The following is a 115,343-nucleotide window of genomic DNA, read 5'->3' as shown; positions in this document are numbered from 1 at the left end:
TACTTCCATCATATTACATCACTTTAATTATATTTCTCATATTATATTTACTTCAACATCAAAAAGATCAACAACAACTTTTTGATCAATTTTTAGCTTCAATAACATTTTTATCTAATGTCATTTTAGGAAAAGCAACAAGTACAAATCCAGTTGGATGGTCATTAGAAGTTGAAATTCAGTTTTATTTGTTATTGCCATTGATTACTCTTTTGTTAAAACTTAAAAATAAAACTGTTTATATTTTATTGCTTGCTATCATCGCAATTGGCCCAATCCTCAATTACAGCTTGGCTACGAAAGAATTATATCCTTCTCTGCTTAACTACATCCATTTTTTCTTTTTGGGGATTCTAATCGCCAAATTATACATTTCCAAGCAAGCTATTTCTTTTGGAGCAATAATCGAACTGGTGATTGCTTTAGCTGCGCTATTATGTATGTTTATATTAGATTTTAGCTCAATACAACATATTTATTTACATTTGATATTGTTATTTATACTATTTTATTTAACAGTAAATAGCGATTTTCTAAAAAAGATATTTGGAAACAAAATTTTAGCAACTATTGGTGTGCTGAGTTTCAGCATTTACCTTATCCATTATCAATTGATCGCAATTTTTGGAGAGTTCATATTCAATCACTTCCTCGTAGCGCAAAATCCATTTAACGTTGGGATTTCAATTTTTTTGATCTTCTGCGTCGTAGCCTTAGGAAGTTATATGTTTTACGTTATGATAGAGAGAATGTTGATGAATTTGTTTAAAAGGAAATAAAAAGTATTTTGAAGAAGGTAATAATAATTAGTGGTGCAAATCTGTTTAGTGGTGGTACACTTTCTATAATTCAAGATTGCTTACAGTATATTGATGAAAATTTAACCGCCCTTTATCGGGTAATTGCCCTTGTAAATGATAAAACAAATTTTGTAGGCTTAAAAAACGTAGAACTTATCGAAATCCCTAAAGCTAGAAATAGCTATTTTCATAGGTTATATTACGAATATTTTAAGTATAAATCGTTGTCACGTAAGTGGAGGCCTTCTTTGTGGTTTTCTTTAAATGACATGTCTTCAAACGTCTTCGCTGATACGAGAGCTGTATATTGTCATAACCCTTCACCTTTTAGAAAAATAACTGCTAGAGATTTAGTAGATCAACCAAAATTGTTCTTTTTTTCTCTTTTTTATAAATACGTTTATCGCATCAATATACATAAAAACAGCTACGTAGTTGTACAACAAAAATGGATAAAAGAACAGTTCGTTCATTGTTTTAATCTCCATCGTAAAAAAGTTATAGTAGCAAATCCCCATAATTCTAGTGATATTACAATAGGAGATAGCTTTCGGCAGGAAGAAATAAAAATATTTTTCTATCCAGCTATGGCGAGACCATTTAAAAATTTTGAAGTTATAATTGAGGCAGTTAAGATATTGGAACGAAATGGAGTGAAAGATTTTACAGTTGTTCTAACGATATCAGGATTGGAAAATAATTACGCAAAACGAATAGTAAAACAAGCAGAAGGATTGAATAATATTAAGTTTACTGGTCTGCTAGATAGAAATGAAGTAGAAGAATATTATAAAGCTGCCGTATGTTTGCTATTTCCTTCAAAATTGGAAACATGGGGGTTACCGATTACTGAATTTAAAAAGTATAATAAAACAATTTTTTTAGCAGATTTACCATATGCAAAAGAAACCTTAGGACTTTATGATAAGGCGGTTTTTTTTGATCAGGATTCGGGAACTACATTAGCCGATCTAATGTACAAAATAATTAAAGGCGAACATATAAACTACTCATTAACTTGTCAGATCACATATGATTCTCCTTACTCTGAAAATTGGAAAGAATTATTTGACATACTGTTAGATGATAAATAAAACCGTAACTGGATCTATAGTGTTATACAACACTGATATTGACGAAATTACTAACTTAATCGAATTTATATTAAAAAAAATCGATTATTTATACCTTATTGACAATTCTCCAACAGATAAACTTAAGGATTTAGCTTCTATTGGTGATAATTTAGATTATTTTCATCTATCTTCTAATCCTGGCTTTGGGGTTGCACATAATGTTACTATTAGAAACAGTATTGAAAGCGGCTCAAAATACCATTTTATTATCAATCCAGATATAGAGATCAGAGAAGATGTTTTTACTCCGATGATAGACTTTATGGAAAAGCACCCGGATGTTGGAATGATGATGCCTAAGGTTTTAAACAAAGATGGTTCTGTACAAAATTTACCAAAGCTGCTACCTCATCCAGTTTGGATATTTAGAAGAAAGCTGAAAAAAATAGATCCTTTTGGTAAAGCATTTATAAATAATTATGAATTAAGGATGGTGCCGAAGGACCTAATATATAATGTGCCAATTCTTTCGGGATGCTTTACGTTGTTAAGATTAGATGCAATAAAAAAGGTTGGAATGTATGATGAAAATTTTTTTATGTATTTCGAAGATTTTGATTTTTCTAGAAGGATGCATCAAAAATATAAAACAGTTTATTTTCCAGAGGTTTCTGTGATACATGGATATGAGGGAGGTGCGAATAAGAGCTGGAAATTATTCAAGATTTTTATTAAATCTATGATTACTTATTTCAATAAATGGGGTTGGTTTTTTGACGAAGAAAGAAAGAAATTTAATAAAGAGACCCTGAAACAATTTAAGAAATGAAATTGTTAATCACTGGTTCGTCAGGTTTTGTTGGCCAAAATCTTTTGGAATATTTAGAAGGTTTTGAAATTTATAGTATTACTCGCAATCAATTAAATACACCCTCCCTTGAGCAGTTGAATAGTTGTGATACGCTTATTCATCTAGCAGGGAAAGCCCATGACTTAAAGCAAACTTCAAATCCCCAGGAGTACTATCAAGTTAATTTTGAATTGACCAAACAGCTTTATGATGCTTTTTTGCACTCAGACGCTAAGAAATTCATATTCATCAGTTCGGTAAAAGTGGCAGCAGATACAGTAGAAGGAATATTAAACGAGGAGGTTAAGCCGGATCCGCAAACAGATTATGGTAAATCTAAATTAATGGCAGAAGAGTATATTCAGTCACAGGTTTTGCCAGAGGGAAAATCATATTATATACTTCGTCCCTGCATGATCCACGGGCCAGGAAATAAGGGAAATCTGAATTTGCTTTATAGGCTGGTAGCAAAGGGAATTCCCTATCCATTAGCTGCATTTGAAAATAAGCGCTCTTTTTTAAGTATAGAGAATTTATGTTTTGTGATAAAGGAATTGATAGAACGTTCGGATATTTTTTCCGGTGTATATCATGTAGCAGATGATGAAGCGATTTCTACGAATGAATTGATAAATGTGATATCTGGAGCTTTAGAAATTAAACCAAGGCTTTGGAAAATTAATTCCGGCTCTATCCGTTTGCTGGCTAAAATAGGAGATACTCTTCGATTACCGCTAAATTCCGAACGCTTAAAAAAACTGACTGAGAGCTATGTAGTATCTAATAGTAAGATAAAAGGCGCATTGGGAAAGGAGTTTCCTGTAGAAGCAAGGGCGGGTTTGAGAAAAACTATATTGTCTTTTAAGGAGTAAATTGCCGGAAAATTAACTTTTGTTGATAGCAAAGCAAGAACGCAATTGGGGTGGAATCCCAGAAGGGTTTTGGATGTGGATTTTTTGAAGTAGAATCGTTGCTCGTTTTCCGTTGTTCGTTTATAGAGGGGAACAAACGAAAGACGAATAATAATTGACCATGAAGATATTCCCTCCGCATAGGTTTCGAGTCCTGAGGTTCTCGAAGGGCTCAACCTTACCCGCTCCTATAAGCAGGCTCCCTGTCACCCTGATGGTTCGAGAGCCTCACCATGACAAGTCGAAGGGGCATTTGCAGTGTAGGTTGTTTTTTTATTTCAAAGGTAATTTGTGATTCAGACCATGGACCCAAAAGAAGCATCTTATCGCAATACAACAATAGAAGCGTGGTTTCCTACAAGATAAAGTCATGATGAATCAATATGGGGATAATAACTCCCTGCTAAATCTTAATCTGTAACTTTTATTTATCAAAATATTGCATATTAAAACTAAAAATTAAATTTTAACCAAAAATATTTTGTTTTTATAGCTATAAAATTTATATTCAATGATTGTATTGGTTGTCTATGTTTCTTTTTGTATGTGAATTTGAAACATAAAATTAATTGTATGGCCGATATGGTATATATGCCGCAGCTGTAAATTAAGATTTCAGGTTGCTTTATAGTTACAGGTTTCTGTCCCGAAACAGATAATTGTTTCTTGTCTTATCCGATACGCTCAGGCAATCCGTCTTTTTATTTAACCGGCCAACCTGTCAAAAGTTTGGCTCCAATAACTGTTTACTATGTCTATATTAAATTTTAAGGTAGGTAAATTAGACTCGTTGGATTTTGTTTTAGCGGGAGCTTGCTTAAGAGCGACTTTTTATACCGAAAACTTTAATGAAAGGGTGGGAATATGCAGGTAAACTTTAAGATTATCGAGATTTTATCGAAGATAAACACAAATTTGGAATTGATATTGATCCACCTGACTCAAATTGATGATGAAAAAGAAGAAGATGTTTGGATGGATGCTTATGAGGTGATGCAATTATTTAATATCCATAGGAGTACGCTATATCGTTGGAAAATTGAGAAAATTTTACAACCCAGAAAGCTGGGAAAGAAAGATTTGTATCTGAAGTCAGAAATTGAAAAGGCAATCAGGGGATGAAAGTAATTGTTAATTTGGAAAGAGGAAATGATTTAATTCTTATTCAGGCCATAGACCATAGACCATAGACCATAGACCAAGAGATTGCCACTTCGCCCTTACGCAAAAAGTCTCTCTCTGCTCATCGCAATGACAAAATGTGTTGGTAGTTTCCGTGAAATCTTTTAATCCTTATAATCCGTGATTCAGACCATAGACGATAGACCATGGACCAAAAGATTGCCACTTCGCCCTTACGCACAAAGTCTCCTTTGGCTCATCGCAATGACAAAATGTGGTGATTCAGACCATAGACAATGGACCATAGTCCATGGACTAAGAGATTGCCGCTTCGCCCTTACGCACAAATCCTTTCTTTGCTCATCGTAATGACACAACCGTAACATGGAAGGAAGGCCATGAATCCGTGAAATCTTATAATCCGTGATTCAGACGATATTTGTTGTTCGTTATTCGACGGGCGATAGACGAAAAAAGATGGAGAATACTTCTCGTTTGTTTGAAGCATCTCCAAAGGAGCTTTAAAGCATCTCTAAACGAAGGATGCGTTTGGGTAATACTCTTGTCCATTGTAAATAAGTTTACGAGGGTATGAGTTGTAAATTCTTTTTTAATCTTTTCAGTCAAAATAATTCGGAGACAAAGGAATCTTCCCTCCCTATATGTTCTATTTTGTTCTATTTATGTTGCATTCTGTTCTATTATGTTCTTTTTGGTTTTGGGGTATATGAAATTAAAAATCAGCTATTTATGTTTGATCTGTCAATGCGAAAAATACCGGTATAAGACAAGCAAAGACAGGGTTTATTTTTTAACATTTAAATTTTTAAAAATGGCAAAATCGAAAAGAAACGTTGTAACTCATGGGTTGAGTGGACTGATCGGCGACCTGCTGGTTTTTAGGCAGAGAGCCGGAAAGACTATTGTAGCCAATCGGCCAAAGCCATCGGTAAAGCCTCCCACCACAGCTATGCTTAAAGTGAGGGGTATGTTTAGGAAAGCCGTGATTTATGCTACTAATATTATTCAAGACCTTACCCGGAAAGCTGAATATGAAAAGGCAGCAAAGAACGGTCAAAGTGCTTTTAATGTGGCATTTGCTGATTACCTGAAAGGGCCTGAGATAGAAGAGGATTTATCATTTGCTAATTACACGGGGCAAACAGGTCAAAAATTGGTTGCTAGTATTATCGACAATTTCAGAGTGGCGTCTGTAAACTTTAGTATTCGTGATGCCGGAGGAGACCTGATTGAAAGCGGTGAAGCGGAACAATCTGAAGATGGGTTAGATTGGGTGTACACCACTACTGTAGATAATCCATCGTTTGCGGGAGGTGTGGTGATTGTAAAAGCTTACGATCAGCCTGGTAATGAAACGCTGGTTCAGGTGATGGTGTAGTTTTGAGTATCTCGTAGCTAGTATCAATTATTTTGATATTACCGGGAAGATACTCAGGTTAATTTAAGGATGTCTAAAGTGCCGTTCTTTGTATTAGGTGGCAAGCGGAGGTTTAATCCTGATTCATCGGAAAATCAATATGAATGACGTTGCAGCAAGAGATTGCTTCGTCGTAACCTCCTCGCAACGACAAAAATTGAAGGCCATTGAAAGGCAATTAAGTTGTCTCATTGTCAGTTGTTTAGTCGATTGTTAATGGTAGACTAAGGGAGTTGTCATGCTAACTTCCCGGATCGAGTTCGGGACAAGTTGATTCAGCATCTCTGACTCAGAGGAAGGATGGAAAAGAATCTTGTTTTTTATCTTCCTTTAGTCAGCAGATCTTGCAAGGAGTTCAGAGCTTGGACCTTCTCGGGAATGACCCATCATGTATGGTTCTCCTTTGGTCTGATGCCTATGGGAAATACAGGGGCGGCGCTTAGACATCCAATTTCTTGAAAATTTAAATAAAATATCATGGCAAAAGTAAAACCGGGTAGCTTGTTTGATGGGCTGTCGGGCAAGCTGGGAGGCTTCGTGTTTTGTACCGGGGCAAATGGAACCATAGTAAAGGTGGCGCCTAAGGTCCGTTCGGTCCATAAACCAACGGTGTCCCAACAGGCAGCCCGGGCTCGTTTTAATATGGCTAACAAATTTTTGGTACGGGCAGGCCGACTCATCAGATTAGCCAAAGGTAGTGAGGAGAATATTAGCCCCGCATTGACTGTTAAAAATTTAATGAATGAGGTTATAAGGGGGCAATATCCAAACTTTTTTATAGACTATACCCATTTGAAAGTAAGTGCAGGCACACTGACGACCCCTAAAGCAGCTTCGATTAAACAGATTGAGGACCGAATTTTTGCTGTGCGCTGGGGCAATAGAAAGCGGTCGAGACCTGCAGAAGTAATTGTGGCTATGTACAGTCCGCTACAGGACTGCTGGGAAATAGAATCTTCTCCTTTAAACAGTAAATGTATGGTTATCGAAATTCCCCGTTATATCAACGAAGTTTTGGAGTGTTATCTTTTTTTTCGCTACAGAGATGGTACAAGGGTTTCGGATAGTATGTATCTGGGAAGTGTGGTTTGTGCCCAAAATAGCTCAATAAATTATTAATATGGCTGAGTCTGTGGGTTAGGAAGCAGGTAATTGGTGTCAGGTATTAGGATTGGTTTGGTAAAATGATAAATGACTTTTGGATATCCCAGGGTTATATCAAAATGACAACATTTTTATTGTTGACACAGTCCCTTATCAGCCCATAGCGAATATCGATCAACGACTAACCTATTGTCTCTGCCTCGGTTGTTAACTTTTAAATTTTTAGTATTATGCTAGTTTACAGTTTTAAAAAATGGGGTTTCCCAGAGGTTTTTTATAATAAAGAGAGGGGCTTGATTGTGCTGGTTTTATTGCTGTTTGTACTCTCTCCACAAGTATTGCGCAGTTTAGATTTTACTGCCGCTCCGGTAGATATAGGGATTTTATCTGCTGTTTTATTAACTGTACTGGCCTTTTTGTTATTTAAGCTACTTACATGGTGGTTGATAAATAACATCTGGCCGGTTTTGGGGGAATATTCCCGAGAACATTTTGAACGTAATTTTAAATCACTGTTATCATGGCAAAAAGTAATTATTTATCTTTCTTTTTATTTGCTCTTGTTGTTTGGCTTTGTTTTTACTTTTATAGCGGTTCTATAATAGATTCTGAGGTTTCTTCGGGGAAACAATGCAATGGTTCGGGAAACAGAAGTCTGTATGCTTCCGTTATATCAGGTTCTGACCATACGAAGAGAGAACTGTTAAGACAAATATACCTGAAAGAACTAGGGGTAAGAGAGTTTTCTAATCGGAATGATGGGGAACGTGTAGAAACCTATCTGGCTTATACCGGTAATAAAAAAGGAGACGCATGGTGTGCGGCTTTTGTTTGCTGGGTATTGGGTAAAGCCGGAGTGGTTAATCCGAGGTCTGCCTGGAGTCCGGATCTGTTTCCTAAAAACCGCATAGTCTGGCAATATAACCAAAACAAGAAAATGACCCCCGGAAAAGGTGATGTGTTTGCCATTTGGTTTGCAGATAAAGGCAGGATAGCCCATTGTGGATTTGTAGATGAATGGAACGATAAATGGGTGGTGACTGTTGAGGGAAATACTACTGAAAGCGGTAGTAGGGAAGGTGATGGGGTGTATAGAAAACGACGTATGGGGAATACTTTATTTGCAGTAGCTACGTGGGTGGTGAGAAAGGAGGACATGCATGATCTTTAGATGTTGTTTGTTGATTCTTTTTTTGGGAGGTTCTTGTCGGTTGGTACACCGGGACTGGAAAAGGGAAAAACAAGAGCTCATGGAAAAAAGGGAGGAGGAGGTTTTGACATCCACAATTTATGAAAATGTACAGGAGTTGTTTAACAGACAAAAAGTGGTATTAAAGGATTGGGAAATGATGCTTAAGGATGTTGATTTTGGTAAAAATGATAGCACCTTGAGTTCTAGGTCAGGGAGCCTTAGTATGCATATGAAGGTGAGGGAATATACACAGGATGAGCTGGCAAAAACCAAAGACATGGTGGCACGTGATTCGCTGGTCAATAAAATCGAGAGGAAGGAACAAAGTGTACTGGTTACAGAAGAGTATAAGGAAAACTTCAGGCTTAGCTCCGCTTTATTATTAGCGTGTGGTGTGTTTTTAGTGTTGCTGTTATACTTTAAATGGCGATGAATGTTTTTTCTCTTTGTGATAGCTGTTTTTCTTTTGAGGCCTTTTTGATAGGGGGTGTTTCGCAGGCTAGCAATGACGCTCCATATTTGGACGTATCGTCAAGCATTTCGACAAACAGGAGAAATCTTTGTAAGAACATGTTATAATAAGATTCCTCCTGTGGTCGGAATGGAGAAAAACTGGTGGTTCATGATTTTTCGGACATCGTAGTATCCGTGAAATCTTTTAATCTGTTATTCAGGCCAGACCAGACTATAGACCATGGACCATGGACCAAGAGATTGCCACTTCGCTCTTACGCACAAAGCCTTTCTTTGCTCATCGCAATGACAAAATGTGTTGGTTAAGACCATGGACGATGGACCAAAAGATTGCCACTTCGCCCTTACGCCCAAAGCCTCTCTTTGCTCATCGCAATGACATTATTTAGCCTCTTTTCCGTTCTTTGCGAGCTCCTTTTCCGCTACAATTCTTCTTAATCCTGAACTGGAAAAACGATGGTCCCTTTTATTGTAGTAAAGCTCTATACCTCGTTCTTCGCAGTATTTGCGACCTGTAAAAGTTTTGTCCTGATATTCTTCGCCAATAATGCGTACATCAATTTTAAATGATTTTAGAATATCTTCCAAATCTTCTTCCGTAACATAAGGTACAATCTCGTCTACATATTTACAGCCTTTCAGCTGTATATATCTTTCTACTACGGTTTGTGTAGGTTTATTTTTTTCAGGCCTGTCTAAGGTTGGGTCAACCTGTAAACCTGCAATCAGGTAGTCACATTGTCTTTTTGCATCTTCCAGCATTTTTACATGACCTGCATGAAATAGGTCAAAAGCACTAAAAGTAATTCCAACTCTCATAGATATTCGTATAAAATTGAACAATCAAAATCAAATATAAGGCTTTAGTATTAACTATGGTAAAATATTATTATTGTAAATAAAGAGTAGTTTTAATTTAAGTAGTTGAGTTTTGGATAATTGAAGAAGGTATATGTTTTGTAATTAAATTATCAAGTGCTAATTTCGCTGCTACTGATAACCCGTTTGAGATGCTATTTTTATTTTTTGCTTATTTTATTTTGTTCTTTCTGCTTGAAAAGATTTATTTTAAGATTGCCGATAGGTACAATATCATAGATAAACCAAATTTAAGGAGCTCTCATACCGAAGTAACCCTGCGTGGAGGAGGGATAATATTTCCTATAGCCATTATTATAGGTATATTATATTACCAGCCCGATTTGTGGTTGGTGGCTTTAAGTATCTTTTCTATCTCGTTGATTAGTTTTCTGGATGATATTTTAACTCTAAGTAATAAATTGCGCCTGGGCGTACATTTTGTGTCACTAGCAATGATTGTGTTTGAATGCTTTGCTTCCTATACCAACTCTTGGGAATTGCGTGATATAATTTTATTGACCGTGACGTTTATAATAGGTATAGGAATAATAAATGCCTATAATTTTATGGATGGGATTAATGGAATAACTGTTGTTTATTCTTTTATTACTTTGTTGGGGATTTATTTTGTACAGGAGGAAAAAGGGTTGTTGCTGTTAGAGAAATCTGTATATGTCGTGGTGTTTTCGGCCCTGGTGGTATTTGGTTTTTTCAATATAAGAAAAAAAGCGAAGACCTTTTCCGGAGATGTGGGGAGTATAGCGATGGCTTTGTTTCTCTCTTTTTTAATTCTGAAATTAATTGTTTTGACACATGATCTTCGTTGGATTTTACTTTTGGGGATTTATGGAATAGATTCGGTAGCAACTATATTTTGCAGATTATTACGAAAAGAGAATATCTTTGAGGCGCATCGGTCGCATTTTTATCAGTACCTGGCGAATGAAACTAAATTAAGCCATATACAAGTATCCGTTATGTATGCCTTTACCCAGGCTATTTTAACACTTTTATTGTTGCAAGATAATGTGTTGTATGCGCTAACCTTTTTTCTGTTTTTAATAGCTGTTTATATCTATATCAGAATAAAGTTAGAGGGATTGAGTAGGTTGTTTAGTAAGTATTGATACTCCTGAGACTTAATGTTGCTTTATATTATTTTCTATCCCGATCAGATTGTTAACTTTTTAATAAACAATTAGGTATATTTGCTTCTTTAATAACCAAAAATAAACATTATGTTTAGGAGAATCAATATTGTTCCTCGTTGGTTAATCTTCTGCCTGGATTTAATATGCTGTGCCATATCTTTGGTGCTGGCGTATTTTATTAAGTTTGATTTTACCATAGCTTATATCGATGTACAGGAGTTGAGCCGGAATATGCTATTGTTGAGTGCGGTTAATTGTATTGTATTTTTCAATGTAAAAACCTATGCGGGGATAGTGCGTTATACCAGTGCCCAGGATTCTTTCAGGATTTTATTTAGTATCTCGTTCAGTAATGTGCTTTTGATCTTGTTTAATGTCATTATGCTTTCGCTGAACAAAGCTGTGTTAATACCCAATGTAATTATTGTTATTACCGGTTTATGTAGTTTTGTGATGATGATTACCTACCGGGTGTTGGTCAAGTATTTTTTTGTGTACGTAAAGAACCTGAGTCTGGATAAGAAACGTGTGGTTATTTTTGGAGCAGGTGAAACAGGGATTGCAACCAAAAGAGCCTTTGATACCGATCCGCGGGTAAATATGAGCGTTATCGCATTTGTAGATAATGATTATCGGAAAAATGGTAAGGTGGTAGACAATGTAAAGATTTACCATTCAGATTTTTTAGAGCGTATTATAAAGGTAGAGAAAATTGACAGCCTGATTTTTACTGCCTCTAAAATTAGTTCAGAGGAAAAAAATAAAGTGGTTGATCTATGTTTGGATAATGATGTTAAGGTGTTAAATGTACCTTCTGTACGGAACTGGGTGAACGGAAGTATTAAACCTACTCAGATTAAAAATATCAAGATTGAAGAGCTTTTAGAGAGAGAACCCATTGTAATTGGGGAAGAGAGGCTGACTACACAATTATTTGGAAAAAGGGTTTTGGTAACAGGGGCAGCCGGCTCCATAGGGAGCGAAATAGTAAGGCAGTTAACCAGATTCAATCCGCAACTGATTATTTTAAATGATATGTCTGAAACCCCTTTGCATCAGCTGCAACTGGAACTTCAGGATAGTGATTTGGGGCATAATTTTATAACGTTTATTGGAGATGTGCGGAATAAGGAAAGAATGGACTACCTGTTTCGTACCTTTAAGCCCCATTATGTTTACCATGCGGCAGCCTATAAGCATGTTCCTTTGATGGAGGGGAATCCTTCGGAAGCAATATGCACTAATGTAGGAGGAACAAAACTGGTAGCAGATTTAGCGCTTAAGTACAAGGTAGATAAGTTTGTGATGGTTTCCACAGATAAAGCGGTCAATCCAACAAACGTGATGGGAGCCTCTAAGCGGATAGCCGAAATGTATGTTCAGTCCCTGTTTTCGCATATTAGCAGTAAAAAGATTTTTGAAAACGGATTAAGTCATCTGAACGGACTGGATCACGATATAAAATTTATTACCACCCGTTTTGGTAACGTGTTAGGTTCTAACGGCTCTGTTATTCCCCGCTTTCAGGAGCAAATACAGCGAGGAGGCCCAATAACAGTAACACACCCGGATATCACCCGCTTTTTTATGACCATTCCTGAAGCATGCAGGTTGGTGCTGGAAGCAGGATCAATGGGAGACGGCGGAGAGATATTTATATTTGATATGGGCAAGTCTGTAAAAATAGTGGAGTTGGCCAAGAAGATGATTAAACTTTCGGGACTGGTACCTAATCAGGATGTGAAAATAGAATATTCTGGCTTAAGACCGGGAGAAAAGCTTTACGAAGAGCTATTGAACGATGCAGAAAATACAGTTCCTACCCATCATCAAAAAATAATGATTGCCAAAGTAGCTTCTAACGAATACAATAAAGTAAGCACGGACATAGAAAAATTACTAGAGATGGCGTACAACTATAAAGACACAGAAGTAGTACGTTTAATGAAAAAAATAGTGCCGGAATTTAAAAGCAATAACTCGGCCTATGAAGAACTTGACAGAGACTTAGAATCTATAGATGTTTAATAAAAAATCACCTCTCAGCTTGTGTTTGTTATGGAGTGTTTTTAATACTGCATATGCGCAAACAGCAAATAATACACTCCAATATTCATACGATAATTATCAAAAATATAATCGGGAAGTATATAATAATGAGACGCGCTTCCATAGCTCTATAAAGCCTTTTTATGCTGATGAATCTGTTTTGAGAAAAGCAACAGATTCGGCAGTCTTCACCGGAGATTCATTAAAAAAATCATGGGTTCTCAGAAAGATTTTTCAGCAACATCTGATAGAGGTAAATAAGGAGGATTTTAGTATATATGCAGATTTTCTGCCTGATTTTACCTTAGGATATGATAAACAATCGGGCAAAAATATCTGGTTAAATACCAGAGGGTATCAATTGGGGGTTAAAGTAGGAGAAAAGTTTTCTTTTTATACGAGTGGATTTGAAAATCAAGGAGTATTCCCTCAATATATAACCAATTATATCCATGATATTAAAGTTATTCCCGGTCAGGTAAACGGAAAATTGGGGACAACAGAACAGGATTGGGCTTATACTTCTGCCTTATTATCCTATACTCCTAATAAGTATATAAATTTTGCATTAGGCTATGACAAAAATTTTATTGGGGATGGCTACAGATCTATGCTATTGTCTGATGTTGCAGCAAATTACTCCTTTTTTCGTTTAAGAGCCAGTTTGGGAAATTTACAGTACCAGACTATTTATGCATACATGCTGGACCCCGGGGCACCAAAATTAACGAATGATAGAAGATTGGGGGACCGTGGAAAATGGGGAGCATTCCATTATTTAGACTGGAATGTGAGCAAGAGATTTTCTCTAGGCTTTTTTCAGGCGGTAACCTGGACAGATGCAGAGCCGGAAGGCAAACGGGGTTTTGATTTTAATTATGTGCATCCATTTATATTCTTACGTCCGGTAGAAGGCGCAAATTCTACCTCTCCAGATAAAATGAGGTTGGGTTTGAATACGAAGTATGAGTTATTGGACAAAACCGTAGTTTATGGACAATTTATGTTGGATGAGTTTACCGCCAAAGAGTTTTTTTCTAATAAAGGTTATTGGGCTAACAAATGGGGATTGCAATTAGGGTTTAGAGGGGCTGATTTATTTGGAGTGAAGAAATTGAACTATCTGGCAGAGTTTAATACCGCCAGACCTTATACCTATGCACATTATGATCGGGTATCAAATTATGGTCATTATAACCAGCCATTGGCACATCCTTTTGGTGCCGGGTTTAGGGAGTATATGGGGATGTTGAATTACAACTATAAACGTTTTGATTTTTCGGGCCAGTTGCTGTATGCCTTTTATGGTCTGGATCCGCAGGGAGAAAACTACGGAAAAAATATTTTCCTCTCTTACGAAGACAGATCCCTGAGTTACGGAAGCAAGGTGGGTAATGGTATTGCTACAGATCTGTACTTTGCAAAAGGAAAGGTTTCGTATGTGCTTAACCCGAAATATAATTTAAGACTGGAAGTATCTTCTACTTTTAGAAATGAAAAAAATGAGTTGGGTAAATCCAATACAGGAATTATTTCATTTGGCTTAAGAAGTACTTTCAGGAATTTTTATGATGATTTTTAGATGGCTGGTATCAGGTTGATTTTGGTAACACCACATTTAAGGGCAAATGTTACCAGTGTTTCCCGTTTTATTAGTATAGCAAAGCAGGCCATTGGTAAAGGACACGAGGTTGTTATTTTAAATTTTATATATCCCTTTAAGATACAACGAGGCCTTGGTGTTGTTGAAGACAAGGATATAAAATTTAGTGATGAAATAGAGCAATGTATATTGGCATTAAAGCCCGAATTGAATATCCTTCAGAAAATTATATTCTTTTTAAACGATACATTTAAGGTTCCTTTTTGGAAGGTTGCCAATCTAATTTATCAGATGCTATTTAAGGCTGACGTATTTAAAATTACAGATGCCAAATTATTATCTAGTTTACAAAAGAGGATTTCTTTAGATACAAAAAATATTATTGTGGGTTTTGGTGGACCATTTAGTGTTCTGGAGAATGCCTTTGCCATACATCAAGCTATTGAGGGGAGTTTATTGGTTTTGGATTATAGAGACCTTATTAATTTTGGATATCCTCCCCTCCAGAGTAATCTTTTTATTCATACGCTTAAAAAAAAATATACTAAAAGAAGAGAGGTTTATCTCTTACAGAATGCGGATTTGATTACCACTGTTTCAGTGACTTTAAAGGGGCTGTTGCCCGGACAGTACCATTCCAAAATAAAAGTTTTTGAAAATGGGGCTAGCTTTGATAGTGCCAAGGTGCGTCCGCAGAGAGCTACACATTTTACTGTTCTTTATTTAGGGACGTTATATAAAGAACAATTAATAGACGAAACATTTTTTGAAGCATTATCCTCTTTTTGTGCAGATAAATTTGATACAGTCAGAATTCTCTTTATTGGAGCGGGGCGTAACGAAAGGTTTAATTCTCTTCTGGATAAGCATTATTTAAATGATATTTCGATAATTACAGGTAGATTAGAAAAGGATGAGCTTATTTCGTATCTGAATAATGCCAGTGTTTTCTTACATTTAAAATATGGAGATAGAAATGAAATCATAACTTCTAAAAACGCTGATTATTGTTTGTTCAGAAAACCAATATTACTACCCGATAGTGATAAAGGGGACTTGGAAGATTTTCTATTGAAATATGATTTAGGATATATTTGCTATTCGAAAGCAGAGATAAGGGATACATTGTCTTTGTTATACCGGGAATACATGGAAGGGAAAGATTATGGAGGCAGATCTGCTTATAGTATGACAAGAGAAAGTATTGCCGAAAAGTTTGTAGCAGAGCTTGAACAGTTGTCATGAAAGTTTTTATAGACGATATAATCTATTCGTTGCAAAGGACAGGAGGGATAAGCACCTACTGGCGTGAGGTTTCTTCAAGATTAAAAGAGAGCTTAAACGTTGCTGTTTTATCTGCCGGTCAATCTCCATTTTGGAAATCTTCTGTAGGTAGAAAATTAGCTCTTGTTTTGCCCATCAGAAATAGGCTGCCGTCATATAGTCTTTTTCATTCAAGTTACCTGAGGTTTTCCAGCAGAAAAGATATCTGTAATATTGTCACTATTCACGATCTGGCAGGAGAAGAAGGACATATTACCGGGCTGAAAGCATATTTTAAGAAACAGGTTCAGGCAAGATGTATCCGAAATGCAGACGGAATTGTTTGTGTGTCCAATTATACCAAAAATATGCTTTTGAAGTTTTACAGGTATCCTGAAAAAAACATTAAAGTAATATATCATGGGTGTTCAGAGTTGTTTAGGCCTCAGGAAAAACAAGAAAAAAGCAATAAAATACTGTTTATAGGAAAGCGCGATTACTATAAAAATTTTAATGCTTGCATTGATGTTCTGGAAAGATTGCCGGATTATCAATTGCTTATAGTTGGAGGGGGAGAGCTAACGGCTAATGAGTATGGGATTTTGAATAGCAAAATAGAAGGAAGATTTACTCATTACCAATATGTTGAAGAAGAAGAATTGAATAGAATATATAATAGTTGCTTTTGTTTGATCTATCCTTCCACTTATGAAGGGTTTGGAATGCCTTTAATAGAGGCCATGAAGGCCGGTTGCCCGGTTATAGCGGTAGATATACCTGTAATTAATGAGGTAAGTGGCGGTAATGTACTATTGGTGAAGGATGCAAATAATACTGATGAATATTTAAAACAAGTCAATTATTTGACGAATCAGGAACTGAGGACAAACATAATAAAGAGAGGTCTGGAATATGCAAAGAATTTCTCCTGGAATCTTCATGTCGAATCTTTAATTGACTTCTATAAAGAAACGTATAAGAGGAAATTTACCCCACCAACCCCTTAGTAATTTTAGCAACAGACATTTCTTTTACGGCCATTTCAATAGCTTTTGCATCGTAGCCGCATTCAGCCCATAACTCAGCTTGTTCGCCATGTTCAATAATAGCGTCCGGTATACCTAATCGTTTTATAGCAGCCTGATAGTTGTTGTCAATCATAAATTCGAGAACGGCACTCCCTGCCCCACCTTGAAGGCAACCATCTTCAACTGTAATTACATTCTTAAACTTTGAAAATACTTGATGTAAAAGAGCCTCATCTAAGGGCTTAACAAATCTTAAATCGTAATGTGCCGGATGATAACCTTCCTCATTTAATACAGTTAGTGCTTTAGATACCTCATTTCCTATTGTACCAATAGATAAGATAGCGACGTCTTCACCTTCGCTGACTGTTCTCCCTTTACCTATCTCAATTTCTTTAAAAGGACGTTTCCAGTCTGGCATTACGCCGTTTCCTCTGGGATATCTAATGGAAAAAGGACCTCCATGATCTTTTAACTGGGCGGTATACATCAGGTTTCTCAGCTCTTCCTCATTCATTGGAGCAGAAACTATCATGTTGGGGATGCATCTGAAATAAGCCAGATCATACGCACCGTGGTGGGTCGCTCCGTCAGCACCAGCTACGCCGGCCCTATCCAGGCAAAATATTACAGGTAATTTTTGCAGAGCAACATCATGGATAACCTGATCGTAAGCCCTTTGCATAAAGCTGGAGTAAATATTGCAGAAAGGAACATAGCCTTCTGCAGCCAATCCCGCTGAAAAAGTAACAGCATGTTGTTCTGCAATGCCCACATCAAAAGCTCTGTCTGGCATGGCCTTCATCATAATATTTAGAGAACAGCCAGAAGGCATGGCCGGTGTAATACCTAATATTTTTTCGTTTTTTTCTGCAAGTTCTACAATTGTATTTCCAAATACGTCCTGGTATTTAGGCCCTTGCGGAATGCTCTGACTCGATTTTTTTATTTCACCAGTAATTTTGTTGAATAATCCAGGAGAGTGCCATTTGGTTTGATCTTTTTCTGCAAGGGTATAACCTTTCCCTTTCACCGTAACGCAATGCAAAAGTTTTGGCCCGGGAATATCTCTTAAATCTTTTAATACTTTGGTTAAATGATTGATATCGTGTCCGTCAATAGGACCAAAGTATCTGAAGTTTAATGCCTCAAAGAAATTGCTCTTATTGAGAAGGCTTCCTTTGATGGTCTTTTCAATAGTTTTGACAATTTGATGTGCATTTGGACCTAACTCAGATATTTTACTTAATACGGCCGAAACATCATCCCGGAATTTATTATATGTTTTACTGGTAGTAATATTGGTAAGATAGTCTTTTAAGGCGCCCACATTAGGGTCTATAGACATGCAATTGTCGTTAAGGATGACTAAAAGATTAGACTTTGCAATTCCTCCATGATTTAGCGCTTCAAAAGCCATACCTGCTGTCATAGAACCATCTCCGATAATTGCAACATGCTGGCGGTTGGTCTCTCCTTTCAGGTGCGAGGCAACTGCCATTCCTAAAGCAGCGGAAATAGAAGTGGAAGAGTGGCCTACACCAAAAGTGTCGTATTCGCTTTCAGACCTTTTTGGAAAACCACTAATACCCTTATAGATTCTGTTGGTATGGAAAACATCTCTTCTGCCTGTAAGTATTTTATGTCCATAAGCCTGATGCCCAACGTCCCAAACCAATCTGTCGTAAGGCGTATTCATTACATAATGTAAGGCAACGGTAAGCTCAACTACTCCCAAACTAGATGCAAAGTGCCCTCCGTTGACAGATACCATGTCTATAATATACTGTCTAAGCTCTTTACAAACTTCAACAAGATCCTCTTCTTTAAATTGCTTTAAGTCAGAAGGTAGATTTATTTGTGATAATAGTTTGCCCGCCTTTTCTTCCATGTTTTTACAATAAAAAGTACAAATTTAATAGATTTCCTGACTTAACCACATGATATCTTTTTGTTTAGTTATTCTTCTTTAAGATAAATTGTAAAAGACTAATAGGGGATTTTTGCAACAAACAATGTATACAGCCTATAAAGGCAGAGTTTAACAGTGCTTTTTAGGAAGATCATGTTTTAAAATGTTTTTAATGAATTTGTTGTGTTTTTAAACGGAGACTCGAGGCGGTCAATAAACCAAAAGAACTTATATTTGTACGGAATTGATGGAAACAGTAGAAAATTTCTCTATAAAACTGCCTGCTTTTGAGGGACCTTTTGACTTGCTTCTTTTTTTTATAGAAAGGGATGAGTTGGATATCCATAATATTCCAATAGCCAGAATTACAGACGATTTTTTGGATTATATCCATCAGATGAACTCCCTAAATATGGAGTTGGCCAGTGAATTTATTTTTGTAGCGGCCACTTTGATGCGCATTAAAGCAAAAATGCTTCTGCCAAGAATTGAGGTGGATGAAGAAGGAAATGAGATAGACCTAAAAGAAAATCTTATTCAGAAACTTATCGAATATAAACGGTATAAAGATGCTGTAGAAAGTTTTAAGCTGTTGGAAGAGGAGCGTTTTTACAAAGAGAAGCGCGGAAATATAGCAGAAGATCTTAAATGTTTTGAGGGGCTGAACAGTGGGGAGGAAGAGCTGTCCTCTTTTGACCTGTACAGATTACTGAAGATTTACCATCGTATGATGCGGAATTATTCTATCAGATCAGAGGAAGTTAAGCATACCGTTGAAAAATACCCATACACAATAGAAGAGCAAAAGCTGGTTATCAGTCAGCTCTTAAATATTAACTCGCGTCTGGATTTTAAACATATTGTCCAGAATTCGAAAGATAAAGTGCAGTTTGTTTACAACTTTTTGGCCCTATTAGAAATGTTGCAACAACAGTTAATTAATATTCAGATAGGATTAGGTTTTAATAACTTTTGGATTGTAAACAAAGAAGAGCCTGTTCAATAAAATTGATAACATCAATTTCATCCTGTAAACCAATTTCGGGTTCTCGTCCTTCTTTAATACATTCAATTACTCTTTTCAGAAATTCGTCATGCTTGTCTGCCGAACCTTTATAATATTTATAATTATTGGCATTTGAAATGTCCTGAAATACCGGAAGGTCAATTTTAGATTCCAGGTTAATATACTCTAAGCGTTCCATATATTGTCCGCCTACTTTAACATTCCCTTTAGAGCCAATAATGGTAATGCTACTTTCTATATTGGTGTCCCATGCAGCGGTAGTATAATTGAAAGAACCCTTTCCTCCATTTTTTAGGTCGAAACTGATGTTTCCACTATCGTCAAAATCAGTTTTTATGGCGGGATTAAGAGAAAATGAAGTCCCCCGTATATTTTCAGGATTTCCCGTAAGCCAGATTAAGAGGTCTATAAAATGACTGAATTGTGTGTAAAGAGGTCCCCCGCCCAGTTGATTTGTCGCTCTCCAGGGAGAGTCCTGATAGTATTGTGCGTTTCTATTCCAGAAACAGTTGACTTGCACATATAGCAAATCCCCTATTTTATTTTGGTCCAAAAGTGTTTTTAACCACATAGAAACCGGACTGTATCGGTTTTGCATAACGGCAAAAACATGTTTCCCAGATTGTTTCTCGGCCTCTATCATTAATTGTACCTCATGCGTGGTTAATGCAATTGGTTTTTCGCAAACGACATGATAGCCGGCTTTTAAGCATTTTATGGTATGTTCGGGGTGTAAACCGTTAGGAGTGCAAATACAAACAACGTTTGCAGGGATTTTGCTGGCAATAAAATCATCTATCGAGGTAAAAAAAGGAAGAAGTGCTCCCAGATTCTTTCTTTGGTCGAAATCTGTATCTACTCCTGCCAACAGGCGGGCATTGGGTAATGCTCCAATAATCTTTGCGTACTTTCTACCAATGTTGCCTACCCCTACAATTGCAAAATCCAGTTTGTTCATTTATAGTTTTTTATCCTAAAATTTAATATAAAATTTTAATTTTGCCTTTTAAATAGGGTCGATGATATTTTAATATCTAAAGGAACGTAAAAAAAATTAAAATATGAAAATATTTTTTACCCTACTGATAGCAACTTTATAAAAATTTTCATGAAAAAGGACGAAATTATCTTTGATTTAATCAACGAAGAATTACAAAGACAGGAGCAAGGTATAGAACTAATTGCTTCGGAAAACTTTGTAAGCAAGCAGGTTATGGAAGCTGCAGGTTCTGTATTAACCAATAAATATGCAGAAGGCCTTCCTGGGAAACGTTATTATGGTGGTTGTGAAGTAGTTGATGAGATTGAGAATATTGCTATCGAAAGAGCAAAACAACTGTTCAATGCAGAGTGGGTTAACGTACAACCTCACTCAGGTGCGCAGGCGAATACAGCTGTTTTTCTGGCCGTTTTAAAACCAGGAGATAAAATATTAGGATTTGATTTGTCTCATGGAGGTCACTTGACCCATGGTTCGCCAGTGAACTTTTCAGGAAAAGTATATCAGCCATTCTTCTATGGTGTTGAAGAAGAAACAGGTTTAATTAATTATAAACAATTAGAAGAAGTTGCACTTAGAGAAAAACCAAAATTAATTATTTGTGGTGCTTCTGCTTATTCAAGAGATTGGGATTATGCTTTTATCCGTTCTGTGGCAGATAAAATTGGAGCGTTGGTTTTGGCAGATATCTCTCATCCATCCGGGTTAATTGCAAGAGGCTTATTGTCAGATCCGCTTCCACATTGTCATATTGTGACTACAACTACCCATAAAACGCTAAGAGGTCCAAGAGGTGGTATCATCATGATGGGGAAAGATTTTGATAACCCTTGGGGATTGACTACTCCAAAAGGTGAAATCAGAAAAATGTCTGCATTGTTAGATAGCGCAGTATTTCCGGGGACTCAGGGTGGACCATTAGAGCATATCATTGCAGCTAAAGCAGTTGCTTTTGGGGAGGCATTGAGCGATGAATATATGGAATACGTTCTTCAGGTGAAAAAGAATGCTGCTACTTTGGCTAAAGAATTGGTCGCCCGTGATTATAAATTAATATCAGGAGGTACAGATAACCACTTAATGTTAATTGACCTATCTAATAAAGATATTACAGGTAAACTTGCTGAAGAAGCTTTAGGTAAAGCAGATATTACGGTAAATAAAAATATGGTTCCGTTTGATAAGAGATCTCCTTTTGTAACTTCAGGTATTCGTATTGGTTCTGCTGCGATTACAAGTCGTGGGGTAAAAGAAGCAGAAATGGTACAGATTGTTGGTTTCATAGACGATGTTATCAAAAATCATGATAACGAAAGTCGTTTAGAAGAAATCAGAGAAGAAGTTAATGCATTAATGGCGAAATTTCCGCTTTATAGCTAAGTCTTTAAGATATACAAATAGTACAAGAAGCCTTTGGTATATTGCCAAAGGCTTTTTTATTGTTGTTGAATTTGTGTTTAATAACGAAACATTTTTCCTTAAAACACAGTAGAAGGTTATAAACTATTGCTGATTATGGAAAAATTACCCTTTAACCTATTGATTGCTGATGATGATGAAATTAACAGGTTAATTTCCAATAAAATTCTGGAGGGGTATTTTAACCTTATAGATTTTGCTGCTAACGGAGTAGAGGCTTTGGATAAGATTTATACAAAAGCGTATGATGTGATATTAATGGATATTAATGGATATTAATATGCCTTTAAAAGATGGCTTTGAGGTAGTCAGCGAACTTCGTGATAGTGATGATCTATATTTTAAGACTTTGCCCGTGATAGCTTATACGGCTTCTATTATGTTTGATGAGGCAGAAAATATTTTAGAGTCAGGTTTTACTTCCTATTTGTCAAAACCAGTTAACGTGAATATTCTTATCAACGAAATAAAAAAACATTCTTTAGTGAGTGTCAAATAATACCATTCTATTGAATCATCACCAGGTACTTTCATGAAAAAATGGAAAAGACAGCTTGTTGGAAAGGAAAAGGAAGAAGCCATCTATAATCAGATAGCTTCATTCCTAATCTAAATTAACGCTCTCGGGTTCTTATACGAGAGATTTATAGTTAAGGTTCCGCTTTTTTTTCATAACATCCAACAGTGGACGGAAAAACACGAGAATAGCCTTGTAAATCAGTATCTATAAAAATAGAAGGTAAGCCAATAAATATGCTTTTTCCGTAATCGTTTGCTACACTAAACTCGTTTACCCTGAAATCACTAAATCTGGGATTTCTGAAGATAGGGTCAATATTAAAGATGTTATCCTGACTAATAGTGCTTTCAGTTGTTTTCAAAACATTTCTCTCGAAATTGATAGTGTGCGGTTGTGTGGTTTCTTTAATAATTTCTAGTTCATTTCTATTATTTCCCCAAATGATGTTGTTCCTGAAATCAATGTCTAGCAAGTATGATGATGTATTTGAACTGTTTTTATCTGAAAAATAAACGGAAGCATCAGTTCTGGACATATTAGGATTGTAACCTGCAAAAGTACTTTGGTAAAACTGATAATTCCCTCCATTAAAAACTCCCAGAAGGTATTTTCCACAATTGAATAAAAGGTTGTTAATTCCTGTGATATGTGTACGATATGCCAATATACCTGCTATTTGATGGTTTTTAATGATGGTATTGGTAAGCAGTAACTTTGGATTAGAATTGTTGCTTAACGAATCCACATATACGCCGGTGATGGCATTTTTAATAATGCAATAATTAAAATGTGAATCTTTTGAACTGGGGTTAAGGTATATACCCTCCCATTGTCCGGGCTCATCTCTGTAAATTCTTTCGGTACGGTCGCTGGCAAAAACAATTGAGTCTGTCAATGTTCCATTAGCCTGTAAAGTGCCGTTAACGGTTAGTTTAGATTTTTTATGGAAATATACTTTTGCTCCGCCATCAATTGTTAAAGTAGCATCCTTATCCACAACAAGGTTGCCGAATATAAGATAGGGTTTGTCTTTGGTAAATGTTGTATTGGAGGTTATTTGTTCAGATTTGATGTATACGGCATTTTGTCCATAAGCAACCAGCGGTATCTTTTGTGTTTTTTGGTTAAAGTTTATCAGGATAGAATCTTCAACCAAAAAAGTGCTGTTTTGAGCGTTGGGGTCTATAAAAACTTTTACAAATACATATATAGAATCATTCCCATCGATTTCTATGTTGGCCAGTTTATCGGTAGATACACCATTAACATTCATTTTGAAGGAGGATGAACCCAGGCCTGCTAGCTTAAGTTCGTTAATCCTGATTTTTTGCTTATTATAATTGAATATTTTAAGCGTTCTCATGGTGCTCCCCTGTTCCGTAAATACCGTGTCGAAAAATAGGGTGTCTGTTGAGAAATTTAATCTTGCAGAGGGGCTGTTATCAAAAGACTGCTCTTTATTGCAGGCTATTAAAAACAGAAAACTACAAATTGTAAGTAATCCAAAAACTTTCATCAAATGTTTAATATAATTTACCGTTGTACAAAATAAAGATTTACTCGGCATAGGCTAAACTTAAAATGCATATATTTTCTATACCAATGTTGTTTAATGCCAAAACACAAGCTTCTAGCGTACTTCCGGTGGTAATAGTGTCGTCAATAAGAATAACTTTATCTGTTTTCCCTTCTGGGCAATCTGCCAGAAAACACTCTTTTAGACTTTCTACCCGGTCAATTCTACTTTTACCTACCTGACTGCCAATTTGCTTAATACGTTTTAAGATGGTATTGTTAACCGGAATATTTAGAACAGATGATAAGCCTTCTGCTATTTTTTCGCTTTGATTGTAACCTCTTTTTTTGTGTTTTTGAGGATGTAACGGTACTGGAATTAATAAATCAGCATTTTTATAAGCTTCCTGAGAAACCAGGCTTTGCCCATAAAGTTTTCCGAGAAAAACTCCCAATTCAGCATTTCCATGATATTTAAGCTGGTGCATCATGTGCTGTACTTTACCTTTTTGTCTGAAAAATAAAAAGGCGGAGGCTGCTTTTACTTTTACCCTGCCCCAGAATATTTTCTCAATTGTATTTCCTTCATGTAAATGAAAGTCAGTAACAGGTAGATTATACAAACAGGAAATACATAAAAAATGCTCTTGAGGAGTTAAGTCGGTTCTGCAAGAGCTGCACAAGCGAGGAAAAAATAAAGAAGAAAAGTCAACAAGATACCTTTTTAGCACATTCATTCTTTTTAAAGAATAAATGTACGTATAAAATATTATTTAGAACCCTCTTTAACAGCAAGTTGTCCGCAAGCGGCGTCTATGTCTTTTCCTCTGCTTCGTCTTATGTTAGTGGTTATTCCCTGTTTTTTTAGATATTCTGCAAAAGCTTCTGTTTTGTCTTCCTCTGCATTGGTAAAATCGGCAAAGCTGATGGGGTTATATTCAATAATATTTACTTTGGAAGGTACATGCTTACAAAAACGGGCAAGTTCTCTGGCATCTTCAATTTCGTCATTAAAATTGTTAAAGATGATATATTCGAACGTGATTGGACTTTTTGTTTTTGCATAAAAATACTTTAATGCTTCTGCCAATGCACTTAGTGTGTTTTGCTCGTTTATGGGCATAATCTGATTCCTTTTTTCGTCATTTGCGGCATGCAAAGAAAGAGCCAGATTAAACTTCACGTTATCATCACCTAGTTTCTTAATCATTTTGGCTATTCCGGCAGTAGAAACGGTTATACGTTTTGATGCCATGTTTAATCCATCTTCAGAAGTTATTTTGTCAATAGATTTGAGCACATTGGCATAATTCAATAACGGTTCGCCCATGCCCATATACACAATGTTTGAAAGCGGGATGCCGTAATTTTCCTTTGCCTGTTTATCAATCAGCACCACCTGATCGTAAATTTCATCGGCATTTAAATTACGTTTTCTACCCATATAACCGGTTGCGCAGAACTTACAGGTTAAACTACAGCCAACCTGAGAGGACACACATGCGGTCATCCTATCTGGAGTAGGAATTAAAACTCCTTCAATAAGATGGCTATCGTGAAGTATGAAGCTGTTTTTTATGGTTTTATCAGCACTAAACTGAGAGTTGCTAACCTTTACAGCATTGATGACAAAAATTTCTTTCAGCTTTTCCCGTAAATCTTTGGAAAGATTGGTCATTTCGTCAAAACTGGTAGCCGATTTTTTCCATAACCATTCGTATACTTGAGTAGCTCTAAAAGATTTTTCATTTAGTTTTATAAATTTGTCTTTTAAATCTTCTAACGAAAGGCTTCGAATATCAGTTTTTTGTGATGGAGTGTTCATATAGACTGCAAAATTAAATAATAAAATTTGTATTATAATTGCCCTATGAACTAAACAATATCTTTATTTGAGTGTTAAGGAGATGTTATTGATTTAGTTAATTCTTTCGGATGAAAAAGTTTACTGCAGATTACGTTTACACTGTCGAGGATAAAGAGCCAATTCCAAATGGGTTGGTTGTAACCGACGATGATGGGAAAATATTGTCTATAACCAGTTATTCAGGCGATAATAATAAAGATGTTATTTATCATAAGGGGGTTATTGTTCCCGGCTTTATTAATTCGCACTGTCATTTGGAGCTATCTCATTTAAAAGGAAAAATAAAAGAAAAAGAAGGATTGCCCTCTTTTATAAAAAATGTTATAGCTATCAGAAATGTTGCAGAAGCCGAAATAGAAAAAGCAATGATTGCTGCCGATAAGCAAATGCAAAAGAATGGGATTGTGGGAGTCGGCGATATTTCAAATACGGTTATTTCGGCAGATATTAAAGCTAAAAGTCCCATCAGGTACCATACTTTTGTAGAAATGGTAGGGTTAGACCCTGCTAAATCACAGGAGTTAATTACAAAGGCAGATGCGTTAAAAAGCAAATTCGAACATTCGGGTTCAGCATCAATTACTCTTCATGCATCTTATACGCTATCAAAAGCTTTAGTCAAAGATTTGCGTAGATACTGTAAAAATGAGAAAAACCTGATCAGTCTCCATAGTCAGGAAAATGAGGATGAGAATGCATTTTACCGTTATAAAACAGGTGCTTTTGTGCAACTTTACGAAGATTTAGGAATTAATCTGGATTACTTTGTAGCTATGTCTAAGAATACTTTGCAGGCTATAGTGCCATTACTTCCGCAAGATCAGAATGTATTGTTGGTACATAATACATTTACCACTCTAAAGGATGTTTATATGTTAAGGCGTTTTAATGTAGATATTTTCTGGTGCTTTTGTCCGGGTGCAAATCTCTATATTGAAAATACGATGCCTAATTTTAAATTTTTTGAAAAATCAGGGTATTTGGCAACCTTAGGTACAGATAGTTTAGCGTCTAATCACAGCCTTAGTATTCTGGATGAAATGAAACTTGTTCAAAAAAGTGGAAGAGGGATATCTTTTGACGAGATGCTGGAATGGGCAACTATCAATGGAGCTAAATTTTTTGGGTGGGATTCAGAATTAGGAAGTATCAAAAAAGGTAAAACACCGGGGCTTAACCTGATCACCAATTTTAAAGATGGTCATATAACACCAAAGTCTGAGGTGGTAAAACTGATTTAATATTAGATTTGGCGATATCGATATAAAGTTTGACTTTTATCATCAAATTTAGGGTTTGACAGATGAAAGCTTTACAGATTATTGTTTCAGGAAAAGTACAGGGAGTATCATTTAGGGCGTCTACTAAAGCCGTTGCCGACCAAATGGGCATTAAAGGGACCGTTAAAAATCAAACAGACGGAACAGTATTTATAGAGGCAGAGGGAGACGATCTGATGTTAGGTTTTTTTACCGATTGGTGTAAAGAAGGCTCCGATGAGGCGTCAGTAGATCATATAGATGTCAGAGAAACCCAAATCAAGAATTATCTTAATTTTGCTGTCCTAAAGAAATAACAATTGTCATCAATAAAGAAATTTGCCAGTCAAACAGCTATCTACGGTGTAAGTACAATAGCATCCCGAATACTTAATTTCTTTTTAACCCCAATATATACAACAGTTTATGGCCCGCGGTCGTACGGTGTGTTTACCACGATGTATGCCTGGGCTTCGGTACTAAATGCCATTATGGCTTTTGGTATGGAAACTACTTTTTTTAGGTATATCAATAAAAAAGAAGACAAAGAAAAAGTTTACAGTAACACTTTCTTTGTAATAGCTTTTTTGACGGCACTTTTCTTGATTAGTACCTTCGTTTTTCTCAAGCCAATTGCTGCCTGGATGCAAGAAGGAAAAGAAACTTCTTTATCTGATTACGAAAAGTATATCAGTTACTTTGCGTTAATCTTGTCTTTTGATGCACTAAGTGTTATTCCGTTTGCGCGTATAAGAGCAGAGGGCAGGCCTTACAGGTATGCACTTATTAAACTGATAAATATACTCAGCTTTATTGGGCTTAACCTGTTTTTTCTCTTTGGCATATCATTCATCATAAAAAATCAATTGCCGTTAGGGAGCTGGTTTGCTTCATGGTATCAGCAAGAGTGGATTGGTTATGTATTTATCTCAAACCTGATAGCCAGTATACTTACTTTTTTACTGTTGACACCCGAGTTGTTAAAACTGAAATTTCGTCTGGATAAAGACTTGTTGTTAGAAATGTTCCAATACAGCTGGCCGGTGTTAGTGGCAAATTTGTCGTTTATCATTAACGAAAACAGCGATAAGATTTTTTTGGAGAAGTTGCTGCCCTCAGATATCAGCGATAAGCAAGTGGGTATTTATGGTGCCTGTTCAAAGTTGGCAATTTTTATGAACATATTTGTACAGGCTTTTAGGTTGGGAGCAGAACCGTTTTTTTTCAGTTCAGCAAAAGATAAAAATGCAAAGGAAACCTATGCTGTTATCATGAGCTATTTTGTGGTGGCTCTTGCTCTAATTTATGTAGGTTTAATAGTTAATATAGATTTGCTTAAGTATTTTATTGGCAAATCCTTCTGGGAAGGCTTAAATGTAGTACCTATACTTCTTTTGGGCTATTTAAGTCTGGGTATTTATATGAATCTGTCTATCTGGTATAAGCTTTCAGATCAAACCAGGTACGGATTGTATATTTCAGGTGTTGGAGCCATATTAACAGTGGTTCTTAATGTTGTCTTTATTCCGGTCTATGGGTATATGGCATCTGCATGGATTTCCCTTTCAGCTTACGCTACCATGATGGTGCTGTCTTACATTTGGGGACAAAAACATTATCCTATACCCTACCGTGTGAAACGGGACTTATTGTATATTCTGCTGGCAACAGCAACGGTTTATATTTCTTTTGTCTTATTAGATAGAAATATTGTCTGGGGAAATCTATTATTCGTACTTTTCGCAATATTTATTTTTTATCTTGAAAAAGATAATCTCAAAAAAGTATTTAGTAAGCGAGTATAAGGATGGAGGTAAGAGTTATTAATAAGTCAGGGAATGCCCTGCCGGGTTATGAAACAACAAGTTCTGCAGGAATGGATTTGAGAGCAGATATTACAGAAGCCATTGTTTTAAAACCCATGGAACGAAGGTTGATTCCAACAGGCTTGTTTATAGAGCTTCCTGATGGATATGAGGCTCAAATAAGACCCAGAAGCGGATTAGCATATAAATTTGGAATTACGGTGTTAAACTCGCCGGGAACTATAGATGCAGATTATAGAGGAGAGCTAAAAGTTCTCCTGGTCAATTTATCTACAGAAGAATTTAAAGTACAGCCCTCAGATCGTATTGCGCAAATGGTTGTGGCCAAACATGAAACAGTAGAATGGGATGAGGCACAGGAGTTAAACGAAACTGTTAGAGGAGCCGGCGGTTATGGCCATACCGGAGTAAAATAAAGCATGTATTAATATTGAAAATGTTGAGGTTTTTAGTTCAAGCAAGTAGTCTTTTTTTTAGTGCTGTAATGCTATCCTTATCGTTATACGCCCAACCACAGGGAAGTAAAACGCAGGAACTGGTTATAGTCACCGGTAAGCCACTTTCTGCCAGCGATAGCTTGAAGGTAAAAGATATTTATTTTGAAGGATTGAAACAAAAAATCTCCCAAAACACCAAAGAAGCCATTAAAAGCTTCAATAGTGTTGTGCAGATAGATCCCCAAAATCATGAAGCCTACTATGAACTGGCTCAGATTTATTTTGCAAATAAAGACCTTCTTTTAGCTAAAGAGAATATAGAAAAAGCGGTAGCTGTAAACTCTGCTAATGAATGGTATTGGATACTTTCTGCCAGTATTTATGAAGATATTAAAGACTATAAGCTGTTGAATTATGCGTTAGATGAGCTTATTAGTATTTCGCCGGATAGAACCGAATATATTCTGGAAAAAGCCAATACTTTAAATCTTTTAGGAAGAAGTCAGGATGCACTGAAGGTGTATAACGATTTAGAAGCTAAAGAGGGAGTGAGCACAGAAACCATAGAAGGCAAGCAACGTATCTATCGCAGTCTGGGTGATTTTAAAACAGCAGAAGCAGAGCTGAAAAAACTGATACAAAAAGAACCGGGAAATTATAGGTATTACATTTATCTGGGCGATTTATATTTCAATAAAAAAGAAAAGGAGAAAGCGCTGGAGGCTTATAAAAAAGTAAAAGAGCTGGAACCCGGCAATGGCTATGTGAATCTGGCACTTTCAGATATTTATAATGCAGATAAAAAAACAGAAGAAGCTTTTTTAGAACTTACACAAGCATTCCGTTCACCAGATATTAATCTGGATCAGAAGATAAAGATTGTGATTTCCTATTTTGCTCTGTTTCCAGATCTTAAAGCCGTACGGTATGCAGAAACGTTGGCTTATATACTTACAGAAGAGTATCCGGATGATGCCAAAGCGTTTGCTATATACGGCGATGTGGTTTTCCAGAAAGGTGAGTACGAAAAAGCAAAAGACGCTTACGAAAAATCCGTTGCTTTAAATAAAAATATTTATGCCGTTTGGGATCAGCTGATAAGAATAAAGCTTAATCTGAACGATTTGGAAGGGGTAATCAAGACGGGAGAAGAAGCTTTGATTTATTTCCCAAACAGTGGCACTTTATATGTATTTACAGCAATAGCATTAAATCAATCGAAACAAAGCGAAAAGGCCGTTAAATATCTAAATAATGCGCTTAATTACGATTTAGATAAAGTACTCAAGATACAAGTATATAGTAGCTTAGGAGACGCTTATGAGAATCTGAAGAAATATAAAGAATCTGCAAACGCCTATGAGAAAGCCTTGGAGCTAGATGCAAATAATGTTTATGCATTAAACAATTATGCTTATTATTTATCGTTAAGAAATGAGAACCTGGATAAAGCCGAGAAGATGTCATTGAAATCAAATCAGCTAAGTCCAAACAACGCATCCTTTCTGGATACTTATGCCTGGGTTTTATTTAAACATAAGAAATATAGCGAGGCAAAAGAGTGGATAGAAAAAGCATTAAAAGTAAGCGATAGAAATAATGCGGTATTATTAGAACACTATGGAGATATACTTTATCATCTCAATGATAAAGAACAAGCTTTAGAAAACTGGAAAAAAGCAAAAGAACTTGGAGAAGACAGTACAATACTTAACAGAAAGATCAATGAAAGAAAGTATTCTGAATAGATACCTTTTTTTACTGGTGGTGGTTCTACTGTCTTCATGTGCCGTGAAAAAAACATACCAAGAGGCAAAACAGGAAGTGCACAAAGAAACCGTCATTACTGTAGCCGATATTATATCCAAAGAAACGCAATATAATACCCTGAATTATAAAGCTAAGACAAACATGGTGATGGATGAGAAAAGCTATGATGTAAATCTTAACCTTAGAAATAAACAAGGAGAAGTAATCTGGATTTCGGTTACTTATTTAGGAGGCTTAGAAGCTGCTCGCTTGATGATTACACCAGATAGTTTGAAATTATTGAACAGGTTAACCAGTGAATATTTACAGCAACCATTTTCATATATACAGAATTATACAAGTAATCTGATAGATTATAAGGCACTAGAAGCTTTTTTAGTAGGAAACACACCTCGTTTTATGTTGATAGATGACTTACAGCTTAAAAAATCAGGAGAATTGTTTGTTCTGGAAGGAAAGGCTAACGATTTAGACTTTACAGGGCTGTTCTCTCTTCTTTTAAAACCTCAGAAATTAAGCGTTAAAAATACTACAGCAACGCAAAATTTAGATATAGATTATAGTAGTTTTGTAGATATAACAAATAAACGCATTCCCCTGAAAATAAATCTGAATTCTAAATTTGACGATAAAAACGTACGGATGAATATGGAAATCAGGGATGTTGTGTTCGATACCGAATTAAGTTTTCCGTTCTCAGTACCTAAAAGATTTACGGTAATAGAATAAAAAATTAGATACCTTTGTAAGGATGAAGCTTTTAAGAATAGCACTATTAGCAATAATTACATTTTTAAGCGTTGGCAGTTTATCTTATGGACAAACCCGGGCAGAGTTAGAGAGAAGAAAAGCACAGCTCAATAAAGATATTGAGATGATTAACAGTAGCTTGAAAAAAACTTCCTCAGATAAAAAAGTTACTCTAAAAGAATTAAATGCTTTAAAGGCTCAAATAAGATTAAGAGAAGAAAAAATTAAAACCATAAACTCAGAAATGCGCCTGTTAGATGGTGAAATTAATGAGAATATGAATAATATCAGATCGTTGCAGGCCCAGCTTACCCAGCTAAAAAGTGATTACGCCGCTATGATCCGTTTTGCGCAAAAAAATCAGGGAGCATACAGTAAGTTGATGTATGTGTTTGCCGCAAAAGATTTTAATCAGGCCTATAAAAGGTTAAAGTATTTACAGCAGTTTAGCGAGTATAGGGTTAAACAAGCCCAATATATAGAAGATACACAGACAAAATTAAAAGGTAAAGTAGCCTTGTTGAACAAAAACAAGAAGGAAAAAGACAATTTGCTGTCAGATCAGCAAAAGGAAAAAAACACTCTTGGAAAGGCAGAAACAAGTCAATCGAACGTCATTAAGCAATTAACCTCACAGGAGAAAAAACTTAGACAGGATCTGTCTCAAAAACAACGTGATGCAGCACAGTTAGACAGGGCTATTAGAGCAGCGATTGAAAGAGAGATTGCACTAGCTAAAAAGAAAGCAGAGGAAGAGGCCAGAGCTGCGGCAGCTAAAGCCAGAGCAGAAGGAAAGGAAGCACCTGCACCATCAACCAGTAAATCTTCTTCGGTGTTGGCAGCAACACCAGAAGCAGCAAAGCTTTCAGCAAGTTTTGTAAGCAACAGAGGAAAACTACCCTGGCCGGTAACCAATGGTGTGATTACAGAATCTTACGGAACACAAAAAATAGGAAATATAACAAAAGAAAGTAACGGATGGACCATTAGAACCAATGCGAATGCTCCGGCAAGAGCGGTGTTTGAAGGTACAGTAAGCAGGATAGTAGAAATAGCGGGTAAAAACGTAGTGATGATAAGACACGGGGAGTTTTTTACCATATATCAAAACTTAAAAACCATTAGTGTTTCCAGCGGACAAAAAGTATCAACCAAACAAACAATAGGTACTGTAGGGTCGGACGAAGATGGTGTGTCCGAAATTCATTTTGAGTTGTGGAAAGGGATGGAAACTCAAAATCCGGGATCTTGGTTAGCAAATTAAAATTTGATTAAATCTGCTAAAAAAAAGTATATTAAATTTATATTTGCGTAATGTATGTAATTATGTATCAGAATACTCTTTTATTTTTAAATATCGGTGCACAGGAAACAGTCGTTATTGTCTTTGCTATTTTGCTCCTGTTTGGTGGAAAAAAACTGCCTGAATTGGCTAGAGGTTTAGGACGTGGGATTAGAGAATTTAAAGACGCATCTGATGATGTTAAAAGAGAAATTAACAGAAATATAAATTCCCTTACAGCAGAAGAAGAGTTAAAGAAAGACGAAGAAGAAGATAGAAAAAGGAGGGAAGAATATGAGAAAGACCAAAACGTTGATTAAATAAAAATAAAAAAACAGAAAATATGGGATTAGGAGCACCAGAGATAATACTGATAGTCGTAGCACTATTGTTATTGTTCGGAGGAAAAAAAATACCTGAATTAATGAGAGGTTTAGGTAAAGGCGTTAGAGAGTTCAAAGAAGGTCAAAAAGGGGTAGAGAAAGACGAGAAAACATATAATCAGGAAGAGAAACACTAAAAGTTTTTTTTCAAAATTAATATGTGCTTACGGTTTCTTCATTAAAAGAGGTAACCGTAATTTTTGTTTATTATGCCCATCGATAAATATACCTACACTAAACTATCGGATATACGTTCCGATATACAATCTGGATCCTTATCAGTAAAACAACTGATAGGCTTTTATCTGCAACAGATAAAAGAAAAATCACACTTAAATGCTTTTCTGGAAGTTTTTGAAGAAGAAGCCTTAGCAAATGCTGCCCGGGTACAAGATAAAATAATGCTTGGTACAGCAGGGAAATTAGCAGGGATGGTTATTGGTATAAAAGATAATATCTCTTATAAAGGTCATCGGATGACCGCCGCTTCAAAAATGCTCGAAAACTATGTTTCAGTTTATTCGGCAACCGTTATAGAACGCTTATTGGCAGAAGATGCTATTATTATAGGGCGATTAAACTGCGATGAGTTTGCGATGGGAGGTTCTAACGAAACATCCTATTACGGCCCGGTAAAAAATTATATAGATCAAACCAGAGTTTCAGGAGGGTCTTCTGGCGGTTCAGCCGTTGCTGTGCAGGCTAATATGTGTTTAGCGGCTTTAGGTACAGACACCGGAGGTTCTATAAGGCAACCCGCAGCTTTTTGCGGAGTAGTAGGAATAAAACCAACATACTCCAGAGTATCACGTTATGGGGTAGTGGCTTATGCTTCGTCATTTGATCAGGTAGGGCCAATTACACATTCAGTAGAAGATGCTGCACTAATATTAGAGGTTATAGCAGGAAAAGACGAACATGATAATGTTTCTTCCAGTTTAGAAGTCCCAGACTATACCACCAGACTTCATGAAGATGCGCCCCGGAAAATAGCTTATATAGAAGAAACCCTCAATCATGAAGGATTAGACCCTGAAATTAAATCAGCTATTCTGCATAATATTGAAGAGCTTAAAGCAGAGGGACATATTGTAGAACCAGTTTCGTTTGCCTATCTGGATTATGTAGTGGCCACATACTATATTCTTACCATGGCAGAATCATCCTCTAACCTGTCTCGTTACGACGGTGTTAGATATGGGTACAGAAGCCCCAAAGCAACTGATCTGGAAAGTGTTTATAAGCTATCCCGAACTGAAGGATTTGGAGAAGAGGTGAAACGAAGAATTATGTTGGGAACCTTTGTGCTAAGTGCGGGCTATTATGATGCCTATTATGCAAAGGCACAAAAAGTACGTAGACTGATTAAGGAGCAAGTAGATGAGCTACTTACACAGTACGATTTTTTATTGACTCCAACAGCTCCAACCGTTGCATATAAAATTGGAACCTCAAAAGAAGATACATTAAAATCATATTTAGAAGACGTATATACCGTTATAGCATCATTAACAGGATTACCTGCTATATCGTTACCATGCGGAACAAATTCCGAAGGATTGCCTATAGGTATGCAATTAATAGGAAAGCGATTTGAAGAAGATAAATTGTTATCTTTCTCCAATCAAATTTTAAAAGAACGCCAGCTTTAGGTGGCAATTTTATAATAGGCTAATAGCCAAAAGTTAGAAGAATGGCAAAAACTTTCGCTCTAATTGCTTTGGTAACTTGCAGTATGTCGTTAAGTCTTACTGCGCAAACCACAAAAAACAAAAAAGATTCGGTTTATAGCAGCCGTTTAAGTCCAAGAGAATCAAGAATGATTCGGAATTTGGTGAATACGGATACCAGCTTTGTGCATCCGCAGTTAAACCTCAATATGGAGTTGTTCAAATTTGATGCAAACCTGTTGTATAAATATCGTTTAGATTCGCTGAACTCAGAAATATCTCTGGACTACAATCCGTATGTACAATCATTTATAGATGTTTTTATCACCGAAAGAACCAGACAGATTGGTAAAATGGTGAGCTTAGGCAACTACTATTTTCCAATTATGGAAAAAGCCTTACAAGAAAGAAATATCCCTAAAGAATTTAAGTACTTACCCATAGTAGAGTCATCCCTTGATCCTTATGCCGTTTCCAGAGCAGGCGCAACCGGATTATGGCAGTTTATGTTTACAACGGCCAAAGGATACGGACTGAATATAGATAACTATATTGACGAACGGAAAGACCCTATCAACTCCAGCTATGCAGCATGTAGCTATTTACAAGATGCCTATAGTCAGTTTGGAGACTGGTTATTGGCTTTAGCTTCCTACAACTGTGGAATGGGAGCAGTAAAAAGGGCGCTTGATAAAATTCCAGGAGATAAAAAGAAAACCTTTTGGGATATCAGGAATATATTACCCCGAGAAACAAGAGATTACGTTCCTAAATTTATAGCCGTAACCTATATGATGGAATACTATGATAAACATATAGATCCGTCAAAAATTCCGGATATCGATTTTAAGATAGGTATCGACTCTATATACGTTAACAGGAGTATTAGTTTTGATAAAGTAGCAGAAGCTTTGTCTATGGAAGAAAAAGAGTTGCACATTCTTAACCCTGCCTACAAAAAAAATATAGTAAATGGAACACCAGAACAACCCAAAAGACTGATTATCCCCAAAGTAGATTTTCCTACCTATGCATCCCTGTTTGATGTTCTGAATCCTGAGAAAGAAACCAAACTGGTGTATGCGATGAGCAGAAGTGCTGCGGAACCTAAAGTTGCAGCCAAAAAAGAAACAGTACATATTGTAAAAAAAGGACAAACTTTAAGTTCCATAGCTAAAACTTATGGTGTAGAAGCACAGGACTTGAAAGTTTGGAATAAAATGAAAACCTACACCATTGTTCCGGGACAAAAAATAACCGTTTACAAAGAAGTAAATACATCCAAAGAACCATCTAAACCTAAACAAAACTATTTATCTTATACTATAAAAGGGGGAGATACTCTGCAGGCAATAGCCAATAGATACAAAGGGGTAACGGTGGCTTCATTAAAAGAATGGAATAACCTAAAAGATTACAAATTAACAATAGGAAATATTTTAAAGATTTGGATTAACTGATTAACTTTCGGGCATTAAGCGGACTTCCGAAAAAATATATCTATGAGCAAAACAACCAAAAAACAGGACGCTCTTGATTACCACGCCCAAGGCAGACCTGGTAAGATAGAAGTAATTCCTACAAAACCTACAAGCACACAAAGAGACCTGACGTTAGCTTATTCTCCTGGTGTTGCCGATCCTTGTTTAGAAATATCAAATCAGAAAGAAGATGTTTATAAATACACGGCTAAGGGAAATCTGGTAGCGGTAATTAGTAACGGAACAGCAGTTTTAGGATTAGGAAATATAGGGCCCGAAGCCGGTAAGCCGGTAATGGAAGGTAAGGGGTTGTTGTTTAAGATTTTTGCAGATATAGACGTTTTTGATCTGGAACTAAATGTTAACGATGTAGATGGTTTTGTAAATATTGTAAAGGCATTGGAGCCTACTTTCGGTGGTATCAATCTGGAAGATATCAAAGCGCCAGAATGTTTCGAGATAGAGAGAAGGCTAAAAGAAGAAATGAACATTCCGGTTATGCATGACGATCAGCATGGTACGGCAATAATATCAGCTGCTGCACTACTGAACGCCTGCGAACTGCAGCATAAAAAATTAGAAGATTGTAAGATTGTGGTAAATGGGGCCGGTGCCGCAGCCATTTCATGTACCAGATTATATATATCCCTTGGAGCAGATAAAAATAAGGTAGTTATGCTCGACAGGAATGGCGTCATCAGAAATGACAGAGAAGAGCTTAATGCATTAAAAAAAGAGTTTGCTACAGATAGCGATGTCTTTACTCTGGAAGAAGCTATCAAAAATGCCGATGTATTTATAGGATTGTCATCAGCTGATGTATTGAGTGCAGATATGTTGCAGTCAATGGCACCAAATCCAATAGTATTTGCCATGGCTAATCCTAATCCAGAGATTGATTATGAGTTGGCTATAGCTACCCGGTCAGATATTATTATGGCAACCGGCAGATCAGACTATCCTAATCAGGTGAACAACGTATTAGGCTTTCCGTATATATTCCGTGGAGCATTAGACGTAAGAGCCACAGCCATTAACGAGGAAATGAAGATTGCTGCGGTAAGAGCCATTGCCGATCTGGCAAAACTGCCCGTTCCAGAATCTGTAAACCTGGCTTACAATTCCCGAAATCTTAGATTTGGAAAAGACTATATTATTCCCAAACCCGTAGATAACAGACTGATTACCATTGTTGCTCCGGCAGTTGCAAAAGCCGCTATAGACTCAGGAGTTGCAAAGTTTATTATCACAGATTGGGAGGCCTATGAAGATGAATTGAAGAAGCGTTTGGGGCTGGAGAATAAGATTATGCGAAATGTTTCAGACAAAGCAAAGTCAGCACCCAAAAGAGTTGTATTTGCAGAAGCAGATCATTATAAAATTCTAAAAGCAGCTCAGATAGTAAAAGAAGAAGGAATAGCCATCCCAATTTTACTGGGCGATAAAAAAGTAATCAACTCCATCATTCAGGAAAGTGCTTTGGACTTAGAAGGAGTAGAGATTATAAATCCGGAAGAAGAAAAAGAACTGACCGAAAAATTTGCACAATACCTGTACACCAAAAGGCAAAGGAGAGGGATTACGCTTACAGATGCCCGCAAATATATGCGAGACAGAACGTACTTTGGTGCAAGCATGGTGCAATTTGGTAATGCAGACGCATTAATTTCCGGATTAACCCGTAATTACGCAACCACAGTTAAACCTGCATTGCAAATTATAGATACCATGGAAGGGGTAAACCGTGTAGCTGGAATGTACATGATGATTACCAAAAAAGGCCCCGTTTTTATGGCAGATACCACCATTAATGTAAATCCAACAGCCGAAGAATTGGTTGATATTACCGTTTTGGTGAATAATGCCGTTAAACAATTCAATGTACAGCCTAAAATAGCTTTACTCTCCTATTCCAATTTTGGATCAAATGACGGAGCTATACCACAAAAAGTAAGAGATGCTGTCAATATATTGCATACTAAACATCCAGATATTGTAGTTGATGGAGATTTACAAGCTAACTTTGCTTTGAATGAAAATCTGTTGAACGAGAATTTTCCTTTCTCTAAGCTGGCGGGTGGAGTAGCCAATACTTTGGTTTTTCCAAATCTCGAATCCGGGAATATGGCCTATAAACTTTTACAGGAATTAGGTGAAGCACAGGCAATTGGTCCTATTTTATTGGGGATGAATAAGCCTGTACATATTTTACAGCTAGGAAGTTCGGTTAGAGAAATTGTAGATGTGGTGACCATTGCAGTGGTAGATGTACAGGAAAAGGAATTATCAAGAAACGATAATTAAGCATATATTTATCCCGTTTTAAGAGAGGAGCAATTTATGTACGAATATATCCAGGGAAAGTTGGTGTATAAGTGCCCAACCTATATTGTGATAGATGCAGGGGGGATAGGTTATCATATCCATATTTCACTAAATACATTTTCTTTGGTTAAAGACCAGGAAAATTGTAAACTTTATACGTGGTTACATGTTAAAGAAGACGGTCACACTTTATACGGTTTTGCAGATGAAGGAGAAAGAAGATTATTCCTGCATCTCATTTCTGTAAATGGTATCGGGCCAAGTACGGGTAGAATGATGCTTTCATCTATTTCACCAACAGAAATAGAAGATGCAATTATTAGAGGAGACGTCAACCTTATAAAAACGATAAAAGGAATTGGGCCCAAATCAGCTCAAAGATTGGTTATCGAACTTCAGGACAAACTGAAGAAAAGTGGAACAGGAACATTAATAGCTATTCCGCAAAACCATACAGCAAGAGAAGAAGCGCTAAGTGCATTGGTGATGTTGGGTTTTGTTAAAAACAGTGCCGAAAAAGCAGTAGACGTAGCTATTAGAAGTTCCGATAAAATTTTGTCAGTTGAAGAAATAATAAAAATTGCTTTAAAGAGTTTATAATTGAGAACTAACCAAACCTGCTTGAAAAGATTATCTAATAGTCTTATCTATAGACTTTGCATTTTTATACCCTCGCTTCTGATTACGCAAGTCAGCTTTGCACAAGAAAAAGAAGAAGCACCTAAGTTAAATTATCCGGTAAAGGACGATCAGGGGATATCTTTATCCAAACCAGGCGGAATATCTTTAGGAAATCCCAGCAATATAAAACGTACGGTAACTTATGATCCGGTAACCAAAAAATATATTGTAAAAGAAACCATTGGCAACAAAGAATACAGACCAACACAATACCTGACTTTTGCCGAATATCAGAAATTAGAGCAACAGCGGGTACAGCAAGAGTATTGGAACAATTTAGTGGTTTCTGGAGGAGAGCGTACCGAAAATGGACTGATACCTTCAGTAACAGTAAAAAGTAAATCCTTCGAGAAAATATTTGGAGGAAACACCATTAATATACAACCCAGAGGAACCGCAGATCTGACATTCTCGGGGCGTGTAAATAAAAACGAAAATCCGCTGTTTAACGAGAGACAGCGAGTACAAGGTAATTTTGATTTCGATCAACGGATTCAAATGAATCTGGCAGGTAATATTGGAGAAAAACTAAAAATAACAACCAATTACAATACAGAGGCTCAGTTTGATTTCGAAAACCAGGTAAAACTTGAATATACCGGATACAAAGACGAGATTTTACAGAAGTTTGAAGCCGGTATGGTTAGCTTCCCATTAAATACAACCCTTATTTCGGGAAGTCAGGCTTTATTTGGGGTAAAAGCACAATTGCAGTTTGGGCGTTTGGGGGTAACCAGTATCTACTCACAGCAAAAATCGCAGGCAAAAGAAATAAATATTACCAATGGTGCACAGCAAAACGAATTTAGGTTAACTACCGACAATTACGAAGCCAATAAGCACTATTTCCTAGGGCAATACTTTAGAGATAACTTCAATAAAGCGATGTCCAATTTACCTATTATGACCTCGCAGGTGAATATCACTAAAGTAGAAGTTTGGGTAACCAATAAAAGTAACAGTACGACAGACTCAAGGGATATATTGGCCTTTATGGATTTGGGAGAGAACGCACCTTTTAACAGTGTTACAAATCCCAATTTGATAGGAGGTAAATTTACTGGCGGAATGAGTGTATTACCCTCAGCTCTTAGTGATCCAAGTTTTCCTGCGCAGTCCAATAACCTTTTAAGTACAATTCCGGCAACCACAAGAAATACCAGTGACAATAGTTTGGATGCATTTTTTGCCACTACCAGAAAAACAGACAACTACGCAAAAATAACCTATGCCAGAAAACTAACAGAGAAAGAATATACTTTAAATCCCGTTTTAGGATATATTTCCTTAAATAGCTCGCTTAACTCTGATGAGGTTTTAGCGGTAGCTTACCGATATACCTATAACGGAAGGGAATATCAGGTAGGGGAGTTTTCAACTGACAGAGCAGTTAATTCTGCTAATCCAGAAGTGCTTTATGCAAAATTATTAAAGAATGAAACCATAAAAACCGATTTGCCGATATGGAAGCTGATGATGAAAAACATTTATTCCTTAGGAGCTTATCAAATCAGTAGAGAAGATTTTCGTTTAAATATATTTAGGTTAGATGAGTCAGGGGTAGAAAAACCATTGATGACGGAAGGGGCTACAAGCATTACCGGTAAAATGTGGATTCAGGCTTTAGGCTTCGATCGTTTGAACCAGCAAAACGATAAAAAACCAGATGGTTATTTCGACTTTTTAGAAGGCCAAACGATAGATTCACAAAACGGTAGAATTGTTTTTCCGTATATAGAGCCATTTGGTAACGACCTTGAGCAGATGTTAGGGAATGACGTTGCATTGATTAACAAATACGTTTATCAACCATTGTATGACTCCACCAAAACAATAGCCCAACAACTTTTCCCAAGCCTAAATCGTTATATTATTGCAGGAACATACCAGTCACAGGTAAGTTCAGAATTCCAGCTGAATGCAATTAACGTTCCCGAAGGTTCGGTAACAGTAACCGCAGGAACATTACAACTGACAGAAGGAGCCGATTTTACAGTAGACTATAATATTGGAAGAGTAAAAATATTAAACGATGCCTTGCTTAGTTCAGGTCAACCTATAAAAATCAGGTTAGAAAGTAACGAGTTGTTTGGTATCCAGCAAAAATCTTTATTTGGAACACGTTTTGACTATCGGGCAAACGAAAAACTGAATCTGGGAGCTACCATCATGAATTTGAAGGAAACCCCATTAACGCAAAAAGTTAATTTTGGAGAAGAGTCCATATCCAATACCATATATGGTTTTGATATTAACTATAATACCAATAGCCGTTTCCTGACAAAACTGGTAGATAAAATACCCTTAATTTCAACCAAAGAACAATCCTCGTTTACCTTTGGTGGTGAGTTTGCTAAATTTAATCCCGGACACCCTAAAGCATTAAACGGATCGGGAAGTAACGGCGGGGTAAGTTATATCGATGATTTTGAAGGTAGTCGTTCCATTATAGATCTGAAAAGTCCCATCGCATGGCAAATATCAGGTACACCACAGAAATTTCTGGAATCAAGCCTTAGTGATGATTTAGCATACGGATACAATAGGGCCAAGATGTCTTTCTTTACCATAGACCCTATTTTTTATAATAGAAGCGGAGGATTTACTCCTTCCAATATTGCCAATAATAAAAAAGAGCTTTCCAATCATTATGTAAGGGAGGTGCTAGAGACAGAAGTATTTCCTTTCAAGCAAATTCCTTCGGGAAGTTTGTTAACCTTGCCAACATTCAATCTCGCCTATTATCCAACTTTAAGAGGCCCTCATAACTATACAGCCTTGGATCTTAACCCCGATGGTACGTTTGCAAAACCAAAAGATAAATGGGGCGGTATTTTTAGAAAAATAGATAATAACGATTTCGAATCGCTAAATATTGAGTTTGTAGAAATCTGGATGATGGATCCTTTTATCTATAAAAAAGGTCAGCAAAATACAGGAGGAGAGCTGTACATCAATCTGGGGAATATCTCTGAAGATATATTAAAAGACGGTTACAAAAGTTTGGAAAATGCTCTGCCTGCAAATGGAGATATGAGTAAGGTGAAAGCTACCAAATGGGGACTTGTAGGAACAACCCAACCCGTTATACAGGCATTTGATAATAATCCGGAAATAAGAAAAAAGCAGGATGTTGGTTTAGATGGCTTGGATAATGAGGGGGAGCGACAGCATTTTGCCGGCGAACTAAATAATATTCTGCCACAATTAAACTCTGACGCTGCAGAAAAACTCAGAAATGACCCCTCTTCGGATGATTATGTTTATTACCGGGGGCCTCAGCTGGATCAGATGAACGCAGGTATCCTGAAAAGATACGAAAACTATAACGGTACAGAAGGAAACTCTAAAACCAGACAACAGTCTATGGACGAGTTGGGGATAGAAAACTCTGCTTCTACCTCTTTACCTGATGGCGAAGACATCAATCGCGACAACAACCTAACTCGGGCAGACGAGTACTATGAGTACAAAATAAAGCTTGATCCAAACCAAATGGAAGTAGGTCAGAATTATATCTCGGATAAAGTTATTGCAAAAGTTAAACTCGCAGACGGAAGTACAGACGAAGTAACCTGGTATCAGTTTAAAGTGCCTATAGCGCAGTACGATGATAAAAAAGGAGACATACAGGATTTTAAATCAATCAGGTTTATGAGAATGTATCTGACCAATTTTGCTGATACTACCGTTTTACGTCTGGCCAAATTGCAATTATTACGTGGGGAGTGGAGAAGATATAATGCCGAGAATAAAATCGATAAAGTACTGGTTGATGAAAGCATGGGCGCGCAACCTTCAGACGGGTCAACTATAGAAGTCACCACGGTAAATATAGAAGAAAACGGAACCCGTACGCCAATCCCTTATGTGGTGCCGCCGGGTATTGAGCGGGAAAGAGATTTCTCAAACTTCAGAGGAGATACCAGACAAAATGAGCAATCGCTGTCCGTTATTGTAAAGGGACTGAAAAAAGGCTATGCTCGGGCAGCATATAAAACAACAGTAAATGACGTGAGGGCATATAAACGATTAAAAATGTTTATTCACGCCGAAACTGCAGATAGAAACAATCCGCTGCATGATGGAGATGTTACAGCGTTTATCCGTCTGGGATCAGACTATCAGGATAACTATTATGAGTACGAAATTCCGTTGAAGATAACCCAGGATGGAACCCGTGATCCAGAACTGATATGGCCTCAGGAAAACTACATGGATTTGGAGTTTAGCCTATTGCAAAAAGTAAAGACAGAACGGAACAACGCCTTTAAAAATGGGGCTCCCTGGTCTCCGGCAGAACCATTTACCTATCAGGATGGTAAATATAAAATTACGATCAAAGGTCAGCCAGACTTAAGTAAGTTAAGAACCATTATGTTAGGGGCCAGAAATCCCCTGAGTGGAAATGGCTTAGATAAATCGGTAGAAATCTGGTTCAACGAATTAAGGCTGACAGATTTTGACGAAAGAGGAGGCTGGGCAGCTACAGCAAGAATGAATGCCAAGCTCGCCGATTTTGCCGATATAACCATGTCGGCAAGTAATAAGTCTATTGGTTTTGGTGGTTTAGAAACAAGAGTTAGTGAGATCAACCGTTCAGACGATCGGTATTTTGACCTGGCATCTAGCTTCGAGCTGGGTAAGTTTTTCTCCGATAGGTCGGGTATTAAGATTCCGATGTATTTCAACTATTCCAGTCAGATCAGTACACCCATGTACGATCCGAGGAATCCCGACATCGAGTTAAAGAATATACTGTCACAGCTTAACAGAGTGCAAAAAGATTCCATAATGGATTATGCACAAACACTAACTACCCGCAGAGGAATAAACTTTACCAACGTCAGAAAAATAAAAACCAATCCCGAATCTAAAGCCTATTTGTGGGATATAGAAAACTGGAGTTTAAGCTATGCTTATACAGAATACGATCATAAAGATTTTATTACTAGAAGTGCTAAACAAAAAACATACAGAGGAGCCCTTGCCTATAACTACAGCAAGCAGGCCGATTTTATGTCGCCTTTCAGTAAAAGCATCAAAAATAAAAACTTAACGCTGCTAAAAGACTTTAACTTTAATGTTTTGCCCAATGTGCTCAACTTTAGGGTAGAGGTAAATAGGTTGTATTCAGAAAATACGTTGCGGGATAATGATCCAATGAACTTTATTCCAATTAATACCACATTTAATAAAAACTTTAACATCAATAGGATATATGGTATCAGCTGGGATTTAACAAAATCCCTGAAACTGGATTTCAATGCGACCAATTTATCTGTTGTGGACGAACCGGAAGGTCGTATTACCGGATTAAAACGCGATACGGTATGGGCAAACCTGAAGAAACTGGGAAGAACCACAGACTATAATCACAATATAACCTTAAGTTATACCGTACCAATTAATAAACTTCCTTACCTGGATTTTATCAATCTGGTAACACGCTATCAGACTCAGTTTAACTGGATGACAGAACCTTTATTGAGCATGAATGATCCCGATCTTAACTTCGGTAATACCATTCAAAACTCAAGAGCAATACAGGTGAATCCAACGTTAAACATGAACACGTTATACAATAAGTTTGGGTTTTACAGAGAGATGAAGAAAAATAATGCAACGGGAATAGGCGCAGCCTTAACCAATGTATTATTCAGTATAAAAAATGTAAGCGGATCGTACATCAGGAACGATGGTACTTTCTTACCCGGCTATTTACCAAAAACCAATGCCTTTGGAGTAGACTTTTCTATGAATGCACCTGGTTTAGGCTTCATCCTGGGCTCTCAGGAAGACATAAGGTACAAAGCAGCAATGAATGGCTGGATAACAACGGACACCACCATGAACCAGCTTTACGTACAAAATCTAAATGAAAAACTAAACCTTCGGGGAACTTTAGAGCCTTTCAAAGATTTACGTATTGAGTTGACCATGTTGAAAAGCCAGAGTAAAAATTACACTACCAACTTTAGGTTTGATAACGACAGACAGGATTTTTACAGCTTAAGCCCAATTACCAGTGGTGATTATAGTATTTCTATCATTTCATTAGGAAGTGCATTTAAAGATAAGAATACACAGCATTCTAAGCTGTTCCAACAGTTTTTGACTAACAGAGAGGTCATATCTTCCAGGCTGGGACAAGCTAACCCTAACAGTACCGGTGTAGATAGCGAAGGATATGCTGACGGATATGGTAAAAACTCGCAAGATGTTTTAATCTCCTCATTATTGGCGGCATACTTAAATAAAGATGCCAATAGCATTAACTTAAACAGCTTTAGAAAAACGCCTGTTCCAAACTGGAGAATTACCTATAATGGCTTAACCAAATTACCTTATTTTAGTGACTTGTTTACTTCGTTTGACGTATCACACGGTTATAATTCAACATACAATGTCAACAGCTTTAGCTCACTGGTAAGGTACAGAGAAACCAATGGCGCCTCATCAGTAAGAGATATAAACGGAGACTTTTTACCGTTTTATCAGTTCTCACAGGTAACCCTGTACGAGCAGTTTGTGCCATTAATAGGTATAGATATGCGTTTTAAAAGCAATGTCACCATGAATGTGGAGTACAGAAAGTCCAGATCGTTAAGCTTTAGTATGGCTAACAGTCAGTTAGCGCAACAGAAAGACCAGGCGTTTGTCATCGGTTTTGGTTACCGTACAACCAATTTCCGTTTCCCGTTTGGACTGTTCAAGAGTGTGCTGCTTAAAAACGACCTGAATTTTAAAATGGATGTAGCTATCAGAGATAATAAAACGGTAATTTACAGGGCAGATGTAGACGATGCGGAAATTTCTGGAGGTTCAAAAAATATTACCTACAGGCCAAGTATTGACTATGTGGTCAATCAAAGGCTGAATATCCGTCTTTATTATGATACAAATATCACCAAACCATACACATCGCAAACGTTTAATACAGCATTCTCTAATTTTGGTGTAAATCTAAGATTCACCATTCAGTAAATAACAACAGATAATTTCTAATTTTGACGGATATAAAGGCAACAAGATGAGTAATAACGAAATATTTAAAAAATTAAGAGTGGCGTTGCAACTTAGGAACGACGAAATTGTGGATATTCTTAAGTTGGTGAATTTTAATATCTCGAAAAGCGAACTGGGAGCCTTTTTCAGGGCAGAAGATCATCCTAATTATAAAAAATGTGGAGATCAGGTTCTGAGAAATTTCCTGAACGGATTGGTAATCCATCTGAGGGGGGAAAAACCTGAACAAGACAAAAAAGAAGTTTCCCAGTCAGGTAATTTTAGCTAATTTTACATTTTGAAATAGACGATTATGAAATTTCCAAGCGAACTTAAATATACCAAAGATCACGAGTGGATTAAGGTTGATGGTGATGTAGCCTACATAGGTATAACAGACTTTGCCCAAAGAGAATTGGGAGACATTGTTTTTGTAGACATTAATACCGTAGGTACAGAAGTACAGGAAGGTGATGTATTTGGTACAGTAGAAGCCGTAAAAACAGTATCTGATTTGTTTATGCCCGTTACTGCTGAAATATTAGAAGTAAATGCAGGGTTAGACGCAAGTCCGGAATTGGTAAATACAGATCCTTATGGTGATGGCTGGATGGTAAAAGTAAGCCTGCCTTCATTAGATGGTGCTAACTTATTAACGGCCGAGCAATACCAGGATTTAATAGGAGCATGAGATGTTGAAAACCATAAAGTACCAACTTCCTGCAATTATCTGGAGTATTGTAGTGTTGGTACTTTGTAATGTTCCACCTTCCTCTTTCCAGACTGCACCAAAATTTTTCTTTGAAGGATTTGATAAAATGGCCCATCTGGGCTTTTTCTATGTATTAGCCGTACTGTTATTTTACGGGAAAATAAGACAGCAACGTAGCTATGAATACAGCTGGCTTACCATTATCAAAATAGTAGTGCTGACAGCCTGTATAGGAGGAGGAATAGAAATACTACAATGGAAGGTTTTTACTTACCGTTCTGCAGAATGGTGGGACTTTTTTTCGGACATGATTGGTGTCGGAATGGCTATCTTTAGTTACCTGTTATTACATAGAAGATTTAATCATGTTTAAAAGAACCGTACTATTCTTGTTTTTAACAACAGTGTCATTATTCATCACGTCCTGTTCCGTTCTTAAAAAAGATTGCAAGTGTCCTAAATTTTCTAATAGAAATGTAAATTTCTGATGACATGGAGCAAAGAAGAACAATCCTAAAACAGCTTATTTGGATTTATTATAAATAAGGTGTAATTTCGGTGCTGTCATTTAAGAAATAATATGAAGCTTTCTCAATTAAATAAAGGCGAACAAGGCATTATCAAAGAATTTACAGATTTAGAAATGTCTGTAAAATTAATGGAAATGGGATGTTTGCCCGGAGAGGTTATAAAGGTAGAAAGAATAGCTCCTTTAGGCTGTCCTATAGCTGTTAGCGTTTCTGGTTATCAACTATCATTAAGAAAACAGGAAGCTTCAACTATTGAATTAATTTAGAAAGTATTGGAAAGAAACTTGAAAGTAGCTTTAGTAGGTAATCCAAATACCGGTAAGTCTACTATTTTTAACGCACTCACAGGATTAAATCAAAAAGTAGGGAATTTCCCGGGTATCACTGTCGACAAAAAGACAGGTATCAGTAAACTTCCAAACGGAAAAACAGTTGATGTTATAGACTTACCCGGAACTTATAGTCTTTATCCTAAAAGTGCAGACGAAAGTATTGTATTTGAAGTTCTGTCAGACAAAACTAACTCTTCTTTTCCAGACCTGGTAGTGATAGTAGCAGACGCTACCAACCTCAAAAGAAATCTATTATTATATACGCAAATAGCCGATTTGAAAATCCCGGTTATTATTGCGTTGAATATGATGGATCAGGCAGAGAAGAGTAACATTGAAATAAATGTAGATGCCTTTTCCAAAAAATTAAATGTACCTGTAGTGCCCTTATCTGCAAGAAAGGGGCAGGGTATCAATAAGCTTAAAGAAGCTATATCACATTCTACACTACTGGCTTTGCAATTACCCACCATCAATGTGGCCGATATTGCACCAGCATTAATAGCAGAAATTCAGCAGGAGCTTAATGTAGAAAATCAGTATGCCGCTTTACAGATTGCCCATCAGCATGAGCATCTGAAATACCTGAGTCAGGAAAAAAGCGATCGGGTGGAGGAACTGGAACAAAAACACGGTTTCCATTCACAAAAAGCCCAGGCGAAAGAAACTATTGAGCGCTATAACTTTATTAACGAGATACTTGCAGATACAGTAAAATATAAATCAGTAGCTTTAGAAGAGAATATAAGCAACAAAATAGACCATGTGCTTACCCATAAGATATGGGGTTTTGTTATTTTCTTCGCAATCATGATGTTTGTGTTCAATGCCATCTTCTCGTGGGCAGAATATCCCATGGAACTTATAGAGAACCTGTTTGCATGGATAGGAGAAGTAGGTCATGAAAAACTTCCGGAAGGTTTATTCACCAGCTTATTATTGGATGGTATAGTGGCCGGATTAGGTGGAATAGTGGTCTTTATCCCACAAATTGCTATTCTTTTTGCATTTATTGCCATTTTAGAAGATACAGGATATATGTCCAGAGTAACTTTTATGATGGACAGATTAATGAGGAAAGTAGGACTTAACGGAAAATCAGTAGTTCCTATGATTGGAGGTCTGGCCTGTGCCGTTCCTTCTATTATGGCTGCCAGAAATATAGAAAGTTGGAAAGACCGGATGATTACCATTATGGTTACCCCTTTAATCAGCTGTTCGGCCCGTTTACCCGTTTATACCTTGCTAATTTCGTTGGTAGTACCAGATGAGAAAGTCTTTGGTTTCCTGAGTATGCAAGCATTGGTGTTAATGGCACTTTATTTAATAGGGTTTATCGCCGCTTTTTTAATCGCCTGGGTTATGAAAGTGATTATAAAAGCAAAAGACAGAGGATATTTTGTAATGGAGATGCCTGTTTACCGTATGCCCAGATGGAATAATGTGTTATTAACCATGTACGATAAGTCCAAAACATTTGTTTTGCAGGCAGGTAAGGTCATTATTGCAATTTCTATCATTTTATGGGTAATGGCAACTTTTGCCCCTGGCGACAGGTTCGAGAAAATAGACGAAAAGTATGCTACAGAATTAGCAAATGCTGATGATGAAGCCAAAGAGCATATAGAGGTTTTAATCTCTACCGAAAAATTAGAAAACTCTTATATAGGGTTGTTAGGGCATGCCATAGAACCTGTTATCCGCCCATTGGGATACGATTGGAAAATAGGGATTGGGTTAATAACATCTTTTGCAGCCAGAGAAGCTTTTGTAGGTACTATGGCAACCATTTATAGTGTAGATGGGGGAGAAGAAGATACCTCGACCATTAGAGAGCGTATGGCCGCTTCTATTAATCCCAATACGGGAATGCCGGTATATACTTTAGCGACAGGTGTTTCATTAATGCTGTTTTATGCCTTTGCTATGCAGTGTATGAGTACCGTAGCTATTGTACAGAGAGAGACCAAATCGTGGAAATGGCCATTGATACAGATTGGCTATATGACTTTAATGGCTTATGTGTGTGGGCTTATAGCCTATCAGTTATTAAAATAATAACAACGGTAACTCGTTCCACAAAAAATATCAATTCCAGATCATACAAATTCAGGGAGTTCTGTAAAAGAATCCTTTGGATTTGTATGTTGGAAATTATAATTTAGATAAATGAGAGGTGACGGAAATACGGAAATTTTATCTAACTATATGCCCGCAGAGGCCGCTCAAATTATTTCTGGCTGGATAAATCATTATCATTGCGAGTTTAAAATTACCAAAAACAGAAACTCCAAATTTGGAGATTACCGACCTCCCTATCAGGGAAAAGGGCATCGTATATCGGTAAATCATACCCTAAACCCTTATGCTTTTTTAGTAACTACCGTTCATGAATTTGCCCATCTGGTAACTTTTAACCAGTGGAAAAATAAAGTGAAGCCACACGGACAAGAATGGAAAGATACTTTTAAGAGGATGATGCTTCCCTTTTTTGCGTTAAATATACTTCCCAGAGATGTAGAAAGTGCTTTGGCTAAATATCTCAAGAATCCGGCAGCCTCCAGTTGTTCAGATGCCAATTTGTTTATCACCTTAAAAAAATACGATCAGGAAAAAAAGAGCGATAACGTATTGATTTCCGAAATACCAGAAAACCATAATTTCCAGATAAGCACTGGTCGGGTATTTAAGAAACTAGCTAAAAACAGAACACGTTATCGTTGTATAGAAATCAATACAGGAAAGATCTATCTGTTTAGTCCTCTGGCAGAAGTTTTACCCCTGAGTGGTTAATCAGAATTTGCAAATTCCATGTTCATTTCGACCGTAGCGGAGCGTAGTGGAGAAATCTGTTAGTTATAGAGGTAGGAACTGCTGAAGCTAGTGATAAGTTATAAATGATTAACGATGAACAATGAACGATGATCTGATCATGAAAAAATTCCATGTCATTTTGACCGTAGCGTAGCGGAGAAATCTGTTAGCGATAAAAGTAGAAACTATTTGAACTAGTAATAAATTATAAATGATTAACGATGAACAATGAATGATGATCTGATCATGAAAAAATTCCATGTCATTTTGACCCTAGCGCAGCGGAGAAATCTGTTAGTGCAGTTACCTCAGAAAAATAAAAAACAATCAATCTAATAACCTGAGTTCGATTAATATTTCATTGTTTTTGAGTGATTTGGACATTATTTCATGTTTAGTTCCGAAATAAATTCGGAAGACGCCCCTATTTTTGTCATTGCGAACGGAGTGAAGCAATCTCTTTTGGCATTACTCTCATAGCCTTTTTATAATCGAACTCAGGTTAATACATATAGTACCACCAAGTCTCATAACGGAATGGTTCTGCATTCAGAGTGGCATGAAATACCCATAGAGTATTGTCAGCAAAATAAAACGCAAACTGTTTTTAGGAGTGAGAAATCCAGATTATTTGATGTTTATAGTTTTTAAAATCAACGCCTTACAGTAAGGGTCAGGATCGGTTATCCTGTTGATGCGTTTCCTTCCATTCCTGACTAAAAGACTTCTTTTCTACCTGTGGCAAGCTTCTGTTTTTACCCCAAAGTTTTGCAAAAAAGTTGTTCAGGAAAAAGTTTTTCCACCTGCCACCAAAGAAATCCATCAGCTTCCTGCTAGACATACCCTTTCGCCAGAAGAACCAGCCAATATTTTCAGAAGTAGTAGAAAGTTTCTCATTAACAGCGTCCCTACGATTCAATAGTAACATTTTATGAATGTCTATTTTTACGGGGCAAACCTCAGAACATTTACCACATAAACTAGATGCGTAACTCAAATGTTTAAAATCTTTCATGCCCTGTAAATGAGGCGTTATAATAGAGCCAATAGGTCCGCTATAAGTAGTTTCGTAAGTATGGCCACCAATATTTTTATAGATAGGACATCCGTTTAAGCAGGCACCACATCTTATACAATATAGGCCTTGTCTTTGTTCTTTCTGGGCCAGTAAATTAGTACGTCCGTTATCCAGTAAAATAACGTACATTTCTTCCGGTCCGTCTGTTTCATCCGCTTGTTTTGGGCCGCTGATGATGGTATTGTATACCGTCAGGTTCTGGCCGGTTCCATGCGTAGAAAGCATAGGCCAGAATAAGCTCAAATCAGTAAAAGAAGGTATTAACTTCTCTATACCCACAATAGCAATATGTACCTTAGGAAAAGTAGTGGTTAAACGGGCATTCCCTTCATTTTCTGTCAGAGCTATACTTCCCGAGTCGGCAATTAAAAAGTTAGCCCCAGTAATACCTACATCAGCCGTCAGGTATTTATCTCTTAAAAGTTCCCTAGCTTTGAGGGTCAGTTGCTCGGGAGTCGAATCTATTGGCGTTCCAAATTTACGATGAAAAAGTTCTGCTATCTTTTCTTTATTCAGGTGCATAGCAGGTGTAACAATATGATATGGTTTTTGCCCCAGCAGCTGCACTATATATTCGCCCAGGTCAGACTCCAACGACTCAATGCCATTCTCTTCCAAAAAATGGTTAAGGTGTATCTCTTCGGTTACCATAGACTTTGACTTGATTACCGTTTTGGCATCCCGTCGTTTTAAAATCTCCAGTACTTCCCGGGTAGCCTCATTTGCATCGTTTGCCCAGATTACTTTTCCGCCCTTTTTCTGAAAATTGGATTCAAACTCAAGTAAAAGCTTGTCCAGGTTTTCCATCACCTTCCATTTAATCACATGCCCTTTGCGTTTAGCATGTTCCAGATGGCTTAATTTAGAAAGACCACGCTCTACTGCAACATCGTATTTGCCTATATTATAATTAATAATATCCCTGTGCTCTTTGTCAAAAGCCTTTTCTGAAGAAGTATTAATAAAATCCCTGGCAAACGTAGTCATATTGCAAATGTATGAATAAATGTGCTTTTTAAAACAGCATATCCCACTGCAATGAGTATGTTTTAGCCTTTATTTTTAGATATTGATGTATTTTATCTATTTTAGATAACTTCTAAACCAAGTTTATGTTCAAACCGGTTACTATAAAAGATATTGCTAAAGCGCTCAACCTATCTACTTCTACCGTATCCAGGGCATTAAGAGGTGGATATGAAATAAGTGAGGAAACAAAAAGAATAGTACTCGATTATGCAGAGAAAATCAACTTTCAGAGAAACCCCATTGCACTTAGTTTAAAAGAGCGAAGGAGTTACTCTATAGGTGTGGTGGTTTGTGAAGTAGCCAACCAGTTTTTTTCGCAGGCTATTGATGGTATAGAATCTATAGCCTATAGCAAAGGCTATCACGTTATTATATCACAAACGCATGATAAATATAACAGAGAAGTAATTAATACGGAACACTTGGCGCATCGTTCTGTAGATGGTCTTTTGATCTCTTTAAGTGCCGAGACCAAAGATTACAGCCATTTGGTTAAGCTACATCAGCAAGGTTTGCCTATTGTGTTTTTTGATAGGATACTGGACTCGATACAAACGCATAAAGTTACCAGCAACAACTTTAAGGGGGCATTTAATGCTACCGAATATTTGATAGAAAGCGGTTGCAAACGTATAGCCCATCTGGCCAATGCTGCACAATTGTCTATTACCTCAGAAAGGCAGTCGGGATATGAAGAGGCGCTAAAAAAGCATAATATAGAGATTAAACCAGAGCTTATACGCTATTGCCAGCATGGGGGAAGTAATGTACAGGAAGTTGAAGAAGCGGTAAGGTATTTTCTGGATATGGACGAAAAACCAGACGCTATTTTTGTGGCGAGTGATCGTTTAAGTACCGGTTGTTTGGCAGCCCTGAAGAAATATAACAAAACAGAAGATTTATTGATTGCCGGTTTTAGTAATTCTGATGTTGTGGAGCTTTTAAAACCCTCTTTATCTGCCGTTAGACAACCCGCTTTTGAAATGGGGCGAAAAGCGGCAGAGATGCTGATTAGCCTGATAGAAAGCAAATATCCGGTAGAAGAATTTGAAACGGCTATTCTGGAAACAACCTTTAAGAAAAACGACTAAAAGCGGTTTAATTTCTATAAAATAAAAAGTCCCCAGCCAGAAAGTTAACCTGAATGAGGACCATGTTTTTTATGCTGAGACTCCGTACTTATACAGGATATTTCCCAGACCTATTTAAGATAACTTTTTCAGGATATCCTCTAAGGTTTCCTGAGTTTGCTCGCCCGTTAGCATGTTTTTGAACGTAAGCTTTCCGCTGGTTACCTCATCACCACCTATCACAATCACAAAAGGTATGTTTTTGTCGTTGGCATATTGCATCTGTTTTTTCATTTTGGCTCCGGCGGGATAAAGCTCGGCATTAATCTGTTGCTGTCTTAATTTAGCCAGGACAGGAATAGCGTAATCTTCTTCGGCCTTACCAAACACACAAATTAAAGCTTTGGTAATTTCAGAAGATGTTGTCGGGAAAAGGTTCAATTCCTCTAAAACATCGTAAATACGGTCTGCGCCAAAAGAAACCCCCGCTCCGGTCAGATTTTTAAGACCAAACATTCCCGTAAGGTCATCGTAACGACCACCGCCACCAATAGAACCCATGGCCACCTCATTGGTTTTTACCTCAAAAATACAGCCCGTATAATAATTAAGTCCCCTAGCCAGCGTCAGATCCAGTTCTATTTTAGCTGTTTTTATTTCGAAATGCGAAAGGTAAGCAAAAACAGTTTCTATTTCCTCTATGCCCTTTAAGCCTGTTTCAGAACTGTTAAGTATCGTTTTTAATTGAGCCAGCTTATCCTCATTGCTGCCGTTTAGTAAAATAACCGGTTTAAGCGTTTCCAGATCGGCAGGGGTAAAACCTTTGGATAATAATTCCTTTTCTACACCCTCTAAGCCAATTTTATCCAATTTGTCTATGGCTACCGTCAGGTCTACAATCTGTTGAGGTTTACCTATCAGCTCGGCAATACCCGTCAAAATCTTACGGTTGTTAATTTTTATGCTAAAGTCTTTGAGTCCCAAATTGGTCAAAGCCTCATCGTATATACAAATAAATTCAGCCTCGTTTAATAAAGAATCAGAACCTACAACATCTACATCGCATTGGTAAAACTCTCTGTACCTTCCTTTTTGAGGGCGGTCTGCTCTCCACACAGGTTGTATCTGGAACCGCTTGAACGGAAATGTAATGTCGTTCTGATGCATCACCACAAAACGAGCAAACGGAACGGTTAAATCGTAGCGAAGCGCCTTTTCCGAGATCAGCGGTAAAATAGATTTGGAGTTAAAGTCTTCCGTGTTTTTTCCAGAAAGAGCTTTCTCGTAAAACTCTCCGCTGTTCAATATCTTAAAAATCAGTTTGTCGCCCTCATCACCATATTTACCGGTTAAAGTATCCAGATTTTCCATGGTAGGAGTTTGTATCTCCTGATAGCCATACTTTCTGAAAACTCTTTTGATGGTGTCGTATATGTAGTTTCTTTTTTGTGTTTCTACCGGACCAAAATCTCTGGTTCCTTTGGGGACTGAAGCTCTGATATTTGCCATGGGGCAAAAATAGCTAAATGAAAGATATTTTTAGAATAGACTTGTTGTTTTGCTTAGACGGAGGGAGTAAAACTCTCTTCCGAACATAAAGTATATAGCGGAAGAAAGTTTTGATGAATATGTATACCCCTGTTTTAATGTTTACAGGGACCTTTGTGATGGATTAAACCAGGTATTTATTTTTTTGCTGATTCATCAGCATAATACCATTTACTGATGATTTTCTGCCTGTCTGAAACACTTAAATTGCCAAACTGAGGGTTTTTCTTGATAAAAGTTTTCAGCGTAGTCAGCTGGTTAAACCAAAGAGAAGCATACTCGCCGGCATTGGCCATACCATGTTTACTTAAAAACTCGGCATAGGTACGCTCATTTTTCATGATCTTATCTCTGTTTTTCTCAATCTCTTGCACTGCTTCCGGAGATTTGGGAAGCTTAAACTCATCTCTTTTTTCATCAAACTGCCTTTTAGCCTTAAGGTAAGCCATAAAAGTAGGTTCTTGCTGAGCCGAGTTATAGTAATAATCAGCGTCTTTGACTTTCTTTTGGGCAAAGGTGCTTAAGCTTATTGCACAAAACATCAAAAGGAGTAGTTTTTTCATCTGTTTATTTATTTAAAGAATCTAAAATTTGGTGGCACCTGTCTTCTATCAGCCTGAAAACCGGATCAAACTGCGTGTCATCCCAATACGGATCAGGTACAATACTATTGGGGATAAACAGTTCAACTTTACTGGCCTGCGTTTTATCTCCGGCTAATTTAACGACATCTTTATAGTTATTGTTGTCCATCACAAAAATTTTGTCAAAAGCATCAAAATCCTGTGCAGAAAACTGTCTGGCTCTTTGCTTGCTGATATCTATACCGTATTTTTTAGACACGGCAATAGAACGTCGGTCGGGTGGGTTACCTACATGCCATGAGCCTGTTCCGGCAGAGTCTACTTCTATAACCAATCCTTTTTCTGCTGCTAAATGTTCGAAAATACCATGAGCTAACGGAGAGCGACATATATTTCCTAAACATACCATAAGTACTTTCATATGCTATTCTTGATTGTTTTTACAGTCAACCCGCTGTTTCAATATTACTAAATGTGTGATGCCTGTTAAGGTATTCCGGAGTTCAAGACTATCTGTCCCTTGCTGGCTGATCAGAAATTTTTCCTCGTATTTGCCAAAACGATAGCAAGATCCTTGTGGTTTATACCTGTAATGTTCATTCACAAAAGAACCTGTCAAATATAAAAAGTCATCTTTACGAACGTAAGTACCCTTTACATATTCGGACCATTCCTGCCGACTATAACATTCGCCCGCATCAAGGTTTACCCTGGTGTGGCTTTTAATATCTAAATAAAAAGAGTCGCAGATAAATTTTAACTTATATTTTTCTACAGAAGCCAGTTTTTCTTCAAAAGGTTTTTTATCCTCATCCCATATCCCTTGTAAAGTGCTGTCTCCGGTATTGTCTACCCGGGGATTGAATTTGCAGGAGCAGCATAAAAAAGCCAGAAAAACCGACAGGAGTAATTTGTGTACCATATCTCAAAAAGCATCATCCGGACAAAGATACTCTGGACAATGCTTATTGTTAACTTTTATTTTTAATAACCACGAAGATCGCTAAGTTTTCAAAGATTAAAATTTATCTCCGTGTTCTTTGTCTTTTGTGTGGTTAATTTATTTTTATTTAATAACCACAAAGGTCACCAAGTATTCAAAGAATAAATCTCTCTGTCTTCTTAGTAATCTTTGCGGTTAAAGTACTTTTCTATTTTAAAGAACCCACCATATCCTCAGGTTTTACCCATTCGGTAAACTGTTCATTGGTTACCAATCCCAATTCTACAGCAGCTTCTCTTAACGTTTTATTCTCTTTATGTGCTTTCTTGGCTATTTTAGCAGCATTCTCGTAACCTATATGGGTGTTTAATGCCGTTACCAACATTAAAGAGTTTTCTAAATGTTGCTGAATAACAGGTAAGTTAGCTTCAATGCCCACTGCACAGTTATTGTTGAAAGAAACGCAGGCATCGCCAATTAAACGGGCAGATTGCAGTACGTTTGCCGCAATAACCGGTTTAAAAACGTTTAGCTCAAAATGACCGTTAGAGCCACCTACAGAAACAGCCACATCATTACCTATGACTTGTGCACAAACCATGGTTAGTGCTTCCGGCTGTGTTGGGTTTACCTTTCCAGGCATAATAGAAGATCCCGGTTCGTTATCAGGAATAATAATTTCACCAATACCACATCTTGGGCCAGAGCTTAGCATTCTTACATCATTGGCTATTTTCATTAAAGAAACTGCCGCTCTTTTTAAAGCACCAGAAAGCTCAACCATAGCATCATGTGCGGCCAGAGCCTCAAATTTGTTAGGTGCCGTTATAAAAGGAAGTCCCGTAAGCCCGGCAATATGTTGGGCCACCAAAACATCGTAACCTTTAGGTGTATTTAACCCCGTGCCTACAGCCGTACCGCCCAAGGCCAATTCTCTTACCACCTCAAGTGCATTTTTAATAGACCTGATGCTGTTGGTAATCTGTTGGGCATAGCCAGAGAACTCCTGCCCTAAAGTAAGCGGCGTAGCATCCATAAAGTGTGTACGACCTGTCTTTACAATATTTGCAAATTCTTTCGCTTTGCTCTCTAAGGTGCTTTTTAGTAATTCCAGACCGGGAATGGTAATTTCTACCGTTTGTTTATAAGCAGCAATATGCATTGCTGTAGGAAACGTATCATTAGATGATTGAGATTTGTTAACATCGTCATTCGGATGAAGCACTTTGTCTGCATCGTTTAACGAACCGCCATTAATCACATGTGCGCGGTAAGCAATAACCTCGTTAGCGTTCATGTTAGATTGCGTACCCGATCCCGTTTGCCAGATTACCAATGGAAACTGGTCATCAAGCTTTCCGGCAAGTATTTCATCACAAGCTTTGGCAATTAAATCTTTTTTTTCGGTAGGTAGAACTCCTAAATCAGCATTAGCCATTGCTGCGGCTTTCTTAAGATACGCAAAAGCATAGATAATCTCTTTAGGCATAGAAGCCTCCGGACCTATCTTAAAATTGTTCCTTGAACGTTCGGTTTGGGCACCCCAGTATTTTTCTGCAGGTACTTTCACCTCTCCCATGGTGTCATGTTCAATTCTGTATTCCATTTTTACTGATTTTTGATTAATAACCAAATTTATGATTTTTTATATGACCAAAGGTAGATTTTTACGTTTCTTAACCATTACCAATGTGTTATTTACATACCGGTGAATAAAAGTGAAAAATGCATGGCTACAGACCAATATGTTTATAACTAAGCTTCCATCTTGATGATTTAATTTTTATTTTGCCGGCTTTATAATTTTTGGAAGCGAAAAACGATATTATTAGATGACCCTTTTTAAAACTATTTCATTAGCTGCACTATCTGTTTTGTTTTATGTGTCCTGTTCTTCATCTGGGAATGACAAGAAAAACACCAAGAAAAGAACCAAAAAAGATGAGGTTTCCGATAGCTTGATGTTGGTTTACGACAAAAAAAACGAAGATCCCTACATCGCAGAATTTATGCAAAACCTGCATAAAAAATACGGCTTTAACGGAAATGCCTTAGTGGCTAAAAAAGGGAAAATCATATTTGAAGGCAGTTTTGGATGGGCAAATTACCTGTTGCGCGACAGCCTCAAAGTAAAATCGGAGTTTGAGCTGGCATCCATCACCAAAACCTTTACCGGAGTAGCCATTATGCAACTTTTAGAAGAAGGTAAGATAGCTTTGGACGATGATGTTAAAAAGTACTATCCGGATTTTCCGTACGACGGTATTACCATAAGGCTGTTGCTTTCTCACCGCAGCGGGATGATGAACTATGTTTATTTTATAGATGACATCTGGCGTAAAGAAAAAAGGGACATGCGCAAGGGCGTAACCAATGACGAAGTAATGCATATTATTGGGCAATATAAACCCGGTCGTTACACTGCACCAGATAAAACCTTCCATTACAATAACTCAAACTTTATGGTGCTGGGAGCCATCATAGAAAAAATAACAGGGAAATCTTATGCCGAATATGTGATGGAGCATATTTTTAAACCAGCCGGTATGAAAAACAGTCATGTGTACTCGACCGCTGTTTACGATAAAATTCCTGTTGATGTGGTTGGCCATGATAGAACCTGGAGATATTCCGTAGCCCAAAATTTTCTGGATGGTCCCGTGGGCGATAAAGGTATTTACTCTACCTTACATGATCTGGTATTGTATGACCATGCTTTAAAAAACGGCCGATTGCTTACTCAACAAAGTATGGATTCTATGTTTATGGGACGTAATAAGCCACTTAACGGTCATTTTAACTATGGGTTTGGATGGCGTATTTTTGATGGCAATAACGGAGAAAAAGTAGTTTACCATACCGGATGGTGGCACGGTTTTAGAAACATCTATGTCAGAGATTTAAACAATGATATTGTTGTTGTTTTTCTGGGGAATTTAACCAACGGTAGTTTGCTGCATCTGGACGACCTGTATAAGCACCTGAACATGCCGGTTATCAGAAGAGGAGCTTATGGAAGAGACGGAAATACAGATCTGGATTAAGCCGTGATAACTGTTTTTTTCCCTTTTAATGAACTTTATATAAATTAGTACTCTAAATAAAAAACTATGTTCGATAAATTATTTGAAGCTCAGCAAAAAGCAGACGAGATGAAAAAACGCCTGGATAGCATCAGCGTTAAGGGCGAAGCCGAAAATGGGGCCATAGAAGTGGTAGCTTCGGCTAATAAAACTATCAAAAGTATAGCAATCAACGAAGAGTTTTTTAAAGAAGCCGATAAGGAGCAGATAGAGGAATTGCTGGTGGTAGCGCTGAACAAAGCATTTGAACAGGCAGATAATATTACTCAATCAGAAACAGCAGCCATGACCCAGGCAATGCTGGGAGGTATGGGCGGACTTGGAGCCTTAGGTAAATTATTTGGTAAATAACAGCCTCACTTATGAAAGTAAACTATTTTGGACATTCTAGTTTTTTGCTGCAGTTAGCGGGAAAAAACATATTAATAGATCCTTTTATTGCAGGTAACGAGCTGGCTAAAGGAATTGATGTTAACCAGATTGCATGTGATTATATCCTGGTTTCTCACGGGCATTTTGATCATGTTGCTGATTTAATCAATATCGCAAAAAGAACCGGGGCAACCATTATAAGTTCATTTGAGCTCACAGAATGGGCTACTAAGCAGGGAGCTAAAAAGGTGCATCCTATGAATCTGGGAGGTAGCTGGAACTTCGATTTTGGAACCGTAAAAATGGTGTATGCCGCACATTCTAACTCTTTGCCCGACGGGAGCTATGGTGGACCCGCTGCCGGATTTCTGATAAAAGCGGAAGGTAAAACTTACTACTATTCCGGAGATACCGCCTTGGTTGCTGATATGAAGCTACTGGGTGAGCTATACGATATAGACCATGCTTTTTTATGTATAGGCGACAACTTTACCATGGGCATTGATGATGCTATACTGGCTGCCAAGTTTGTGAACTGTAAAAAGGTAATAGGCATGCATTACGATACGTTTGGCTATATCAAGATTGACGAAGAACAAGCTAAGCAGAAGTTTGAGGATGCCGGTTTAACCCTGCAACTGCTAAAAATTAGTAACAAGCCGGAAGATGCGGTAGAGATATAAATGGAGAGCTGTAGAATGTTGAGTTTTTAATGCTCAATGTTTAATGATGAACTATGAATTAGGAAGCGATGAACTAGTGAATGATGAATTAATAACTATGGACCATTGACCATTGTCCATGGACCATAGTCTATCGTCGACTGTAGAGGAACGGAATGGAGACATCTGTTAGCTATGGCAGTAGGAATTACTGGATTGCTTCTGTTTTTAGGTTGGAGATCTTTCGACTCGTAGGCTCGCTCAAGAGGACGGCGGAGTGGGGAACTTTCAACTTTTTACTCTCAACTCTCTACCAATCTTCGCTTCCGTCTGTTAAAAACAGTATGTTCCATTCCGGATTTGAAGCAGGGAGGAAGGATACGAAAAAGATTAATTTCGCTATCAATACCCCTGTATTCAGCCGTTAGATTAAGACTGATAACCTCAAGATCACTCCTCGGGGGACGTCTACGCTGGAAGGGTAACTGTTGGTCTGTCGATATTTTTCTTAAAACTTCCAATATTCTTTCGTGATTTGCTCTTAAGTTGTTCATTCTAAATCGTTTTGTATTTAAAGTAATTCGCCGATTATCAGTATAATGAATAACTTATTTCTGTCTTAAATCATAATGTACAACAGTGTGTGAATATATTATTTTTATCACTTTTTGAAAATTCTTCTATTTAAGAATATCATATACGGAAGGTAGGTAAGCTATGTTTCAAATTGTTAAATGAAAGATTTTAAAACAAATGGAGATAAGTGAATTTTTTAGCTCTATTGTCTGTTAAATTAAGCTGAATAAAGCATCTTTATTTTGTTTTTTTTATTTAAATAAGTGTAGTTTAGTGTTAAATTATCAGTTTTTATTACGTAGAACTAAATTTAATATTCTAAAGAATCAAATATGATGCTTTCTTTACCCCTTATCTTTTGCAAAAGCTATAAGTATGCTTTTTTATTTGTTTGTTTTTCATTTTTTTCTTTATTTACCAGTGCACAAAATATACGTTATGTTAAGGCTGGTGCAGTGGGTAATGGTACAGCTTGGAATAATGCTTTAGGCAATATACAATCGGCCATTGATTTAGCAAGTGCCAACGATGTAATTTACGTGGCTGCAGGAGAATATCAGCTGTTTACTGGGCTAAACATAAACAAAGCAGTAAAGGTATATGGAGGTTTTGCAGGTACCGAAAATAGTTTTAATGATAGGAATATTGCCTTGCTACACAGCGTTAATGCTACTAAAATAACAGCTGCTATCTCATTACGCACAAGTTTAATCACCATTAACTCAACAGTAAACACCAGTATTGTTTTAGATGGATTAAACCTAGGTAATGCCCTTTATGGCGCTGTTACTGTTGAACAAGGCAACCCTCAGATTAACAGATGTAAGTTTGAAAACAATAGTGCAGTAGTTGGCGCTGCTTTATATATCACTAAGGGTGAGGCGAGTATAAGCAATAGTATGTTTCACCAAAACAAGGCGAGTGCCGAAAGTCTTTATGGTGTAAACTATCCGATCCCTTCTAATTGGACCCTTCAAAACTATTATACTGGAGCTACGGTTGGAGCAGATGGCTGGATAAATGGTATGAATATTTATTTGGATAAGGAAAAAGCAATGTACTTTGATCTTTCTGCAAGAACTGACAAATACTTGTATTATATTTATATCGGTTTTGGCATGGCGCAAAGTAACAATCCAAATAAATTGGTTCCTATTAAAATTTACGACGGTACCAGCGGTACCCCTGGAGCTTTGCTAGGTAGTCAAAATTTAACCATGGCCTCAATTATGGCTGATGTTCAAGGGGCGAGCTATAGTGGGGTTTCTTTTGATACACCGTTAGCGTTGCCAGTGTCAAAAAAAATATTTATCAGTATAGATTTAAGTAATTTGAAATGGGGTACATCAGAGAAAGATATATTGAACGTTACTAGTAACAAAGACGGAGATACCAATCCTAGTCTCATTTGGGAAAAACAAAGCGACAACCTGTGGTACCGTTATGGGACAACGGGTAGTTGGAACTTAAATGCTTCTTTACTAATACATCCATTTTTAAGTTCGATAGGTATTAAAACTGATTTATTGGGTGCGGGTGGTGCCATTCATAATGCTACTACTGGTTCGTTTAAAGTAGTTAATTGTTTGTTCTCGAATAACAAAGCCGATCGTGGTGGGGCGATATATAATTATGGGTTGGACAACCCTTCAGTAGGTGCAAATCTGGTTAATAATACTTTTTACAACAATGAAGCTTCTAAGGGCGGAGCCATTTTTAATGATGGATACAGTGGCAGTACCTACGCCACCATTTACAATAATATTATATGGGGTAACATTGCCGATATTGATAAGGACGTAGCGGATAATGGTAATGCCAGTATTGCTAAAAATAATATCACCCAGGGTTTTAAAGCTGGTGTAGATTTTAACCAAAACATAAACCCATTATTTACCAATGCAGCCAGCGGAAATTTTACGCTACAGGTAGGTAGTATGGCTATTAATGCTGGCAATGCTAGCTTTCTTAATGGCATAACCTTAGATTTGGCAGGTACACAGCGTATACAGTATAATGGCTTAGATTTAGGAGCTTACGAAAGCAGTTTTGCGTCGGCTAATGCTTTGCTTACTAGCTTGAGTGTTAACCAAGGCACTTTAAGCCCAATATTTGATAGCGGCATATTTAATTATGAGGTAACAGTTGGTAATGCCATTTCTACTATTATACTTACGCCTACGTTAAAAGAGCAAAATGCAATAATTACCATTAACAATATTACAGTTAATAATGGGCAGGCTAGTAACGCCATTAACTTAAATGTAGGTCAAAATAGCCTGGAGGTAAAGGTAACAGCACAAGATGGTGTTAGTGTTAAAACCTATATACTAACCGTTAAACGCGAAGCAGCACTCCCTGTTGAATTGTTAAGCTTTCAAGTAAAGGCTTCTGGACAAAGTGTTAAACTTGAATGGCTTACGCAACAAGAGAAAGACAACCTTAGGTTTGATGTGTATAGAAAGGGCGATACAGGTGAGTTTGTATTTTTAGGCTCGCAAAAGGGGGCAGGCAACAGTAACTTAAGGCAACATTATGCATTTTATGACAGCAATCCGTTGGTGGGTAACAATTATTACCGTTTGGTACAAATAGATTTAGATGGAAAAGAGAAAGAGTTAGGTGTCGAGCCATTTACTTTCGATACGACCATTGCTAACTTAGAGGTTTACCCCAACCCTACTACACAATGGAGTATGGTTAGCTTTAAAGCTGGTGAATATCAAATGGCGGTATTGAGTGATTTAAACGGCAAAAAATTAATAGAAAAGAGGCTGCAAAAAGCCGATCATTTTTTGAAATTAGACTTTAATAAGTATAGTATAGGTTATTATGTTTTAACGCTTGTAGGACAGCAAGAAAAGGTTAGTAAAATTATCATTAAACGTTAAAAGATGGTTAGGAGTTAAGCCGCGGCAATTTGATACTTACGACGCTCAATCACACAGATTCTGAAATAAATTCAGGATGATGGGGGAAAGGAATGGAGGCATCTGTTAGCTATGGCAGTAGGAATTACTGGATCGCTTCTGTTTTTAGGTTGGAGATCTTTCGACTCGTAAGCTTGCCCAAGATGACCTTAGGAAGGGGTTTTTATCCCATGAATGTCATTGCGAGGAGGTACGACGTGGCAATCTGATACTTACTACGTTCAAATACACAGCCCCTGAAATAAATTCAGGATGATGAGGTGAGTTGGGAACTTTAAACTTTTTCCTCTCCACTCCTTACCATTTTTCCTTGTAGCCAATCCTTTTTCTTTCCTGTTTAGGTTCTGCTACTTTTTCCTGTAAACGGTCTATATATTCAAACAGTAGGTCAATATTCTTGTCCTGCCCTTCCTGTTTTTTTGATATTTTGTTTATGGCTTGCCTAATTTCTGCTATTTCCAGTTTAACAGAGGTATTATCAGATAGCATTTGGCGTAATCGGGTAAATATCCGCATAATCTGGATATTCACCTGAATGGCCTGTTTGCTCTTAAGTACACTGGACAACATGGCAACGCCTTGTTCTGTGAAGCAGAATGGAGCATATCGTAAACCTTGCTTATCTTTATCGGAGGTCACAAATTGTGATCTCCAATTTGTAAATTCCTGTTCAGACATTTCAAACATGAAGTCTTCAGGAAAGCGGTCGATGTTTCTTCTAACGGCCTGTTTTAAACTTCTTGTATCCGTTCTGTATAATACCGCCAGATCTCTGTCCAAAATTACCTTTTGCCCACGAATCATGTAAATTTGATTGGTAATCACATCGTCTGCGATACTAATCTCCTGATTTTTTGTAGTAGTTTCAGTCATAAGCAAATGCAGTTGTTTAGGTTTATTAATAGTTAAATATAAGCTAAAAAAGTAAATGAGGGGGAAGTGAATTATTGATCATGGACTATCTTTCTAGGTTGGAAATCCCTCCGCTGTGGTCGGGATGACGGGGGGACGGAATGGAGACATCTGTTAGCTATGGCAGTAGGAATTACTGAGGTTAATAGGTGCTTTTAGGTTAGAGATCTTTTGACTCTCCCGAAAGCGTTCGGGATCGCTCAAGATGACGGCGGAGTGGGGGTTTTATCCCATGAACGTCATTGCGATCGGAGTGAAGCAATCTCTTAAACGTTATCTCTATTGAATTAATGATTAGTTCTGGTTGTTAACTATGAATGATGAGCTGTAGAATGTTGAGTTTTTAATGCTCAATGTTTAATGATGAACTATGAATTAGGAAGCGATGAACTAGTGAATGATGAATTATAAAACTATGGACCATTGACCATTGTCCATGGACTATCGTCTATCGACCACTAACTAACCCCCTCGTCATGTCGGCTGGAGAGGAACGGAATGGAGACATCTGTTAGCTATGGCAGTAGGAATTACCGAGGTTGTCAAGTGCTTTTAGGTTGGAGATCTTTCGATTCTCCCGAAAGCGTTCGGGATCGCTCAAGATGACGGTGGAGTGGAAACTTTCAACTTTCAACTCTCCACTTACTACTTCCATTCCTACCACTTGTCCTTATACCCAATCCTCTTCCTTTCCGGTTTCGGTTCTTCCGCTTTTTCCTGTAAGCGATCTATGTATTCAAATAGCAGATCAATATTCTTATCCTGACCTTCCTGTTTTTTGGCTATTTTATTTACGGCCTGCTTGATCTCCGCTATTTCCAGTTTTATTTCTGTGTTATCTGACAGCATTTGGCGCACTTTAGTAAATATTCTCATAATTTGAATATTAACTTGTACGGCTCTTTCACTATTAAGGACACTGGAAAGCATTAATACGCCATATTCTGTAAAAACATACGGTATGGTTCTTCTTCCCCCTCTTCCTGTTTTTGATATCGCAATTTGCGATGTCAAAGATTCCCATTCTTCCTTTGTTAATTGAAACATGAAATCTTCAGGGAACCTCGATATATTTCGTTTTACCTGCTCGTTTAAACGGAATGTTTCCACTCCATACAGCTTAGCCAAATCTCTATCCAACATCACCTTCTGTCCACGAATCATATAAATCTGGCTCATGACTGTTTCATCAGTCACGCTTACTTCCTGTTTTTGTATAGTAGGTTCAGTCATACGCAAGTGCAATTGTTTAGGTTGTCCAGGATAAATTAGCGTATAAGATAAATATTTTTAAAGAAATAAGGAAGAAACAATAGCTACATTAAGGCAGTCATGTCGACTGTAGTGGAACGAAATGGAGACATCTGTTAGTTATGGCAGTAGGAATTACTGAGGTTAATAGGTGCTTTTAGGTTAGGGATCTTTTGACTCTCCCGAAAGCGTTCGGGATCGCTCAAGATGACGGTGGGGTGGAAACTTTCAATTTTCAACTCTCCACTTACTACTTCCATTCCTACCACTTGTCCTTATACCCAATCCTTTTCCTTTCCGGTTTCGGTTCTTCCGCTTTTTCCTGTAAGCGGTCTATGTATTCAAATAGCAGATCAATATTCTTATCCTGACCTTCCTGTTTTTTGGCTATTTTATTTACGGACTGTCTGATCTCTGCTATTTCCAGTTTAAGCGCTATATTCGTAGATAGTGCCTTTCTAATTAAAATGAATGTCTTTATTAATTTGATACTCATTGCTGTTGCAATATTACTTTTTAGTACGTTAGCAAGCATAAGGACACCGTGTTCAGTAAATGCATGAGGATTTACAGTCGAGTGTTTGAGAGAACTGAACCGGTCACAATTTGTGACCAGTTCGATCTTTTCTTCATTGGTCAGTTGAAATCTAAAATCATCAGGGAATTTTTCAATATTTCTTCGAGCCGCTTGATTTAAAACTTTAGTTTCTACTTGATAGAGTTCGGCCAGGTCTCGGTCAATCATAACCTGTTGGTCGCGAATTAGGAAAATTCGATCTTCAATTGATATTGACAAATTGCTGTAGTGTCCTCCAAGGTTTTGTACCGTATTTTCAGTCATATGCAAGTGCAATTGTTTAGGTTGTCCAGGATAAATTAGCGTATAAGATAAATATTTTTAAAGAAATAAGGAAGAAACAATAACTACATTAAAGCAGTCATGTCGACTGTAGTGGAACGAAATGGAGATATTTGTTGGTGATGAAGGATGGGAGGTTGTTGTGCTATGATGTTAGAGATCTCTCGACTCTCCCGAAAGCGTTCGGGATCGCTCAAGATGACCTTAGGAAAGGATTTTTATCCCATGAATGTCATTGGTAGGAGGCACGGCGGCAATCTCTATAATATAATCCAATATTGACTAAAGTCAGATTGAGGCCCTCGAAATCTGGTGCATAGGACATTTATATGCCTTTCACACTTTACCCATCTTAAGCGAGTAATATTCATTGATCAAAAAACTATTTTATTAGTTCGCCGACCCAAATGTAGCCTCTTTGCTTATAAAAAAGTCGCTCTTCAGTATCTGGAATCATTTTATAGGGAACATTATCTTTTAACAACTTTTTGTAGAATCTCTTTTCTGCATAAAAGTCTTCGGGGCTTAGAAAACGATCAGGATTTAGATTTAAATAGTCGCTTTCCGAATAATAATCATAATCGTAATAGGTTGTCCAGTTAAAGCGTTTTATTCTCAACTCTTCATTCCTAAAGGCTGAAATTGGAAAATCAGGCTGAGGATCACAGGATTCAAAAATATCGTTATAATAGGGTATACGTTCCCCTATCGCACAAACAATTTGCGAATCAATAAATTTTGGAAAACTTAACCATATTTTTAAATAATAGGAATCAAATTCTTTATCCAGTGTCTCCTTCCAACTCGTGTAGAAGTCTAATAGACAAGAAAATAATACTCTCCGGTAATTACTCGGATATAAGGGTTCATTGAAAAGATTAGCCCATGGGGCAATTTTAGCCTTTGCATATACAAAACCATTTTCTTTAAGTCTGGTCATGTCTAGTTCCTCATGGAATTTAACCCAGGATTCTAATTCCCTGTGTCTCCGTTTTAATCCTCGTATTTTTTTAACTCGCATTAATTCTACTGTGTAAATTTATGGATTAGAAAGTAGTAACTCCTTCACCACCGGCACATCCGCCTCCGCCCAATCATAAGCCTCTAAATTAGCTAAAGATTCCCATTTTACCTGTGCATGCTCTCTGGCTACTAATTTACCATCCAGATAGGCACAAACAAAAGGGTAGAGGTTTAAGGAAAAATCAGGATAATGATGTTCAACTGGGCTAAGCGCTTCTACAACCGATATATTAATATTAAGCTCCTCCATAATCTCACGCTTTAAGCCTTCTTCCAGGGTTTCGTCGGTTTCTATCTTACCGCCGGGGAACTCCCATTTTAAAGGCAACTTCATGCTTTTGCTGCGTTGGGCAATTAGCACTTTGTTTTCTTTAAATATAATGGCGCAGGTGACTTGTAGCATTCAGCGTGAGATGTTAATCAGTTAATATTTTCCAGAAACCTGTCGTTTCTCCTTCTCTTACAATGGCTCTTTTTTGTTTTAGTGCATCAATGTGTTTCTGTATGGCAGATTCATTGATTCCGAGTTTAAGTGCGAGTTGTCTTCGGGAGATATCAGGGCTTTGTTTGATTAATTCAAATACTTCTTTTTGCCTTTCTGTAAGTATTGTTTTATGAATTTGACCACCTGCTTGACCACCTGCTTGACCACCTGTTAATTTGGGGAATGTCATACGAATAAAGTTGGGAAAGAACTTAAAACAGCTTTTGTCATATGCTTTCAAAATACGTGGTATTCCAGAACCCAATTGTTCTACCAATTCCAGATCGCGGTAAATTCTCATGAGTTCTTTGTTACGAGGAGCTGATATGTAATTGTTGCATCATTTTGAGGATGTCTTCGAAATGGTGATAAATGTTCAAAATTAGGAAAGATTTAGTACGAATAGATGTGTTCTAAGAATAGGTTAGAGAACCCTATTAATGTATTGCATCAAAGCGAAGGACTTGGATATATACAAAAAATGAATCAAATATTAATAAATCGTATAATATTATGCTTTTTTTTGGGACGGTCACAATAATGTACTGAAGCCGGGAATCGAACTTGTGTAATTTTTTCTTTTGTAATTTGGTGTACGATTATTTAAAAAAGAACTTTCAATATGTCGTACACAGCGTTTTGTAGTAGACTTTCTGCCCATTCTGTATAATCCATAGGTTAAAGATGCAAAAAAGATGGTAATTCAATTATAGGGTTTCATTTTTTTATAACCTATCGTCTCTTGTTATAAACTATATTTTTAAATCAGTTTTGCTAAATAGGGAGGGAGGTACAACAATCTTCAACTTGATATTACAATTGTGATTTAAGATTGTCCCATTTGGGGTTTTATAAGCTGAAATCTTCTGATAAACTATAAATTTCTGATGGCGAATTGGTTAAGTATATGAGGATTTACTTCCCACATTTCGATAAATCACTGTCCAGAACTTCCAACTTTTCTAATTTCCTTGCAAAATCCTGTTAAAATCTCCATTATTGCCTAAGCATCATGCAGGAAACACTAAACAAATACCTTCACGCTTTTACTCGTCTTAAACGGGGTAATACACCATTAGGCATAGCACCGCACAAACCGGTGTTATTAATTAGCCTAATAGAGCTAATTGAAAAAGGACTTGTTACAGAAAACAAAGTGTATGTGAATGCCGATCTGGTGGGTACTTTTAAAGAAAACTGGCAACTGCTGGTTAATACCTTACATCAGGCAGATTTTACCCAACCGTTTTATTATTTGCAAAGTGACAAAGCTGCGGGTAAGCCTTTCTGGTTTCTGGTACCTTATCCCGGATGCCAGATCAATGCGCATATCAAAAGTGTGAACACATTGGCGACAACAGTGGCTTATGGCTGTTTTGCAGAAGATTTGTTTCTGCTGTTGAATGATGCTGTATCACGGCATACGCTTAAAGCAGCATTACTCAATATCTATTTTCCAGCAACGCAGCAACATCTACGGGATAGCGAAAAACAGGATGGCTACATTCATCGATTGGAAGATTATATACTTAATGAACCTCAGGCGCGCTATAGAACCATAAAAATAGAAACCGAAGAGGATGTTTTTGTACGTAGCGGATTGTTTAAAAAGCTTATGCTGCTACCTGTAGTTTTACAGGGATGCGACTGAGCAGCACTTATGGGCACCATTTTATAGATGCCTGTCATATTATACCTTTTAGCCTCACACATGACGACCGGATAACCAACGGCATTGCCCTTTGCCCTAATATGCACCGGGCTTTCGACAGGGGGTATAGATACTCAACACCGTATCATTGTTTCAAAAAGTATTATAGAAGAAGATAGAAACCATCCTTATGGTGTAAAACAGTTGGAAGGAAAACGTATTCACTTACCAGCTGCAGAAAAATATTATCCCATACAGGAGAATCTGGAATGGCATAGGGAGAATGTTTTTAAGGGGTGAATATCCCTGTTATTAAATACTTGTTTAGGTATGTTATTTAGCCTTAATATTTGTTCAATAAAAAAAGTATAAAATGCTAATGGAGCTGATAGAATATTTATTCTAGTTGTTTTTTATATTTTTCCAGGTGGTTCCAGGCGATGTCGATATATTTGTCTTTAAATAATTTATCCTTTCTGGAAGACCAGTCTTTTACTTTTATTTTTGCATTTGCCAGGTCTATTCCAGGATTTTCTTTTCTGATAAAGTCTACAGAAGCAAGTATTTCTAAAGATAATGCGGATTGGTAGCCGTCTATAAGCTTTATCATCTTTTTAATAATGCTATGTTGCGAGGGGCTAAGCTCTCTTTTAACATAGTCGCTTACTTCCTTTAGGCTGTCGTACTGAAGCTCCAAAGGCTCAAATGCTTTGGCCTGCATTTGTTCTAATCCTTTAATGAATTTTCCGTTTAGATTATGTATAATATGTTCTACCTGTACACTATAGGGGCCATAGTGGTAAGCCTCAAATTTCAGTTTATTTAAACTTGACTCGCCCAATCTCTGAAGAAAATAAGCCAGCTTATTTGCCACAAAAAGACTGGTGTTTTCTCCGAGCGAATCGTAATAAAACATAGCATATAACAATAACGCTTTTGCAGGAGTTAATTTGGTGTCTTTTTGTAGAGTCTGATTTTTTAACAATTGCTTAACCTGTTCATTTGGCTCGTATACAATAACGTCAACATGCTGTAATCCACCTAAGTGATTTTCCATCATCGGTTTTACCTTGTTCCAGTCTAACCCTCCGTTTCCACAACCTAAAGGAGGAATAGCAATGCTTTTTATACCGGTATCAGTAATCAGCCTGGCAAGCTCTTGTAAGCCAGATTCGACGTATTCATACTTAGATTTTTTGAACCACTCTGTTTTGGTGGGAAAATTAATAATTAATTTTTCACCTTCCAGTGTATGGTCTTTTACAACCAGTAGCTTTCCTGGTGTAAGCTCGCCGTTTTTACAGGCTGCTTTGTAAACCTTAAAGTTATTTGGAAACGTTTCTTTAAATTGTAATGCAATACCTTTACCCATAACACCAACCGTATTTACAGTGTTAACCAGCGCTTCTGTTTGTGCTTCAAGTAAATTGCCTTTTTTAAATTTCATCAATAATAAAATCTACCAGATGGGTTAATATGTACCTCTATCTCTAATTCTAAATTTTCAACTAAGTTACGAATCTTTTCCGCTGCCTTCTTATCATAAACAACAATATTCCTGATACAGTTTGCCGGTATATGGTATTTCACCATAAACTCGGCCTGTTTTTTTCGCATTCTGTCAAAGTCGTCATCAGTATTATTCCAATATCTCTGTTTTGCAAGATCCAGATCAATAAGGTTTATATGTTCCAGATTATTATAAAATGTAGTTATTGCATTTTTAGCATGTCCGTCGGTAAAGCACCATTCGTTACAACAATCTGTAATATCTTTTAAGTTGCAGCAAATGTAGACTATATCTTGTTGCGGCCTCCTGGTAACTCCTCTGTATCCTGTATAGATATTGTATAGCATAGGAGAAAGTGGACCAAAATAAAATGGGATATATTCGCCCAATAATCCATTCGGAGGATTAATGTCTACCGGATAATCGTTCCTTTGTTGTATAAGCGTTTGGTCTCCAATATTAATATATCCTGGATCTGCCTTTTCATGATTTTTATGGTACAGTCCATTTTTTAATGTATACTCCATATTGTTTATATGAAGTATTCTGTATAACCATATTTTATCGAGTTTCTGATGTGGCATAGCTATCACAATATTATGAAATTTTCACATAAGCAGATGTAATTTACTTCACTCTACGTGTAATTAGTTATATATCCCCGGTCTTAACCTCAATCTCAACTTGCTTTTACCCCGCTACCAGTTTAGCCGAATCTTTCCATAAATAGTTAGGGATAGGTTCTTTCAGCTCCCAGGTAATAGACATGGGTTTAGAGCCTTCATATTTCACAAAGTTAGCTTCTCCAATAAAGACATAACCGGCTGTATTTCCGTATTGATTGTATTTCGCTTCTCTTACGAAAAGGAGAATTTTTTTATTCAATTTTTGATGGTTGATATAGGTTAAACCTTTGCCAGAGTCGCTACGCGTTTCGTTTTGTGACTGCCAGTGGAATAAAATATCGTTGATAGCATAATCATCATACATAGTAGAAGGGGAGAAGTCCTCTTCCGATTTGTTTAGATTTACAAACAGAAGTTCTGTATTCAGCTCTTTGTTTTCTGCTACGCCTTCTCTATTGCTAGATTTACTCGATAAACTACTCAATCTAAAAGCGGCAAGTATCTGGTCTCTGGTATAACGGGCATGTAGTTTTAAAGGCACCGTGTAAGGCATATCTTTAAGTTCGTACTCTTCAAAATCTATCTGTGCTATGCGAAGCTTTAAGAATGATATGACTTCAGCTACGTAAGTTTTGTTTTTGCCTATTTGCTCAATGCTATTTACTAAGTTATCATCTGTTGCTTTTTGCCAAAAATCATAATGTAACATCACTAGCATTAATGACTCTTCCTCTGTTAAGGCTTTGCCCTTAACGGTAAAGCCTTTTTGAGCTAATTGGAGTAAGAAGCTAAAGTAGCTATACGAGTTTGTGCTAAGCCATTTGTTTTTCAGCATGGTAGTATATTGCTTCTCGTTAGAAACATTATAGTCTGATATAACACCCGCTTCATAACATAGCTTAGACCAGCTGTCTCTGGCATAAATCACATGTACATCTAAGTGGTAAATATGTACAAAATTCTCTAAGGTAAGTGGTAAGTCTGTTTGAAGGCTGAAATTCCTTATTTTCTTAATCAGATCTCTGCGCTTAGGGTTTGTGGCACTCTTGATATTTGATAAGATGATGTCCTTGGCCTGTTTTTCCAGAATAATGGAACAACCTAAGGGCAGGTGCGGAAAATCACTCTCAATTTCTTTTTGTACCGTAGTATTCGTCTTACCAATCAGTGCCCTAAATTTAGTTTCAAAATCATATTCTGCATTTGCGTTACCAACAAAGTCTAATACGGTTAAGGCTTCTTTGCCGTCACATAATCGCAAGCCACGACCTAATTGCTGCAAGAAAATTGTTAAGCTTTCAGTAGGCCTCAGGAATAGTAAAGTATCTATTTCTGGAATATCTACACCTTCATTTAAGATATCTACTACAAAGAGGTAGTTAATTTCTTTAGTCCTCAATTGTGTTAATATCTTCTTACGTGTTTCGCTAGCGGTATCGCTTGTCAAAGCGCTGGCTTTTAGACCTGCCTCTACAAACTTATTACTCATAAAAAGGGCGTGTTCTTTTGATACACAAAAGCCTACAGCTATAACATCATTAAAGTCTTTGGTGTATTGTTGAAGGTTATGGATAATATCCCGTACGCGAATATCATTTGCAGTATAAAGTTTAGTAAGCTCACTGCTTACATATTTGCCTTTTTCCCAGCGCACATTGCTTAAATCCGTATTGTCCGAGATTGCAAAATATTGGAAAGGGCTAAGCAATTTATGATTCAATGCTTCAGGCAAGCGTATTTCTGCAGCAATATGCCCATCAAAATAGGGAAGAATACTTTCTCCGTCCATGCGTTCCGGTGTAGCGGTTAGGCCCAATAAAATTTGAGGCTTAAAATAAGTCAAAAATTTACGATATGTATTGGCAGCAGCATGGTGCCCTTCATCCACAATGATGTAATCATAATAAGAAGGACTTACCTGTAAACCTTCTAGATTGTTGTTTAAGGTTTGTACTGAAGCAAACAGATGCTTTTTATCGTTAATCTCATTTCCATCTACCCAAAGTTCAGCAAAATTGCCATCTCTTAAAATATTTCTAAAGGTATGCCAAGCTTGTATCAAGATTTCCTTTCGGTGGGCAATAAATAGAAAAGTAGCCTTTGGCTGCTGCTGCCTAAAAGCTTTAAAGTCGAAAGCAGAAATAACTGTTTTTCCTGTACCCGTAGCGGCAACTACTAAGTTTTTGAATCTGCCATGAATATTCCTTTCTACTTGTAGCTTCTCTAATACTTCTTTTTGATAATGATAGGGTTTAATATCAAAGAAATTCAGTATACCCTCTTCGGTTTTTCCTATTTTATTATTGCTTAATGCCTGGTGTAGTCTATCATAATGTAAACTGTCTTCATAGCTTTCGAATTCTGCATTCTGCCAGTAAGATTCAAAGGTCTTTTGAAATTTGGTAATTACATGCGGAATCTCTTTAGTAGTAATTTTAATATTCCATTCCAATCCATCTGTTAGTGCAGAGCGGGAAAAGTTAGACGAACCAATGTAGCCCGTGTGGAATCCCGAGTTCCTATAAAATAGATAAGCTTTGGCATGTAGTCGCTCTCTATCTAAATTGTAAGAAACCTTAATCTGCGTATTGGGTAATTTAGCCAGTTCCCTAATAGCTTTGGCATCTGTAGCTCCCATATAGGTAGTCGTAATAATTCGCAGTTGGCCCCCATTCCGTGTAAACTCTTCAAAAGCATTCCGTAAGATTACCACCGCCTTCCACTTGATAAAAGAAACCAGGAGATCAATACGGTTGGCCGACACGATTTCCTTTTTCAGCTCACTATCTAAAGAAAGTCCTACGTTGCCTCCGGTAAACAGTTCGCTCTGTGTGAGTCTTGTATATGGGGTGATTTCTTTTAAACGCAGATCTAAATCACTATAATCGTTGTCAATAGTGCTAAATACAGCTTTTAAAAGTTGTGCTTCGGTAGCTATAATATCCTCGTCAAAATCATACTTTTCTATTTCTTGCTTAAGTAGGATGACAATTTTATTTGCAATCTCAATTTGCTTGCTAATGTCAGCTTTAATGAGTTCAAAAGCTTGCTTAATGGCAGAACCCAGATGTAAGGATAATACCCTGGAAGCTTCTTCCTTATCTATAGGAGCTGTATTGATGTAAAAAGACTTTCTATCTAAAGCTTCTAGCTTTTCCCTAAGTACAGTAGTAATCAGTTGCTCGTATATTCCTAAATTCATTTTAATAAACTATAAACGTAGTTAGCGTCATGGTGAGGTACTCGGAACCATCAAGCTAATAACATCTTTTATCCAAACATTTTTATCAACTCCTTCACCACCGGCATATCCGCCTCTGCCCAATCATAAGCTTCTAAATTAGCTAAAGATTCCCATTTTACCTGTGCATGCTCTTTGGCTTCTAAGTTACCATCCAGATAGGCACAAACAAAAGGGTAGAGGTTTAAAGAAAAATCATGATAATGATGTTCAACTGGGCTAAGCGCTTCTCCAATTGATATATTAATATTAAGTTCTTCCATAACCTCACGCTTTAAACCTTCCTCCATAGTCTCGTCGGTTTCTATCTTACCACCGGGGAACTCCCATTTTAAAGGTAATTTCATGCTTTTGCTGCGTTGGGCAATCAGCACTTTGTTGTCTTTAAATATAATGGCGCAGGTGACTCGTAGCATAGTTATTTAAACTCTATAGATTTTACTCTCTCAAATACAGTATCCACAATATATTGAATATAATATTTTGGCTTTAAAGGATTAGAAAGAGCTGTCCAGTTTACTTTTACCAGATAGCCATCATTATTCCGTTGAGCACCAGTAGCACCAAATTCTGGGGGAATAGCTGCTTCTATATAATTTTTCTCCACTACACCAATGGCTTTTATAAAAGTACCTGTATAGGAAAATACAATATCTCTAAACCCGAGCCAAAGTAAGATTGGTATAAGATTGATTATAGCTCCCGTTCTTGTTTACCATAGGCGATTATATATAGCCTCCCTCAAATTCATTTTTAAATGTTTGTTTATGGTTTACCCACCAAAATGCTATGTGTTATTTTAAAGTTGCTGTAAATATAGATATATAGTTGTCTTTTGTGAGAAATCAGTACTCAAATTTTAATGTTGTTTTAGAAATATAATTTATCCTTAACTTTATCAGTACGAATACACAGAACGATATTTAATAACTGTGTTAAGTAAATAATGCATTAAAAAATCTAAACATGAGAATTTATACTTGTAATCAAGACTTAATAATGGTATTAGAGAACCAAGGTTTTGTAGATGTTACTCCTAAAAGAGACAAGCAAAGAGGAAAGAGAAAGTTTAGTCTATCTAAAACATCAAGAAGTTATATCTATTTTAACTACAAAAATTTTGAGTTTTTTGAAGGTAAAGGCTGTAACTGTTTTAGTGGTTCGCAAGTTGTTGAAGAAGAACTTAAGCTATTATTTTGGTATTTAAAGAGTTCAACAGCTGATAAAAAAGCAATATCCAATGGTTGTTTCCATTTAAAAACAGCAAAAGCAAATTTAGGATACTTCGTAAATGAACTTAGTTTTTATAAAGAAAATGGTTTTGTGAATAGAAGTATTCCTAAGTTAGAAAGATTAGTATATTCCTTTAATTCGCTTCAAATTTAAACTTTTTATGATACACATAACTGCATTTATTATAGCGCCTGTTTAGGGAGTCTATATGAATACTAAGATTTACCAATATGTTAACAGAAAATACTTGTGTACTTTGTGGGGATCAAACAACTCTTACCTTCGAACATATCCCTCCTCAATGTGCTTTCAATAATACACCAATTTATGTGCAGAATTATGAGCATTTATTCAATGAAACGGGATATTTATTTGGCAAAAAGAGTGTAAGTAATCGGGGTTTCGGTAAAAAATGTCTTTGCGCACATTGTAACAACTCTACTGGAAATTGGTATGTAAAAGACTTTTGTGAATTTACTAGGCAAGGAGTTAAGATTTTGGAACAAAATGTTAATCCTTATATTACGTCTGGTAGTTATATGATTAAACCTCTAAATGTCCTAAAGCAGATATTGCTAATGTTTGTCTGTGCTGACTCATCCGGAGTTTTAAATAAACATTCAGGTGTAACCGATTATCTGCTCAATCGAAGAAGCGAACTCTTCCCCCAAAAAATAAATATTTATCTGTATTCAAATTCATCCCCCGTTAAAAGGATGATTGGATATAGTTTCGCTTCCAACATTGAAACAGGCGAGAGATTTCAATGGTCAGAAATTAATTACAAACCATTTGGATATTTTTTAACCTATGATTCTTCGCCTCCAAATAATTATATGGTTAATATCACAGGCTTTAATGAGAAGCCGTACGATTATTTATGTAATGTTAATCTGAATATAGCTCGCTTAAAGGTCTCAAATCTTGCAATAGGTCATTACGACAATGTATCAGTGAGATAGCCTAATCTAATACTGACCTGTGATTAAGGAGATATTGAGTTTAGATTGTAAAAACTAAATTTTTGGTTTTGTTTTATAAATTATCTTTCAAATAAATATTCAATCATTTGATATTCGTTCTCATCGGAATGATCTTCTTCAATGGTTGTTTCAAGTCTATAATCATCCTCTTCATAATTATTATTTTCCAGTATCTGATTTAATACATCTTCGGCATCTATATCTAATTCATGATTAAATTGATCATAATGACTGCCTAAACCACAATCTTCAAAAAAGCTCAGATAGGAGTTCCAATATTTGTTATCAATGTAAGACACGGTATAACCTTTATCTACAGTATGATATGTATCTAATACGTCACTCTCTTTTACAATCATGTCGTAATCTTTGGAATACTCTTCAAATAACTTGCCTACTTTTGTTTCTATTTCAAAGTTAATATCGTCATTTTCTATAGTTTTGGATAAATCGATAGCATATAAATCATGAAGTTTTTCCAAACCAGCTAAGTCATCTCTATCATAAGCATTTCTTATTAACAAAAGCATTAATTTGGTCCAGTTTGAAATTACTAAGTCTTTTATATTGTTTGGGTATCTTTTATAAATGCTGTCAAGTACTTTTATAAGTTTTCTTGATGTCACATATCCTCGACCATCGGTTTCTAATAATTTTTCTAGATAAGACTGAAAAGCGGAATACTCTTTTATAGTACCATTCAGGAAAAATTTGTCAAGACAATATAAAATATCAAGAATGGTAAAAGTATAGTCTCTTTCTTCAAGATTTTCTAAGAGGTTTAAGAAAATTGAATAATAATTCTTTAGAAAATCATCTTTAAGTATTATTTTATCTTTTCTTTCGGTATCAAAATAGCCGATTAGTTGATAAAGGTAGCAGATGGAGAATAAAACTCTATTTCTTTCCTCCTTACTGTCTCTAAGATAATTCAATAGGAAATCTGCAATAGAAGGATTTAATAATTGATACTCATTTTCCCTATCTTTTACTTTTATAGATATTATAAAACTGTCTAATATTTTCTTTAGCGACCTGTTAAAAGCGTTTATTTTTTTACTAACGCCATTTTCTTTAATTTCATAATTATAGCGGTTTGTGAATGCATTTTCTAGTTTTCCATGTGCTACACGTGTTTGCGCAAATGAAAACAATGATAATAATAGGAAACGGTCTTCGTCCTCAAGTTGACGTTCGAAAGCCATTTTCCATATTTCACTGGGATTCTCTAAGTTTTTAAAAATAAATTCATTAACTGAGTCATAGTATTCTTTGTCATAATTATGTTGGTTAGTGATAAATTCGATTAAGCGTGGGAAGTAATTTTTATGTTCAATGATTTTTAGATAGTTCTTGTTTTCAAAAAAGCTGTTCTTAAATTCTTCTGGAATATCATTGAAGTAAAGGTGATTATATACTATTCTTGCTTTATTAATAAGAGAATAGTCATTTAATATGAGTTCATATTTTGATCGTTTGTCAAATTTTTGACGGGCAAAATGTTCGTAATTGTCCTTTGCTTGATTTAGGATAGTTGTTCTTGAAGTGAGTATAAGAAACTTATTCTTTGATACTTCTATTTGTTCAATAAAATTCACAATTTTACTTTCTGTGTTTTTCGGATTTAATATTTCATTAATATTAGCACCTAAAAAATCATCAAAGAAGAAAACTTGTTTTACATCAGGATTAGGTGAGAGTAAATTTAGTGCATCATTGATTTTGTCATCAATATTGATCAGTTCATATCCATTACCTAGCAAGTCACAGATTAAAATATAAGCGATAGTAGTCTTACCTACACCGGGTTCGCCTGAAATGATCACAAACTTATTTTCATTTAGTTTATCAATAGCATCTTGAAGGTTTTTTGTAGGAACATAAAGACTCGCTTTTTTTAGTATTTTATCTTTATAAAATTCAGATTGAGACCTTTGTCCATTGTGTAGAATAGTTTCTAATATATTAGTGCTTGTTAACCAGAGTTTGTAGTATTTCTTTTCAACGTCATGGTGATTACTTATTAATGATTCCATACGATCTCTTCCATAAATATCTTGCGGTGATAAAATATAGGGATGCATGACATCTACTATCTCATTTACTTCTTTTGGAGAAAGCGCACAAGTTGTCGTTAAAATATATCTTTGGGGAGAGGGAAAAAGTTTGTCCATTTTTACTCTCTCTTCTTTAAGGGCTCTTTTTAGGTTTGTATATTTAGATTTTGTATAAGCTTTTGCTTGGATTATTATCTCATTTAAGTTATAGGATGAATATCTTAAATCTATCCCATCATCCTTTCCAGTCTTAAAATTTTGTAAGGGGGTATCGAGCACTCTCTCAAGTAGGTCTTTAGAAAGTAATTCAAATTCTTTATCATTTAGAACCTCTAGGTTGTAATTCATTAATACAGTTGAAAATATATTTCTAATATAATTGGAGTTGTGTGCAATATCAAATTTGTAATAATTCTTAGCCAGTTGAGCATGTCTCAAACGAAGAGAAAATGAACTAGCTAGACATGTTTGATAAATGGCGATTTTTAAAGAAAGTAATTAGCATGAACTAGTTTCTTATACTCCTCAAACAACTTATTGAACTTTAAGTGTTCCGAAATAGAAGAGTCAACATTAGAATAAAAGTGAGACGGAGGGATACTTTTAGAATCACACAGTTCTTTCCATGAACTATCCGTTATAGCCTTTAGAAATGGACTGGAGATCTTGTTTATTAGATAAACATATCCTTTGTCTTCTCTCTGGTGCCATAATTCTCCATGAATCAAATCGCCCCTTAATTTATCAGCTAAGCTATCAAAACTTCTAATTTCTATGTGGTTTTCGTTTGCGATTTGGTTACGCTTTTCTAGACTGATTTGTTCATCTCTTCTTCCAATAACTATTTTGAATTTTATTTGTGAATCACTCAAAACTCTAGTATTTACTGTGGGTAGAAATTTTTTAAAATAGCTTTTATTTTCAATTAACCATCTACGCCAGTCTCTTATTTGTTGCAATGAAGTGTTAAAATCCTTAGAGGGGATTCCATTCTTGGTAAAGAGCCGGCTACCTGGCTTTTCAATTTCAATAAACTCATAAATAGTACCGGCACTGAAACCGTCTTTTACAACAACAAAATCGCATTCCAATTCCGAACCCATTTTTAGTTTTGAAATAACAAGTTTTGCATTCCAATCAGAAAGGAAAAAACCTGCATGTTCTGCTAAAAAGCTTTGGTAGTATCTTTCTTGTTTGTTTTGCTCAATAAGATTGTCCCACTTGTTACACAGTTGGTTTACAATTGATATATGTTCGGAATTAAGACTTCCCCAGTCATATAGCTTCTTCATAATAAACTCACTTAAAACTTCCTATATTTAATCATTTGCCGCTTTTCTTTTGATACCATTTCTCTATTATAATTTAATATTTCGGTAATCATATCGGCAGTTTCATCCAGATGGTGTTTTACCAAAGAGTTTGGAATCCTAAGGGTAAGGTAACCTTTTATGAAAGAGTAATAAGTTCTTTTAAGATCAGCTAAGGCTTGCCTGTCACTGTAGTTGTGATGCCCGCCATCAACTTCAATGTTTACTTTAGCCTGCGGTATGGCGATGTCTATAGTTTTATGACCGTCAAACTTTTCTAATTTTGCGGGAACACCTCGCCATTTCAATGCAAAATATAAAGATATAGCTTCATAAGTACTCATGTACTCTTGTTGTTTTATCCAATCTTGATGGGGCATACATAATGGAATACCAAAATAATCATTGGAATAATTAAATACTTGTTTGCTTATAGGGTGACTACATTCTAGACAACATTGGTTCATAATTATATTATTTATGTATTTTTTTCAATAGTGTACAATATTCAAAATTTCACAAAACTAAATCCAATAAAGACCATAGGCGTACCAATTAAAAGGAGAGTATACCAGCCGTATATTGCCCACCATCTTCTAAATTTTATGGATTTAGTTTTTGCTTTATATTCGCTGAAATAATCTGGGTTTAAAAGCCTAAAAGTATCATAGTCAATAGCGGAGTGGTTTTCATATTTAGCAAGTATATCTTGGTATTTTCTTGAGGTGTCTTCACAGAAAGTTCTGCACTCTTCGTCAGTAGGGTGTTTAGAAAGTGTTTTAAAGATTCTAATCTCATTGTATATTTTGCTAAGTTCCAATGCACATTCATGAAATTTAACAGCTCTCATTTTATAGTCTTGAGAGCTTTCATATTGAGATAAAACTAATAAGATAATAGAAAGAGAGGTTACAAAGTAATTTATGATCTGAAAATTAAGCTTATAATTACCTACATATACCGAAATTAAACTGGCTATAATTAGGTAAGCAGAAAATACGGAAAGACTAATATTCGACATCTTAGCAGTTTTCATTAATCGCTCGTCTGCTTTAAATCTAGCACCCTTTGTAGACCAAACCTTGTAACTTAATTCCTCTAAAAAGCTTTTTTCCAAATAGGCTTTTGAACCCGTGAATATTGATTTTTCTTGCATTCTTTTTAATTGAGTGAAGAAGTTTTTTTATATAAATCTATAAGATGAGAAATAGACATATCAATGAGAGGTTCATACATAAAAGCATTAATGTGTATGTTTTCCGGCGTCATTAAATTAACTCTATCCAATGTTTCTAAAGAAGTACTTTCAGGAAAGGTTTTAGTATATGTTTTATATAATTTTTGAGTTTGATTTGAAGTTATAGTTTGTAAATCTAATTGTGGCAACTTTTTAATTAGATATTCTTCTGCTTTTAGGCGGATTGCAATTGCTAAAGCAATTTTGTTCTCAAGTAATATTTCATCTATATTTTGCTCATCACAAATAGAATCTGCTGTATTCGTAATAAACTGCATAAGATTTTCAGCTCCAAAATCTATACTTTTTCCCTGAAGCTTTACTAGCCTATTTGTGTAAATTTTAAAAACTTCTTCAGCTGTCAAATTCTCACTTAATTCTTTCCTATGAAGGCAACTCGTAAGGGTTAAATATTCCTCACAATCATCTGATTCACTATATTCAATTAGATTTCTAACGAATGCAATTAAACTGATGAATACTCTTGGTTCGGAAAATCTGTCAATAAAATGAGCAAATACATCTTTTCTGTATTGTCCATCATGGAGCGTGATTTCTTTTGAGTCAGATTTTGTAGCCATGTAAACTACTGTTCTGGGGAGGCCAAGTCTGGACGCTACAGTTCTGTAGAAATCAAAATTGTGAGTTAGGATTATCGTTCTGAAAACATCCAAATTATGAAGATCTTTTATATACTCTATAATAGCGAATTTATTCTTATAGTCAAAAGAGTCTGCTATATCATCAAAAATCAATAGATGCTTTTCATTCCCTAGTTTTCTGGATTCTATTTCGAACAAAAATTGTAAAATAAAATAAGCTCTTTGTTCTCCTTTGCTTAAAATGCTAATCAGATTTTCCTTTTTTTGTCTAACAGGTTCTTCATCTCTATCAGAATATTCAAATTCTAAATTTGCAGTATCTTGTTTAAGAATTATATCTTCTTGATTTGCTAATATTACCTTAAAAGGAACATAGAATCTTGAGTTAAAAGTGTTTATAATTTTTGCCCATAATGCAAATTCCTTCTTAGATTCATTAATGATTTTTTCAAGTTCTTTTTTCTTTTCTTGGTAGTGTGTTGCTAATTCGCTAGTATCAGTTTTTATCTCAGATAAATAGTTTATCCAAACATCTTTTTTGAATTTTTCATAGTCCTTTAAATTGACTAAAATCAAGTTGTCCTTTTCTATTACTTTTTGAAAAGCTCTAAGCTCAACATTAGAACCAATTGCTTTATCTACTTTATCAAATGCCTGTTTTAACTTTTCATCATTTAGTATTGTTTGTATTTCTTGCTGAACAAGTTGTTTCAACTGATCGGAATTCTCAATTTCAGTTCCATCTTCTAATATAAATTTATGGCCTGCTTCAAAATATGAATTATCTTCAATTGATTTTAGTATTTCATTGGCTTGATAAGTTCCAAATGTATTAGTGTTAGATTCTTTAAAGAACTTAGACTTAGAAATGATGTTCTTGTAGTTGTTTATATATTGGTCAAGAATGTTTTGGTTTTTATCAAGAAATTTTTTAACATTTCCTTTTTTGTCAAAAACATCGTTGTATTTAAAATTTGGTTTTTCGAATTTATCTGTTAGGTTATTTATTTGATTTAATAATGCTTCAAAAAAAGTTACGTTGGGATTTTCAGAAAAAGTATTAACAAATTCTGTTTCACAGTCTGTACTTTGTGATATTGCCTTTAGCTTTTTAATGAATTCAGATTTATTATTATTTAGATCTAAATAGATTTCATCGTATTTATTCTTTAATTCTTTGCTTGCGAGAAAGGTACTAATCTTGTTTGAGGCATCGAAGTTACTGTCTTCTGCATTTACAACTAAGATGTTTTCTTTAGTAATTTCATCTCCGTCTATTAAAATCTTATATTCTGTAACTCGTGAATTATAAATCCTATCACAAGGGAGATTCTTTGAATCGTTTTTTGATATTAGGTCCAAAGTTCTTGAAAACGAAGTTTTCATGGTTCCATTTGGAGCATATATCAGGAATGTTTGACTTTTTGTAAAATCAAACTCGTGGTTTAGTTTTCCTATTCCAAAACAATTTGTTAGAGAAATTTTAATTTTATCCATTTCGGAAGTGATTTGCTTTTTAGAAATTATTAATGATTTAGTATGCGATTATGTAATCTTAAGATATGTCATATTAGGTTTCGAATTCTTCTATTAACTTTTATATCGCATTTCTCAATTTATTTATTTCATATTGTAATAGCCCTTTCTTTCTTAAATCTTCATCAGATAATTGATTTATTAAGATGATAAGCATTTCAGGTGTCCTGTCTTGATTAAGAATTGATTTCAGCTTATTAATTGCCGATATAGGAATATCGTATTCCATTAATGCCGCTAAATTCGGTGACAAGAAGCCATGTTCTAAGCTGCTAGCAAAATATGTATAATTGCCATAAGGCAAATTATGTTTCTTTAATACGTATTCTTGTAACTCCGATAAAACGGATAACCATTTTGGTAGTTTATAATCGAACCAGTGTCTAGTAATATTTAATGTGAAGAAAGATAGTTTATTTATACGTTCTTGATCATTAGGTATTTGTTCTATCCAATAGTTATCATTAATCGAATCGTTTATTAATGCCGCAGTTGATTTTAATCTTGAATATTTATTTGTTAAAACACTAAGTTGTTTTGCATTTCTAATATCAGCTTTATTTTCTCCAGGCTTTAAAAGATGTTTCCAACATAAATCCAAAATATAAAGTAGTTGTTCATAAGTTGGATATTGATTCCAATTTAATAAATACTTATTTGAAGCAATATCAGCTTTTATCTCTTCGATAATCTTCTGTTGCCCCTCAATGCTAATACCTGAGTTCTTTTTCATCACCTCTTGTAGTTCTTCCGGGAGATTATGAAAGTCTTGTAACCGTTGTTTAGCAGTGTTTTCTAATTCTCCCTCTTCTAATGAGATTAATATCTCGAGAGGAGCATTCTCTTGGTTAAAAAGAGGGATGTCAACAAAAAGCTCTGTTTGTTCAGGTCTTTTTTCGAATCGGTATACATTTCCAACATAGTGTTTTTTCATTCTTCCAGAACGCCCAGCTATGTTCTTATAATCAAAGAAATCTATTTGTTTAGTTCCTTTTTCCTTATCATATAGAATCACGTTTTTTGCAGATGTGTTGACGCCTTCTATTAATGTAGAGGTACAAAACAACCATCTAATAGAACCATTGTTAAATGCATCGACAATGGAGCTTCCTAAGTGCCGAGGCAAGGCACCGTGATGAAACGCAGCTCCATGAGTTAACGAATCAATTAAAGACCACCTCGTATTTATATTTTGACCAATCCATTCAATCATTTCATTATTAGCAGACGTGTCTAGATCATTGAAGTCTTTTGAGTTGTTGATGAGATAATCAATATATTCTAAACATAGTACAGTTGCTTTATTTGGTGATGAACAATAAATTAATGTTTGTTCGTCAGTTTCCGAAAGTAAATCAAATAGCGCATTTTTTTTCAACTCCTTTCTTTCTTTGGCTTTCACTTTGTCCATAATCTCAAGACTTTTCTCATCCACAGCAACTGTTGCAAATTCAGTTGGAAACCAGGTCAGCTCAAATTTATTTTTGAAAGAAACAGGAATGCTCTTAATCATGGGACCCAATAAGTAGAACTTATTTGTCTGCTTCAGTAGCTTGTAAAAAGCCTGATTTAATGTTATCGCTCGATCATCGTCTCTATCGAGACTGAGTTTGTAAAATTCGTCTATTACAAAAAAGTCAATAGGAGGGAAGTCTGCATATTCTACAACACGTTCACCTGTAAACAGGAACACATTACCTTTATCGGTATCTGGAGCCTGATTTGTAGAAACGATAATTTTATACTGATCTCGATATTTCACTAATTTCTTTCTAGTCTCGTCGAGAAGAGCAAGCGTCGGTTGTATAATGACTATCTGCTTGTATATCCCACTCGCGATTACTTCCTCAATCAACAGACTCTTTCCGAAACTTGTTGGAGCACTTACTACTACAGAGCGTCTGCTTTGTAGTTCTACAGAAAGCCGTTGCTGTTCTTCATGGAGATATACACCATCAAGGTATGGAGATTTATGATATTCATATTTCAGTAAGGAGCTTATAGACAACTCTTCGTGATCTAAGTAAGGGTACAATCCTACAGCTTCCGTTAAGGAGTTCCATATAGGTTTAGTTGTTTCAGGAATTTTATCCCAAGCATCACGAACTCGAATTACAAGGTCTCTAGCTCCGCTTTCCGTTTCTTTGTTCGAGAGCTGAGTCGAGCAGAATCGAGAAAGGGCAAAACTATCGTCGTAGCTCAGTTCCTTTGCATCAGAGAGAAATTTTATGGCTCTATATATATCTGTAAAAATCATATTCTTTGCATTGCTTTTAATCTTGCATCTAGCTCCATATTTAACTCGTCTTTGTCAGGTACAGGCAAAAGAAGTAACATGATTTCTAAATTAGAAGCAGGTCGTTTTCTATTAAACTCTTCGTGTAATGCCATACATTCCGTTTTGAAATCATCAATGTATTGTTGCGTTTCATCATTGTGGTTTACAAATAGAGCGCTATTATAGGTGCAGACCATCGGGATTACAATGCTCGAAAAAATAACATCTAGCTTCTGGTGTTTATGCATCAAAGTTCTCCAATGTTCAATTTCAGGAGTTTCCTGGGGCAGCTTTCTTGTTATCAAACTAAACTGTTCTCTAAGATAGTCCGCATTAAAATGCTTTGATATATCATTTACTAAATCACTTATACCGCTTTTTCCAGCTTTATAAAGTTTGGATTCCCCTAACCACAATTTCTTTTCATCGCCATCTATAGTGATGTGTACCCCATCAAAACCATGTGCGGGCACATTGGGGGAATCACGGAAGTATATCGTAGATATCAGCGGGATCGAGTGGCAGAAGTCCCGCAAAAGGAGATGGAGAATAAGTTCCCCAAATTCTCCCCGTTGCTTGTACTTGTCTGTCGTGTATACTGTTTTGGCTGCATCATTTAATCGCTCAACCATCTCAGTCAATGGAATATTGTTTCCCTGATGATAGCCAAGAGCATATTCAGGTATTACATTCCTTATAGTATCAACTAATGGTTGAAGTCTAAACTTATTTTGGTCAAAGCCAACATGGAATGCCTTTAACGTTGATTCGCTTATACGTTCGTCTAATACTAATTCTGATCTAAAAGGTCTTTGCATTTATGATTAATTACTTTAAGAAATATTTATTCTTTACCTTTTTACCTTTCTTTTTTTAGAATTTACACTTTTCAGTTCTCCTGTTTTCCCTTGCAGCTACTTTTTCTTTTTAGTTTGTTTTAAGATTTTTTTTGCGTCATTATCTAATTTCCGTTGTACTTTCTTTATATCTTCTGCTGCAGGAAGATTTTCCGGTTTAACGCCTCTTTCTTGCAGTATCTTTCTAACAGCAATATTATTGTCTATATGTTCTTTAGAAATCTGAACTTCACCTTTTAGGTCTTTATCAGAAACATTATGGCTGGTTAGTTCTGCGGCAAAGTCCTTAGCTTTTATAGTTAGCGTAGGTAGGAAGTCAGCAAGAGGTCTCTTTTCTGGTACACTAAGCTTCTTTTTCATTTCATTTGTCGAATATCCTCCAAATAAAGCTTGATCTCCCTTACTTCTTATTACTGCAAAACTTTTCTCATTAACTCCACGTTCATAGATTATTCCAGACAGTTTCTTTTCAGATTGAGAGAGCTTTTCTCTTGCGGTTACCCTGGCAACATCTAAAAGCCTTTGTTCAATAATTTCCTGTCTCCTTGTTTGTACGGCAAAGTAAGTTTGTGCAAATGCAATAGCAGGTTTGGTAGGGTCTCCATTTTGAGCAATAAGGTAGCATCCCTATCTGGTAAGAGCAATATCATTTACCGCTCTTTGGGCCCCTTTAGCCAATTCGATCATTTTGCTGACATCAGCAAAATGATCGGCGACTTTTTCTCCTGCATTTGCGCATGCTATCCTTGCCTTATCTATTGCATTTTCAAAATTCCTCCATTGAGAATACCCGAATACTTTTTGCAATTCTCTGGCACTCCAAAATTCTACATCATTATAGATATAACATGCACCTTCAAATTGAAGTAATAGTTCAAGAATAAGTTCCTTTTTCATTTAGTTATTTACTATATCAGTAAGTATACTTTCCATTATTTATTTTCTAAATCTACTCTCTCAACCAACCTATAAAACACAGGCTTTGGCCCACGTCCTTCTCTTGAAGTATCCTTCTTATCTATTTTCTCTTTACAAGACTTATTGAAACGGTTTATAATTTCACTTACGGCGATGTTAATCCATTACTCTCATAGCTCTATCAATCTCTTTTACAATATATGTTTTGGCTATTTCTAGCTCATCTGGAAAATCAGACCAATCAAAACAAATTAAATCAGAAGCATGATTATGTATCTGAGTGAATTCAACTTGCTTACCATTAACTATCCCAGTCCAATGTATTGGAGCTTGCCATGTTGAATAATTAAAAGGTTGGTCTGCATTTAAATAAAAATATTTGTCTAAATATTTTCCTTCTACTTGATGCATAATTTTAAATTATCTAAAGTTTGAAACATATTTTAATTATTTATTTACCCCATTTACTTTTATGTAACAATTCCCTTATATCTACCTTCAAGAACTCAGCTATTTTATTCAATTCTTCTAATGATGGCTGTCTGTGATTATTGACCCATCTGGATATAGTTCCCTCGGATTTATTTAGATATTTTGCGATATCTCGGTTATATACATCTTTTTCTTTAAAAACCTCTTCTAAACGGTTTATACGGCTCATTTTAAAATTATTTATTAAAAAGTTTGACGTTTAATGAAAAACTTTTTGTATACTTGTATTAGTAATGCGACATAAAAAGCGAGGTTAGACCTTGTTTTAAACGATGTTCTCTCGTCTGTAAAAACGACCAAAATGCCAACGAGATAACCGTGAGTGTCGCCCTATAATTGGATTTTGCTAACTTTACAGCATAAAGTCCAAAAGGGCGGCTTCATGTTAGACTTGTATTGGCATTTCATATCCTCTTTGGATTTGAAAAGGTTACTTGGTCGTTTCCTGCAGATATGAGCTTTGAAGTTCGCCCTTTTGGTTTATACACCAATAAGGTTCACTCTCACGGCTTTACCGAGTACACATCGTTTTCATAAAGAAAAAAATAAAATATGAAGACGCTCTGTCACCCAACCCAACCAATTATTCCCGTTTGCCAGGGGCAAGCAGGAGCAGCCATTACCCTCGCAGTATTGGCCAGCAAGACTTTGTTAAACCCAATCCAAAACATCATGAAATCCCCAACGTAGCAAACCATACCATTTTCCATTAGCTTTTTATTCAACAGCACAGATGTGGCGGTAGGGGATATTGCTTTTTGAGTTAAAAATTATCCCTTAAAGCCTAAAAAACGGAACGATGCTTACCGTAGGGGACACCTATGTCCTTTAATTATCGCTTAAACCAAATATATAATAATCTTTCGTTAATGTTTATGCCTGTTGAGAATTATTTTTTTAACTCATTAATTAAACCAGTTGTACGCCTAAGATGGCCTGTTTTGTATGAGCGCAACCATTAACCCGCTGCTATTGCAGCAAACCGCAGAAAAACTGCAGGTACTTTTTCAGGATTTTTCGCCTGCCGAGAGTCGCGAGCAACTTTGGCAGCTGTTTTCGCTGACGATATCGGGTGCCTTTAACCATCAATCCGTAGCCGAGCGGCAAGACCTGCTGGTTTTTTACGGCCATTTGCAAGAGGTGCTGGTTACATTGGAGCAGCTGTTGGCCCCAACCATTACCCCGCAAAATAGGGGGGCACAGGCATTTTAAGTACCCTAACCTTTTAAAACAACAACCATTGTAAATAACAATCTATTTTAACAAACAACCTGAATTATGAACTTTTTAATGAAAACACATTTAAACCCCACATCCACCAGGAAGAAAAGTAAGCTCACATTTTTGATGACACTGCTGACCATGGCAGTCATTTTTATTTCCTGCTCCAAAAAACAATCGGAAGAAACAATGCCCCTTCCCGATATGGCGCAGCCGCCCCAGGTAAGCCTAAATGCCGAAGCCGTGAAACTGCAGACAGGGCAAATGGCCATAGTCTATGCCACTTTTCCCGAAGAGCAGCAAAACCTCGATTATACCTGGCGGATAGAAGACGCCAGTATTGCCGATATCGATGTACTTAAAAAAGATTCCGTGAAGATCAGAGCGCTGTCCGTAGGCACCACCAGGCTGTACCTGGAGTCGGCAGACAAGAGCATAACCAAAAACGTAGGCATCACCGTTACCGCACAGGGTACCATCAAGCTATTGTGCATAGGTAACTCCTATGCCGACGATACCGTTGTGCGGAACCTGTACGAACTGGCCCAGGAGCAAGGCATAGACCTGCTGATAGAAGTGATATACCAGGGAGGGACCTCTTTGCTGGACCATTGGAACAACCTGCAATCCAATAAAGCCTATTCCTGCTACAGGATAGAGAAAGGAGTGACCACCCGTCCGTCCCAGACTTTTAAAGAAGCACTGGCAAAAGAACACTGGGACTATATCAGCATACAGCAATTGTCCAGATATAGCGGGAAGTACGATAGTTACGAAGCACAGTTGCCCCCTATACTGGATTTTCTTAAAAAGAACGCCACCAACCCGGACGTAAAGTACGTTCTCCACCAGACCTGGGCCAACCAGGCAGATTTTATTTCTACGGTATTCGAACAATACTACGGCAGCGACCAGTCCCGCATGTACCGTGAAATTGCCGCCACCAGTAAAAAAGTGTACGAGAACTTTGGTTTCGATGTGCTGGTGCCCACCGGTACATCCATCCAGAACGCAAGGACCAGTGCCATAGGCGATTTCTATACCCGGGATGGTTACCACCTGCAATTAAGCTATGGACGCTATACCGGGGCATGCGCCTATTTCCAGGCCCTGTTCGGCAATCTTTACGGTCTGGATATCAGGCAGAGCAAGTACAAGAACAATAGCTCAGACTTTGAGGCACAGGTAGGGCGTGAGGCCGCTTACCAGGCCGTTCTAAACCCTTATGCGATAACGGAATTAACCGCATACCAGGAAGTTCCGGTTTCGCCAATCCTTTCTTTCGATAAGATAAAGATCTCTTTCTCTGGAACCTCTACCACCTATCCCGACTGGAACTTTATGACCTCATTGGCCAGCGGCAGCCTTCTGGATCTACATGATATAACCGGGGGCGAAACATCCGTAAAGCTGAAAATGGTCAAAGGCTTTAAGGGTAACAATAGCCAGGGGCCCGCCACCACTACCACAGCGCTGGATATGCCCTCGGTAGTTTCAAAAAACAGTTTTTTCCATGAAGGCAGCGGAACCTCCTCCATCGTAGAGATCTCGGGACTCAATAAAGACAAACGATATAAATTTGTATTTTTCGTTTCGTCAGCAAATGCAGTAGCCCCTGATGATATCAACAGGGAGACGCAGTTTGAGCTGACGGGGAACGGTACAAGTACCGCCGTACTGGAAAGCAGCAGGAATACCACCAATGTGGCAAGCATAGCAGAGATGCAGCCCGATAAAGACGGCACAGTGAGCATCCGGTTTTCGGCAAGTCCCAATAACACACAGGCCAATAAATATTATTATGCCTGTGCCATGGCCATTGAAGAAGTAAAATAAAACAGATAGCATGAAAAGAAAGAAGATTTCAGCAACCCTATTGTTTCTCCTGCTGTTAACCGGTATAACCGCAGGAGCACAGGTTAAGCACAAAGGCGCTCTTGAAAAACCAAAGCCCACAGAATTTGATAAAAATAAGTGGATAGAATACATTCCCGGAAATATCCCTCTGGTAATCAGTGTGTCGCATGGAGGGAGCTTAAAGATAGACAGCATTCCGTTCAATACCTGTAAAGGGCATAACCGGCATTACGATTACGGCACCATAGAAATTGCCCGGGCCGTACAGCAGGCCTTTGAGAAAAAATACCAGGTACGCCCTTATGTGGTGATCTGTCATTTGTCGCGCCAGCACCTGGATATGAACAGGGAGATGGAGAAAGCCACCTGTGGAAACCCGTATATGAACGAGGCCTGGAGCAGTTTCCATACCTATATAGACCGGGCGCTTAAAGAAGCCGTTAAATTGCACAAAAGAGCCATCTATACCGATTTTCATGGTCACCCGCATCAAAAGCAGAAAGTAGAACTGGGATACAGCCTGAGCAAGAATACGCTGATAGCCCTGCAAGAAGGGCAAGCAGAAAAAGGCATAGAAGAAGAGTCCAGTCTCCGTAACTTTTTTACGGGGAACTGGAAAAAAGGAGTCACTATTAACGATATGCTTACAGGTAAAAACTCGTTCGGTAGCCTGTTGTCCAATGCAGGCATGGCTACCGTACCCAGCATGCAGGATAAGGCCCCTTTGAGAGAAGACCCCTACTTTGCAGCAGCCACGGTGTACAACACACCTACCTATACTTCAAAGAGATATCCTGAGGTGATTGGCTGGCAGGTAGAGATGAGTGTTGATATCAGAAAAAACAAACATGAAGAAATGGCGCAGGCATTTGTTGCTGCGATGAAGACCTTTATGGAACAAAACACGGATATGAAAATCAAGTGGGGGAAATGATGAATGGGAAAAGGTTGGATTATGGGCTATCGTCTATTGACCATGGTCCATGGTCTGGGTTCGGTGTCATTTCATTAGTATGATGGTTCTTGATTTAAGTTGTTGATAATGAGATTGCTTCGCTGGCTCGCAATGACTAAGATAGGAGCGTTATAACCAACGGATTGAAGCAATCTCATACAGGTTCTTCCATGTTGAATTTTTGATAAAATAAGTTGATGAACTATGGACTATTGTCTATTGACCATGGACCATGATCTGGGTTCGGTGTCATTTCATTAGTATGATGGTGCTTGATACAAGCTGTTGATAATGAGATTGCTTCTCTGGATCGCAATGACTGAAATAGGAGGGGCATGACGACCGGATTGAAGCAATCTCATACAGGTTCTTGCATGTTGAATTTTTGATAAAATAAGTTGACGAACTATGGACTATTGTCTATTGACCATGGACCATTTAATTACGCTCTTATTTCTTTACGCATAAAACTAAAATAAGACAAAGCAAAACAAATGATAGTGGAGGCTAACAGGCCTGTTAGCTGGCTCCAGACAATTTTTACGCTTTCCCATATAGGTAGGGGAGATGGAATTGCTCCCTGAACCTGTTCCATACTTAAGGGGCCAAGGCTGCGTATAGAAGGCATGAGTAATATATTTGTACCGTCATCAAATAGCTGATTTGGTGCAAAGCGTGTTATAGTGAGTATAAAATCCTGATAGCTTTTAATTGCCTGATAAGAGGAATAGGGATCCGGCATCATACGCTGGGCAATTACGTTTACAATTAGCGGATAAAATACAGTGAAAAATAACCATATAGCAATGCCTATAAGAGCAGATGTTGCCGGGGATTTCCATAACACCGAAAAAAGAATGGAAAGATTAAGCCAGAATCCGACATAGATCATATTCAGCAGTAAAAACAAGAGCAGTCTGCCGCATTCTTGTAAGCTGGGGGACAAGCCGGTCCAGATAATGGCGATGCCGGTGGTAAGTAAAAATAAGGTGCTGAATAAACAGGCTATTATTACTATTGCTCCTGTAAACTTCGCGTTCAAGAAACTATCCCGGTGAATGGGTTGCGATAAAATCCTGCTGATGGTTCGGTTATTAAACTCGGAATTTACGGCATCAAAGCCTAAGCATATACCTAGAAGAGGACCTAAAAAACCTATAAACACATGAAACGGTGGTAAAGTACCATCTGAAGTGGTGAATATTTTTAAAAAGAAAAATATAGAATCCGGATCATTAGGTGTCGGTACGTTTTTTCTTAAAACGGACAATGAATTGTATAGGGATGCTATACAAGTAAGTAGCACAATGGCTAACAGGATAATGAATTTCCAGCTTTTTATATAATCCGATATTTCTTTCCGGATGAGTATTTTGAAAGATCTAAAATTGAAATTAGCTTTTTTCATAACTTATTTTCTTCAAAATAATACGAATAAATATCATCAAGGCCATACCCCTTTTGCAGCAACTGCATGGTTGGAATTTCCTGTTCTGCCAGTATTTTTATTAAAGGGGTATTGGATTTAAAGGAATGATGAATAACAATTTGTTTTCCGCTCATTTCGGTACGGTCTATGCCTTTTATATTTTTTAGCTTAGTTTGTATGGTGGCGATTTCATCGATGTTATTCAGGCCAGTATCCAATAATGTTGTTGAACTGCTGTCTCCGAAAAGTTGCCGGGCCAGGTCGGTTACTTCTCCTTTGGCTATTAAGTCTCCTTTTACAAAAATGCCTACCCGGTTGCAAACTTCCTGTACCTGATGCAAATGATGGGAAGAAAGTAAAACAGTAAGGTTTTCTTTTTTACTAAGGTTTTGTATGAGCGATAAAAATTCTTTAACACCGGTAGGGTCCAGCCCAAGTGTAGGCTCGTCCAGAATAATTATTCTGGGTTTTTTAATGAGCGTGTCTGCCAGGCCCAGGCGTTGCTTCATTCCACGTGAATAGGTCGATACTTTTTTGTTACCGACTTCTTTTAATCCAACGGTGGTGAGCAGGTTTTGGGCATTGTCCAAAGCTTCGTTATAGGTGTATCCATTAAGCTCGGCAACCAGCACAAGATTATCCAGTCCGCTTCTTTGCTCGTAAAAGCCGATGTTATCGGGTAAATAACCTACTACCTTCTTGACTTCAACGGGGTGTGTCTGCGGATTTATACCGTCTACCCGTACAGAGCCCGCTGTAGGTTCTGTTAAGCCCAGCATCATGAGAATAGTGGTCGATTTTCCAGCGCCGTTTGGACCCAGTAAACCAAATATTTCTCCTCTTTGTATATCTAAATCCAGCTGATTTACAGCTACATGGTTATGATATACTTTTCTAAGTCCTTTGATTGAAATAATAGAAGTATCCACACTTATTATCTCCTTCCATATTTACGAATCAGGTAATAGACAACACCGATAGCCAGGGCAATTAAAGTAATTCCAAACCATCCTTTAAGGATAGAAGTTTCTACGGTGATTCTGAACTGAGCCTGACCGCTTGTTTCCGATGACCTGACAGAGGCCGTTACAACATAATCGCCTGCTATGGCATTAGATGTTGGTTTTATATTCATATTTACCGTAGCGGACTCGCCTGCTTTTAGCGTAGTAATTCTTGTCGGTTCAAATATGACTTCCCAGTTTGAAGGGGCTTCTGACGAGAGGTTGATTTGGCTGAGGTCTGATGCTCCTGTGTTTTTTACTGATAATTGTACCTTCTTTACCGATCCGCTTGTGGCTGTAGTGCTGAGGGCTCCTGACGGAGTGGTGAGTTCTAGTTTATAAGACCCGGTGACTACAACTTCAAAAACAATTTCTGACTGATTGTTGCCATTGGTAGCTCTGACAGGTATTTTGTAGTTTCCTTTTTTTACTCCTTCAGGAGCGTTTATCTCCACAATGATGTCTTTACGCTGGTTGGGCTCGATATTTACGGAGCTTACCTGTTTGCCTTCTGATTTAAATACAATTCCCCATCCAGGAGCTATATTTGCCGATAATGCATAAACCTGATTGTCTGACGATCTGTTGAAGAGGGTAGCGTTGTAGGTGAAGGTTGAGTTTGCTGCTCCCTCCATATTGGTTTGAGAAGAGGTTAATTCTGAGCTTGAAACGCCTTCTTCAGTTATCTTTATTGTAAGCGGTAATTTTGCTTCGCCGGCAGATACATAAAAGGTGTACGATCCTTTGTTTTGTATGCCCGGAATAAAGAGCTTGAGGTTGAGGGGCTTTCGGTCTTTCGGAAGAACGGAGAGTCGGTCTATTACGTAATTTCCAGACTTAAGTTCGTAATGCCAGCCTTTAGGAAGCGAGGATATAGAGATATCGCTGGTCTTTACAGCATTGCTGTTGTTAATTAATTCGATGTTGTAATCGACTACCTCTCCTGGCGATACTGCAATTTTTGGATAAGTAGTGTAAAGTTGTACATTCTGGGCGTTTAATTTGGTGAAAACCATCAAAATAATGCCCAGAAAAATTAACCGGAGTTTATTTCCTCTGCTTGACATAAATCTTTTAATATGGTTTAAATAATAATTTAGTGTTTCTACACCGAATTTATAGAGGAGCTAAAACAAAACAAAAAATTTAACATTTTTTTGCAAATTACTTTAGACTAAGGGAATGAACTATAGAATGTTGAGTTTTTAATGCTCAATGATGAATTATACAGCTATGGACTATTGTCTATTGACCCTAGACCCTAGACCATGGTCAATAGTCTGGGTTAGGTGTCATTTCATTAGTATGCTGGTGTTGATGCAAGTTGTTGATAATGAGATTGCTTCTCTGGCTCGCAATGACTGAGATAGGAGCGTTGTAACCAACGGATTGAAGCAATCTTCTACATGTTCTTCCATGTTGAATTTTTGATAAAATAAGTTGATGAACTATGGACTATCGTCTATTGACCATGGACCCTAGACCCTAGACCATGGTCAATAGTCTGGGTTAGGTGTCATTTCATTAGTATGCTGGTGTTGATGCAAGTTGTTGATAATGAGATTGCTTCTCTGGCTCGCAATGACAGAGATAGGAGCGTTATAACCAACGGATTGAAGCAATCTTCTACATGTTCTTCCATGTTGAATTTTTGATAAAATAAGTTGATGAACTATGGACTATCGTCTATTGACCATGGACTAAATAATGTTGAATTTTTAATGCTCAATGTTTAATGATGAACTATGAATGAGGGTTGGAAAGCTATGGATCAAAAGAGGCGATTGAAATAATTTCAATCGCCTCTTTTATATGGTTAAACTTCTTCTCTTAGTGCTTCCAGTATTTTTAGAGCGGTAGCGCTTAATTCTTCCTGGGTTGGGCTAAGTTTTTTCTTTCCAAAGTCCATATCGGAGATTTTATCAATAGGGATAAGGTGGATATGGGCGTGTGGAACTTCTAAACCTACTACTGCAACACCAATGCGGTTACAGGGGATTGCCTTTTTGATACCTGCCGCTACAATTTTGGCAAAAATCATCATACTTACGTATAGTTCGTCTTCGATATCGAAGATATAGTCTACCTCTTTTTTAGGGATAACCAGAACGTGACCTTCTCTAAGTGGGCTGATGTCCAGAAAAGCCAGAAACTCTGTTGTTTCGGCTACCTTGTGCGCCGGAATTTCTCCGTTTACTATTTTGGTGAATATGCTTGCCATTTTTAGTTCTTTAGTATAATTGTGGCTTTAAGTTTTGAAGGAATGCTTTTAGTTTCCCCTACTATCTGCTGATATCCATAATTTCAAATTCCATTTTACCGGCAGGTACCGTTATCTCTGCTTTATCGCCTACAGATTTACCTAATAAACCTTGGGCAATTGGAGATTTAACTGAGATTTTTCCTGCTTTTAAATCGGCTTCATTTTCGGCAACCAACTGGTAAGTCATGGTAGCTCCGTTCTTTACGTTTTTGATTTTTACTATAGAAAGTGCCAATACTTTAGAGGTATCTATCTTAGATTCGTCAATTAAACGGGCATTAGCCAATGTGTTTTCCAGCTTTGCAATTTTTGCTTCATGCAGACCTTGGGCTTCTTTTGCAGCATCGTACTCGGCATTTTCAGACAAGTCTCCTTTATCTCTTGCTTCGGCAATAGCTTGTGCAATTTTTGATCTTCCTTCAGTCTTTAAATACTGTACTTCTTGTTTTAAGTTTTCTAAACCTTCTTTGGTAAAGTATGCTACCTCAGTCATGATTTTTATTTATTAATTCTGTTACTGAAATTATTTACTCATTAATTTAGGGCCTTCAGTAGGCTATAAAAAAGAAGCAAGACTATAACATTCTTCTCTTAAGAGTTATAGTCTTGCCCGATTTGTACGAAGATAATATTTTTGTTTTTAAAAATCCAAATTTTTCAATTTGAGTGCAAGTACTTCAGATATTTTGCGGTACGAGTCAAATGTCCAGCCGCCAACATGCGGGCTTAGTAATACTTTAGGCTCCTGGCTCAGGTCCTGATACCAGCTCTGTTCGCCCAGTTTAGGGAACTTTTCTACTTCTAGTACATCCAATCCGGCACCTAAGATCTGGCCGCTTTTTATGGCATTGAGTATGGCCTGGGTATTGGTAATTTCGCCTCTGGCCAGACTGATAAAGAATATTGGTTTTTTAAAATGTCTTAAATATTCGTCGTTTACCATTTGTCTGGTTTCACGTGTCAGCGGGATATGTAAGCTGACTACATCGGCATGTTTAACAACTTCTTCCATACTTACCTCTCTAACGTAATCGTCAGAAAATCCGGTTTTGTATTTGTCGTAAGCAATGACCTGCACACCAAATCCTTTTAGTCTTCTGGCAAAGGCACCACCGTTATTTCCGTAACCAATAATGGCTACTGTTTTCCCCATTAGCTCGTAACCTCTGTTGCCTTCTCTGTCCCAAACACCATTTCTCACCTGCATATCTGCCTGTCTCAGGTTGTTCATAAGGTTTAACAGCATTCCCATGGCATGTTCTGCAACGGCATCGCGGTTTCCTTCGGGAGCATTGATTAGTGCAATGTTTTTTTCGGCAGCATAGGCCTCGTCAATATTGTCCATTCCGGCACCGGCGCGGGCAATAAACTTAAGGTTGGGACCTTTATCAATAACTTCTTTGTCAAAATTAAATTTAGATCTTACGGCAACACCATCGTATTCATGTAAGATTTCCAATGCTTCTGCTTTGGTTATTTGGGGTTGGTAATTTACCTGGTATCCTAATTTCTCGGCCTCGGTCTGGAAGGTTTGTTCCAGATCATCTATAATTAATAATTTTTTCATCATCTCATGGTTATTCCTGACTGTTTCTTTCGTGAATAAGATTGGTTAAATCCACGAAATCTTTTACGGTAAGTCGTTCTGCCCGTAATGCCCAAACGGCATCATCGCCCTGTTTTTCTTTTTTGATTACTCCGGACAGTGCGTTACCCAATGTTTTTCTTCTTTGGTTGAAGCCGGCTTTTACCACTTGCCAGAAAAGCTTCTCGTCACAATCTAAACTAGGGGTTTGGTTCCGCGACAGCCTGATTACTGCAGAAAGTACTTTTGGAGGTGGGTTAAAGACTCCTGCTTTTACGGTAAACAGGTACTCGCATTTGTAATAGGCCTGTAAAAACACGCTTAATATACCGTATTCTTTACTGCTTGCTTTGGCCACGCACCTTTCGGCAACTTCTTTCTGGAACATTCCTACAACTTCCGGAACCTGATTTCTGTTCTCGAGAATTTTGAAGAGAATTTGCGAACTGATATTGTACGGGAAATTACCGATGATGGCGAAAGGTTCCAGGAAGATATCCTTGAAATTCAGGGCAAGAAAATCGGCATTAATCAATCGGTCGCCCAAAGTAGGGTACTGCTTGTGCAGAAACTCGAAAGATTCGGTGTCAATATCTATCAGATAGGTTTCAAACTCCTGCTTTTGCAATAAAAAGTCGGACAGGACACCCATTCCGGGACCTACTTCCAGTACTTTTTTGTATTTATCGGTATGTACAAGCGAGTTTACAATTTTCTGAGCAATGTTTTTATCTGTCAAAAAGTGTTGTCCTAGATGTTTTTTCGCTTTTACTAAACTCATTATTATCTAAATTGCATGCAAATTTAAGTAAAGATTGCCAAGGAATGAGCGAACATTCGGAGCAAAATCTTTAATTTGCAAAAAATAAGTTGAAAATCTATGAGTAAGAACTTAAAAGTAGGTATCTCTATTGGTGATATAAACGGGATTGGATTAGAGGTTATTATCAAAACATTGAGTGATCCGGATGTTTATAAATACTGTACTCCTGTAGTATATGGGCATACTAAGGTAGCTTCTTTTCATAGAAAGGCGGCCGGGATACAAGAGTTCAGTTTTCAGGTGGTTTCGGATGCGGAACATGCACATCAGGGAAAGCCTAACATGATTAATTGCTGGGAAGAGGATGTGAAGATTGAATTGGGAGAATCTAACCCAACGGGAGGTAAATATGCATTGCTTTCTTTGCAGCGTGCTACCGAGGACTTGGTTGCGGGCAAAATAGATGCTTTGGTAACTGCACCCATTAATAAGCATAATATACAAAGTGATGAGTTTAAGTTTCCGGGACACACGGAATATATTCAGGAGAAAGCGAAGGGAGGCGATTCTTTGATGTTTCTGATGGGCGAGGACCTGAAGGTGGGAGTGGTAACGGGACACGTTCAGGTAAAAGATATTGTAAAGGGAATAAGCAAAGAGGCTATTGTTTCTAAGCTGAGGCTGATGGACCAATCGTTAAGAAAGGATTTTTGGGTAGAGAAACCAAAGATTGCTGTTTTGGGGCTTAATCCGCATGCGGGAGATAACGGGCTTTTAGGTACAGAAGAGCAGGAGATTATATCGCCGGCCATAGAAGAGGCTTTTAATGAGGGGATATTTGCATTTGGCCCTTTTCCGGCAGATGGTTTTTTTGGTAAGCAGGCCTACAGTAAGTTTGATGCTGTACTGGCTATGTACCACGATCAGGGATTAATTCCCTTTAAATCCTTGAGTTTTAATTACGGGGTAAATTATACTGCTGGTTTAAATGTGGTAAGAACGTCGCCAGACCATGGCACGGGTTATGATATAGCAGGTAAAAATATGGCTTCGCCAACTTCTTTCAGAACGGCACTGTTTATGGCCTTGCATATTGTAAGACAAAGAAGAGAGCAGGAAGAGTTGCAGGAAAATCACCTGCCATTCTCTAAAATAAGTAAAGACAGAGATTGATTTCTGGAAACCCAAAGAGTCTCTGAACGGCTAAAAAATATGGACATTGCGAGCCAGAGAAGCAATCTCGGCTCGCAACGTTGTTTATTTACCTTCTACACCCTTACAGACTCCCGAAGGTGGAGGCAGGGAGGTTAATAGACGATGGTCTATGGTCCATGGACAATAACCCAAGTTCATAGTTAAAAAGTTCACAGTTCAACATCCTCCAGTTCATCATTCATCGTTAACTCAACATCCATCTTAATCTATAACACTAATTTCATAAGGTTTTTTAATGGCTAATCGGGCAGCGTTTAATCCAATGGCAGCACTTTGGCTGGTGATAGCGGTTTTGTATTTGCTGTTTCCGGTATCTTGACTGAGTGATGTATTGTCGGTGTAGGTAACCCCGTCAAGGTTAATACCAAAAACAGGAGTGAAAATACTTTCAAATACCGTACAGGCTGCTGCATAACGACCTACTCCTAAATCGGCAAACACACCATTTGTTGTCATATCCATTTTATGAGTGGAGTTTAGGGATGAGGTGCGCAGGTTTTGAAGTGTGGTACCCCAGGGAATTACAAATTCAAAAGGTATGGCCGCAATCATTCCCTGTGTATGCCCAATAATGGCATGATACATATTTATCTGTTTGCCTCCGAAACTATTGGTCAGTATATTTTTTGCATTAGTATTATATCCTGCCGGAACTTTATTAGGGTCTGCATAGGCCTGCCCCATAATACAGGCAAACTTAGGTTGTCCTTTCTGATCGGATTTTATTTTATTTATCAGCTCTTCAACTTCACTTTTTCTGGTGCTATTCCACTCCCAACCCTCCTGACTAACCGGGTTTTCCTGTAGCACGATCAGATCAAATTCGGTGCCTTTTAATACGTCCTGTAAACAGGCTTCGCCATTATCTCTTGTCCAGTCTGACGAACCCGGGGCATATCGGTGACGGTTATAAGATTTGTCTGTAGCATAAGTAGTGTTGTGCCCTTTAATGGTTAAACCAAACTTGTGCATCCAGGTAATTCTGACTTTATTGCGGACATCGGTCTGATGAAGTAGGTTCAGAAAATGTGTTTCTATTCCTTCCTGAGTATAGCTGTTACCGATGAAAAGGATACTGTAAAGTCCTCTGACCGTAATTTTACAGGTAGCGTATTTACTTTGGTCGGCAGTTAATGCCGTTATGATAGTTTCGCCTTCGCTGTGTGCTGTTACCTCGCCTTTGTTGTTAACGGAAGCAATATTTGGAGCGCTGCTGTTCCAATAAATTTCTTTGTTGTCGGCATTTTCAGGAGCAATGGTTGCAGTTAAAGAAATTGTTCCTTCTTTAAATAAGGTAGCCTCCTTTTGATTGAGGGTGATCTCCGACACTAAAACTGGTGGAGAAGTATTGTTATCATCGTTTTGTCCGGATGGTTCTGCGTCCGGAGATTTTCCGCAAGCAACTATGGCTGCAAATGCAAAAACTGTTAATATATATCTTAATGTTTTCATGTTTTTAATTAAAGACCTGACATGTCTGTTATTTCAAATGGCCTCTCAATGGCGTTTCGGGCTGCTTTAAGAGCAATAGCTGCATTTTCTGTGGTAACAGGGGTTCTGTAGTCTACAGTTATGCTTACTGATTGATCCGGATCTGTGTAGGACACGGGGACTTTTATATTAAATACGGGTGTAAAAATGCTCTCGAAAAATGTACAGGCAGCTCCATATCGGGAGATACCCTTGTCCATGTGGTAGCTATCCCGGGTAAGATCAGCGCGAGGAAGGAGAGCAGAGGTTTTGTTGTTGACAGAGGTGGTGCGCAGGTTTTGCAACATTGTCCCGGTCGCAATGACTCCATCAACGGAAGTTTCTGCTATTACTTTTTTAGCCCGGTTAACAATGGTATTATACATTAATAGCTGATTAGATCCGAAGTTGTTTTGCAGCACAGTTTGTTTGCTGGAGTAAGACTGGATATCGGGAAATGCCGGATCGCCGTAGGCTACAGCCATAACATACATAAATGCAGGGGCTCCTTTTTGGTCGTTTGTGATGTTTTTGATGAGGCTCTCTATAATGTCTTTATGATATTTGTCCCATTCCCAGGCATCTTTATTGCCGGTGTGTTCCTGAATGGTAACCAAATTCCATTCACACAATTTAGCGGTTTGTGGCAGAGGGGTTAATCCTTTATTGGTCCATTTTAACGTGCTGTAATTGGGAATGTTATAATAATAATCTGCACTCCCCATTATATATGCTGCGCTATGTTGAGCCATGGTTCTGCCGCCAAGGTGCATCCAATGGATGTTTATCTTCTCCTTTAAGCCTGTGGTGTTAATGAATGAAAGAAAATGGTTTTCTATGGCATCCTGGGTAAAGCTATTTCCGATAAAGAGAATATTGTATGTATCTGTAACTACAACATGGCAGGTGGCTGTTTTATTTTGATCTTCTGAGGTGGCAGTAATGGTAGCTTCTCCTGCGGCAATTGCAGTGACTTTACCGGTCTCATCAACTGTTGCAATATTTTGATCACTACTTTTCCAGCTGATTCTCTTATTTTCGGCTACTTCCGGAAAAATGTAGGGAATAAGATTGGTGCTCTTGCCTTTGAAAAGAGTGGTCTTGTATTTGTTAAGTGAAATTTGAAAGACAGACACAGGAGGTTTAACGTTATTGTCTTTGTTGCCTGCAGGTGGATCGGTCTCTTTATTGGAACATGATAATATTGCCATGATGGCCAATAAAGTGGTGAATAGTTTAGGTACTTGCATACTGTAAAAGGTTAAAAAGGATTTTGGGTTTTTAATGAAAGAGACAAGGCGAAATATAGAAAGTACTATCTAAGGCCTGAAAACCCATTTGTTTTAAATATGCAGCTACCTAACTTATACAAGGTTTTTGACTTTATTAATGGTTTCTGAAACCAGTTAAGAGATAGTAACATGCTGTAATTAGGAACAGGTATTGGGTCTGATTACTTATTTTATCCACCATATATGCAATACTTTTTTAAAAAAACTTTATACCTTAATTATTTTTTCTAAATTTGCAGGCTTAATTGTCGGACTTTGAAATCGTTAAAACAATATTCGGTACCTCATACAGGTTTAAAGCTAGGCAAGCATCACTTTAGTTTTGATGTTAACCGGGAGTTTTTTAATGAGTTTGAGTATTCTATTGTTAAGGATGGGACTGTTAAAGTAGCTCTTGTTTTAGATAAACAGGAAACAATGATGGTACTTGATTTTGAGATAGAAGGGAAGGTTATCCTTACTTGCGATCGTTGTTTGTCTGAATATCCGCAGCATATTGCGTCAAAAGACAGGCTTATAGCCAAATTCTCTGAAGATAAGGATTTGGAAGACGATACAGAGGAGGTGGTTGTTCTGTCTAAGAACGATACCGAAATAGATGTTTCTGAGTTTATATATGAGATGATTACGTTGGCTTTGCCTTATATCAACTTATGTGATGCTCCGGGTAATACATCTGTGTGTGACGAAGAAATGATAGCCAGGCTGAAAGAACTTTCGGTAGACGAGAGCGAGGAAGAAAAAATAGACCCACGTTGGGACGCATTAAAGAATATAAAAAATAATTAAAAAATAGGAAAAAATGGCACATCCAAAGCGCAAAACTTCAAAAGCTAGAAGAGATAAAAGAAGAACTCACTATAAGGCTGAGGCGCCTTCGTTATGGGTTTGTAAAGAGACTGGAGCAGTTCACTTACCGCACAGAGCATACAATGTAGATGGTAACCTTTATTACAAAGGAAAACTTATTATCGAAAATACAGCTATAGCATAAGTTTAGTTTTTTCTAAGCTGGAAAAACTGTTGTAAAAACAGGTTTTCTTTTGTCTTTTAAAAGCATTGATATAAATAGGACCCATGTGAACTGTCGCATGGGTTCTTTAATCACGAATAAATTGTTTGTCAATTTTAAGCGCATTAAAAGCAAACATTTAACGAAAAAACAAATCACTTGATGAAAATTGGCTTAGATATTATGGGTGGCGACTTTGCTCCTAAGGCTACGGTCCTTGGTGCAATTGAAGCTCAATCCCATCTAAAAAACGACCAAAACCTGGTTCTTATAGGAAATAAAGATCTTATCCTCCCTATACTACAAGAACAGAATTTCAACTCAGACCATTTCGAATACATACATACTACTGAGGTTATTGGTATGGGAGAACATCCCACCAAAGCGATTACCCAGAAACCAAACGCAAGTATATCTGTAGGATTCCAACTGTTAAAAGAAGGAAAAATAGATTCATTTGCTTCTGCTGGTAATACCGGTGCTATGTTGGTAGGGTCTATGTTTAGCGTTAAAACCATTCCCGGAGTGGTAAGACCAGCTATAGCTTCTATAGCTCCGCAAATTGCAGGCGGGCATAGCATTCTTTTGGATGTGGGCGCAAATGCAGATTGTAAACCAGATAACCTGTTGCAGTTTGGTATATTAGGTAGCTTGTACATTGAGCATATTTACGGTATTAAACATGGAAAAGTAGGTTTAATGAATATTGGGGAAGAAGAAGAGAAAGGAAATATGCTGTCTCAGGCCGCTTATTCCATGATGAAAGAAACCCCTTTACTCAACTTTATTGGAAATATAGAAGGTAGAGACCTTTTTAATAATACCGCAGATGTAATAGTTTGCGACGGTTTCACGGGAAACGTTATGCTTAAACTGGCAGAATCATTCTATGTGATTACCCGTAAGAAAGGGTTTAAAGACGAGTTTTTCGATCGTCTGAACTATGAAGAGATTGGTGGAAGCCCGGTATTAGGGGTTAATGCACCAGTTATCATAGGGCATGGTATATCATCTCCAAAAGCAATTAGAAATATGGTGATGATGTCAAAAGATATGATTGAAACAAGGCTTATAGAGAAATTTAAAGCTGCTTTTAATTAATAGAAGAAATTTATGGATAAGATTCATGCTGCCATCACAGCAGTAAATGGTTATGTCCCGGATTATGTGCTGACTAACCAGGAATTGGAGACTATGGTAGATACCAATGATGAGTGGATTACTTCACGTACAGGTATCAAAGAGAGAAGAATATTAAAAGATTCATCTCTGGCAACTTCTGATTTAGCAGTACCTGCGGTACAGGGATTGCTGGAGAAAAGGGGCATATCTGCCAAAGAAATTGATCTGATTATTTTTTGTACTTCTACTCCGGATATGCTTTTTCCGGCAACGGCAAATATTCTGGCCAGTAAAATTGGTGCAGATAATGCCTGGGGATACGATTTGCAGGCTGCGTGTTCTGGTTTTATTTTTGGTTTAACCACCGGAGCACAGTTTATAGAATCTGGCCACCATAAGAAAGTTTTGGTTGTAGGTGGTGATGCGATGTCAAGAGTAATCAACTACGAAGACAGAGCAACCTGTATTTTGTTTGGAGATGGATGTGGTTGCGCACTGTTGGAACCTAATGAGGAAGGACTTGGATTACAGGATGCCATTCTAAAAAGTGATGGTGGAGGCAAAGACTACCTGAATATAAGAGGAGGAGGGTCTTTACACCCTGCAACCCATGCAACAGTAGACGAAAAACTGCATTATGCATTTCAGGAAGGTCCTACCGTTTTTAAGTTTGCAGTAACCAACATGGCAAACGTAGCGGCAGAGATTATGGAGAAAAATAACCTTACAGCCGAAGATATTAAATGGTTAATTCCGCATCAGGCAAATAAAAGGATTATTGATGCTACAGCTAGCAGAATGGGCATAGGTCCAGAGAAAGTGGCCATCAATATAGAAAAGTACGGCAATACAACCAACGGTACTATTCCTTTGTGTTTGTGGGATTGGGAAAGTAAACTGAGAAAGGGAGATAACCTTATTTTAGCTGCTTTTGGAGGCGGTTTTACATGGGGTGCAGCTTACCTGAAATGGGCTTACGACCCTAAAATTTAATCGCTTTTAGATATTATTACTATATTAGCTTTTTTTTAATTTACATATAAATATTAAAAACCTGAACCCATGGGAATGGATATTAAGCAAATTCAAGACCTGATTAAGTTTGTGTCTAAATCAGGAGTGAATGAAGTCTCGATCGAAGAACAAGATTTTAAAATAACTATAAAGACAAATCAGGAGCCAACTGTAATAGCAGCACCACAAGTAGTGCAGGCAACAGTTCCGGCAGTACCAGTAGCTGCGGCACCGGTAATTCCTGCAGCAGCGCCAGCGGCGGCATCAAATGCTCCAGTGGCGGCAGAAAACAGTAATCTGATTACGATTAAATCGCCAATGATTGGTACGTTTTACCGTTCTGCCAATCCAGAAAAACCATCATTTGTGAATGTTGGTGATGAAATTGCACCGGGTAAAGTGTTGTGTATAGTAGAAGCTATGAAGCTTTTCAATGAAATTGAGTCTGAAGTATCAGGTAAAATCGTGAAAGTTTTAGTAGATAACGCACAGCCAGTAGAGTTTGACCAACCTCTGTTCCTGGTAGAACCAATGTAATCGTCGATTTGCCAATTTGTTGATTTGTCAATATTATCAATTGACAAATTGGCTTTTTATATATCGCAAATTGAAATTATGTTTAAAAAAATATTAATTGCAAACCGTGGTGAAATTGCATTGCGTATTATACGTACCTGCAAGGAAATGGGAATTAAAACTGTTGCGGTTTATTCTACAGCAGATAGAGATAGCTTACACGTAAGGTTTGCAGACGAAGCGGTGTGTATAGGCCCGCCGGCAAGTAAAGACTCTTATTTAAATATACCCAATATTATTTCGGCAGCAGAAGTAACCAATGCGGATGCTATCCATCCGGGATATGGTTTCTTATCAGAAAACGCTAAATTTTCGGCAATCTGCGAAGAATACGGTATTAAATTTATTGGTGCCACAGCCCAGCAAATTAACGCCATGGGCGATAAAGCTTCTGCAAAATCAACCATGAAAGAGGCAGGAGTACCTACTATACCAGGGTCAGAAGGATTGTTAAGCAGTGTAAAAGAAGGTATAGAATTAGCCAATAAAATAGGTTATCCAATTATCTTAAAGGCTACCGCAGGTGGTGGTGGTCGTGGGATGCGTGTGGTTTGGAAAGATGAAGATTTTGAAAATGCATGGGATAGCGCAAGGCAGGAGTCTGGTGCAGCTTTCGGTAACGATGGCCTTTACATGGAGAAATACATTGAAGACCCACGACATATAGAAATTCAGGTGATTGGTGACCAGTACGGAAAGGCTTGTCATTTATCAGAAAGAGATTGTTCTATACAACGTCGTCACCAAAAATTGGTAGAGGAAGCACCGTCACCTTTTATGACCGAGGAACTTCGTCAGAAAATGGGAGATGCAGCTATAAAAGGTGCTTTAGCCGTTAGCTATGAAGGTGCAGGAACCATAGAGTTTTTGGTAGACAAACACCGTAACTTCTATTTTATGGAAATGAATACCCGTATTCAGGTAGAGCACCCCGTAACAGAAGAGGTTATCAATTTTGATTTGATTAAAGAACAGATTAAGGTTGCGGCAGGAATCCCTATCTCAGGAAAATCCTACACACCAGAAATGCATGCTATAGAGTGTCGTATTAACGCCGAGGATCCGTTTAATAACTTTAGACCTTCTCCAGGTAGAATTACGCATTTCCACTCGCCGGGAGGACATGGTGTAAGGGTAGATACGCATGTTTATGCAGGTTATACCATTCCGCCGAATTACGATTCGATGATCGCAAAATTGATTTGTGTGGCTCAAACCAGAGAAGAAGCAATTTGCACTATGGAGAGAGCTTTGAGCGAATTTGTTATCGAGGGCGTGAAAACAACCATTCCTTTCCACCAAAGGTTAATGAAAGATCCTAACTTTAGAGCAGGGAATTTTACAACCAAGTTTATGGAAAGTTTCGATTTGTCAGAATAATTTGATAAACTAATTCATATAAAATACCATTCTATTTAAACAGAATGGTATTTTTGTTTACACAGACTTCTGTACTTTTGTAGCCTTAGTAACTCACATAGAGAGCAGTTTAATAAATGAAAGAAAAAAAGAGCCTTGTAGAGGCCATTAAAGAAAAAGGAAAGACTCTGGAGGCAGAAATGTCTTTCTTTGATCATCTGGAAGTATTGAGATGGCATTTGATTCGTTCCGCTGTTGCCGTGATGGCAGCTACCGTATTAGCCTTCGTTTTCTACGATTTTATTTTTGATACCGTCATTATGGGGCCTAAGAATCCCAATTTTTTGACCTATAGGCTGATGTGTGCAATAGGTGAGAGATTTGATATGGGACCAGAATTCTGTATTACAGAAATACCGGGGAAAATTATTAATACAGAGTTGGCCGGACAGTTTACATTACAGTTGAACTCGTCTTTACTGGCTGGTGTAGTATTGGGATTCCCTTATTTATTATGGGAAATATGGCGTTTTGTTAAGCCAGCTTTACATGATAACGAAAGAAAGTCGGCAAGTGGATTTGTATTTTATGCATCTCTACTATTTGCCTGCGGAATTTCTTTTGGATATTTTTTGGTAGCTCCATTGTCGGTAAACTTTTTGTCTAATTATACCGTATCTCCTATTATAGAAAACACCATCACAGTTGATTCGTATTTGTCAACGGTGGCGACTTTAACCTTGGGGACTGGTGTGGTTTTTGAACTGCCTATTGTGATTTATATACTTTCGAGATTAGGCATTATGACACCGGAGTTTATGAGAGAGAAAAGGAGATACGCCATTATCATCATTTTGGTTATTGCGGCTATTGTAACGCCTACACCGGATATATTAACCATGCTGACGGTAAGTTTTCCACTTTTCTTACTCTACGAGCTAAGTATTGGAGTGTCTAAGCGGGTATACAAAAACAAACAGAAAGAGGAACAAGAAGAATATTCAAATTAATTGGTTATGGATAAATTAAAAATAGCGATAGGCTCGGACCACGCAGGATTTGATTATAAACAACTGCTGATTCCGTATCTTCAGGGAAAGGAAATTATAGCAGAAGTGAAAGATTTTGGTACGCATTCTCCTGATTCGGTAGATTATCCGGATTTTGCACACCCTGTAGCTTCGGCGGTTGAAAACGGAGAGTTTGATTTAGGGATTTTGATTTGCGGAAGTGCAAACGGCGTTGCTATTACAGCAAATAAGCATCAGGGAATTAGAGCGGCTATCTGTTGGGAAAAAGAATTGGCTGTATTGGCAAAATCACATAACAATGCCAATATTGTATGCATTCCGGAGCGTTTTATTCCACAGGAAACAGCTATGGAAATTGTGGATGCATTTTTAACTACACCTTTTGAGGGCGGCAGACATGCTAACAGAGTAGGTAAAATTGCTTGTAGCTGTTAGAACCATAATGTTTACAATATAGAGAAAGGTTGGAATTGTGAAATTCTGACCTTTTTTGTTTTTCGGAATTAATTAATGATGGACGAATGAGCAATGAATGATTAACTATGAGCTCTGAATGAGCAACCGATTAATGATGAATGGGAAACGATGAACTATTAAATTATAAACCATCAGCAATGGATTGTCTGCATCCTGATTAGAGATTAAATTCCTTACAAGCCATTTTTAATATTCCTGTACTGGCTTTCATTTCCGAGTCATTCATGCTTCCAAAGCCTAATCTCATCCCGGTAAGGTGGTGTGTTTGATAAAGTATAGTTTTAGGTATAAAAAGATTGGATTTTGCACACTGTTGACTCAATTTTAATAAATTCATAGGCTTCTTCCAGGTTAACCAAAAGGCCAGTCCACCAGCAGGTTTTTCAAATTGCAGATATTCTCCTAGGTTTTCAGTCAGTAAGTCAGTCATTAGCTCTCGTCTCTCCCGATATATCTTCAAAGATTTTTTCAAGTGCCGATGAATGACTCCGTCTTCTATCATTTCACCTAAGGCCTGCTCCATTAAAATATCACCCTGACGGTCAATAATTCCTAAATATTTACGCATTTCTCGCATCAGATTGTCAGGAGCAACAATAAAACCTGTTCTAAACCCCGGAAGTAACGATTTTCCAAAAGAGCCTACATAAATAACCATTCCGCCGGTATCTGCGGTAGCCAGAGGTAAAAGTGGCTGCTTATCGTATCTGAAATCGTAATCATAATCGTCCTCCACAATCACAAAGCCATATTGATTAGCCAGTTGCAAAAGCTCCATTCGTCTTTGTACGCTCAGGCTAACGGTAGTGGGGTAATGATGATGAGGAGTGACATACACCATCCTGATCTTCTGTTTTTCGCAAAGTGCTTTCAGGGCATAGGTATCTATACCTTCATGGTCTACAGGAACTGTTTTGATGGCTGCGCCTGATTTTTGAAAAATCATATTAGCAGAAAAATAACTCAATTCACCAACCACAACCGTATCTTCTGCCGACAGCAAAATCTCTGAAATAATAAATAAGCTCATTTCCGAGCTTCTGGTAATTAACAAATTGTTGGTAGATATAGGTAGTCCACGAGATAAATTGAGGTAATGAGCCAGTTGCGATTTAAAATATTCACTTCCATCCTGATTGTAATACCCCATTTTTTTACGGTTGCTGCTTCTCCTCATGTTTGCACTGTAAAACCGGGCAATGTCGTCTACCTGAGTCAGCCGGACATCCGGTACACCATCATTCAGCACATAGTCGCAACGGGTAATTTCAAATGGGTTGTCCAGTAAATTAGATCTTCTGAAGGGGAAACCTGTTTGTGAAGGGTAATGGTTGGTTAATACTGTTTTTTGTTGATTTTCATGCTGAGGGAGTTCAGCACTAACAAAAGTTCCCTGATTAGGCTTGATTTCCACCCAGCCCTGCGCATATAATTCATTGTACACTGCTGTGATGGTGTTTCTGTGTACGTGGAGCAAATCGCTTAAAATGCGTGTTCCTGGCAATTTTGTAGCTGGTAGAAGTAAATTTCGTTGAATAGCATAAATAAGCTGATTGGCAATCTGTATAAATACAGGGATTTCTGCTTTACGATCAATTTGTATAAAACTTTTAAACGGAATCTCAGCCGGACTAGTCATAAGATAAAAACTGGCATAAATAAACCATCCGGAAAGGTAATACTTTTGATCAAAATTGAAAAATCATGATTGCTATTCTTCAACAAATTGTAGAAAGCCCTCAGCTCCATGCCCGTTGGTTGAATACGTTGTCCTTTATGGAAAACATGGGCGCCAGAAAGATTTCGGCATGCGAGCATCCCTACACCACGGATATTATCCAGTTAAAACATGCTGCAGAAGAGCACAGGCATGCCTATTATTTAAAAAAGCAGATAGAGAAGGTAGCGCCAAACAGTTGTAAGTATTACTGTTTGGATGATCTGTTGGGTAAAATTCATACCCGGCAGTATCTGCATACTTTAGATGTTTTATGCAGCCGTTATTTGAAAACACATTTTAACGTAAGTGGTAACGATTTAAAATATGCTTCGTACCTTTTTGTAACCTATGCAATAGAAGTTAGAGCCGATGAACTTTATCCTAAATATCAGGAAGTGCTGACTAAAAATAACGCTAAAGTTATGGTGAAGTCCATTATTCTGGAAGAAGAAGGGCATCTGGAAGAAATGATCGCTCAGCTCGAAAAATTTCGCCCCGATTGGGAACAGCATGCACAGGCTATGCAGGCAATAGAACAAGATTTATTTGAACAATGGTTTGCTGCCATTTCAAAAGAGGTACTGGCTTTAGTAGACAAAACCATTGAACATACAATTTAATATAAGATACACATGGAAGATAATACATTACGTCACGATTGGACAAAAGAAGAGCTTTTGTTGCTATATAATAAACCCTTAATGGAACTGATTTATGAGGCAGCTACTGTGCATAGGAAATGGCATAAAGCAGATGAGGTTCAGATTTCTACGCTTTTATCTGTGAAAACAGGTGGTTGTCCCGAAGACTGTTCGTATTGTGGACAGGCGGCCAGGTACCATACAGATATTAAGGTTCAGGCTTTATTGCCTACAGCAACTGTAATTGCTCATGCGCAAAAAGCAAAAGACAGTGGCTCGTCACGTTTTTGTATGGCGGCTGCATGGAGAGAAGTCCGTGATAATAGTGATTTTGACCGGATTATTGATATGGTAAAAGGGGTGAATGATTTAGGACTGGAGGTTTGCTGTACCCTGGGGATGCTTACCGAAAGTCAGGCGCAGCGTTTGCAAGAGGCGGGTTTGTATGCTTATAACCATAATCTGGATACTTCAGAAGAGTATTATGATGAAATTATTTCTACCAGAAAATTCGATAATCGGATCAACACAATTAATCATGTAAGGAAAGCAGGGATTACGGTTTGCTCGGGTGGAATTATTGGTTTGGGAGAAACCAATGAGGATCGGATTTCTATGTTACGCACTTTGGCCAATATGGAAAAACATCCGGAATCGGTTCCTATAAATGCATTGGCAAGGGTGAAGGGGACACCTTTAGAAAACAACCCGAAGGTAGATGTTTGGGATATGGTTCGGATGATTGCTACAGCCCGTATTGTTATGCCTGCATCTATGGTTCGGTTAAGTGCCGGACGTATTGAAATGAGCGAGACAGAACAGGCCTGGTGTTTTATGGCAGGAGCCAATTCTATTTTTACCGGAGAACGGCAGACTTTATTGGTTACTCCCAATCCGGGAGTGTCTGAGGATATGCAAATGCTGAAAAACCTGGGATTAAAGCCGATGGTGAAAGAAAAA

The 115,343-nt window shown here is 37.2% G+C and carries 106 protein-coding genes and 1 pseudogene (2 of these 107 cut by a window edge); 61 read left to right on the top strand and 46 right to left on the bottom strand.

The window, feature by feature from the left end:
• The 7 genes from ACFSAH_RS03935 to ACFSAH_RS03905 form a co-directional block, all read left to right on the top strand.
• On the top strand, positions 1–779 hold the 3' portion of the coding sequence (locus tag ACFSAH_RS03935) for an acyltransferase family protein (protein ID WP_379661393.1). 289 nt of this gene lie to the left of the window's left edge; 779 of the gene's 1,068 nt are visible here — the last part of the coding sequence; its start codon lies off the left edge, out of view; the stop codon is at positions 777–779.
• 8 nt (positions 780–787) lie between these two features.
• Positions 788–1,894 carry a glycosyltransferase gene (locus tag ACFSAH_RS03930; RefSeq protein WP_379661392.1) on the top strand — a complete coding sequence of 369 codons (1,107 nt, stop codon included), beginning with the start codon at positions 788–790 and terminating at the stop codon, positions 1,892–1,894.
• Positions 1,884–2,705 carry a glycosyltransferase gene (locus ACFSAH_RS03925; protein WP_379661391.1) on the top strand — a complete coding sequence of 274 codons (822 nt, stop codon included), beginning with the start codon at positions 1,884–1,886 and terminating at the stop codon, positions 2,703–2,705. Before ACFSAH_RS03930 ends, ACFSAH_RS03925 begins: the two co-directional genes overlap by 11 nt.
• On the top strand, positions 2,702–3,598 hold the full coding sequence (locus ACFSAH_RS03920; RefSeq protein ID WP_379661390.1) for an NAD-dependent epimerase/dehydratase family protein: 897 nt from the start codon (positions 2,702–2,704) through the stop codon (positions 3,596–3,598). The genes ACFSAH_RS03925 and ACFSAH_RS03920 overlap by 4 nt, the downstream gene beginning before the upstream one ends.
• Before the next feature lie 903 nt (positions 3,599–4,501).
• Positions 4,502–4,759, top strand: a complete 258-nt coding sequence (locus ACFSAH_RS03915; RefSeq protein ID WP_379661389.1) for a helix-turn-helix domain-containing protein — start codon at positions 4,502–4,504, stop codon at positions 4,757–4,759.
• An 832-nt stretch (positions 4,760–5,591) separates the two neighbouring features.
• Entirely contained in the window at positions 5,592–6,158 is a 567-nt protein-coding gene (locus ACFSAH_RS03910) for a hypothetical protein (protein WP_379661388.1), read from the top strand.
• 516 nt (positions 6,159–6,674) lie between these two features.
• A complete protein-coding gene (locus tag ACFSAH_RS03905) occupies positions 6,675–7,316 on the top strand; it encodes a DUF6266 family protein (RefSeq protein ID WP_379661387.1) in 642 nt (213 codons plus the stop codon).
• Between the two features lie 259 nt (positions 7,317–7,575).
• On the opposite strand, the gene ACFSAH_RS03900 is transcribed toward ACFSAH_RS03905, so the two are convergent.
• On the bottom strand, positions 7,576–7,758 hold the full coding sequence (locus ACFSAH_RS03900; RefSeq protein WP_379661386.1) for a hypothetical protein: 183 nt from the start codon (positions 7,756–7,758) through the stop codon (positions 7,576–7,578).
• 63 nt (positions 7,759–7,821) lie between these two features.
• Here ACFSAH_RS03900 and ACFSAH_RS03895 point away from each other — a divergent pair, with 63 nt between their 5' ends.
• Both ACFSAH_RS03895 and ACFSAH_RS03890 read left to right on the top strand, forming a co-directional pair.
• A complete protein-coding gene (locus tag ACFSAH_RS03895; RefSeq protein ID WP_379661385.1) occupies positions 7,822–8,472 on the top strand; it encodes a C40 family peptidase in 651 nt (216 codons plus the stop codon).
• 79 nt (positions 8,473–8,551) lie between these two features.
• On the top strand, positions 8,552–8,926 hold the full coding sequence (locus tag ACFSAH_RS03890; protein WP_379661384.1) for an uL4 family ribosomal protein: 375 nt from the start codon (positions 8,552–8,554) through the stop codon (positions 8,924–8,926).
• Between the two features lie 422 nt (positions 8,927–9,348).
• Here the strand turns inward: ACFSAH_RS03890 and ACFSAH_RS03885 are convergent, their stop codons facing one another.
• Complete coding sequence (locus ACFSAH_RS03885) at positions 9,349–9,786, bottom strand: adenylyltransferase/cytidyltransferase family protein (protein ID WP_379661383.1); 438 nt, start codon at positions 9,784–9,786, stop codon at positions 9,349–9,351.
• Between the two features lie 191 nt (positions 9,787–9,977).
• Here ACFSAH_RS03885 and ACFSAH_RS03880 point away from each other — a divergent pair, with 191 nt between their 5' ends.
• From ACFSAH_RS03880 to ACFSAH_RS03860, 5 genes are all read left to right on the top strand, one after another.
• Positions 9,978–10,955, top strand: a complete 978-nt coding sequence (locus ACFSAH_RS03880; RefSeq protein ID WP_379661382.1) for an MraY family glycosyltransferase — start codon at positions 9,978–9,980, stop codon at positions 10,953–10,955.
• Between the two features lie 111 nt (positions 10,956–11,066).
• On the top strand, positions 11,067–13,007 hold the full coding sequence (locus ACFSAH_RS03875; RefSeq protein WP_379661381.1) for a polysaccharide biosynthesis protein: 1,941 nt from the start codon (positions 11,067–11,069) through the stop codon (positions 13,005–13,007).
• Positions 13,000–14,610 (top strand): gliding motility protein RemB, encoded by a 1,611-nt coding sequence (locus tag ACFSAH_RS03870; protein WP_379661380.1) that lies wholly within the window; start codon positions 13,000–13,002, stop codon positions 14,608–14,610. The genes ACFSAH_RS03875 and ACFSAH_RS03870 overlap by 8 nt, the downstream gene beginning before the upstream one ends.
• A complete protein-coding gene (locus tag ACFSAH_RS03865; RefSeq protein WP_379661379.1) occupies positions 14,611–15,876 on the top strand; it encodes a glycosyltransferase family protein in 1,266 nt (421 codons plus the stop codon).
• Positions 15,873–16,901: a glycosyltransferase family 4 protein gene (locus tag ACFSAH_RS03860; RefSeq protein ID WP_379661378.1), complete on the top strand. Its 1,029-nt coding sequence runs from the start codon at positions 15,873–15,875 to the stop codon at positions 16,899–16,901. Before ACFSAH_RS03865 ends, ACFSAH_RS03860 begins: the two co-directional genes overlap by 4 nt.
• Here the strand turns inward: ACFSAH_RS03860 and dxs are convergent.
• Positions 16,882–18,813 (bottom strand): 1-deoxy-D-xylulose-5-phosphate synthase, encoded by a 1,932-nt coding sequence (dxs, locus tag ACFSAH_RS03855; protein ID WP_379661377.1) that lies wholly within the window; start codon positions 18,811–18,813, stop codon positions 16,882–16,884. The genes ACFSAH_RS03860 and dxs overlap by 20 nt on opposite strands.
• Before the next feature lie 268 nt (positions 18,814–19,081).
• Here dxs and ACFSAH_RS03850 point away from each other — a divergent pair, with 268 nt between their 5' ends.
• Positions 19,082–19,840, top strand: a complete 759-nt coding sequence (locus ACFSAH_RS03850) for a segregation and condensation protein A (protein WP_379661376.1) — start codon at positions 19,082–19,084, stop codon at positions 19,838–19,840.
• Here the strand turns inward: ACFSAH_RS03850 and ACFSAH_RS03845 are convergent.
• On the bottom strand, positions 19,797–20,819 hold the full coding sequence (locus ACFSAH_RS03845; protein ID WP_379661375.1) for a Gfo/Idh/MocA family protein: 1,023 nt from the start codon (positions 20,817–20,819) through the stop codon (positions 19,797–19,799). The genes ACFSAH_RS03850 and ACFSAH_RS03845 overlap by 44 nt on opposite strands.
• 150 nt (positions 20,820–20,969) lie before the next feature.
• Between ACFSAH_RS03845 and ACFSAH_RS03840 the strand changes: the two genes are divergently transcribed.
• The 3 genes from ACFSAH_RS03840 (at position 20,970) to ACFSAH_RS03830 (ending at position 22,779) form a co-directional block, all read left to right on the top strand.
• Positions 20,970–22,241 (top strand): serine hydroxymethyltransferase, encoded by a 1,272-nt coding sequence (locus ACFSAH_RS03840; protein ID WP_379661374.1) that lies wholly within the window; start codon positions 20,970–20,972, stop codon positions 22,239–22,241.
• A gap of 135 nt (positions 22,242–22,376) precedes the next feature.
• Positions 22,377–22,559, top strand: a complete 183-nt coding sequence (locus tag ACFSAH_RS03835) for a response regulator (RefSeq protein WP_379661373.1) — start codon at positions 22,377–22,379, stop codon at positions 22,557–22,559.
• On the top strand, positions 22,549–22,779 hold the full coding sequence (locus ACFSAH_RS03830; protein WP_379661372.1) for a response regulator: 231 nt from the start codon (positions 22,549–22,551) through the stop codon (positions 22,777–22,779). Before ACFSAH_RS03835 ends, ACFSAH_RS03830 begins: the two co-directional genes overlap by 11 nt.
• Before the next feature lie 151 nt (positions 22,780–22,930).
• Here the strand turns inward: ACFSAH_RS03830 and ACFSAH_RS03825 are convergent, their stop codons facing one another.
• The 3 genes from ACFSAH_RS03825 to rlmN are packed head-to-tail and all read right to left on the bottom strand — an operon-like array spanning position 22,931 to position 26,140.
• Positions 22,931–24,316 carry a hypothetical protein gene (locus ACFSAH_RS03825; RefSeq protein ID WP_379661371.1) on the bottom strand — a complete coding sequence of 462 codons (1,386 nt, stop codon included), beginning with the start codon at positions 24,314–24,316 and terminating at the stop codon, positions 22,931–22,933.
• Between the two features lie 40 nt (positions 24,317–24,356).
• Positions 24,357–25,052 (bottom strand): ComF family protein, encoded by a 696-nt coding sequence (locus ACFSAH_RS03820; RefSeq protein WP_379661370.1) that lies wholly within the window; start codon positions 25,050–25,052, stop codon positions 24,357–24,359.
• A 32-nt stretch (positions 25,053–25,084) separates the two neighbouring features.
• Positions 25,085–26,140 (bottom strand): dual-specificity RNA methyltransferase RlmN, encoded by a 1,056-nt coding sequence (rlmN, locus tag ACFSAH_RS03815; protein WP_379661369.1) that lies wholly within the window; start codon positions 26,138–26,140, stop codon positions 25,085–25,087.
• Between the two features lie 110 nt (positions 26,141–26,250).
• On the opposite strand from rlmN, the gene ACFSAH_RS03810 reads away from it, so the two are divergent.
• The 20 genes from ACFSAH_RS03810 (at position 26,251) to ACFSAH_RS03715 (ending at position 51,421) form a co-directional block, all read left to right on the top strand.
• The gene (locus ACFSAH_RS03810) at positions 26,251–27,423 is read left to right on the top strand and encodes an amidohydrolase family protein (protein ID WP_379661368.1); all 1,173 of its coding nucleotides are present in this window, start codon (positions 26,251–26,253) and stop codon (positions 27,421–27,423) included.
• A gap of 62 nt (positions 27,424–27,485) precedes the next feature.
• Entirely contained in the window at positions 27,486–27,758 is a 273-nt protein-coding gene (locus ACFSAH_RS03805) for an acylphosphatase (RefSeq protein ID WP_379661367.1), read from the top strand.
• A gap of 3 nt (positions 27,759–27,761) precedes the next feature.
• Entirely contained in the window at positions 27,762–29,246 is a 1,485-nt protein-coding gene (locus ACFSAH_RS03800; RefSeq protein WP_379661366.1) for an oligosaccharide flippase family protein, read from the top strand.
• Between the two features lie 2 nt (positions 29,247–29,248).
• On the top strand, positions 29,249–29,683 hold the full coding sequence (gene dut / locus ACFSAH_RS03795; protein ID WP_379661365.1) for a dUTP diphosphatase: 435 nt from the start codon (positions 29,249–29,251) through the stop codon (positions 29,681–29,683).
• Positions 29,684–29,751: 68 nt separating this feature from the next.
• A complete protein-coding gene (locus ACFSAH_RS03790) occupies positions 29,752–31,452 on the top strand; it encodes a tetratricopeptide repeat protein (protein WP_379661364.1) in 1,701 nt (566 codons plus the stop codon).
• Positions 31,430–32,203: a lipoprotein insertase outer membrane protein LolB1 gene (gene lolB1 / locus ACFSAH_RS03785; RefSeq protein WP_379661363.1), complete on the top strand. Its 774-nt coding sequence runs from the start codon at positions 31,430–31,432 to the stop codon at positions 32,201–32,203. Before ACFSAH_RS03790 ends, lolB1 begins: the two co-directional genes overlap by 23 nt.
• Positions 32,204–32,225: 22 nt before the next feature.
• Positions 32,226–33,488, top strand: coding sequence for a murein hydrolase activator EnvC family protein (locus tag ACFSAH_RS03780; RefSeq protein WP_379661362.1), 1,263 nt, complete (start codon positions 32,226–32,228; stop codon positions 33,486–33,488).
• Positions 33,489–33,550: 62 nt separating this feature from the next.
• Positions 33,551–33,826 carry a Sec-independent protein translocase subunit TatA/TatB gene (locus ACFSAH_RS03775; RefSeq protein WP_379661361.1) on the top strand — a complete coding sequence of 92 codons (276 nt, stop codon included), beginning with the start codon at positions 33,551–33,553 and terminating at the stop codon, positions 33,824–33,826.
• A gap of 23 nt (positions 33,827–33,849) precedes the next feature.
• Positions 33,850–34,026: a twin-arginine translocase TatA/TatE family subunit gene (locus ACFSAH_RS03770; protein WP_379661360.1), complete on the top strand. Its 177-nt coding sequence runs from the start codon at positions 33,850–33,852 to the stop codon at positions 34,024–34,026.
• Positions 34,027–34,098: 72 nt separating this feature from the next.
• Positions 34,099–35,541, top strand: a complete 1,443-nt coding sequence (gatA, locus tag ACFSAH_RS03765) for an Asp-tRNA(Asn)/Glu-tRNA(Gln) amidotransferase subunit GatA (protein ID WP_379661359.1) — start codon at positions 34,099–34,101, stop codon at positions 35,539–35,541.
• Positions 35,542–35,582: 41 nt separating this feature from the next.
• Positions 35,583–37,019 (top strand): lytic transglycosylase domain-containing protein, encoded by a 1,437-nt coding sequence (locus ACFSAH_RS03760; RefSeq protein ID WP_379661358.1) that lies wholly within the window; start codon positions 35,583–35,585, stop codon positions 37,017–37,019.
• A gap of 42 nt (positions 37,020–37,061) precedes the next feature.
• Positions 37,062–39,344 (top strand): NADP-dependent malic enzyme, encoded by a 2,283-nt coding sequence (locus ACFSAH_RS03755; protein WP_379661357.1) that lies wholly within the window; start codon positions 37,062–37,064, stop codon positions 39,342–39,344.
• Between the two features lie 36 nt (positions 39,345–39,380).
• Complete coding sequence (gene ruvA, locus ACFSAH_RS03750) at positions 39,381–39,965, top strand: Holliday junction branch migration protein RuvA (protein ID WP_379661356.1); 585 nt, start codon at positions 39,381–39,383, stop codon at positions 39,963–39,965.
• Positions 39,966–39,986: 21 nt separating this feature from the next.
• Positions 39,987–47,033: a T9SS outer membrane translocon Sov/SprA gene (sov, locus tag ACFSAH_RS03745; protein ID WP_379661355.1), complete on the top strand. Its 7,047-nt coding sequence runs from the start codon at positions 39,987–39,989 to the stop codon at positions 47,031–47,033.
• Positions 47,034–47,079: 46 nt separating this feature from the next.
• Positions 47,080–47,343, top strand: coding sequence for a DUF1456 family protein (locus tag ACFSAH_RS03740; RefSeq protein WP_379661354.1), 264 nt, complete (start codon positions 47,080–47,082; stop codon positions 47,341–47,343).
• A gap of 24 nt (positions 47,344–47,367) precedes the next feature.
• Positions 47,368–47,745, top strand: a complete 378-nt coding sequence (gene gcvH, locus ACFSAH_RS03735) for a glycine cleavage system protein GcvH (RefSeq protein ID WP_379661353.1) — start codon at positions 47,368–47,370, stop codon at positions 47,743–47,745.
• A 1-nt stretch (position 47,746) separates the two neighbouring features.
• Complete coding sequence (locus ACFSAH_RS03730) at positions 47,747–48,139, top strand: VanZ family protein (protein ID WP_379661352.1); 393 nt, start codon at positions 47,747–47,749, stop codon at positions 48,137–48,139.
• Between the two features lie 207 nt (positions 48,140–48,346).
• Complete coding sequence (locus tag ACFSAH_RS03725; RefSeq protein WP_379661351.1) at positions 48,347–48,562, top strand: FeoA family protein; 216 nt, start codon at positions 48,347–48,349, stop codon at positions 48,560–48,562.
• Between the two features lie 6 nt (positions 48,563–48,568).
• On the top strand, positions 48,569–50,686 hold the full coding sequence (gene feoB / locus ACFSAH_RS03720; RefSeq protein WP_379661350.1) for a ferrous iron transport protein B: 2,118 nt from the start codon (positions 48,569–48,571) through the stop codon (positions 50,684–50,686).
• Positions 50,687–50,797: 111 nt separating this feature from the next.
• Positions 50,798–51,421 (top strand): SprT-like domain-containing protein, encoded by a 624-nt coding sequence (locus tag ACFSAH_RS03715; RefSeq protein ID WP_379661349.1) that lies wholly within the window; start codon positions 50,798–50,800, stop codon positions 51,419–51,421.
• Between the two features lie 694 nt (positions 51,422–52,115).
• On the opposite strand, the gene ACFSAH_RS03710 is transcribed toward ACFSAH_RS03715, so the two are convergent.
• A complete protein-coding gene (locus ACFSAH_RS03710; RefSeq protein ID WP_379661348.1) occupies positions 52,116–53,507 on the bottom strand; it encodes a LutB/LldF family L-lactate oxidation iron-sulfur protein in 1,392 nt (463 codons plus the stop codon).
• Positions 53,508–53,632: 125 nt separating this feature from the next.
• On the opposite strand from ACFSAH_RS03710, the gene ACFSAH_RS03705 reads away from it, so the two are divergent.
• Positions 53,633–54,640 (top strand): LacI family DNA-binding transcriptional regulator, encoded by a 1,008-nt coding sequence (locus tag ACFSAH_RS03705; RefSeq protein ID WP_379661347.1) that lies wholly within the window; start codon positions 53,633–53,635, stop codon positions 54,638–54,640.
• Positions 54,641–54,754: 114 nt separating this feature from the next.
• Here ACFSAH_RS03705 and hisS read toward each other — a convergent pair whose 3' ends face one another.
• The 5 genes from hisS to fumC form a co-directional block, all read right to left on the bottom strand.
• Positions 54,755–56,128: a histidine--tRNA ligase gene (hisS, locus tag ACFSAH_RS03700; protein WP_379661346.1), complete on the bottom strand. Its 1,374-nt coding sequence runs from the start codon at positions 56,126–56,128 to the stop codon at positions 54,755–54,757.
• A 176-nt stretch (positions 56,129–56,304) separates the two neighbouring features.
• Positions 56,305–56,730 carry a hypothetical protein gene (locus ACFSAH_RS03695; RefSeq protein ID WP_379661345.1) on the bottom strand — a complete coding sequence of 142 codons (426 nt, stop codon included), beginning with the start codon at positions 56,728–56,730 and terminating at the stop codon, positions 56,305–56,307.
• Between the two features lie 4 nt (positions 56,731–56,734).
• The gene (locus ACFSAH_RS03690) at positions 56,735–57,172 is read right to left on the bottom strand and encodes a low molecular weight protein-tyrosine-phosphatase (RefSeq protein ID WP_379661344.1); all 438 of its coding nucleotides are present in this window, start codon (positions 57,170–57,172) and stop codon (positions 56,735–56,737) included.
• Between the two features lie 3 nt (positions 57,173–57,175).
• Entirely contained in the window at positions 57,176–57,673 is a 498-nt protein-coding gene (locus ACFSAH_RS03685; RefSeq protein WP_379661343.1) for a hypothetical protein, read from the bottom strand.
• A 229-nt stretch (positions 57,674–57,902) separates the two neighbouring features.
• Positions 57,903–59,300 carry a class II fumarate hydratase gene (gene fumC, locus ACFSAH_RS03680; RefSeq protein ID WP_379661342.1) on the bottom strand — a complete coding sequence of 466 codons (1,398 nt, stop codon included), beginning with the start codon at positions 59,298–59,300 and terminating at the stop codon, positions 57,903–57,905.
• A gap of 226 nt (positions 59,301–59,526) precedes the next feature.
• Here fumC and ACFSAH_RS03675 point away from each other — a divergent pair, with 226 nt between their 5' ends.
• The 3 genes from ACFSAH_RS03675 (at position 59,527) to ACFSAH_RS03665 (ending at position 61,832) form a co-directional block, all read left to right on the top strand.
• Entirely contained in the window at positions 59,527–60,738 is a 1,212-nt protein-coding gene (locus tag ACFSAH_RS03675; protein ID WP_379661341.1) for a serine hydrolase domain-containing protein, read from the top strand.
• 66 nt (positions 60,739–60,804) lie between these two features.
• Positions 60,805–61,128 carry a YbaB/EbfC family nucleoid-associated protein gene (locus tag ACFSAH_RS03670; RefSeq protein WP_379661340.1) on the top strand — a complete coding sequence of 108 codons (324 nt, stop codon included), beginning with the start codon at positions 60,805–60,807 and terminating at the stop codon, positions 61,126–61,128.
• 11 nt (positions 61,129–61,139) lie between these two features.
• Complete coding sequence (locus tag ACFSAH_RS03665; RefSeq protein WP_379661339.1) at positions 61,140–61,832, top strand: metal-dependent hydrolase; 693 nt, start codon at positions 61,140–61,142, stop codon at positions 61,830–61,832.
• A gap of 290 nt (positions 61,833–62,122) precedes the next feature.
• On the opposite strand, the pseudogene ACFSAH_RS19840 reads toward ACFSAH_RS03665, so the two are convergent.
• Positions 62,123–62,365 (bottom strand): annotated as a pseudogene (locus ACFSAH_RS19840) (IS982 family transposase); the annotation flags it as partial.
• Positions 62,366–62,719: 354 nt separating this feature from the next.
• Between ACFSAH_RS19840 and ACFSAH_RS03660 the strand changes: the two are divergent.
• Positions 62,720–65,278: a cadherin-like beta sandwich domain-containing protein gene (locus ACFSAH_RS03660; RefSeq protein ID WP_379661338.1), complete on the top strand. Its 2,559-nt coding sequence runs from the start codon at positions 62,720–62,722 to the stop codon at positions 65,276–65,278.
• A 336-nt stretch (positions 65,279–65,614) separates the two neighbouring features.
• Here the strand turns inward: ACFSAH_RS03660 and ACFSAH_RS03655 are convergent, their stop codons facing one another.
• The 6 genes from ACFSAH_RS03655 to ACFSAH_RS03630 form a co-directional block, all read right to left on the bottom strand.
• Positions 65,615–66,190, bottom strand: a complete 576-nt coding sequence (locus ACFSAH_RS03655) for an ORF6N domain-containing protein (RefSeq protein ID WP_379661337.1) — start codon at positions 66,188–66,190, stop codon at positions 65,615–65,617.
• Between the two features lie 696 nt (positions 66,191–66,886).
• A complete protein-coding gene (locus ACFSAH_RS03650; protein ID WP_379661336.1) occupies positions 66,887–67,462 on the bottom strand; it encodes an ORF6N domain-containing protein in 576 nt (191 codons plus the stop codon).
• Positions 67,463–67,742: 280 nt separating this feature from the next.
• Positions 67,743–68,321 carry an ORF6N domain-containing protein gene (locus tag ACFSAH_RS03645; protein WP_379661335.1) on the bottom strand — a complete coding sequence of 193 codons (579 nt, stop codon included), beginning with the start codon at positions 68,319–68,321 and terminating at the stop codon, positions 67,743–67,745.
• A gap of 400 nt (positions 68,322–68,721) precedes the next feature.
• Positions 68,722–69,279 (bottom strand): hypothetical protein, encoded by a 558-nt coding sequence (locus ACFSAH_RS03640; RefSeq protein ID WP_379661334.1) that lies wholly within the window; start codon positions 69,277–69,279, stop codon positions 68,722–68,724.
• Between the two features lie 99 nt (positions 69,280–69,378).
• Positions 69,379–69,765 (bottom strand): (deoxy)nucleoside triphosphate pyrophosphohydrolase, encoded by a 387-nt coding sequence (locus ACFSAH_RS03635; protein ID WP_379661333.1) that lies wholly within the window; start codon positions 69,763–69,765, stop codon positions 69,379–69,381.
• 13 nt (positions 69,766–69,778) lie between these two features.
• Positions 69,779–70,174, bottom strand: a complete 396-nt coding sequence (locus ACFSAH_RS03630; protein ID WP_379661604.1) for an HTH domain-containing protein — start codon at positions 70,172–70,174, stop codon at positions 69,779–69,781.
• Between the two features lie 684 nt (positions 70,175–70,858).
• Here ACFSAH_RS03630 and ACFSAH_RS03625 point away from each other — a divergent pair.
• Complete coding sequence (locus ACFSAH_RS03625; RefSeq protein ID WP_379661332.1) at positions 70,859–71,497, top strand: hypothetical protein; 639 nt, start codon at positions 70,859–70,861, stop codon at positions 71,495–71,497.
• Entirely contained in the window at positions 71,488–71,676 is a 189-nt protein-coding gene (locus ACFSAH_RS03620) for an HNH endonuclease (RefSeq protein ID WP_379661331.1), read from the top strand. The genes ACFSAH_RS03625 and ACFSAH_RS03620 overlap by 10 nt, the downstream gene beginning before the upstream one ends.
• 218 nt (positions 71,677–71,894) lie before the next feature.
• Here ACFSAH_RS03620 and darG read toward each other — a convergent pair whose 3' ends face one another.
• The 5 genes from darG to ACFSAH_RS03595 form a co-directional block, all read right to left on the bottom strand.
• Entirely contained in the window at positions 71,895–72,944 is a 1,050-nt protein-coding gene (darG, locus tag ACFSAH_RS03615; RefSeq protein ID WP_379661330.1) for a type II toxin-antitoxin system antitoxin DNA ADP-ribosyl glycohydrolase DarG, read from the bottom strand.
• Positions 72,944–73,591, bottom strand: coding sequence for a type II toxin-antitoxin system toxin DNA ADP-ribosyl transferase DarT (darT, locus tag ACFSAH_RS03610; protein WP_379661329.1), 648 nt, complete (start codon positions 73,589–73,591; stop codon positions 72,944–72,946). Before darT ends, darG begins: the two co-directional genes overlap by 1 nt.
• 106 nt (positions 73,592–73,697) lie before the next feature.
• Complete coding sequence (locus ACFSAH_RS03605) at positions 73,698–76,835, bottom strand: DEAD/DEAH box helicase (RefSeq protein WP_379661328.1); 3,138 nt, start codon at positions 76,833–76,835, stop codon at positions 73,698–73,700.
• A gap of 68 nt (positions 76,836–76,903) precedes the next feature.
• Positions 76,904–77,290 (bottom strand): (deoxy)nucleoside triphosphate pyrophosphohydrolase, encoded by a 387-nt coding sequence (locus tag ACFSAH_RS03600; protein WP_379661327.1) that lies wholly within the window; start codon positions 77,288–77,290, stop codon positions 76,904–76,906.
• A gap of 2 nt (positions 77,291–77,292) precedes the next feature.
• The gene (locus ACFSAH_RS03595; RefSeq protein ID WP_379661326.1) at positions 77,293–77,481 is read right to left on the bottom strand and encodes a hypothetical protein; all 189 of its coding nucleotides are present in this window, start codon (positions 77,479–77,481) and stop codon (positions 77,293–77,295) included.
• Positions 77,482–77,840: 359 nt separating this feature from the next.
• Here ACFSAH_RS03595 and ACFSAH_RS03590 point away from each other — a divergent pair, with 359 nt between their 5' ends.
• Both ACFSAH_RS03590 and ACFSAH_RS03585 read left to right on the top strand, forming a co-directional pair.
• Positions 77,841–78,260 (top strand): hypothetical protein, encoded by a 420-nt coding sequence (locus ACFSAH_RS03590; protein ID WP_379661325.1) that lies wholly within the window; start codon positions 77,841–77,843, stop codon positions 78,258–78,260.
• Positions 78,261–78,337: 77 nt separating this feature from the next.
• Complete coding sequence (locus tag ACFSAH_RS03585; RefSeq protein ID WP_379661324.1) at positions 78,338–79,069, top strand: hypothetical protein; 732 nt, start codon at positions 78,338–78,340, stop codon at positions 79,067–79,069.
• Between the two features lie 80 nt (positions 79,070–79,149).
• Here the strand turns inward: ACFSAH_RS03585 and ACFSAH_RS03580 are convergent, their stop codons facing one another.
• From ACFSAH_RS03580 to ACFSAH_RS03530, 11 genes are all read right to left on the bottom strand, one after another.
• Positions 79,150–81,495: an nSTAND3 domain-containing NTPase gene (locus tag ACFSAH_RS03580; RefSeq protein ID WP_379661323.1), complete on the bottom strand. Its 2,346-nt coding sequence runs from the start codon at positions 81,493–81,495 to the stop codon at positions 79,150–79,152.
• 137 nt (positions 81,496–81,632) lie between these two features.
• Positions 81,633–82,439, bottom strand: a complete 807-nt coding sequence (locus tag ACFSAH_RS03575) for a Shedu anti-phage system protein SduA domain-containing protein (protein ID WP_379661322.1) — start codon at positions 82,437–82,439, stop codon at positions 81,633–81,635.
• A gap of 11 nt (positions 82,440–82,450) precedes the next feature.
• On the bottom strand, positions 82,451–82,924 hold the full coding sequence (locus tag ACFSAH_RS03570) for an endonuclease domain-containing protein (RefSeq protein WP_379661321.1): 474 nt from the start codon (positions 82,922–82,924) through the stop codon (positions 82,451–82,453).
• 41 nt (positions 82,925–82,965) lie between these two features.
• Positions 82,966–83,613, bottom strand: coding sequence for an SLATT domain-containing protein (locus ACFSAH_RS03565; protein ID WP_379661320.1), 648 nt, complete (start codon positions 83,611–83,613; stop codon positions 82,966–82,968).
• A gap of 5 nt (positions 83,614–83,618) precedes the next feature.
• On the bottom strand, positions 83,619–85,793 hold the full coding sequence (locus tag ACFSAH_RS03560; protein ID WP_379661319.1) for a hypothetical protein: 2,175 nt from the start codon (positions 85,791–85,793) through the stop codon (positions 83,619–83,621).
• A gap of 100 nt (positions 85,794–85,893) precedes the next feature.
• Positions 85,894–88,089: a helicase-related protein gene (locus tag ACFSAH_RS03555; protein WP_379661318.1), complete on the bottom strand. Its 2,196-nt coding sequence runs from the start codon at positions 88,087–88,089 to the stop codon at positions 85,894–85,896.
• Entirely contained in the window at positions 88,086–88,928 is an 843-nt protein-coding gene (locus tag ACFSAH_RS03550) for a HamA C-terminal domain-containing protein (protein WP_379661317.1), read from the bottom strand. Before ACFSAH_RS03550 ends, ACFSAH_RS03555 begins: the two co-directional genes overlap by 4 nt.
• Before the next feature lie 96 nt (positions 88,929–89,024).
• Positions 89,025–89,327 carry a hypothetical protein gene (locus tag ACFSAH_RS03545; protein ID WP_379661316.1) on the bottom strand — a complete coding sequence of 101 codons (303 nt, stop codon included), beginning with the start codon at positions 89,325–89,327 and terminating at the stop codon, positions 89,025–89,027.
• Positions 89,328–89,594: 267 nt separating this feature from the next.
• Positions 89,595–89,864, bottom strand: coding sequence for a hypothetical protein (locus ACFSAH_RS03540; RefSeq protein ID WP_379661315.1), 270 nt, complete (start codon positions 89,862–89,864; stop codon positions 89,595–89,597).
• A gap of 177 nt (positions 89,865–90,041) precedes the next feature.
• Positions 90,042–90,296, bottom strand: a complete 255-nt coding sequence (locus ACFSAH_RS03535; protein ID WP_379661314.1) for a hypothetical protein — start codon at positions 90,294–90,296, stop codon at positions 90,042–90,044.
• 40 nt (positions 90,297–90,336) lie between these two features.
• Positions 90,337–90,546, bottom strand: a complete 210-nt coding sequence (locus ACFSAH_RS03530) for a helix-turn-helix domain-containing protein (RefSeq protein WP_379661313.1) — start codon at positions 90,544–90,546, stop codon at positions 90,337–90,339.
• Positions 90,547–91,322: 776 nt separating this feature from the next.
• On the opposite strand from ACFSAH_RS03530, the gene ACFSAH_RS03525 reads away from it, so the two are divergent.
• The 3 genes from ACFSAH_RS03525 (at position 91,323) to ACFSAH_RS03515 (ending at position 94,389) form a co-directional block, all read left to right on the top strand.
• Positions 91,323–91,589 carry a hypothetical protein gene (locus tag ACFSAH_RS03525; protein ID WP_379661312.1) on the top strand — a complete coding sequence of 89 codons (267 nt, stop codon included), beginning with the start codon at positions 91,323–91,325 and terminating at the stop codon, positions 91,587–91,589.
• A gap of 66 nt (positions 91,590–91,655) precedes the next feature.
• On the top strand, positions 91,656–93,434 hold the full coding sequence (locus tag ACFSAH_RS03520; protein ID WP_379661311.1) for a DUF4886 domain-containing protein: 1,779 nt from the start codon (positions 91,656–91,658) through the stop codon (positions 93,432–93,434).
• Between the two features lie 10 nt (positions 93,435–93,444).
• Complete coding sequence (locus tag ACFSAH_RS03515) at positions 93,445–94,389, top strand: hypothetical protein (RefSeq protein ID WP_379661310.1); 945 nt, start codon at positions 93,445–93,447, stop codon at positions 94,387–94,389.
• 463 nt (positions 94,390–94,852) lie between these two features.
• Here the strand turns inward: ACFSAH_RS03515 and ACFSAH_RS03510 are convergent, their stop codons facing one another.
• The 7 genes from ACFSAH_RS03510 to rsmA form a co-directional block, all read right to left on the bottom strand.
• The gene (locus ACFSAH_RS03510) at positions 94,853–95,818 is read right to left on the bottom strand and encodes an ABC transporter permease (RefSeq protein WP_379661309.1); all 966 of its coding nucleotides are present in this window, start codon (positions 95,816–95,818) and stop codon (positions 94,853–94,855) included.
• Positions 95,815–96,768, bottom strand: coding sequence for an ABC transporter ATP-binding protein (locus ACFSAH_RS03505; RefSeq protein WP_379661308.1), 954 nt, complete (start codon positions 96,766–96,768; stop codon positions 95,815–95,817). The genes ACFSAH_RS03510 and ACFSAH_RS03505 overlap by 4 nt, the downstream gene beginning before the upstream one ends.
• Before the next feature lie 5 nt (positions 96,769–96,773).
• Entirely contained in the window at positions 96,774–97,910 is a 1,137-nt protein-coding gene (locus ACFSAH_RS03500) for a COG1470 family protein (RefSeq protein WP_379661307.1), read from the bottom strand.
• A 749-nt stretch (positions 97,911–98,659) separates the two neighbouring features.
• Entirely contained in the window at positions 98,660–99,064 is a 405-nt protein-coding gene (locus ACFSAH_RS03495; protein WP_379661306.1) for an HIT family protein, read from the bottom strand.
• Positions 99,065–99,125: 61 nt separating this feature from the next.
• The gene (gene greA / locus ACFSAH_RS03490) at positions 99,126–99,599 is read right to left on the bottom strand and encodes a transcription elongation factor GreA (RefSeq protein ID WP_379661305.1); all 474 of its coding nucleotides are present in this window, start codon (positions 99,597–99,599) and stop codon (positions 99,126–99,128) included.
• Positions 99,600–99,746: 147 nt separating this feature from the next.
• Positions 99,747–100,673, bottom strand: coding sequence for an NAD(P)-dependent oxidoreductase (locus tag ACFSAH_RS03485; RefSeq protein WP_379661603.1), 927 nt, complete (start codon positions 100,671–100,673; stop codon positions 99,747–99,749).
• 10 nt (positions 100,674–100,683) lie between these two features.
• Positions 100,684–101,472 carry a 16S rRNA (adenine(1518)-N(6)/adenine(1519)-N(6))-dimethyltransferase RsmA gene (gene rsmA / locus ACFSAH_RS03480; RefSeq protein WP_379661304.1) on the bottom strand — a complete coding sequence of 263 codons (789 nt, stop codon included), beginning with the start codon at positions 101,470–101,472 and terminating at the stop codon, positions 100,684–100,686.
• 99 nt (positions 101,473–101,571) lie between these two features.
• On the opposite strand from rsmA, the gene pdxA reads away from it, so the two are divergent.
• On the top strand, positions 101,572–102,627 hold the full coding sequence (gene pdxA / locus ACFSAH_RS03475; RefSeq protein WP_379661303.1) for a 4-hydroxythreonine-4-phosphate dehydrogenase PdxA: 1,056 nt from the start codon (positions 101,572–101,574) through the stop codon (positions 102,625–102,627).
• Positions 102,628–102,870: 243 nt separating this feature from the next.
• Here the strand turns inward: pdxA and ACFSAH_RS03470 are convergent, their stop codons facing one another.
• Together ACFSAH_RS03470 and ACFSAH_RS03465 are read right to left on the bottom strand one after the other, a co-directional pair.
• The gene (locus ACFSAH_RS03470; protein WP_379661302.1) at positions 102,871–104,121 is read right to left on the bottom strand and encodes a DUF4886 domain-containing protein; all 1,251 of its coding nucleotides are present in this window, start codon (positions 104,119–104,121) and stop codon (positions 102,871–102,873) included.
• Between the two features lie 8 nt (positions 104,122–104,129).
• Positions 104,130–105,389, bottom strand: coding sequence for a DUF4886 domain-containing protein (locus ACFSAH_RS03465; protein WP_379661301.1), 1,260 nt, complete (start codon positions 105,387–105,389; stop codon positions 104,130–104,132).
• A 297-nt stretch (positions 105,390–105,686) separates the two neighbouring features.
• Here ACFSAH_RS03465 and ACFSAH_RS03460 point away from each other — a divergent pair, with 297 nt between their 5' ends.
• The 8 genes from ACFSAH_RS03460 (at position 105,687) to rpiB (ending at position 111,980) form a co-directional block, all read left to right on the top strand.
• Entirely contained in the window at positions 105,687–106,220 is a 534-nt protein-coding gene (locus ACFSAH_RS03460; protein WP_379661300.1) for a YceD family protein, read from the top strand.
• Positions 106,221–106,233: 13 nt separating this feature from the next.
• A complete protein-coding gene (rpmF, locus tag ACFSAH_RS03455; protein ID WP_379661299.1) occupies positions 106,234–106,425 on the top strand; it encodes a 50S ribosomal protein L32 in 192 nt (63 codons plus the stop codon).
• A 180-nt stretch (positions 106,426–106,605) separates the two neighbouring features.
• Complete coding sequence (plsX, locus tag ACFSAH_RS03450; RefSeq protein ID WP_379661298.1) at positions 106,606–107,544, top strand: phosphate acyltransferase PlsX; 939 nt, start codon at positions 106,606–106,608, stop codon at positions 107,542–107,544.
• Between the two features lie 12 nt (positions 107,545–107,556).
• The gene (locus ACFSAH_RS03445) at positions 107,557–108,558 is read left to right on the top strand and encodes a beta-ketoacyl-ACP synthase III (protein WP_379661297.1); all 1,002 of its coding nucleotides are present in this window, start codon (positions 107,557–107,559) and stop codon (positions 108,556–108,558) included.
• 69 nt (positions 108,559–108,627) lie between these two features.
• Positions 108,628–109,116, top strand: a complete 489-nt coding sequence (accB, locus tag ACFSAH_RS03440; protein WP_379661296.1) for an acetyl-CoA carboxylase biotin carboxyl carrier protein — start codon at positions 108,628–108,630, stop codon at positions 109,114–109,116.
• A 78-nt stretch (positions 109,117–109,194) separates the two neighbouring features.
• The gene (accC, locus tag ACFSAH_RS03435; protein WP_379661295.1) at positions 109,195–110,535 is read left to right on the top strand and encodes an acetyl-CoA carboxylase biotin carboxylase subunit; all 1,341 of its coding nucleotides are present in this window, start codon (positions 109,195–109,197) and stop codon (positions 110,533–110,535) included.
• 116 nt (positions 110,536–110,651) lie between these two features.
• Positions 110,652–111,524 carry a twin-arginine translocase subunit TatC gene (tatC, locus tag ACFSAH_RS03430; protein WP_379661294.1) on the top strand — a complete coding sequence of 291 codons (873 nt, stop codon included), beginning with the start codon at positions 110,652–110,654 and terminating at the stop codon, positions 111,522–111,524.
• 6 nt (positions 111,525–111,530) lie between these two features.
• A complete protein-coding gene (rpiB, locus tag ACFSAH_RS03425) occupies positions 111,531–111,980 on the top strand; it encodes a ribose 5-phosphate isomerase B (protein WP_379661293.1) in 450 nt (149 codons plus the stop codon).
• Positions 111,981–112,179: 199 nt separating this feature from the next.
• On the opposite strand, the gene ACFSAH_RS03420 is transcribed toward rpiB, so the two are convergent.
• The gene (locus tag ACFSAH_RS03420; protein ID WP_379661292.1) at positions 112,180–113,661 is read right to left on the bottom strand and encodes an aminotransferase-like domain-containing protein; all 1,482 of its coding nucleotides are present in this window, start codon (positions 113,659–113,661) and stop codon (positions 112,180–112,182) included.
• A gap of 65 nt (positions 113,662–113,726) precedes the next feature.
• Here ACFSAH_RS03420 and ACFSAH_RS03415 point away from each other — a divergent pair, with 65 nt between their 5' ends.
• Entirely contained in the window at positions 113,727–114,362 is a 636-nt protein-coding gene (locus ACFSAH_RS03415; RefSeq protein ID WP_379661291.1) for a hypothetical protein, read from the top strand.
• A gap of 12 nt (positions 114,363–114,374) precedes the next feature.
• Positions 114,375–115,343 carry the 5' portion of a biotin synthase BioB gene (bioB, locus tag ACFSAH_RS03410; RefSeq protein ID WP_379661290.1) on the top strand. The gene runs 24 nt beyond the window's last position, so only the first 969 of its 993 coding nucleotides appear in the window; the start codon lies at positions 114,375–114,377; the stop codon falls past the right edge of the window.

The sequence above is a fragment of the Pseudopedobacter beijingensis genome, assembly GCF_042678145.1.
Classification (GTDB): Bacteria; Bacteroidota; Bacteroidia; order Sphingobacteriales; family Sphingobacteriaceae; genus Pseudopedobacter; species Pseudopedobacter beijingensis.
This window is presented reverse-complemented; position numbering and strand designations above follow the sequence as displayed.

Excerpts from the sequence above, each read along its gene's own strand:
- ACFSAH_RS03925 (WP_379661391.1), top strand. The coding sequence starts at position 1,884 with ATGATAAATAAAACCGTAACTGGATCTATAGTGTTATACAACACTGAT.
- ACFSAH_RS03920 (WP_379661390.1), top strand. The coding sequence starts at position 2,702 with ATGAAATTGTTAATCACTGGTTCGTCAGGTTTTGTTGGCCAAAATCTT.
- ACFSAH_RS03915 (WP_379661389.1), top strand. The coding sequence starts at position 4,502 with ATGCAGGTAAACTTTAAGATTATCGAGATTTTATCGAAGATAAACACA.
- ACFSAH_RS03910 (WP_379661388.1), top strand. The coding sequence starts at position 5,592 with ATGGCAAAATCGAAAAGAAACGTTGTAACTCATGGGTTGAGTGGACTG.
- ACFSAH_RS03905 (WP_379661387.1), top strand. The coding sequence starts at position 6,675 with ATGGCAAAAGTAAAACCGGGTAGCTTGTTTGATGGGCTGTCGGGCAAG.
- ACFSAH_RS03900 (WP_379661386.1), bottom strand. The coding sequence starts at position 7,758 with ATGTTATTTATCAACCACCATGTAAGTAGCTTAAATAACAAAAAGGCC.
- ACFSAH_RS03895 (WP_379661385.1), top strand. The coding sequence starts at position 7,822 with ATGGCAAAAAGTAATTATTTATCTTTCTTTTTATTTGCTCTTGTTGTT.
- ACFSAH_RS03890 (WP_379661384.1), top strand. The coding sequence starts at position 8,552 with ATGGAAAAAAGGGAGGAGGAGGTTTTGACATCCACAATTTATGAAAAT.
- ACFSAH_RS03885 (WP_379661383.1), bottom strand. The coding sequence starts at position 9,786 with ATGAGAGTTGGAATTACTTTTAGTGCTTTTGACCTATTTCATGCAGGT.
- ACFSAH_RS03880 (WP_379661382.1), top strand. The coding sequence starts at position 9,978 with ATGCTATTTTTATTTTTTGCTTATTTTATTTTGTTCTTTCTGCTTGAA.
- ACFSAH_RS03875 (WP_379661381.1), top strand. The coding sequence starts at position 11,067 with ATGTTTAGGAGAATCAATATTGTTCCTCGTTGGTTAATCTTCTGCCTG.
- ACFSAH_RS03870 (WP_379661380.1), top strand. The coding sequence starts at position 13,000 with ATGTTTAATAAAAAATCACCTCTCAGCTTGTGTTTGTTATGGAGTGTT.
- ACFSAH_RS03865 (WP_379661379.1), top strand. The coding sequence starts at position 14,611 with ATGGCTGGTATCAGGTTGATTTTGGTAACACCACATTTAAGGGCAAAT.
- ACFSAH_RS03860 (WP_379661378.1), top strand. The coding sequence starts at position 15,873 with ATGAAAGTTTTTATAGACGATATAATCTATTCGTTGCAAAGGACAGGA.
- dxs (WP_379661377.1), bottom strand. The coding sequence starts at position 18,813 with ATGGAAGAAAAGGCGGGCAAACTATTATCACAAATAAATCTACCTTCT.
- ACFSAH_RS03850 (WP_379661376.1), top strand. The coding sequence starts at position 19,082 with ATGGAAACAGTAGAAAATTTCTCTATAAAACTGCCTGCTTTTGAGGGA.
- ACFSAH_RS03845 (WP_379661375.1), bottom strand. The coding sequence starts at position 20,819 with ATGAACAAACTGGATTTTGCAATTGTAGGGGTAGGCAACATTGGTAGA.
- ACFSAH_RS03840 (WP_379661374.1), top strand. The coding sequence starts at position 20,970 with ATGAAAAAGGACGAAATTATCTTTGATTTAATCAACGAAGAATTACAA.
- ACFSAH_RS03835 (WP_379661373.1), top strand. The coding sequence starts at position 22,377 with ATGGAAAAATTACCCTTTAACCTATTGATTGCTGATGATGATGAAATT.
- ACFSAH_RS03830 (WP_379661372.1), top strand. The coding sequence starts at position 22,549 with ATGGATATTAATATGCCTTTAAAAGATGGCTTTGAGGTAGTCAGCGAA.
- ACFSAH_RS03825 (WP_379661371.1), bottom strand. The coding sequence starts at position 24,316 with ATGAAAGTTTTTGGATTACTTACAATTTGTAGTTTTCTGTTTTTAATA.
- ACFSAH_RS03820 (WP_379661370.1), bottom strand. The coding sequence starts at position 25,052 with ATGAATGTGCTAAAAAGGTATCTTGTTGACTTTTCTTCTTTATTTTTT.
- rlmN (WP_379661369.1), bottom strand. The coding sequence starts at position 26,140 with ATGAACACTCCATCACAAAAAACTGATATTCGAAGCCTTTCGTTAGAA.
- ACFSAH_RS03810 (WP_379661368.1), top strand. The coding sequence starts at position 26,251 with ATGAAAAAGTTTACTGCAGATTACGTTTACACTGTCGAGGATAAAGAG.
- ACFSAH_RS03805 (WP_379661367.1), top strand. The coding sequence starts at position 27,486 with ATGAAAGCTTTACAGATTATTGTTTCAGGAAAAGTACAGGGAGTATCA.
- dut (WP_379661365.1), top strand. The coding sequence starts at position 29,249 with ATGGAGGTAAGAGTTATTAATAAGTCAGGGAATGCCCTGCCGGGTTAT.
- ACFSAH_RS03790 (WP_379661364.1), top strand. The coding sequence starts at position 29,752 with ATGCTATCCTTATCGTTATACGCCCAACCACAGGGAAGTAAAACGCAG.
- lolB1 (WP_379661363.1), top strand. The coding sequence starts at position 31,430 with ATGAAAGAAAGTATTCTGAATAGATACCTTTTTTTACTGGTGGTGGTT.
- ACFSAH_RS03780 (WP_379661362.1), top strand. The coding sequence starts at position 32,226 with ATGAAGCTTTTAAGAATAGCACTATTAGCAATAATTACATTTTTAAGC.
- ACFSAH_RS03775 (WP_379661361.1), top strand. The coding sequence starts at position 33,551 with ATGTATCAGAATACTCTTTTATTTTTAAATATCGGTGCACAGGAAACA.
- ACFSAH_RS03770 (WP_379661360.1), top strand. The coding sequence starts at position 33,850 with ATGGGATTAGGAGCACCAGAGATAATACTGATAGTCGTAGCACTATTG.
- gatA (WP_379661359.1), top strand. The coding sequence starts at position 34,099 with ATGCCCATCGATAAATATACCTACACTAAACTATCGGATATACGTTCC.
- ACFSAH_RS03760 (WP_379661358.1), top strand. The coding sequence starts at position 35,583 with ATGGCAAAAACTTTCGCTCTAATTGCTTTGGTAACTTGCAGTATGTCG.
- ACFSAH_RS03755 (WP_379661357.1), top strand. The coding sequence starts at position 37,062 with ATGAGCAAAACAACCAAAAAACAGGACGCTCTTGATTACCACGCCCAA.
- ruvA (WP_379661356.1), top strand. The coding sequence starts at position 39,381 with ATGTACGAATATATCCAGGGAAAGTTGGTGTATAAGTGCCCAACCTAT.
- ACFSAH_RS03740 (WP_379661354.1), top strand. The coding sequence starts at position 47,080 with ATGAGTAATAACGAAATATTTAAAAAATTAAGAGTGGCGTTGCAACTT.
- gcvH (WP_379661353.1), top strand. The coding sequence starts at position 47,368 with ATGAAATTTCCAAGCGAACTTAAATATACCAAAGATCACGAGTGGATT.
- ACFSAH_RS03730 (WP_379661352.1), top strand. The coding sequence starts at position 47,747 with ATGTTGAAAACCATAAAGTACCAACTTCCTGCAATTATCTGGAGTATT.
- ACFSAH_RS03725 (WP_379661351.1), top strand. The coding sequence starts at position 48,347 with ATGAAGCTTTCTCAATTAAATAAAGGCGAACAAGGCATTATCAAAGAA.
- ACFSAH_RS03715 (WP_379661349.1), top strand. The coding sequence starts at position 50,798 with ATGAGAGGTGACGGAAATACGGAAATTTTATCTAACTATATGCCCGCA.
- ACFSAH_RS03710 (WP_379661348.1), bottom strand. The coding sequence starts at position 53,507 with ATGACTACGTTTGCCAGGGATTTTATTAATACTTCTTCAGAAAAGGCT.
- ACFSAH_RS03705 (WP_379661347.1), top strand. The coding sequence starts at position 53,633 with ATGTTCAAACCGGTTACTATAAAAGATATTGCTAAAGCGCTCAACCTA.
- hisS (WP_379661346.1), bottom strand. The coding sequence starts at position 56,128 with ATGGCAAATATCAGAGCTTCAGTCCCCAAAGGAACCAGAGATTTTGGT.
- ACFSAH_RS03695 (WP_379661345.1), bottom strand. The coding sequence starts at position 56,730 with ATGAAAAAACTACTCCTTTTGATGTTTTGTGCAATAAGCTTAAGCACC.
- ACFSAH_RS03690 (WP_379661344.1), bottom strand. The coding sequence starts at position 57,172 with ATGAAAGTACTTATGGTATGTTTAGGAAATATATGTCGCTCTCCGTTA.
- ACFSAH_RS03685 (WP_379661343.1), bottom strand. The coding sequence starts at position 57,673 with ATGGTACACAAATTACTCCTGTCGGTTTTTCTGGCTTTTTTATGCTGC.
- fumC (WP_379661342.1), bottom strand. The coding sequence starts at position 59,300 with ATGGAATACAGAATTGAACATGACACCATGGGAGAGGTGAAAGTACCT.
- ACFSAH_RS03675 (WP_379661341.1), top strand. The coding sequence starts at position 59,527 with ATGACCCTTTTTAAAACTATTTCATTAGCTGCACTATCTGTTTTGTTT.
- ACFSAH_RS03670 (WP_379661340.1), top strand. The coding sequence starts at position 60,805 with ATGTTCGATAAATTATTTGAAGCTCAGCAAAAAGCAGACGAGATGAAA.
- ACFSAH_RS03665 (WP_379661339.1), top strand. The coding sequence starts at position 61,140 with ATGAAAGTAAACTATTTTGGACATTCTAGTTTTTTGCTGCAGTTAGCG.
- ACFSAH_RS03660 (WP_379661338.1), top strand. The coding sequence starts at position 62,720 with ATGATGCTTTCTTTACCCCTTATCTTTTGCAAAAGCTATAAGTATGCT.
- ACFSAH_RS03655 (WP_379661337.1), bottom strand. The coding sequence starts at position 66,190 with ATGACTGAAACTACTACAAAAAATCAGGAGATTAGTATCGCAGACGAT.
- ACFSAH_RS03650 (WP_379661336.1), bottom strand. The coding sequence starts at position 67,462 with ATGACTGAACCTACTATACAAAAACAGGAAGTAAGCGTGACTGATGAA.
- ACFSAH_RS03645 (WP_379661335.1), bottom strand. The coding sequence starts at position 68,321 with ATGACTGAAAATACGGTACAAAACCTTGGAGGACACTACAGCAATTTG.
- ACFSAH_RS03640 (WP_379661334.1), bottom strand. The coding sequence starts at position 69,279 with ATGACCAGACTTAAAGAAAATGGTTTTGTATATGCAAAGGCTAAAATT.
- ACFSAH_RS03635 (WP_379661333.1), bottom strand. The coding sequence starts at position 69,765 with ATGCTACAAGTCACCTGCGCCATTATATTTAAAGAAAACAAAGTGCTA.
- ACFSAH_RS03625 (WP_379661332.1), top strand. The coding sequence starts at position 70,859 with ATGCAGGAAACACTAAACAAATACCTTCACGCTTTTACTCGTCTTAAA.
- ACFSAH_RS03620 (WP_379661331.1), top strand. The coding sequence starts at position 71,488 with ATGCGACTGAGCAGCACTTATGGGCACCATTTTATAGATGCCTGTCAT.
- darG (WP_379661330.1), bottom strand. The coding sequence starts at position 72,944 with ATGAAATTTAAAAAAGGCAATTTACTTGAAGCACAAACAGAAGCGCTG.
- darT (WP_379661329.1), bottom strand. The coding sequence starts at position 73,591 with ATGCCACATCAGAAACTCGATAAAATATGGTTATACAGAATACTTCAT.
- ACFSAH_RS03605 (WP_379661328.1), bottom strand. The coding sequence starts at position 76,835 with ATGAATTTAGGAATATACGAGCAACTGATTACTACTGTACTTAGGGAA.
- ACFSAH_RS03600 (WP_379661327.1), bottom strand. The coding sequence starts at position 77,290 with ATGCTACGAGTCACCTGCGCCATTATATTTAAAGACAACAAAGTGCTG.
- ACFSAH_RS03590 (WP_379661325.1), top strand. The coding sequence starts at position 77,841 with ATGAGAATTTATACTTGTAATCAAGACTTAATAATGGTATTAGAGAAC.
- ACFSAH_RS03585 (WP_379661324.1), top strand. The coding sequence starts at position 78,338 with ATGTTAACAGAAAATACTTGTGTACTTTGTGGGGATCAAACAACTCTT.
- ACFSAH_RS03580 (WP_379661323.1), bottom strand. The coding sequence starts at position 81,495 with ATGAATTACAACCTAGAGGTTCTAAATGATAAAGAATTTGAATTACTT.
- ACFSAH_RS03575 (WP_379661322.1), bottom strand. The coding sequence starts at position 82,439 with ATGAAGAAGCTATATGACTGGGGAAGTCTTAATTCCGAACATATATCA.
- ACFSAH_RS03570 (WP_379661321.1), bottom strand. The coding sequence starts at position 82,924 with ATGAACCAATGTTGTCTAGAATGTAGTCACCCTATAAGCAAACAAGTA.
- ACFSAH_RS03565 (WP_379661320.1), bottom strand. The coding sequence starts at position 83,613 with ATGCAAGAAAAATCAATATTCACGGGTTCAAAAGCCTATTTGGAAAAA.
- ACFSAH_RS03560 (WP_379661319.1), bottom strand. The coding sequence starts at position 85,793 with ATGGATAAAATTAAAATTTCTCTAACAAATTGTTTTGGAATAGGAAAA.
- ACFSAH_RS03555 (WP_379661318.1), bottom strand. The coding sequence starts at position 88,089 with ATGATTTTTACAGATATATATAGAGCCATAAAATTTCTCTCTGATGCA.
- ACFSAH_RS03550 (WP_379661317.1), bottom strand. The coding sequence starts at position 88,928 with ATGCAAAGACCTTTTAGATCAGAATTAGTATTAGACGAACGTATAAGC.
- ACFSAH_RS03545 (WP_379661316.1), bottom strand. The coding sequence starts at position 89,327 with ATGAAAAAGAAGCTTAGTGTACCAGAAAAGAGACCTCTTGCTGACTTC.
- ACFSAH_RS03540 (WP_379661315.1), bottom strand. The coding sequence starts at position 89,864 with ATGAAAAAGGAACTTATTCTTGAACTATTACTTCAATTTGAAGGTGCA.
- ACFSAH_RS03535 (WP_379661314.1), bottom strand. The coding sequence starts at position 90,296 with ATGCATCAAGTAGAAGGAAAATATTTAGACAAATATTTTTATTTAAAT.
- ACFSAH_RS03530 (WP_379661313.1), bottom strand. The coding sequence starts at position 90,546 with ATGAGCCGTATAAACCGTTTAGAAGAGGTTTTTAAAGAAAAAGATGTA.
- ACFSAH_RS03525 (WP_379661312.1), top strand. The coding sequence starts at position 91,323 with ATGAGCGCAACCATTAACCCGCTGCTATTGCAGCAAACCGCAGAAAAA.
- ACFSAH_RS03520 (WP_379661311.1), top strand. The coding sequence starts at position 91,656 with ATGAACTTTTTAATGAAAACACATTTAAACCCCACATCCACCAGGAAG.
- ACFSAH_RS03515 (WP_379661310.1), top strand. The coding sequence starts at position 93,445 with ATGAAAAGAAAGAAGATTTCAGCAACCCTATTGTTTCTCCTGCTGTTA.
- ACFSAH_RS03510 (WP_379661309.1), bottom strand. The coding sequence starts at position 95,818 with ATGAAAAAAGCTAATTTCAATTTTAGATCTTTCAAAATACTCATCCGG.
- ACFSAH_RS03500 (WP_379661307.1), bottom strand. The coding sequence starts at position 97,910 with ATGTCAAGCAGAGGAAATAAACTCCGGTTAATTTTTCTGGGCATTATT.
- ACFSAH_RS03495 (WP_379661306.1), bottom strand. The coding sequence starts at position 99,064 with ATGGCAAGCATATTCACCAAAATAGTAAACGGAGAAATTCCGGCGCAC.
- greA (WP_379661305.1), bottom strand. The coding sequence starts at position 99,599 with ATGACTGAGGTAGCATACTTTACCAAAGAAGGTTTAGAAAACTTAAAA.
- ACFSAH_RS03485 (WP_379661603.1), bottom strand. The coding sequence starts at position 100,673 with ATGAAAAAATTATTAATTATAGATGATCTGGAACAAACCTTCCAGACC.
- rsmA (WP_379661304.1), bottom strand. The coding sequence starts at position 101,472 with ATGAGTTTAGTAAAAGCGAAAAAACATCTAGGACAACACTTTTTGACA.
- pdxA (WP_379661303.1), top strand. The coding sequence starts at position 101,572 with ATGAGTAAGAACTTAAAAGTAGGTATCTCTATTGGTGATATAAACGGG.
- ACFSAH_RS03470 (WP_379661302.1), bottom strand. The coding sequence starts at position 104,121 with ATGAAAACATTAAGATATATATTAACAGTTTTTGCATTTGCAGCCATA.
- ACFSAH_RS03465 (WP_379661301.1), bottom strand. The coding sequence starts at position 105,389 with ATGCAAGTACCTAAACTATTCACCACTTTATTGGCCATCATGGCAATA.
- rpmF (WP_379661299.1), top strand. The coding sequence starts at position 106,234 with ATGGCACATCCAAAGCGCAAAACTTCAAAAGCTAGAAGAGATAAAAGA.
- plsX (WP_379661298.1), top strand. The coding sequence starts at position 106,606 with ATGAAAATTGGCTTAGATATTATGGGTGGCGACTTTGCTCCTAAGGCT.
- ACFSAH_RS03445 (WP_379661297.1), top strand. The coding sequence starts at position 107,557 with ATGGATAAGATTCATGCTGCCATCACAGCAGTAAATGGTTATGTCCCG.
- accB (WP_379661296.1), top strand. The coding sequence starts at position 108,628 with ATGGGAATGGATATTAAGCAAATTCAAGACCTGATTAAGTTTGTGTCT.
- accC (WP_379661295.1), top strand. The coding sequence starts at position 109,195 with ATGTTTAAAAAAATATTAATTGCAAACCGTGGTGAAATTGCATTGCGT.
- tatC (WP_379661294.1), top strand. The coding sequence starts at position 110,652 with ATGAAAGAAAAAAAGAGCCTTGTAGAGGCCATTAAAGAAAAAGGAAAG.
- rpiB (WP_379661293.1), top strand. The coding sequence starts at position 111,531 with ATGGATAAATTAAAAATAGCGATAGGCTCGGACCACGCAGGATTTGAT.
- ACFSAH_RS03420 (WP_379661292.1), bottom strand. The coding sequence starts at position 113,661 with ATGACTAGTCCGGCTGAGATTCCGTTTAAAAGTTTTATACAAATTGAT.
- ACFSAH_RS03415 (WP_379661291.1), top strand. The coding sequence starts at position 113,727 with ATGATTGCTATTCTTCAACAAATTGTAGAAAGCCCTCAGCTCCATGCC.